The sequence below is a fragment of the Virgisporangium aliadipatigenens genome, from assembly GCF_016863615.1.
GTDB classification, from domain to species: Bacteria; Actinomycetota; Actinomycetes; order Mycobacteriales; family Micromonosporaceae; genus Virgisporangium; species Virgisporangium aliadipatigenens.
This window is the reverse complement of sequence record NZ_BOPF01000025.1, coordinates 54,866-164,778: the sequence shown is the minus strand read 5'-3', so window position 1 is coordinate 164,778 and position 109,913 is coordinate 54,866. Positions and strand designations below refer to the sequence as shown.

At 72.3% G+C, this 109,913-nt stretch carries 112 protein-coding genes and 2 pseudogenes (1 of these 114 cut by a window edge); 47 read left to right on the top strand and 67 right to left on the bottom strand.

Translation table 11 applies throughout. The annotated features are described in order from the left end of the window. From Val02_RS30875 to Val02_RS30855, 5 genes and pseudogenes are all read left to right on the top strand, one after another. Nucleotides 1–876 (top strand): annotated as a pseudogene (locus Val02_RS30875) (glycogen debranching enzyme); the annotation flags it as partial. Between the two features lie 30 nt (nt 877–906). Further along, the gene (locus Val02_RS30870) at nt 907–2,022 is read left to right on the top strand and encodes a hypothetical protein (protein WP_203902762.1); all 1,116 of its coding nucleotides are present in this window, start codon (nt 907–909) and stop codon (nt 2,020–2,022) included. After that, on the top strand, nt 2,019–3,092 hold the full coding sequence (locus tag Val02_RS30865; protein ID WP_203902761.1) for a hypothetical protein: 1,074 nt from the start codon (nt 2,019–2,021) through the stop codon (nt 3,090–3,092). The genes Val02_RS30870 and Val02_RS30865 overlap by 4 nt, the downstream gene beginning before the upstream one ends. Next, complete coding sequence (locus tag Val02_RS30860) at nt 3,089–4,588, top strand: MDR family MFS transporter (RefSeq protein ID WP_239153457.1); 1,500 nt, start codon at nt 3,089–3,091, stop codon at nt 4,586–4,588. The genes Val02_RS30865 and Val02_RS30860 overlap by 4 nt, the downstream gene beginning before the upstream one ends. Before the next feature lie 16 nt (nt 4,589–4,604). Then, nucleotides 4,605–4,976 carry a VOC family protein gene (locus tag Val02_RS30855; protein WP_203902760.1) on the top strand — a complete coding sequence of 124 codons (372 nt, stop codon included), beginning with the start codon at nt 4,605–4,607 and terminating at the stop codon, nt 4,974–4,976. A gap of 15 nt (nt 4,977–4,991) precedes the next feature. On the opposite strand, the gene Val02_RS30850 is transcribed toward Val02_RS30855, so the two are convergent. Next, nucleotides 4,992–5,612 carry a trimeric intracellular cation channel family protein gene (locus Val02_RS30850; protein ID WP_203902773.1) on the bottom strand — a complete coding sequence of 207 codons (621 nt, stop codon included), beginning with the start codon at nt 5,610–5,612 and terminating at the stop codon, nt 4,992–4,994. A 243-nt stretch (nt 5,613–5,855) separates the two neighbouring features. On the opposite strand from Val02_RS30850, the gene Val02_RS30845 reads away from it, so the two are divergent. The 3 genes from Val02_RS30845 to Val02_RS30835 are packed head-to-tail and all read left to right on the top strand — an operon-like array spanning nt 5,856 to nt 12,027. Beyond that, nucleotides 5,856–8,678 (top strand): PQQ-dependent sugar dehydrogenase, encoded by a 2,823-nt coding sequence (locus tag Val02_RS30845; RefSeq protein WP_203902759.1) that lies wholly within the window; start codon nt 5,856–5,858, stop codon nt 8,676–8,678. Beyond that, a complete protein-coding gene (locus Val02_RS30840; protein WP_239153456.1) occupies nt 8,675–10,768 on the top strand; it encodes a ThuA domain-containing protein in 2,094 nt (697 codons plus the stop codon). Before Val02_RS30845 ends, Val02_RS30840 begins: the two co-directional genes overlap by 4 nt. A 26-nt stretch (nt 10,769–10,794) precedes the next feature. Continuing rightward, nucleotides 10,795–12,027, top strand: a complete 1,233-nt coding sequence (locus Val02_RS30835; RefSeq protein WP_203902758.1) for a prolyl oligopeptidase family serine peptidase — start codon at nt 10,795–10,797, stop codon at nt 12,025–12,027. Here the strand turns inward: Val02_RS30835 and Val02_RS30830 are convergent. Both Val02_RS30830 and Val02_RS30825 read right to left on the bottom strand, forming a co-directional pair. Then, complete coding sequence (locus tag Val02_RS30830; RefSeq protein ID WP_203902757.1) at nt 12,024–13,259, bottom strand: MFS transporter; 1,236 nt, start codon at nt 13,257–13,259, stop codon at nt 12,024–12,026. The genes Val02_RS30835 and Val02_RS30830 overlap by 4 nt on opposite strands. Then, a complete protein-coding gene (locus tag Val02_RS30825; protein ID WP_239153455.1) occupies nt 13,256–13,825 on the bottom strand; it encodes a TetR/AcrR family transcriptional regulator C-terminal domain-containing protein in 570 nt (189 codons plus the stop codon). The genes Val02_RS30830 and Val02_RS30825 overlap by 4 nt, the downstream gene beginning before the upstream one ends. Between Val02_RS30825 and Val02_RS48735 the strand changes: the two genes are divergently transcribed. Together Val02_RS48735 and Val02_RS48960 are read left to right on the top strand one after the other, a co-directional pair. Continuing rightward, nucleotides 13,759–14,124: an FAD-dependent monooxygenase gene (locus Val02_RS48735; RefSeq protein WP_506023230.1), complete on the top strand. Its 366-nt coding sequence runs from the start codon at nt 13,759–13,761 to the stop codon at nt 14,122–14,124. The genes Val02_RS30825 and Val02_RS48735 overlap by 67 nt on opposite strands. Continuing rightward, on the top strand, nt 14,067–14,237 hold the full coding sequence (locus Val02_RS48960) for an FAD-dependent monooxygenase (protein WP_506023225.1): 171 nt from the start codon (nt 14,067–14,069) through the stop codon (nt 14,235–14,237). The genes Val02_RS48735 and Val02_RS48960 overlap by 58 nt, the downstream gene beginning before the upstream one ends. A gap of 146 nt (nt 14,238–14,383) precedes the next feature. Here Val02_RS48960 and Val02_RS30815 read toward each other — a convergent pair whose 3' ends face one another. The 3 genes from Val02_RS30815 to Val02_RS30805 form a co-directional block, all read right to left on the bottom strand. After that, nucleotides 14,384–15,229: an ABC transporter ATP-binding protein gene (locus tag Val02_RS30815; RefSeq protein ID WP_203902755.1), complete on the bottom strand. Its 846-nt coding sequence runs from the start codon at nt 15,227–15,229 to the stop codon at nt 14,384–14,386. Further along, entirely contained in the window at nt 15,226–16,092 is an 867-nt protein-coding gene (locus Val02_RS30810; RefSeq protein WP_203902754.1) for a cupin domain-containing protein, read from the bottom strand. The genes Val02_RS30815 and Val02_RS30810 overlap by 4 nt, the downstream gene beginning before the upstream one ends. Before the next feature lie 79 nt (nt 16,093–16,171). Continuing rightward, nucleotides 16,172–16,717 carry an RNA polymerase sigma factor gene (locus Val02_RS30805; RefSeq protein ID WP_239153454.1) on the bottom strand — a complete coding sequence of 182 codons (546 nt, stop codon included), beginning with the start codon at nt 16,715–16,717 and terminating at the stop codon, nt 16,172–16,174. 64 nt (nt 16,718–16,781) lie between these two features. Between Val02_RS30805 and mftG the strand changes: the two genes are divergently transcribed. After that, nucleotides 16,782–18,305 carry a mycofactocin dehydrogenase MftG gene (gene mftG / locus Val02_RS30800; protein WP_203902753.1) on the top strand — a complete coding sequence of 508 codons (1,524 nt, stop codon included), beginning with the start codon at nt 16,782–16,784 and terminating at the stop codon, nt 18,303–18,305. 16 nt (nt 18,306–18,321) lie between these two features. Here mftG and Val02_RS30795 read toward each other — a convergent pair whose 3' ends face one another. The 4 genes from Val02_RS30795 to Val02_RS30780 form a co-directional block, all read right to left on the bottom strand. After that, a complete protein-coding gene (locus tag Val02_RS30795) occupies nt 18,322–18,741 on the bottom strand; it encodes an SRPBCC family protein (RefSeq protein ID WP_203902752.1) in 420 nt (139 codons plus the stop codon). 94 nt (nt 18,742–18,835) lie between these two features. Beyond that, the gene (locus Val02_RS30790) at nt 18,836–19,720 is read right to left on the bottom strand and encodes an AraC family transcriptional regulator (protein WP_203902751.1); all 885 of its coding nucleotides are present in this window, start codon (nt 19,718–19,720) and stop codon (nt 18,836–18,838) included. Between the two features lie 21 nt (nt 19,721–19,741). Beyond that, on the bottom strand, nt 19,742–21,013 hold the full coding sequence (locus Val02_RS30785; protein WP_203902750.1) for a nucleotide disphospho-sugar-binding domain-containing protein: 1,272 nt from the start codon (nt 21,011–21,013) through the stop codon (nt 19,742–19,744). Between the two features lie 89 nt (nt 21,014–21,102). Continuing rightward, nucleotides 21,103–21,516 (bottom strand): DUF1761 domain-containing protein, encoded by a 414-nt coding sequence (locus tag Val02_RS30780; RefSeq protein ID WP_203902749.1) that lies wholly within the window; start codon nt 21,514–21,516, stop codon nt 21,103–21,105. Between the two features lie 92 nt (nt 21,517–21,608). Here Val02_RS30780 and Val02_RS30775 point away from each other — a divergent pair, with 92 nt between their 5' ends. Continuing rightward, nucleotides 21,609–22,583: a helix-turn-helix transcriptional regulator gene (locus Val02_RS30775; RefSeq protein WP_203902748.1), complete on the top strand. Its 975-nt coding sequence runs from the start codon at nt 21,609–21,611 to the stop codon at nt 22,581–22,583. Between the two features lie 80 nt (nt 22,584–22,663). Here Val02_RS30775 and Val02_RS30770 read toward each other — a convergent pair whose 3' ends face one another. The 5 genes from Val02_RS30770 to aceA form a co-directional block, all read right to left on the bottom strand. Next, on the bottom strand, nt 22,664–22,900 hold the full coding sequence (locus Val02_RS30770; RefSeq protein WP_203902775.1) for an ArsR/SmtB family transcription factor: 237 nt from the start codon (nt 22,898–22,900) through the stop codon (nt 22,664–22,666). Then, nucleotides 22,884–24,041, bottom strand: a complete 1,158-nt coding sequence (locus Val02_RS30765; protein ID WP_239153453.1) for a cation diffusion facilitator family transporter — start codon at nt 24,039–24,041, stop codon at nt 22,884–22,886. The genes Val02_RS30770 and Val02_RS30765 overlap by 17 nt, the downstream gene beginning before the upstream one ends. 53 nt (nt 24,042–24,094) lie before the next feature. Next, a complete protein-coding gene (locus Val02_RS30760) occupies nt 24,095–25,108 on the bottom strand; it encodes a GNAT family N-acetyltransferase (protein WP_203902746.1) in 1,014 nt (337 codons plus the stop codon). Nucleotides 25,109–25,177: 69 nt separating this feature from the next. Continuing rightward, nucleotides 25,178–26,767, bottom strand: a complete 1,590-nt coding sequence (gene aceB / locus Val02_RS30755) for a malate synthase A (RefSeq protein ID WP_203902745.1) — start codon at nt 26,765–26,767, stop codon at nt 25,178–25,180. Continuing rightward, a complete protein-coding gene (aceA, locus tag Val02_RS30750) occupies nt 26,764–28,035 on the bottom strand; it encodes an isocitrate lyase (protein ID WP_203902744.1) in 1,272 nt (423 codons plus the stop codon). The genes aceB and aceA overlap by 4 nt, the downstream gene beginning before the upstream one ends. 123 nt (nt 28,036–28,158) lie before the next feature. Between aceA and Val02_RS30745 the strand changes: the two genes are divergently transcribed. The 5 genes from Val02_RS30745 (at nt 28,159) to Val02_RS30725 (ending at nt 32,391) form a co-directional block, all read left to right on the top strand. Beyond that, nucleotides 28,159–29,577 carry a short-chain fatty acyl-CoA regulator family protein gene (locus Val02_RS30745; RefSeq protein ID WP_239153452.1) on the top strand — a complete coding sequence of 473 codons (1,419 nt, stop codon included), beginning with the start codon at nt 28,159–28,161 and terminating at the stop codon, nt 29,575–29,577. Nucleotides 29,578–29,601: 24 nt separating this feature from the next. Then, nucleotides 29,602–31,017, top strand: coding sequence for a glycine hydroxymethyltransferase (locus Val02_RS30740; protein WP_373317965.1), 1,416 nt, complete (start codon nt 29,602–29,604; stop codon nt 31,015–31,017). A gap of 173 nt (nt 31,018–31,190) precedes the next feature. Next, on the top strand, nt 31,191–31,757 hold the full coding sequence (locus Val02_RS30735; protein ID WP_203902742.1) for an RNA polymerase sigma factor: 567 nt from the start codon (nt 31,191–31,193) through the stop codon (nt 31,755–31,757). Next, nucleotides 31,754–32,212 (top strand): hypothetical protein, encoded by a 459-nt coding sequence (locus Val02_RS30730; protein WP_203902741.1) that lies wholly within the window; start codon nt 31,754–31,756, stop codon nt 32,210–32,212. The genes Val02_RS30735 and Val02_RS30730 overlap by 4 nt, the downstream gene beginning before the upstream one ends. Nucleotides 32,213–32,223: 11 nt before the next feature. Beyond that, the gene (locus tag Val02_RS30725; RefSeq protein WP_203902740.1) at nt 32,224–32,391 is read left to right on the top strand and encodes a hypothetical protein; all 168 of its coding nucleotides are present in this window, start codon (nt 32,224–32,226) and stop codon (nt 32,389–32,391) included. 61 nt (nt 32,392–32,452) lie between these two features. Here the strand turns inward: Val02_RS30725 and katG are convergent, their stop codons facing one another. Together katG and Val02_RS30715 are read right to left on the bottom strand one after the other, a co-directional pair. Further along, nucleotides 32,453–34,708, bottom strand: coding sequence for a catalase/peroxidase HPI (katG, locus tag Val02_RS30720; RefSeq protein WP_203902739.1), 2,256 nt, complete (start codon nt 34,706–34,708; stop codon nt 32,453–32,455). Nucleotides 34,709–34,731: 23 nt separating this feature from the next. Further along, nucleotides 34,732–35,160, bottom strand: a complete 429-nt coding sequence (locus Val02_RS30715) for a Fur family transcriptional regulator (RefSeq protein WP_203902738.1) — start codon at nt 35,158–35,160, stop codon at nt 34,732–34,734. A gap of 189 nt (nt 35,161–35,349) precedes the next feature. Here Val02_RS30715 and Val02_RS30710 point away from each other — a divergent pair, with 189 nt between their 5' ends. From Val02_RS30710 to Val02_RS30700, 3 genes are read left to right on the top strand one after another with little or no spacing between them, the layout of a single operon-like run. Continuing rightward, nucleotides 35,350–36,084 carry a hypothetical protein gene (locus tag Val02_RS30710; RefSeq protein ID WP_203902737.1) on the top strand — a complete coding sequence of 245 codons (735 nt, stop codon included), beginning with the start codon at nt 35,350–35,352 and terminating at the stop codon, nt 36,082–36,084. Next, on the top strand, nt 36,081–36,497 hold the full coding sequence (locus tag Val02_RS30705; RefSeq protein WP_203902736.1) for a phage holin family protein: 417 nt from the start codon (nt 36,081–36,083) through the stop codon (nt 36,495–36,497). Before Val02_RS30710 ends, Val02_RS30705 begins: the two co-directional genes overlap by 4 nt. Next, nucleotides 36,473–37,075, top strand: coding sequence for a DUF3618 domain-containing protein (locus Val02_RS30700; protein ID WP_203902735.1), 603 nt, complete (start codon nt 36,473–36,475; stop codon nt 37,073–37,075). Before Val02_RS30705 ends, Val02_RS30700 begins: the two co-directional genes overlap by 25 nt. Before the next feature lie 68 nt (nt 37,076–37,143). Here the strand turns inward: Val02_RS30700 and Val02_RS30695 are convergent, their stop codons facing one another. Genes Val02_RS30695 through Val02_RS30680 form a run of 4 tightly spaced genes read right to left on the bottom strand, consistent with a single transcriptional unit; the run spans nt 37,144 to nt 41,173 of the window. Beyond that, complete coding sequence (locus tag Val02_RS30695) at nt 37,144–38,229, bottom strand: NADH:flavin oxidoreductase/NADH oxidase (protein ID WP_203902734.1); 1,086 nt, start codon at nt 38,227–38,229, stop codon at nt 37,144–37,146. A 39-nt stretch (nt 38,230–38,268) separates the two neighbouring features. Continuing rightward, the gene (locus Val02_RS30690) at nt 38,269–39,246 is read right to left on the bottom strand and encodes a hypothetical protein (protein WP_203902733.1); all 978 of its coding nucleotides are present in this window, start codon (nt 39,244–39,246) and stop codon (nt 38,269–38,271) included. 2 nt (nt 39,247–39,248) lie between these two features. After that, nucleotides 39,249–39,395 (bottom strand): hypothetical protein, encoded by a 147-nt coding sequence (locus Val02_RS30685; RefSeq protein ID WP_203902732.1) that lies wholly within the window; start codon nt 39,393–39,395, stop codon nt 39,249–39,251. 59 nt (nt 39,396–39,454) lie between these two features. Beyond that, nucleotides 39,455–41,173: an asparagine synthase-related protein gene (locus Val02_RS30680; RefSeq protein ID WP_203902731.1), complete on the bottom strand. Its 1,719-nt coding sequence runs from the start codon at nt 41,171–41,173 to the stop codon at nt 39,455–39,457. A 98-nt stretch (nt 41,174–41,271) separates the two neighbouring features. On the opposite strand from Val02_RS30680, the gene Val02_RS30675 reads away from it, so the two are divergent. Next, nucleotides 41,272–42,696 carry an FAD-dependent monooxygenase gene (locus tag Val02_RS30675; RefSeq protein WP_203902730.1) on the top strand — a complete coding sequence of 475 codons (1,425 nt, stop codon included), beginning with the start codon at nt 41,272–41,274 and terminating at the stop codon, nt 42,694–42,696. A 46-nt stretch (nt 42,697–42,742) separates the two neighbouring features. Here Val02_RS30675 and Val02_RS30670 read toward each other — a convergent pair whose 3' ends face one another. Both Val02_RS30670 and Val02_RS30665 read right to left on the bottom strand, forming a co-directional pair. Continuing rightward, entirely contained in the window at nt 42,743–44,593 is a 1,851-nt protein-coding gene (locus Val02_RS30670) for a sensor histidine kinase (protein ID WP_203902729.1), read from the bottom strand. Beyond that, complete coding sequence (locus Val02_RS30665) at nt 44,593–45,285, bottom strand: response regulator (protein WP_203902728.1); 693 nt, start codon at nt 45,283–45,285, stop codon at nt 44,593–44,595. The genes Val02_RS30670 and Val02_RS30665 overlap by 1 nt, the downstream gene beginning before the upstream one ends. A 98-nt stretch (nt 45,286–45,383) precedes the next feature. On the opposite strand from Val02_RS30665, the gene Val02_RS30660 reads away from it, so the two are divergent. From Val02_RS30660 to Val02_RS30645, 4 genes are read left to right on the top strand one after another with little or no spacing between them, the layout of a single operon-like run. Beyond that, nucleotides 45,384–46,544: an efflux RND transporter periplasmic adaptor subunit gene (locus Val02_RS30660; RefSeq protein WP_203902727.1), complete on the top strand. Its 1,161-nt coding sequence runs from the start codon at nt 45,384–45,386 to the stop codon at nt 46,542–46,544. Further along, on the top strand, nt 46,541–47,236 hold the full coding sequence (locus Val02_RS30655; protein ID WP_203902726.1) for an ABC transporter ATP-binding protein: 696 nt from the start codon (nt 46,541–46,543) through the stop codon (nt 47,234–47,236). The genes Val02_RS30660 and Val02_RS30655 overlap by 4 nt, the downstream gene beginning before the upstream one ends. Further along, the gene (locus tag Val02_RS30650) at nt 47,233–48,438 is read left to right on the top strand and encodes an ABC transporter permease (RefSeq protein ID WP_203902725.1); all 1,206 of its coding nucleotides are present in this window, start codon (nt 47,233–47,235) and stop codon (nt 48,436–48,438) included. Before Val02_RS30655 ends, Val02_RS30650 begins: the two co-directional genes overlap by 4 nt. A gap of 22 nt (nt 48,439–48,460) precedes the next feature. After that, nucleotides 48,461–49,006, top strand: coding sequence for a hypothetical protein (locus Val02_RS30645; RefSeq protein WP_203902724.1), 546 nt, complete (start codon nt 48,461–48,463; stop codon nt 49,004–49,006). A gap of 12 nt (nt 49,007–49,018) precedes the next feature. Here the strand turns inward: Val02_RS30645 and Val02_RS30640 are convergent, their stop codons facing one another. From Val02_RS30640 to Val02_RS30595, 10 genes are all read right to left on the bottom strand, one after another. Then, complete coding sequence (locus Val02_RS30640) at nt 49,019–50,365, bottom strand: cytochrome P450 (RefSeq protein ID WP_203902723.1); 1,347 nt, start codon at nt 50,363–50,365, stop codon at nt 49,019–49,021. A gap of 44 nt (nt 50,366–50,409) precedes the next feature. Further along, the gene (locus tag Val02_RS30635) at nt 50,410–51,120 is read right to left on the bottom strand and encodes a TIGR03943 family putative permease subunit (RefSeq protein WP_203902722.1); all 711 of its coding nucleotides are present in this window, start codon (nt 51,118–51,120) and stop codon (nt 50,410–50,412) included. Further along, entirely contained in the window at nt 51,117–52,112 is a 996-nt protein-coding gene (locus Val02_RS30630; RefSeq protein WP_203902721.1) for a permease, read from the bottom strand. Before Val02_RS30630 ends, Val02_RS30635 begins: the two co-directional genes overlap by 4 nt. A gap of 59 nt (nt 52,113–52,171) precedes the next feature. Then, nucleotides 52,172–53,014, bottom strand: coding sequence for an anchored repeat-type ABC transporter permease subunit (locus tag Val02_RS30625; RefSeq protein ID WP_203902720.1), 843 nt, complete (start codon nt 53,012–53,014; stop codon nt 52,172–52,174). Next, nucleotides 53,001–53,696 carry an anchored repeat-type ABC transporter ATP-binding subunit gene (locus tag Val02_RS30620; RefSeq protein ID WP_239153459.1) on the bottom strand — a complete coding sequence of 232 codons (696 nt, stop codon included), beginning with the start codon at nt 53,694–53,696 and terminating at the stop codon, nt 53,001–53,003. Before Val02_RS30620 ends, Val02_RS30625 begins: the two co-directional genes overlap by 14 nt. Nucleotides 53,697–53,764: 68 nt before the next feature. Continuing rightward, nucleotides 53,765–54,607, bottom strand: coding sequence for a choice-of-anchor M domain-containing protein (locus tag Val02_RS30615; RefSeq protein ID WP_203902718.1), 843 nt, complete (start codon nt 54,605–54,607; stop codon nt 53,765–53,767). Then, entirely contained in the window at nt 54,595–56,148 is a 1,554-nt protein-coding gene (locus Val02_RS30610) for an anchored repeat ABC transporter, substrate-binding protein (protein WP_203902717.1), read from the bottom strand. Before Val02_RS30610 ends, Val02_RS30615 begins: the two co-directional genes overlap by 13 nt. Then, nucleotides 56,145–58,061: a TIGR03773 family transporter-associated surface protein gene (locus tag Val02_RS30605; RefSeq protein ID WP_203902716.1), complete on the bottom strand. Its 1,917-nt coding sequence runs from the start codon at nt 58,059–58,061 to the stop codon at nt 56,145–56,147. Before Val02_RS30605 ends, Val02_RS30610 begins: the two co-directional genes overlap by 4 nt. After that, on the bottom strand, nt 58,061–58,687 hold the full coding sequence (locus Val02_RS30600) for a choice-of-anchor M domain-containing protein (protein ID WP_239153458.1): 627 nt from the start codon (nt 58,685–58,687) through the stop codon (nt 58,061–58,063). Before Val02_RS30600 ends, Val02_RS30605 begins: the two co-directional genes overlap by 1 nt. Further along, entirely contained in the window at nt 58,687–59,328 is a 642-nt protein-coding gene (locus Val02_RS30595; protein ID WP_203902714.1) for a choice-of-anchor M domain-containing protein, read from the bottom strand. Before Val02_RS30595 ends, Val02_RS30600 begins: the two co-directional genes overlap by 1 nt. Before the next feature lie 137 nt (nt 59,329–59,465). Here Val02_RS30595 and Val02_RS30590 point away from each other — a divergent pair, with 137 nt between their 5' ends. Continuing rightward, nucleotides 59,466–60,374, top strand: a complete 909-nt coding sequence (locus Val02_RS30590) for an epimerase (RefSeq protein ID WP_203902713.1) — start codon at nt 59,466–59,468, stop codon at nt 60,372–60,374. 5 nt (nt 60,375–60,379) lie between these two features. Continuing rightward, entirely contained in the window at nt 60,380–60,685 is a 306-nt protein-coding gene (locus Val02_RS30585; protein ID WP_239153451.1) for a hypothetical protein, read from the top strand. A 5-nt stretch (nt 60,686–60,690) separates the two neighbouring features. Here the strand turns inward: Val02_RS30585 and Val02_RS30580 are convergent, their stop codons facing one another. Continuing rightward, nucleotides 60,691–62,424, bottom strand: coding sequence for a M16 family metallopeptidase (locus Val02_RS30580; RefSeq protein ID WP_203902712.1), 1,734 nt, complete (start codon nt 62,422–62,424; stop codon nt 60,691–60,693). A gap of 3 nt (nt 62,425–62,427) precedes the next feature. Further along, a complete protein-coding gene (locus Val02_RS30575) occupies nt 62,428–63,366 on the bottom strand; it encodes a hypothetical protein (protein WP_203902711.1) in 939 nt (312 codons plus the stop codon). 103 nt (nt 63,367–63,469) lie between these two features. On the opposite strand from Val02_RS30575, the gene Val02_RS30570 reads away from it, so the two are divergent. Together Val02_RS30570 and Val02_RS30565 are read left to right on the top strand one after the other, a co-directional pair. Next, entirely contained in the window at nt 63,470–64,801 is a 1,332-nt protein-coding gene (locus tag Val02_RS30570; protein WP_203902710.1) for an MFS transporter, read from the top strand. Beyond that, nucleotides 64,798–66,231, top strand: coding sequence for a pyridoxal phosphate-dependent decarboxylase family protein (locus Val02_RS30565; protein ID WP_203902709.1), 1,434 nt, complete (start codon nt 64,798–64,800; stop codon nt 66,229–66,231). The genes Val02_RS30570 and Val02_RS30565 overlap by 4 nt, the downstream gene beginning before the upstream one ends. Here Val02_RS30565 and Val02_RS30560 read toward each other — a convergent pair. From Val02_RS30560 to Val02_RS30525, 8 genes are read right to left on the bottom strand one after another with little or no spacing between them, the layout of a single operon-like run. Beyond that, the gene (locus Val02_RS30560) at nt 66,222–66,557 is read right to left on the bottom strand and encodes a hypothetical protein (RefSeq protein ID WP_203902708.1); all 336 of its coding nucleotides are present in this window, start codon (nt 66,555–66,557) and stop codon (nt 66,222–66,224) included. The two genes, Val02_RS30565 and Val02_RS30560, sit on opposite strands and share 10 nt — an antisense overlap. A gap of 19 nt (nt 66,558–66,576) precedes the next feature. Beyond that, nucleotides 66,577–67,998 (bottom strand): NAD-dependent succinate-semialdehyde dehydrogenase, encoded by a 1,422-nt coding sequence (locus Val02_RS30555; RefSeq protein ID WP_203902707.1) that lies wholly within the window; start codon nt 67,996–67,998, stop codon nt 66,577–66,579. Then, complete coding sequence (locus Val02_RS30550) at nt 67,995–69,191, bottom strand: iron-containing alcohol dehydrogenase (RefSeq protein ID WP_203902706.1); 1,197 nt, start codon at nt 69,189–69,191, stop codon at nt 67,995–67,997. The genes Val02_RS30555 and Val02_RS30550 overlap by 4 nt, the downstream gene beginning before the upstream one ends. Continuing rightward, nucleotides 69,184–69,945 (bottom strand): SDR family NAD(P)-dependent oxidoreductase, encoded by a 762-nt coding sequence (locus tag Val02_RS30545; protein ID WP_203902705.1) that lies wholly within the window; start codon nt 69,943–69,945, stop codon nt 69,184–69,186. The genes Val02_RS30550 and Val02_RS30545 overlap by 8 nt, the downstream gene beginning before the upstream one ends. A gap of 2 nt (nt 69,946–69,947) precedes the next feature. After that, nucleotides 69,948–70,733 (bottom strand): HpcH/HpaI aldolase family protein, encoded by a 786-nt coding sequence (locus Val02_RS30540; protein ID WP_203902704.1) that lies wholly within the window; start codon nt 70,731–70,733, stop codon nt 69,948–69,950. Then, on the bottom strand, nt 70,730–71,632 hold the full coding sequence (locus Val02_RS30535; RefSeq protein ID WP_203902703.1) for a cupin domain-containing protein: 903 nt from the start codon (nt 71,630–71,632) through the stop codon (nt 70,730–70,732). The genes Val02_RS30540 and Val02_RS30535 overlap by 4 nt, the downstream gene beginning before the upstream one ends. Beyond that, nucleotides 71,629–72,570 (bottom strand): 3,5-dioxohexanoate:acetyl-CoA acetone transferase, encoded by a 942-nt coding sequence (kce, locus tag Val02_RS30530; protein WP_203902702.1) that lies wholly within the window; start codon nt 72,568–72,570, stop codon nt 71,629–71,631. Before kce ends, Val02_RS30535 begins: the two co-directional genes overlap by 4 nt. After that, nucleotides 72,570–73,466, bottom strand: a complete 897-nt coding sequence (locus Val02_RS30525) for a DUF6282 family protein (RefSeq protein WP_203902701.1) — start codon at nt 73,464–73,466, stop codon at nt 72,570–72,572. The genes kce and Val02_RS30525 overlap by 1 nt, the downstream gene beginning before the upstream one ends. A gap of 203 nt (nt 73,467–73,669) precedes the next feature. On the opposite strand from Val02_RS30525, the gene Val02_RS30520 reads away from it, so the two are divergent. From Val02_RS30520 to asnB, 7 genes are read left to right on the top strand one after another with little or no spacing between them, the layout of a single operon-like run. Continuing rightward, the gene (locus Val02_RS30520) at nt 73,670–74,545 is read left to right on the top strand and encodes an ABC transporter permease (RefSeq protein WP_203902700.1); all 876 of its coding nucleotides are present in this window, start codon (nt 73,670–73,672) and stop codon (nt 74,543–74,545) included. After that, nucleotides 74,542–75,402: an ABC transporter permease gene (locus tag Val02_RS30515; protein WP_203902699.1), complete on the top strand. Its 861-nt coding sequence runs from the start codon at nt 74,542–74,544 to the stop codon at nt 75,400–75,402. Before Val02_RS30520 ends, Val02_RS30515 begins: the two co-directional genes overlap by 4 nt. Before the next feature lie 8 nt (nt 75,403–75,410). Next, the gene (locus Val02_RS30510) at nt 75,411–76,532 is read left to right on the top strand and encodes an ABC transporter ATP-binding protein (protein WP_203902698.1); all 1,122 of its coding nucleotides are present in this window, start codon (nt 75,411–75,413) and stop codon (nt 76,530–76,532) included. A gap of 24 nt (nt 76,533–76,556) precedes the next feature. Next, complete coding sequence (locus Val02_RS30505; RefSeq protein WP_203902697.1) at nt 76,557–77,627, top strand: extracellular solute-binding protein; 1,071 nt, start codon at nt 76,557–76,559, stop codon at nt 77,625–77,627. Between the two features lie 30 nt (nt 77,628–77,657). After that, nucleotides 77,658–78,416 carry an IclR family transcriptional regulator gene (locus tag Val02_RS30500; RefSeq protein ID WP_203902696.1) on the top strand — a complete coding sequence of 253 codons (759 nt, stop codon included), beginning with the start codon at nt 77,658–77,660 and terminating at the stop codon, nt 78,414–78,416. Next, on the top strand, nt 78,403–79,380 hold the full coding sequence (locus tag Val02_RS30495; RefSeq protein WP_203902695.1) for a cyclase family protein: 978 nt from the start codon (nt 78,403–78,405) through the stop codon (nt 79,378–79,380). The genes Val02_RS30500 and Val02_RS30495 overlap by 14 nt, the downstream gene beginning before the upstream one ends. Before the next feature lie 57 nt (nt 79,381–79,437). After that, a complete protein-coding gene (gene asnB / locus Val02_RS30490) occupies nt 79,438–81,300 on the top strand; it encodes an asparagine synthase (glutamine-hydrolyzing) (protein ID WP_203902694.1) in 1,863 nt (620 codons plus the stop codon). Between the two features lie 13 nt (nt 81,301–81,313). On the opposite strand, the gene Val02_RS30485 is transcribed toward asnB, so the two are convergent. The 8 genes and pseudogenes from Val02_RS30485 to Val02_RS47685 all read right to left on the bottom strand — a co-directional run bounded on the left by Val02_RS30485 (nt 81,314) and on the right by Val02_RS47685 (nt 86,855). Next, a complete protein-coding gene (locus Val02_RS30485; protein ID WP_239153450.1) occupies nt 81,314–82,126 on the bottom strand; it encodes an ABC transporter permease in 813 nt (270 codons plus the stop codon). Continuing rightward, entirely contained in the window at nt 82,123–83,121 is a 999-nt protein-coding gene (locus Val02_RS30480; protein WP_203902693.1) for an ABC transporter substrate-binding protein, read from the bottom strand. Before Val02_RS30480 ends, Val02_RS30485 begins: the two co-directional genes overlap by 4 nt. Nucleotides 83,122–83,316: 195 nt before the next feature. Next, a complete protein-coding gene (locus Val02_RS30475) occupies nt 83,317–84,015 on the bottom strand; it encodes a dienelactone hydrolase family protein (RefSeq protein ID WP_203902692.1) in 699 nt (232 codons plus the stop codon). 5 nt (nt 84,016–84,020) lie between these two features. Next, on the bottom strand, nt 84,021–84,902 hold the full coding sequence (locus Val02_RS30470) for a dienelactone hydrolase family protein (RefSeq protein WP_203902691.1): 882 nt from the start codon (nt 84,900–84,902) through the stop codon (nt 84,021–84,023). A 131-nt stretch (nt 84,903–85,033) separates the two neighbouring features. After that, a complete protein-coding gene (locus Val02_RS30465) occupies nt 85,034–85,507 on the bottom strand; it encodes a P-loop NTPase family protein (RefSeq protein ID WP_203902690.1) in 474 nt (157 codons plus the stop codon). A gap of 44 nt (nt 85,508–85,551) precedes the next feature. After that, nucleotides 85,552–85,740, bottom strand: a pseudogene (locus Val02_RS30460) (IS110 family transposase); the annotation flags it as partial. Between the two features lie 65 nt (nt 85,741–85,805). Continuing rightward, nucleotides 85,806–86,150, bottom strand: a complete 345-nt coding sequence (locus tag Val02_RS47690) for a hypothetical protein (protein WP_239153449.1) — start codon at nt 86,148–86,150, stop codon at nt 85,806–85,808. A gap of 270 nt (nt 86,151–86,420) precedes the next feature. After that, complete coding sequence (locus Val02_RS47685; RefSeq protein WP_239153448.1) at nt 86,421–86,855, bottom strand: hypothetical protein; 435 nt, start codon at nt 86,853–86,855, stop codon at nt 86,421–86,423. 203 nt (nt 86,856–87,058) lie between these two features. Here Val02_RS47685 and Val02_RS30450 point away from each other — a divergent pair, with 203 nt between their 5' ends. Then, nucleotides 87,059–87,451 carry an ester cyclase gene (locus tag Val02_RS30450; RefSeq protein ID WP_203902689.1) on the top strand — a complete coding sequence of 131 codons (393 nt, stop codon included), beginning with the start codon at nt 87,059–87,061 and terminating at the stop codon, nt 87,449–87,451. Nucleotides 87,452–87,460: 9 nt separating this feature from the next. Here Val02_RS30450 and Val02_RS30445 read toward each other — a convergent pair whose 3' ends face one another. The 9 genes from Val02_RS30445 to Val02_RS30405 all read right to left on the bottom strand — a co-directional run bounded on the left by Val02_RS30445 (nt 87,461) and on the right by Val02_RS30405 (nt 96,612). Continuing rightward, the gene (locus Val02_RS30445) at nt 87,461–88,543 is read right to left on the bottom strand and encodes a VWA domain-containing protein (RefSeq protein ID WP_203902688.1); all 1,083 of its coding nucleotides are present in this window, start codon (nt 88,541–88,543) and stop codon (nt 87,461–87,463) included. Continuing rightward, complete coding sequence (locus tag Val02_RS30440) at nt 88,543–89,508, bottom strand: VWA domain-containing protein (protein WP_203902687.1); 966 nt, start codon at nt 89,506–89,508, stop codon at nt 88,543–88,545. Before Val02_RS30440 ends, Val02_RS30445 begins: the two co-directional genes overlap by 1 nt. Next, entirely contained in the window at nt 89,505–90,395 is an 891-nt protein-coding gene (locus tag Val02_RS30435) for a DUF58 domain-containing protein (protein WP_203902686.1), read from the bottom strand. Before Val02_RS30435 ends, Val02_RS30440 begins: the two co-directional genes overlap by 4 nt. Nucleotides 90,396–90,604: 209 nt before the next feature. Next, nucleotides 90,605–91,600, bottom strand: coding sequence for an AAA family ATPase (locus tag Val02_RS30430; RefSeq protein WP_203902685.1), 996 nt, complete (start codon nt 91,598–91,600; stop codon nt 90,605–90,607). 12 nt (nt 91,601–91,612) lie between these two features. Then, on the bottom strand, nt 91,613–92,422 hold the full coding sequence (locus Val02_RS30425; RefSeq protein ID WP_203902684.1) for a S1C family serine protease: 810 nt from the start codon (nt 92,420–92,422) through the stop codon (nt 91,613–91,615). Nucleotides 92,423–92,490: 68 nt separating this feature from the next. Further along, complete coding sequence (locus Val02_RS30420) at nt 92,491–93,060, bottom strand: sigma-70 family RNA polymerase sigma factor (protein ID WP_203902683.1); 570 nt, start codon at nt 93,058–93,060, stop codon at nt 92,491–92,493. 8 nt (nt 93,061–93,068) lie between these two features. After that, nucleotides 93,069–93,803, bottom strand: a complete 735-nt coding sequence (locus tag Val02_RS30415; protein WP_203902682.1) for a YcnI family copper-binding membrane protein — start codon at nt 93,801–93,803, stop codon at nt 93,069–93,071. Nucleotides 93,804–93,873: 70 nt separating this feature from the next. Next, nucleotides 93,874–95,268, bottom strand: coding sequence for a PepSY-associated TM helix domain-containing protein (locus tag Val02_RS30410; protein ID WP_203902681.1), 1,395 nt, complete (start codon nt 95,266–95,268; stop codon nt 93,874–93,876). A gap of 81 nt (nt 95,269–95,349) precedes the next feature. After that, entirely contained in the window at nt 95,350–96,612 is a 1,263-nt protein-coding gene (locus Val02_RS30405; protein WP_203902680.1) for an alpha/beta fold hydrolase, read from the bottom strand. 40 nt (nt 96,613–96,652) lie between these two features. Between Val02_RS30405 and Val02_RS30400 the strand changes: the two genes are divergently transcribed. From Val02_RS30400 to Val02_RS30375, 6 genes are all read left to right on the top strand, one after another. Continuing rightward, entirely contained in the window at nt 96,653–97,849 is a 1,197-nt protein-coding gene (locus Val02_RS30400; protein WP_203902679.1) for an MFS transporter, read from the top strand. A 16-nt stretch (nt 97,850–97,865) separates the two neighbouring features. Next, complete coding sequence (locus tag Val02_RS30395; RefSeq protein WP_308440031.1) at nt 97,866–98,318, top strand: RrF2 family transcriptional regulator; 453 nt, start codon at nt 97,866–97,868, stop codon at nt 98,316–98,318. 67 nt (nt 98,319–98,385) lie between these two features. Then, entirely contained in the window at nt 98,386–99,408 is a 1,023-nt protein-coding gene (locus Val02_RS30390) for a sulfate ABC transporter substrate-binding protein (RefSeq protein WP_203902677.1), read from the top strand. Continuing rightward, nucleotides 99,405–100,256, top strand: a complete 852-nt coding sequence (gene cysT / locus Val02_RS30385; protein ID WP_203902676.1) for a sulfate ABC transporter permease subunit CysT — start codon at nt 99,405–99,407, stop codon at nt 100,254–100,256. The genes Val02_RS30390 and cysT overlap by 4 nt, the downstream gene beginning before the upstream one ends. Next, a complete protein-coding gene (locus Val02_RS30380) occupies nt 100,249–101,052 on the top strand; it encodes a sulfate ABC transporter permease (protein ID WP_239153446.1) in 804 nt (267 codons plus the stop codon). Before cysT ends, Val02_RS30380 begins: the two co-directional genes overlap by 8 nt. Next, nucleotides 101,049–102,071, top strand: a complete 1,023-nt coding sequence (locus tag Val02_RS30375) for a sulfate/molybdate ABC transporter ATP-binding protein (RefSeq protein WP_203902675.1) — start codon at nt 101,049–101,051, stop codon at nt 102,069–102,071. The genes Val02_RS30380 and Val02_RS30375 overlap by 4 nt, the downstream gene beginning before the upstream one ends. A gap of 45 nt (nt 102,072–102,116) precedes the next feature. Here Val02_RS30375 and Val02_RS30370 read toward each other — a convergent pair whose 3' ends face one another. Next, complete coding sequence (locus tag Val02_RS30370) at nt 102,117–102,479, bottom strand: VOC family protein (protein ID WP_203902674.1); 363 nt, start codon at nt 102,477–102,479, stop codon at nt 102,117–102,119. Nucleotides 102,480–102,567: 88 nt separating this feature from the next. On the opposite strand from Val02_RS30370, the gene Val02_RS30365 reads away from it, so the two are divergent. Beyond that, nucleotides 102,568–103,050, top strand: a complete 483-nt coding sequence (locus Val02_RS30365; protein WP_203902673.1) for a MarR family winged helix-turn-helix transcriptional regulator — start codon at nt 102,568–102,570, stop codon at nt 103,048–103,050. A gap of 19 nt (nt 103,051–103,069) precedes the next feature. On the opposite strand, the gene mctP is transcribed toward Val02_RS30365, so the two are convergent. The 3 genes from mctP to dhaM form a co-directional block, all read right to left on the bottom strand. Beyond that, nucleotides 103,070–104,719, bottom strand: a complete 1,650-nt coding sequence (mctP, locus tag Val02_RS30360) for a monocarboxylate uptake permease MctP (RefSeq protein WP_203902672.1) — start codon at nt 104,717–104,719, stop codon at nt 103,070–103,072. Continuing rightward, nucleotides 104,709–104,948 (bottom strand): DUF3311 domain-containing protein, encoded by a 240-nt coding sequence (locus tag Val02_RS30355; protein WP_203902671.1) that lies wholly within the window; start codon nt 104,946–104,948, stop codon nt 104,709–104,711. Before Val02_RS30355 ends, mctP begins: the two co-directional genes overlap by 11 nt. Nucleotides 104,949–105,070: 122 nt before the next feature. Beyond that, entirely contained in the window at nt 105,071–105,454 is a 384-nt protein-coding gene (gene dhaM, locus Val02_RS30350) for a dihydroxyacetone kinase phosphoryl donor subunit DhaM (RefSeq protein WP_203902670.1), read from the bottom strand. Between the two features lie 72 nt (nt 105,455–105,526). Between dhaM and Val02_RS30345 the strand changes: the two genes are divergently transcribed. Continuing rightward, nucleotides 105,527–106,288 (top strand): IclR family transcriptional regulator, encoded by a 762-nt coding sequence (locus tag Val02_RS30345; protein WP_203902669.1) that lies wholly within the window; start codon nt 105,527–105,529, stop codon nt 106,286–106,288. Here the strand turns inward: Val02_RS30345 and dhaL are convergent. The 3 genes from dhaL to Val02_RS30330 all read right to left on the bottom strand — a co-directional run bounded on the left by dhaL (nt 106,272) and on the right by Val02_RS30330 (nt 108,403). Then, nucleotides 106,272–106,910, bottom strand: a complete 639-nt coding sequence (dhaL, locus tag Val02_RS30340) for a dihydroxyacetone kinase subunit DhaL (protein WP_239153445.1) — start codon at nt 106,908–106,910, stop codon at nt 106,272–106,274. The two genes, Val02_RS30345 and dhaL, sit on opposite strands and share 17 nt — an antisense overlap. Continuing rightward, on the bottom strand, nt 106,907–107,899 hold the full coding sequence (gene dhaK, locus Val02_RS30335; protein WP_203902668.1) for a dihydroxyacetone kinase subunit DhaK: 993 nt from the start codon (nt 107,897–107,899) through the stop codon (nt 106,907–106,909). The genes dhaL and dhaK overlap by 4 nt, the downstream gene beginning before the upstream one ends. Before the next feature lie 177 nt (nt 107,900–108,076). Continuing rightward, complete coding sequence (locus Val02_RS30330) at nt 108,077–108,403, bottom strand: GrpB family protein (protein ID WP_239153444.1); 327 nt, start codon at nt 108,401–108,403, stop codon at nt 108,077–108,079. A 124-nt stretch (nt 108,404–108,527) separates the two neighbouring features. Here Val02_RS30330 and Val02_RS48560 point away from each other — a divergent pair, with 124 nt between their 5' ends. Next, nucleotides 108,528–109,421 (top strand): methyl-accepting chemotaxis protein, encoded by an 894-nt coding sequence (locus tag Val02_RS48560; protein ID WP_308440030.1) that lies wholly within the window; start codon nt 108,528–108,530, stop codon nt 109,419–109,421. Next, a protein-coding gene (locus tag Val02_RS30320; protein ID WP_203902666.1) for an FAD-dependent oxidoreductase crosses the window boundary here: on the top strand, nt 109,418–109,913 show its 5' portion. The gene runs 473 nt beyond the window's last position; the window shows 496 of its 969 coding nt (coding positions 1–496); it begins with the start codon at nt 109,418–109,420; its stop codon lies beyond the right edge, outside the window. Before Val02_RS48560 ends, Val02_RS30320 begins: the two co-directional genes overlap by 4 nt.

Here is a 109,913-nt window from a genome sequence, read left to right as displayed (position 1 = left end):
TTCTGGCGCGGCGAGCCGGGCACGCTGGGCGAGTTCGCCTCCCGCTTCACCGGCAGCTCCGACCTGTACGAGATCGACGGGCGGCGGCCCATCGCCAGCATCAACTTCGTCACCGCGCACGACGGCTTCACGCTGCACGACCTGGTCTCGTTCAACGACAAGCACAACGAGGCCAACGGCGAGGACAACCGGGACGGCGACAGCCACAACCGTTCGTGGAACGGCGGCGCCGAGGGCCCCACCGACGACCCGACGATCATCGCGCTGCGGGAACGCCGCAAGCGCAGCTTCCTCGCCACCCTGCTGCTCTCGCAGGGCGTCCCGATGATCGTGCACGGCGACGAACTCGGCCGCACGCAGCGCGGCAACAACAACGTCTACGGCCAGGACAACGAACTGAGCTGGGTCGACTGGGAGGAGGGGCGCATCTACGACAGCCTCACCCGGTTCACCGCCGACCTGATCCGGCTGCGCGCCGAGCATCCCATCTTCCGGCGCCGCCGCTTCTTCGACGGCAGGCCGCACAACGGTTCCGCGCTGCCGGACATCGCCTGGCTGCGCCGCGACGGCCGGCCCATGCGCGAAACCGACTGGCAGTCCCGCTCGGCGTCCACGATCACCGTGTTCCTCAACGGGTACGCCATCCCCGAGCAGGACGCGTTCGGCGAGGCGATCGTCGACGACTCGTTCCTGTTGCTGTTCAACCCGTTGCCGCAGGACCTGATGTTCACGCTGCCCGGCGAGGCGTACGGGGACCTGTGGGAGGTGGTCTTCGACACCGCCGACCCGCTGCTCGCCGCGCGGCCGGGCAGCATCAAGCCGGGCGGCACCGTCGAGGTCCTCGCGCACGCGGTCGTCGTGCTGCGGTGCTCCTGACGTTGTCCGGGCGCCCTAGTCTGCGGGGGCATGAGATGCCCGCACTGCCGGGAGAATCTTCGTCGACACGAGCGGTACGGCGGTAGCTGCGACCGGTGCGGGCGGGAGTTCGCGCTCGACCCGTACTCGGCGCCGTTCCGCCTCAACGACCTGCACCTGCGCGCGGTGGCCCGCCGGCTGAGCCACGACGGGCTGCTCTCCTTCACCTCCGCGCAGCTCTACCACGCGGTGCAGCCGCCGGCCGCGCCGGTCATCCCGCGGCCCTACGTCCCGCCGCCCCCGCGGCCCGGCCCGTCCGTCCTCGGGGAGTTGCTGCGGATGCTGGCGACGCTCGCCGTGACCGCCCTCGGGGTGCTCGGCTTCCCCGCGGCGGCGTGGGTCGGCCGGCAGGGCTTCTTCGGCGCAGGCACCCTCGCGACCCTGCTCGTCGGCGGGTTCGTCCTCCTCGTCTTCTTCTCCGGCGGTGCCGCGGTCGCCTACGCCGGCGGGGCGTGGAAGGCGTTCGCCGAGCGCGGCCTGCGACCCGCGCCGCCGCCCGCGCCGCGCGAGCACATCCGGTTGCCCGCCGTCTCCCTCGAGGTCTTCCGGTCGAACGTCCTCGCGCGCTGGCGCCACGTCTACGGATCCGACCTGCCGGGGCTCTGCGACGACGCCCCCGAGCCGGAGTGGGGCGTGCCGCCCGTGCTCGCCGTGGCGTGCCCGAGCCCGGCGATCCGCGCCTGCCTGTACGCGAACGGCGTTCCCGTGCGGGTGGTGGACCATCCGCGGGACGCGCCGGAGGGGACGCTCGTGGCGCAACTGCACGACGTGGCCGCGAGCGGTTTCGTCCTCGCCCACCGGCGGGGCGCCCCCGACCTGACCCCCGGGCCGGGCGGCCGACGCGACGCGACCTGGCTGCGGTGGCGCCGGAGCGGGCCGGCGGCCGACGCGATGCGCGACGCGCTGGGCGCGGTACCCGGCCTCGCCCCGCGCGAACGCGACCTGCTCGGCAAGGGCTGGTGGTGCCCGGCCGAGGCGATGCCGCCGGCGGTGCTGATCCGCCTGGTCGAACGCCACCGCCGCGCGATCGCCGCCCGCGACCCCGACCACCGCGCCGCACGCGACCTCGGCTTCCTGGACATGCCGCACGCGACGGACCCGGCATGAGGTGCCCGCAGTGCCGGCGGCCCCTGCGCCGCCGCCAGGACATCGCCGCCCGCCGCTGCGCCGTCTGCGGCCGGCGCTGGGCACTCGACCGGCGTGATCCGCCGTACCGCCTGAGCCCCCGGCGGCTGCGCGAGACGGCCCGCCGGCTGAGCCACGACGGGCTGCTGCGCTTCACCACCGAGCAGCTGTTCTACGCGCTCCAGCCGCCGAGCGCACCGTCCCGGGTGACGCCCCGCCGCCCGCCGCCCCGCCCGTCGGTGGCCCGCAACCTGCGCCACCTCGGGTGGGTGCTGGCCGGCGCGGCCGCCCTGGTGCCGCTGGGTCTGCTGACCCGTCGGCTCAACGACGCCGGCCACGAGGCGGCGGGCCTGACGCTCGCCATCGCCCTGGTGATCGGGCTCTACGCCTGCGCCGGGCTGCTGGTGGTCGGCCTCGGCCACACCGCCGCCGCGTTCCTGTGGCGCCGGCACCGGCTGCCGCCGTACGCACCGGGTGGGGACCGCTCGCACGCGCGCGCGATCCGGCGGCTACGGCGGCACGTCGTGTGGTTCGCCCGGGTGAACGGCGGGTTGCCGGGGCTGTGCGACCGGCCGCCGCGCCCGGAGTGGGCGGTGCCGCCCGTGCTCGCCGTGGCGTGCCCCAGCCGGGCCGTGCGCGCCTGCCTGTACGCGAACGGCGTTCCCGTGGAAGTGGTGGATCGTCCGGGGGACGCGCCGCAGGGGATCCCGGTGGCGCAACTGCACGACCTCGCCGCGTCCACCCGCGTGGCCGCGCACCGCCACGGCTGGCCCGACCTCACTCCCGCGGCCGGCCCGTGGCTGCGCTGGTACCGCCGGCGGACCCCGCCCGAACGGCTCCGGCTGGCCCTGCGGGACCTGCCCGACCTGCCGCACCACGTTCGCGAACCGCTCGACGCCGGCTGGTACGCGCCGGTCGACGCGCTCCCGCCGGCCGTGCTGATCCGCCTCGTCGAACGCCACCGGCGCGCCGTGGCGGCCCGTGATCCTGACCACCGTGCCGCGCAGGACCTGGGATTCCTCGACCATCCCGGGGCTAACGTGGAGGCTTGACCACCACCGCACCGCTGGGCCTGCGCGGTGATCGCGGCCGGGTTCTCGCCGCCGTCATGCTCACCACCGGCCTCATCGCGCTCGAGTCCACCGTCATCGCCACCGCCGTCCCGTCGATCGTGCGCGACCTCGGCGGCTTCTCGCAGTTCCCCTGGCTGTTCTCGATCTACCTGCTGACGCAGGCGGTGACCGTGCCGCTGTACGGCAAGTTCGCCGACTCGATCGGGCGCAAGCCGGTGCTCTTCTTCGGCATCGCGCTCTTCCTCGTCGGTTCGGTGCTGTGCGGCGTCGCGTGGAGCATGCCGGCGCTGATCGTCGCCCGCGCCGTGCAGGGCATCGGCGCCGGGGCCGTGCAGCCGATCTGCGTCACGATCATCGGCGACCTGTACACGGTCGAGGAACGCGCCAAGGTCCAGGGCTACCTGGCCAGCGTGTGGGGGATCTCCGCCGTGGTCGGGCCGACGTTGGGCGGCGTCTTCTCCGAGTACCTCTCCTGGCGCTGGATCTTCTTCGTCAACCTGCCGTTGGGCGCCGTCGCGGTCTGGACCCTCGCCAGGCGTTTCCGGGAGAACGTCGAACGCACCACGCACCGGGTCGACTACGCCGGGGCCGCTCTTCTTACGGGAGGGTTCTCGCTGCTCATCCTGGGGCTGCTGGAGGGCGGCGTGGCCTGGGAGTGGGGCTCCGCGCCGAGCGTGGGCGTGCTGGCCGGCGGGACGGTGCTGGTGGCGGCGTTCCTCGTGGTCGAACGGCGGGCTCCGGAACCGGTGCTGCCGCTGTGGGTCATGGGCCGGCGCATCCTCGTCGCCGGGAACCTCGCCGCGCTCGCCGTGGGTGGCCTGATGATCGGCATCTCGTCGTTCCTGCCCACGTACGCGCAGGGTGTGCTCGGGACCGGCCCGCTGGCCGCGGGCTTCGCGCTCGCCGCCATGACCATCGGCTGGCCGATCGCCGCGAGCCTCTCCGGGCGGTTGTACCTGCGCATCGGGTTCCGCACGACCGCGCTGATCGGGTGCGCGTTCGTCATCCTGGGGGCCGTCCAGACGGCGCTGCTCGGCCGGCACTCGTCGGTGTGGGCGGCCGCGGCGGCGGCGTTCGTCCTGGGGCTCGGCTTCGGCCTGTCGGCGAGCCCGACGGTCGTGGCGGTGCAGTCGGCCGTCGGCTGGGACCGGCGCGGCGTCGTCACGGCGGCGAACATGTTCGCGCGCTCGCTCGGCAGCGCGATCGGCGTGGCGGTCTTCGGCGCCATCGCGAACGCCATCCTCGCCGCCCGCTTCGCGGAGGCACCCGCGTCGGTGGCGGCCGAACTCCCGGCCGACGTGGACGCCGCCAACACCATGCTGCTGGACGGGACGGCGCAGCCCGCGATCGCCGACTACCTGCGCACCGCCCTGAACGACGCCAGCCACTGGGTCTTCGCCGCCCTGGTGGTCCTGGCCGTGCTGCAGCTGGCGGCGATCCTCCTGCTCCCGGCACGTGTGGAAAAGATCGCTTAGGGGTACTTTCCGGCGCGTGACCAGTCGCATCGCCGTGCTCGCCATCGACGCCACCGACATCCGGCTCGTCGCCGACTTCTGGGCCGCCGTGCTCGGCTGGCGGGTGATCGACGAGGACACCGACATCATCAGCATCGGACCCGCCGACGCCTCGTGGCCCACGATCGACGTGTGCGCCGTCCCTGAGGCGAAGACCGTCAAGAACCGGCTCCACCTGGACCTGCGCGCCGACGGGAGTTCCACCGAGGAGGAGATCGCGCGGGTCGTCGCGCTCGGCGGCAGGCACGTGGACGTGGGGCAGCCGCCGGACGCGACGTGGACCGTGCTGGCCGATCCCGAGGGCAACGAGTTCTGCATCCTGAAGCGGACGGTGCAGGAGGTCCGGTAGTCGCCCAGGAGCCGGTCACCGTGGCGTGCGTCGGGTCCAGGCCTGCGGGGCGGTCCAGTGGCGCACCATCGCCAGCACCCGGAACGCGAACACGAACACCGCCGTCGCCGGGGCCGCCACCACCATCGGCAGGTGCGCGGCGTGGGCCACGGTGACGGCCGCCGCACCGATCATCGCGGGGATCGAGTACAGGTCCGAGTCGGCCCTGACCAGCGCCGGTGTCTGCCGGGCGATGACGTCGCGCAGCAGGCCGCCGCCGACGCCGGTGGTCACGCCGAGCACGGCGGACTGCACCGGCCCGAGCCCGTGTTCGAGCGCGGTGAGCGTGCCGGTGACGCAGAACAGCCCGAGCCCGGCCGCGTCGAACAGCAGCACGAAGAAGGAGAGGCGTTCGACCACGGGGTGGGCGAAGAACGCGACCGCCGCGGCGGCCAGCGGCACGAGCAGGTACTGCACCTTCTGGAACGCGGCCGGCGGCGTGGCCCCGATGATCACGTCGCGCAGGACGCCACCGCCCAGCGCGGTGACCTCGGCCAGGATCACGATGCCGACGGCGTCGAACTTCCGCTGGATGGCCGTCAGCGCACCGGAGATGGCGAAGACGAAGAGGCCGACCAGCTCCAGGATCCGCACCATCGTGATCACCCGCCAACGATAGGCGGCGTCCGGATCTTCTGTGCCACGTGACAAAAGTTCGGCCCGCAACATCGAAAAGTATGGACATCTCGATCGGAAGGCATCTAGCGTGTCCGCACGAACACCGGAGTGTTTCCGGCACGTATCCGTCGATCCGGCCGTCGGCCTCTCCCGCGGCCACCCCCTCGGCTGCGGCGCGACGGCGCGCGCCCCGCCTGGCACCGGTAGTCAGGAAGGGAAGCGATGAACCCTCACACCCCCAGACATCGATCTCTGTCTATCTTAGGCGCGGCGCTGCTCGGTGCTGTCGCCGCCGCGGTCGTGCCGACCGGACCCGCCTCGGCCGTCATCAACGCGGCCGACTACCAGCAGGTGACCCTCGCCAAGGGCGTCGCGGAGACCGGCGAGCCGATGAGCATGTGGGTGCTCCCGGACCGGTCCGTCCTGCACACCGCCCGCGACGGCACACTGCGCCGCACCGACTCCGCCGGCACGACGTCCGTGATCGGCACCATCCCCGTCTACACCCACGACGAGGAGGGGCTGCAGGGCGTCGCGGCCGATCCCAACTTCGCCACCAACCGGCAGATCTACCTGTACTACGCGCCGCCGCTGTCCACCCCGGCCGGTGACGCGCCCGCCACCGGCACCGCCGCCACGTGGGCCACCTGGACCGGCGTCAACCGGCTCTCCCGGTTCACGCTCAACGCGGACTACACGCTCAACACGGCCAGCGCGGTCACCGTGCTCGACGTGCCCGCCAACCGGGGCATCTGCTGCCACGTCGGCGGCGACATGGACTTCGACGCGGCCGGCAACCTCTACCTGTCGACCGGCGACGACTCCAACCCGTTCGACTCCAGCGGCTACTCGCCCATCGACGAGCGGACCGACCGCAATCCCGCCTTCGACGCGCAGCGCACCGCGGCCAACACCAACGACCTGCGCGGCAAGGTCCTGCGCATCACCCCGCAGGCCAACGGCACGTACACGATCCCGAGCGGCAACCTCTTCCCGCCCGGCACCGCGAACACCCGCCCCGAGATCTACGCGATGGGCTTCCGCAACCCGTTCCGGATCAGCGTCGACAAGCCCACCGGGGTCGTGTACGTCGGCGACTACGGGCCGGACGCGGGCACCACCGACGCCAACCGCGGCCCGTCGGGGCAGGTCGAGTTCAACCGGATCACCGGGCCGGGCAACTTCGGGTGGCCGTACTGCACGGGCACCAACACCAGCACCGAGACCTACAACGAGTGGAACTTCGCCACCAACTCCACCGGCCCCAAGTACAACTGCGCCGGCGGCCCGACGAACAACTCGTTCCGCAACACCGGCCAGGCGACGCTGCCGGCCGCCAAGCCCGCCTGGATCCGCTACGGCGGCGACGCCGGCACCCCGTCGGAGTTCGGCGGCGGTTCGGAGTCCCCGATGGGCGGCCCGGTATACCGGTACGACGCGAACAACCCGTCGACGACGAAGTTCCCGCAGTCGCTGACCGGGATGTTCTTCGCCGGCGAGTTCGGCCGCGGCTGGATCAAGCCGACCGTGGTCAACGCCGACGGCACGCGGGGCGCGATCGACACGTTCCCGTGGAACGGCAAGCAGGTGATGGACATGCAGTTCGGGCCCGACGGCGCGCTGTACGTCCTGGACTACGGCACCGGCTACTTCAACGGCGACGCCAACTCGGCGCTGTACCGCTACGACTACGTCGCCGGCGGGAACCGCGCACCGACGGCGGTGGCCGCGGCCGACCGCACCTCGGGCCGCGCACCGCTGACGGTGGCCTTCTCCTCGGCCGGCAGCAGCGACCCCGAGGGCGGTGCGCTGACCTACTCGTGGGCGTTCGGCGACGGCACCACGTCGACGGCGGCGAACCCGACGAAGACGTACACCGCCGACGGGAAGTACACGGCGACGCTGACCGTCCGCGACCCGCAGGGCGCCACCGGCACGGCGAGCGTGATCATCACCGTCGGCAACACGGCCCCGACGGTCGTCGTCAACAGCCCCGCCTCGGGACAGCTGGTCTCCTTCGGTGACAGCGTTCCGTGGAGCGTGACGGTGACCGACCCGGAGGACGGGGCGATCGACTGCACCAAGGTGACGATGGCCTACGTGCTCGGCCACGACCAGCACGCGCACCAGATCACCGCGCAGCAGGGCTGCTCCGGCACGATCACGATCCCGGCCGACGGCGAGCACGACGACGCCGCGAACATCTTCCCGATCTTCGACGCCTCGTACACCGACCGCGGCGGCCTGATCACGCACACCCAGCACATCCTGCAGCCGCGCCGCCGGCAGGCCGAACACTTCAAGACCTCCTCCGGCGTGAACCTGTTCAGCAAGACCGCGGCCGAGGGCGGGCGCACCGTCGGCGACATCCACAACGGCGACTGGATCCAGTTCGACCCGTACCGGGTGTCGAACGCGACCTCGTTCAGCGCCCGGGTCTCCTCCGCCGGCTCCGGCGGCACGCTGCAACTGCGCACCGGCTCGGCGAACGGCCCCGTGATCGGCTCGGTCGCGGTCGCCCCGACCGGTTCGTGGGAGACGTTCACCACGGTCGCGGCGCCGATCAGCGGGGCGCCGGCGGGCACCACCTCGCTCTACCTGACCTTCGCCGGCACCGGCACCGGGGCGCTGTTCGACCTGGACAGCTTCCTGCTGCGGACCGGTTCGGCCGGGCCGGTGGTCGGCTTCGCCGGCAAGTGTCTGGACGTGCGCGACGGGGCCACCGCCGACGGCACCCAGATCCAGCTCTACACCTGCAACTACTCGTCGGCGCAGCACTGGAGCCGCGACGGCCAGACGCTGCGCGCGTTCGGCAAGTGCCTGGACATCAGCGGTGCCGGGACGGCCGACGGCACGAAGGTCCAGCTGTACACCTGCAACACCAGCGGCGCGCAGAACTGGGTGCCGAACTCCGACGGGACCTTGCGCAACCCGGCCTCCGGAAAGTGCCTCGACGTCTCGGGCGTCAACTCCGCGGACAGCACGCCGGTCCACCTGTGGACCTGCGTCGCCGGTGCCGCCAACCAGAAATGGATGCTGCCATGACCCGTAGACTCGCCGCCGGCGCGGGGGCCGTTCTCGCCCTCGCCGCCGTCGCGCTCCAGGCGTCCGCGGCCGCGGCCGCCGACACCCCCTACGACGTTCTGGTCTTCTCCAAGACCGCGGGCTTCCGGCACGACGCCATTCCGGCCGGGATACAGGCTTTGCGGGAACTGGGTTCGGCGAACAGCTTCTCGGTGACCGCCACCGAGGACGCGGCGGCGTTCACGACGGCCAATCTGGCGCAGTACGAGACGGTCGTCTTCCTGAACACCACCGGCGACGTGCTGAACGCCGCGCAGCAGACGGCGTTCGAGTCGTACGTGCGCGGCGGTGGCGGTTACGTCGGCGTGCACGCGGCGGCCGACACCGAGTACGACTGGGCGTTCTACGGCGAACTGGCCGGGGCCTACTTCCAGAGCCACCCGGCCATCCAGCAGGTGGTCTCGCGCACCGAGGATCGCGCGCACGCCGCCACGGCACACCTGCCGCAGGCGTGGACCCGCACCGACGAGCTGTACAACTACCGCACGAACCCGCGCGCCACCGCGAAGGTGCTCGCCACCCTGGACGAGTCGACCTACTCCGGTGGCTCGATGGGTGCCGACCACCCGATCACGTGGTGCAAGGCCATCGGCTCCGGGCGCTCGTTCTACACCGGCTGGGGGCACACCCAGGAGTCCTACGCGGACACCAACTTCCGCGCGCAACTGCTCGGCGGGATCCGGTACGCCGCCAGGCGCGCACACGCCGACTGCCGGCCGGAGAACGGCTACACCGCGCTGTACAACGGTTCCACGACGGGCTGGCGGCAGAGCGGGCCGGGCAGCTTCACCAACTCCGACGCGACGCTCTCCTCGGTCGGCGGCATGGGCCTGTACTGGTACGGCGCGAAGCAGTTCACCTCGTACTCGCTGAAGGCCGACTGGCGGCTCACCGGCGACAGCAACAGCGGCATCTTCATCGGCTTCCCGGACCCGGGCAACGACCCGTGGGTGGCCGTCAACCAGGGCTACGAGATCCAGATGGACGCGACGGACGCGGCCGACCGCACGACCGGTTCGATCTACACGTTCAAGTCGGCCGACATCGCGGCCCGCGACGCCGCGCTCAACCCGGCCGGCGCGTGGAACACCTACGAGCTTCTCGTCGAGGGTCAGCGGATCCGGGTGTACCTCAACGGCGCGCTCATCAACGACTTCACCAACACCGACCCGGCGCGCAACCTGGACGGCTACATCGGCATCCAGAACCACGGCAGCGCCGACCAGGCCGCGTTCCGCAACATCCGGATCAAGGAACTGGGCGGCGTCGTCGACGGCACCGTGCAGGCGGAGTCGTTCACGACGGCGAGCGGGGTCGAGGCGTTCGCCAAGGAGGGCGCCAACAACGGCCGGACGCTCGGCTTCATCGAACCGGGCGACTGGGCCGGCTACGCCAACGTGAACGTCGGCGGCGCCACCGGCTTCCGCGCGCGGGTCGTCTCCGGGGGCCCCGGCGGGCAGATCCAGGTGCGCACCGGCTCGCCGACCGGACCGATCCACGGCACGGTCGCGGTGCCGAACACCGGCAGCTGGACGACGTTCGCGACGGTGAGCACCGCACTGACCGGGGTGCCGGCCGGTACGGCGACGGTCTACCTGACCTTCACCGGAACGGGCACCGGCCTCTTCGACGTCGACGACTTCGCGCTCACCCGCGGCACCGCCACCGATCTGGCCCTCAACCGGCCGGCGACGGCCTCCAGCCTGGAGAACGCCTCCTACCCGGCCTCGAACGCGGTGGACTCCTCGACCACCACCCGCTGGGCGAGCGCCTACGCCGACCCGCAGTGGATCCAGGTCGACCTCGGCGGCACGTACACGGTCAGCCGGGTGCGGCTGCTGTGGGAGGCGGCCTACGGCTCGGCGTACCAGATCCAGAGCTCGCCGGACGGCGCCACCTGGTCGACCGTGCGCACCGTCACCGGGGCGAACGGCGGCGAGGACGACCACACCGGCCTGAACGCGTCGGCCCGGTACGTGCGGATCCTCGGCACCAGCCGGGGCACCCAGTGGGGCTACTCGCTCTATCAGTTCCAGGTCTTCGGTACCTGAGCCTTCGGTACCTGAGAGGAGCAACCATGACCGTCACACGCCGCACCCTGCTTGCCGCCACGGCGGGCGCCACCGCGGGGATCGCCGTCCCGGCCGCCGTCCAGGCACATCCGTCCACTGTGGACTTCGCGGTGAACGCCGTGACCCTGGACGGCGGCGAGCAGGTCGTCTCGCTCACGCTGGACACCTCCCGGCTGGGCCCGATCGCGCCGGACAGCCTGAGCGCCGCCACGTTCGGGGTGCACGTGCGGGCCACCAGCCCGTTGCCGCCCGGCGACCAGGTGTACGACCTCGACCGCACCGTGACCGCCGCGCGGCTCGACCGGCGCGGGCGCATCGTGGTCGAACTCAGCACCGCCGAGGGACAGCCCGGTGGCAACACGCTCACCTACATCGGGAGCCGGGGCCGCAACTTCCGGCTGAATCTCGTCTACACCGTCACGCAGAACGCCCCGTTCCGGCTGCGCAACGGGCGCGCGGTCACCGTCGCGCAGTTCCGGCAGGGGCGGCTCACCAATGCCGAGGTGGACGCGTTCGGCTACCACACCTCGGGTTCGGGCATGAAGTACCGGCTCTTCTCGCCCGGCCGGTCGGGCCGGGGTGCGCGGCACCCGTTGATCGTGTGGCTGCACGGCGGCGGCGAGGGCGCCTCCCTGCCGGACGGCTACTACGACAACGAGACCACGCTGCGGGCCAACCGCGGCGCGCTCGGCTTCGCCACCCCGGAGGCGCAGCGGATCTTCTCCGGCGCCTACGTGGTGGCCCCGCAGAGCACGTCGTTCTGGCTGGAGGACGGCGACCGGTTCGCACCGCTGATCCGGGAGATCGTCGCCGAGGTGTCCGCCCGGCACCCGGTCGACCGCCGCCGCGTTCTCGTCGTCGGCTGCAGCAACGGCGGCTACATGAGCCTGAAGATGACGACGGTCTACCCGGACGACTTCGCCGCGTCGGTGCCGATCTGCGCCGTGGTCCAGTCGCTCCAGCCGGGCGGCCCGGTAATGATCACCGATGACGAGCTGCGCGGCATCAGCACGCCGACCTGGCTCGTCACCTCCCTCGACGACACCACCGTGCCGCCGCAGCCGAACACGGTCCACGCGCACGAGCTGATCCCGGGTTCCCTCGTCAGTCTCTACGACACCGTGACCTGGAACGGCCACCGCTTCCCGGGCCACTGGTCGTGGATCTACGTGGCGCGCAACGACCCGAGCGTCGGCGGCACCCACGTCTGGCAGTGGATGGCGCGCCGGCGCCGTTAGGCGCTTTCCAGGCGTCCGCGCTGCTGCAGCACCGCGATCACCGCCCCGCCCGCCGTCGACAGGAGGACCAGCAGGGCGAACGGGGTGCAGCGCAGCGCGGCGCCCGGAAGGTCGATCAGCGCCCCGACGGCCGCGCTGGCGCCCGCCGCGGCCAGCGACGAGAAGAGGTTGAACCAGCCGAAGTACGTGCCGACGAGGCGTTCACTGCCCACCGTCGGGATGAGTTCCATCATGAACGGGTTGGCGATCGCCGCACCCACGCTGAACACCGCCGTGCCGGCCAGCACCGGCGCACCGGCCCGCGCGGCGACCGCGAGGTCCAGCGGCCCGGCGGCGGTGGCCAGGAACGGCGCGGCGACCGCCGCCGGCACGAAGCCGCCGCCCATCAGCAGCAGCCCGGTGGCCATCGACCGGCCCGCGCTCCACCGCCTCCGGCAGGCGACCGTCAGCCGCACGCCGAACACGATCCCGACGACGGTCGAGACGAGGAAGACCGCGCTCACCGCGTCCGGGCGGCCGGTGACCCGTTCGACCTCCAGCGGGAGCGCGAGGTACAGCTGGTTCCACAGCGTGAAGTAGACCGAACCGGCGAGCGCGAAGACCAGGAAGCGCCGGTTCCGCACGACCTGCCACAGGCTGCGCAGCACACCGTCGCCCCGCGCCTGCGGCGCCCGGTACGGCAGCAGCAGCACCTGCGCCACGCTCAGCGCCCCGAACACCGCCGCCGCGGCACCGCACACCAGCCGGAAGTCGACCGCCAGCAGCAGCGCGCCGACCAGCGGCCCGAGGAGCGCACCCGCATTGCCCGCGAACTGGTACAGGGCGAAGTTCTCGGCGCGCCGGCCGGGCGACTCGTGGCTGAGATACGTGGTGCTGGCCGGGCTGAACAGCGCACCGGCCACGCCGATCACCATCGTGCCGGCGACGATCCAGGGCAGCGAACGCGTCGCCGCGAGCGCGCCGAAGCCGAGCACCCGCAGCGCGCATCCGAGGACGATCACCCGCTGCGGCCCCCAGTGGTCGGCGAGCGCGCCACCGACCAGGAACAGGCCCTGCTGGCTGAGCGTGCGCAGGCCGATCACCGTGCCGACGACGGCGGCCGCCAGCCCCAGTTCCTCCCGCAGGTAGGTCGCCAGGAACGGCAGCACCAGGAAGAACCCGAAGACGATGCCGAACTGGTTGACGATCAGCAGCCGGCCGGCCGGCGACAGCTGCCGCAGAACGGCTCTCACGCCAGCAGGCGCCGGACGCCGTGTGCGAAGCGTTCGTCGAAGGACTCCTCGGCCAGGTACGGCAGGATGCGGCGCAGCGCCGGGCGGTCGCCGACGTCCGGCTCCGCCATGGCGCGCGCCGGTGCCGCCTGCTCTTCCTGGGTCAGGCCGAGGGTGAAGTACACCAGGCTCCAGAACGTCCAGACGGCCTCCCGTTCCGGCATGCCGCCGTCCAGCAGCGCGCCGATGAGCGCCTCCGCGACGTCCAATGTGGACGGTTCCGCGGCGTAGGTCCCGGCGACCACGGCGGCGCCGTCCCGATGGGCGAGAAGAGCGACCCGGTACCGGCGCATGATCTCGGCGGCCCGCTTCCGCCAGTCCCGCGGCAGGCGGTCGAGCGGGACACCGCCGACGATCGCGTCGGCCATCAGTTCGTCGAGCCGGGCCCGGCTCTTCGCGTGCCACAGCACCGTGTTCATCCGCACGCCGAGGCGTCCCGCGACGGCGCGCAGCGAGACGCGTGCCGCGCCCTGCTCGTCCAGAACGGCCAGTGCCGCCCGCACCACATCCGCTTGCCCCTTGGTCACTGACCAAGTGTACTCATGCGCACATTGCTGGTCAGCGACCAAGAGGAGGCACTCATGGACGAGGTCGTGATCGTGGGGGCGGGGGCCCCACCGGACTGTGCCGGGTGACCGGCCTGGCCGACGACGGGGTGCTGGTGGCGGGCGGCGGGGTCGTGCCGGCGCGGTACGTGGTCGGCTGCGACGGCGTCCGCAGCACCGTGCGGGAGGCGGCCGGCAGGCCGTCACCTACCGGCGCGGCCGCGTGCTCCTCGCCGGCGACGCCGCGCACCAGCACTTCCCCACCGGCGGCGTCGGCATGAACGTCGGCATCCGGGACGCGCACAATCTCGGCTGGAAACTGGCCGGTACCTCGCCGAACGCCTCGCCGCCCTGGACCTCGACTACGGCAAAGGCCGGCGGGTGGGCGACGTGACGTTTCCGGACGGCAGCACTCTGTTCCAGCGGCTGCGCGCCGGGGGCACGTCGAGACGGACGCCCGGCCTGACCGCGGCGCCCGCTACCGGATCCGGCGGCGAGCGGGCCGGCCGAACGCGGGCGGCCGTGGTGGGCGGAGCGCGGTCAGGCCGGCACGCCGGAGGAGTCCAGCAGGAGCAGGTACCCGTCCTCGATGCTCGGTTCGACCGGCCGCGCACCGGCCGGCGGCACGCCGATGTGGTGGTAGTCGCCGCCGCCGGTGCGCCACGCGGCGAGCGCACCGTCCACTTTGGACGGAGCGCTCCACACCCGCCCCTCGGCGATCGCCGCCAGCGCGGACGGTTCGCCGTCGAACCGGATCCGCCCCTGGTGCAGGACGATCACGCGCTGGCACACCGACGCCACGTCCTCCGTCTGGTGCGTGGACAGCAGCACGGTGCGCCCCTCGCCGATGTGCGCGACGAGTTCGCGCAGGCGCAGCCGCTGTTCGGGATCCAGGCCGACGGTGGGCTCGTCGAGGATGACGACGGCCGGGTCGCCGAGCAGCGCGGCGGCCAACCCGACCCGCTGGCGCATGCCGCCGGAGAGCGCCTTCATCTTCTTGCCGCGCTGCGCGTCCAGGCCGACGGCGTGCAGCACGCGCCGCACCTCCTCGTGCCGGCCGGCCACGATCTCCTTGAGGATCGCGATGTAGTCGACGAACTCGAACGCGGTGAAGTGCGGGTGGAAGCCCTGGTTCTGCGGCAGGTACCCGAGGCGGCGCCGGACCGCCAGCCGCCCGGCCGCACCGCGCGGGTCGTTCCCGAGAACGTGCAGCGCACCGGCGTCGGCCGGGATCGCCGTGGCGAGGATGCGCAGCAGCGTGGTCTTGCCGGCGCCGTTCGGGCCGAGCAGCCCGGTGACGCCGTCGCTCAACGCGAAGGAGACGCCGTCCAGCGCGGTCGTTCGACCGAATCGGAGGGAGAGTCCCTCGGCCCGGACGGTGGTCATCGCGCCCTCCGCGGGCCCGGGTCGCCGGCGCGGCCCGGACGGCGATCGGTGTCGAACGCGGCGCGCGCCCGCCACAGCGCGAGCGCCGAGACGGCGGCGACGGCCGCGAGTCCGGCCTGACCGGAGGCGGTGAACAGCACCGACTCGCCGGTCCCCCGGTGCACGGTCGCCACCAGCAGGACCAGCCAGCCCACCCCCACGGCGCCGGCCGCCGGGAACGGCCCGAACCGGGGCGTCAGCACCAGGCTCAGCAGCGTCAACGCCAGCGACGGCGCGAGCCAGCCGAGCGTCACCGGCCCGAACTCCGGCGCGGTCACACTCGCGACGCCGGTCAGCGCCGTCGTCGCCGTGAGCACCGCCGCGCAGCGCAGCAACAGCAGGCGGAACGTGTCCATCGGCGCGACGACGGCCAGTTCGTAGCTGGGATCCACGTGCGGGCCGAAGGAGATGGCCACCCCGATCAGCGGCAGCAGCGGCGCGATCGCCAGCAGCGGCATCGGCACGGTCATCTCCCGGGCGACGTGCGCGGCGGCGACGCTGACGGCGAGCGTCAACCCGACGGCGGTGAACCACGACCGGCGCAGCGCCGGCGTGCAGGCCAGCAGCCGGGCGGTGTGCGGGGCGAGCCCCAGCCGCACCAGCAACGTCTCGAGCGCACCGGGCCGGGGGGCGTCGAGTTCGGCGTCAAGGCGCGCCCAGCCGGCGTGCGTCGCGGCCGGACCGACCGCCGCGGCCAGCCGCCGCCGGCAGTGCGCGCAGGCGTCGAGGTGGGCCTCGGTCGACCACAGCCACGGCGGCTGCGCCGTGCCGGCGGCGTACTCCCGCAGATCTTCCTCGTCGATGTGCCAAGCATCGGTGCTCATGCCGCCGCCTCGCTTCGCTCACCGGCGCCCTGAGACACAAGTGCACCCTGCTTCATGATTCGCTTCCGCAAGCGTCCGCTCATGCCAGGTCTCCCCGTAGTTGCCGGCGGGCCCGCATCGCGCGGGTCTTGACCGTGCCCGCCGGGATGCCGAGCAGCGCGGCCGCCTCGTGCGTGCTCAGCCCGTCGAGGACGGTCGCCTGCATCACCGCGCGCAGCTCCGGGGAGAGCCGGGCGAGCGCGCCGGCGAGGTCGCCGTGTTCGACGCCGACCAGGATCTCCTCCTCGGCCGACGGGGAGTCGCGCCAGCGGCGGCCGGCCAGCAGGCGCAGCAGGCGGTCGCGGGCGCGCTGTCCGCGGATCGCGTCGACCAGCCGACGGAACCCGATCTGCCACAGCCACGCGGCGGCTTCCCCGCGTTCGCGGTAGCGGGCCTTGCCCCGCCAGATCGCCAGGAACGTCTCCTGCACCGCGTCGTCGACCAGGGCCGCGTCGGCGCAGCGGTAGCGCAGCCGGGCCGTCAGCCAGGGCCCGTGGCGCCGGTAGAACGCCTCGAACGCGGTGCGGTCACCGGCCGCGGCCGCGGCGAGCAGGTCCGCGTCGCTCGGCTCAGGTTCGGGGCTCACAACCCTCTCATCGGATCGAGTGCGCCATATGGTTCACGCACCGGTGCACGGTAGCTTGCCTGGCATGGGTTCACACGGGGGAACAGCGGACTTCGTCATTGTCGGCGGCGGCACCAGCGGCTGCGTTCTCGCGGCACGGCTCACCGAGGATCCCGACGTGACGGTGCGCCTGCTGGAGGCCGGCCCGGACTACGACTCGGACGCGCGCACACCGCGCGAACTGCTGATGTTCTACGGCGACGACATGGACGCGCTGTCGACGCACACGCACGACTGGATGTTCTCGGCGGTGGCGGAGAACGGCCGCCCGATCCCGATGCCGCGCGGGAAGGTCGTCGGCGGCTGCAGTGCGATCAACGCGCAGATCCACCTGCGGGGCGAGCCCGGCGACTTCGACGGCTGGGGCGCGGCCGGTCTGGACTGGAGCCACCGGGCGGTGCTGCCCTACTTCGCCCGCAGCGAACGGGATCACGACTTCGCGGGCGCGCCCGGCCACGGCGGCGCGGGCCCGATCGACGTTCGGCGGTATCCGCGCGAGGCGTGGTCGGCGGATCAGGAGGCGTTCCACGAGGCGGCGCGCGGGCTCGGGTTTCCGGAGTGTCCGGACCACAACGCCGCGACGGAGACGACCGGCGTGGGGCCGTGCCCGCTCAGCGACGACAACGGCTACCGGGCGAGCACCGGCCGCGCGTACCTGCGACCCGCGCGCGGGCGGCGCAACCTGACCGTCGAGACCGGGGTCACCGCGTTGCGGGTCGTGACGAGCGGCGGCCGCGCGACGGGTGTGCTGGTGCGCGACCCGGGCGGCGGCACCCGGGTCGTGCCGGCCGGGCGGGTGATCGTGGCGGCGGGCGCGATCGGTTCGCCGCAGCTGTTGCTGCTGTCCGGGATCGGGCCGGCCGGGGAGCTGCGGCGCCTGGGGATCGACGCCGTGCGGGACCTGCCCGGGGTCGGCGCCAACCTGGAGGACCATCCGGCCGTGGAGGTGCCGTTCCCGTTCCGCGCGGCGGCGGGGGCCGCCCTGCAACACCCGCACCAGGTGGTGCTGCGGTACACGTCGGAGACCGGATACGCGCGCAACGACATGATCATATATGCGTTGACCCGGCCGACGGAGCACACGTTCGTCTTCCGCCCCACGGTCAACCTGGCGGCGAGCCGCGGCCGGCTGACCCTCGCGTCGGCCGATCCGCTCGCCGCGCCGCACATCGACATGAACTACTTCGCGGACCCGCGCGACCGCGAACGCCAGCGCGAGGCGGTGCGCCTCTGCCTCGACCTGGCGTCCCAGTCCGCCCTGAAGGAGATCCTGGGCCCACCCGAACGGCTCCCGTCGGCGCGCGCCGACCTCGACGCCTGGATCCTCGCGGAGGCGCGCACCGGCTACCACCCGTCGGGGACCTGCCGGATGGGCACCCCGGACGATCCGCACGCCGTCGTCGACTCGGTGGGTGCCGTGCACGGCGTCGACGGGCTCTCCGTCATCGACGCCTCGATCATGCCGACGACGGTGCGCGCGAACACGGCGGCGACGGTGATCATGATGGCCGAGTACCTGAGCGACCGCCTCCTGGCGAGAGTCCGCTGACCCGCCGCGGCCGTGCTCAGGAGACGACGGCGTGCGCGGCGAGACCGGCGGCCATCCGCCGCATGAACCGGGCCAGGAACCACTCCCAGAGCGGGCCGGTGAACCGCATCGCCGGCCGGAACGTCGCCGACCAGGTGATCGTGGTGCCGCCCCGGCCGTCCGGTGCCAGTTCGACGAGGCCCCGGTAGGAGCGGAACGTGCGCCCGCCGACGATCTCGTAGCCGAAGCGCCGGTCGGTGACGAGTTCGACCACGCGCTCCCGGGACACCGCGCGGCCGGTGCGGAACACCCTGGTGTCACCGACCCCCGCCGGCAGGTCCGGATCCGTCCCGTTCTCGACCTCGGCCGCGTCGATCGGGGACCACGACGGCCACGTTCCCGCCCGCAGCAGCAGCCGGTACACGGCATCCGGGGCGGCATCGGAACGGGCGCTCACGCGGTAACTGTTCGGCACGGCCCGACACTAGGGACGCCCCCCGCCCCAGGACATGCACCGGCTTGCGCACCCCGCACGAGATCTTGCGCAGGGCTCACCCGGGCCGGTGCGCCGACGGCCGCACACCCGTCTCCCGCAGGTACGCCGCCGACAGATGCCCGGGACTGCTGAACCCGCACCGCCGGGCGACCTGCCCGACCGTCATGCCGCCGGCCAGCAGGCGGGTGGCGTGCGCGATGCGCACACGCCGCAGATAGCGGGCCGGCGTCTCGCCCGTCGCCCGTCTGAAGACCCGCAGGAAGTGGAACGGGCTCAGGCGCACGTGCGCGGCGAGGTCGGCGAGACTCACCGGCTGGTCCAACCGGTCGTGCAGGTAGGCGATCGCCGCGCGCACCCGGGCGTCCTCCCGGCCGAGCCGGGCGGTGTGCCCGTCCGGCCCGGCACCGCCGGTGACCAGATGCACGGCCAGGAACTCCGCGGCCGTGTCGGCGTACAACCCGTCGAGCCCCGCCTCGGCGGCCGCCGCCAGCGACGTCAGCATCGCACCGAGGAACGCCCCACCGTCCGGCCCGGGCCGGACGACGGCCGGCGCGGGCACGCCGAGCGAGCCGGCCGCCCGCTCGATCGCGTCGGCGGGCAGGTGCAGCTGAACGGTGCGCATCGGCTCCGTGGTCTCGTACCGGACGCGGGTCGCCGCCCCGGGAACGGCGAACCCGACCTGCCCCGGCGCGATCGGCACGACCCGCCGGCCGTCCCCGGTGTCGAGGTGCATGCGCCCGGCGCCGGCCGTCACGAGCCACAGGTGCCGGTCGGTCGTGGGCGGCAGCACGAGTTCGTCGACGGCGGCGGCATGCGTGAAGCGCTGGACCAGCAGCGCCCGCCATCCCGGCCGGCTCCAGCTGGACAGCGACGGCTCGACGAACCGGTCCAGGTCCAGCCCGGCGTAGCCGCCCATGTCGAACCGCCTGTGCCGCTCCATGGTCCCGCGAGAGTAGCCCGGTCAGCCGACCGTGAGCCGCTCGATCCGTTCGACCGGGTCGTACTGCGGATAGACGGCGCTCAGGCGGCCCACGTTCGCCCGGATGGTGCTGTCGGTGAGAACGGCCGTGACGGCCTCCCCGATCGCCTCCGGCGACGGCGTCGCGGTGCCCAGGTCGACGCCGAGCCGGTGGTAGGCGACGCGCGCCGCGTTGAACGGCTTGTCCTCGGTCTCCCCCGCCATGATCACCGGAACGCCCGCCGCGAGCGCCTGGTGGGTCCCGCCCGCACCGCCGTTGGTGATCAGCACACTCGCCTTCGGCAGCAGCGCGTCGAACGGCACGAACCGCGCCACGTGAGCGTTCGCCGGCACCGGGATCGACAGCTCCGCGGGGTCCCGCCCGAGGGCCGCGACGACGGTGACGTCCCGGTCGGCGAGGGCGGTGAGCGTGGGCTCGATCAGCTCGCCGAGGCTGCGGTTGGCGACGGTCCCCTGGGTCACGACCACCACGGGACGGCCGCCGTCCAGCCCGCCCCACCAGGCCGGCGGCTCCCACCCGGTGATCCGGTGGGCCGGGATGACGCCGACCAGGTGCACATGCCCGGGCAGGTCCGAACGCGCGAACTCGAACCCCGGGACGGTCAGCACGGCCGTCTGGTCCGGCCGCAGGACGATCTCGTCGTGCCAGCTCTCCGCCTTCTCGGTGGCGCCCAGCTCGGCCAGCACCTCGTTGAGGCGTTCCAGGGTGGGCGTCGCCGCCGCCGCGAACGCCGCGTTGGCGGCCCGGTTGGCGGCCACCCGGTCCTCGCCGGGGCCCACCGGCGCCGGCCCGAGCGGCGTGGTGTCGTCGCTGCTGAGGTCGAGCGGGACGACGCTCACCCCGATCCAGCGCCGCGGCCGGCGGCCCGGCACGCCGAACGAGACCGGCAGGCCGCCCAGGAAGTAGATGTTGGCGATCAGGTACTGGTCAGGGTCCTCGTCCAGCAGCCGCTGCAGCGCGCGGTGCTGCTCCGGCATCGCATTGACGAACGCGTGGATCAAGTCGTGATTGAGCTGCTCCGGTCCCGGCGCCAGGCCGGCTGCCGCGCGCTCCGCGACGCCCACCTCGGGGTTGATGTCCGCGGCACCGGTCAGCGGCACGAAGTCGACGCCCGAGTGCAGCACGGCGTCGCGCGCGAAGCCGCCGGTCAGGAAGGTGACCCGGTGGCCCCGGTCGGAGAGTGCCCGGGCCAGCTGCAGCAGCGGCAGGTACTCGCCGGGGATCGGCGGCGACGCCACGATGATTTTCGCCATGCGGCGCTCAACGACCGGATCGCCGCGATCGTTCGCCGGTGCCCCGGAAACCACGGATTTCCCGAGGTCTCCGGGCACCGGCCGAACGCTCAGACCGCCACCAGGATCGCGCTCACCAGCAGGCTCCCGATCACGTTGTACCCGCCGGAGATCGCCGCGTAGTACAGCGGGCGGGGGAAGTTCGGGTTGATCGCGATGGTGACCGTGTTGGCCGCCAGGTATCCCACGCCGACGATCAGCCCGAACAGCAGCCCGTCCGCGACGGCGGTGATGTCGAGCGCCGCGATGAGCACCGCACTCGTGCACGTGACCACCAGGCTCATCGCGGCCGGCCCGGCGTAGAAGAGCACCGACGCGTCGGGCTTGGCGTCGTCCGGCCGGCCGAGCGACCGGTTGTACGCCTTGGGGAAGATCGCGCCGAACCACACGCCGCCCAGCACGGTGAGGGCGACGAACCCGATCACGAGGCCGAGCCAGCTGAGGTCACCGAATACGTCGAACATGCCGCCACTCCCGGGGTTGTTGTGTTGACGCAGGCAAGATTCACAGCAGAAGGTGCCAGCATGTGTCACCTTCCACCGGCAGGATGGGAGACATGCAGAAGACCTCCGCCCGGCTGCTCGCGCTGCTGTCCCTGCTGCAGGCCCGCCGCGACTGGCCCGGCACCCTGCTCGCCGAACGCCTCGACATCAGCCTGCGCACCGTTCGCCGGGACGTGGACCGGCTGCGGGAACTGGGCTATCCGATCGCCGCGGTCAAGGGCCCGGACGGCGGCTACCGCCTGAGCGCCGGCACGGAGCTGCCCCCGCTGCTGTTCGACGACGAACAGGCCGTCGCGCTCACGATCGCCCTCCAGATCGCCGCCACCACGCCCGGCAGCGGCACCGAGGAGGCGGCGGCCCGGGCGCTGCACACGATCCGGCAGGTGATGCCGGCCCGCCTGCGCCAGCGCGTCGCGTCCCTGCGCGTCACGAACGTCGAACGGCCGGCCACGCACCCGCCCGCGCCGGTCGACCGCGAGGTGCTGCTGGAGATCAGCGCCGCCGTGCACCGAAAGGAGATCCTGCGCTTCGACTACGCGACGGCGGAAGAGCCGAGGCGGGTCGAGCCGCATCACGTCATCACCTGGGACGGCCGCTGGTACCTCGTCGCCTGGGACCTGGACCGCGCCGACTGGCGGATCTTCCGCGCCGACCGGATCACCCCGAAGATCCCGACCGGCCCGCGCTTCACGCCGCGCGACGTGCCCGGGGGCGACGTCGCCGCCTACGTCACCGGCAAGTTCCGGGGCACCGACGACGGCAGCGGCGGCTGGCCCTGCCGGGGCACGGTGATCCTCGACCGGGCCGCCGCCACCGTCGCGCTCTACACCCGCGACGGGATCGCCGAGGAGCTGGGCCCGGAACGCTGCCGCCTCACCCTGGGTTCCTTCTCCTGGACCAGCCTCGCCGCCGCCTTCGGCCGATACGACGCCGCCATCACCGTCGTCGGTCCCGAGCCGCTGTCGAACGCCTTCCGGCAGCTGGCCGCCCGGTTCGCCGACGCGGGTGCCGGCGGCCCGGGTGAGTGACCGCTCGGTGCTGGTCGCCTCGGCCAGTTCGCCGCCGCGGGTCGGTGAGCATGCTGTCGGGGCGCACCCGCCACCGGCTGTCAGTCGTGCTCGGCGGCCCCGGTCACCTGGTGGTCGGCGGCGTACAGCACCTCGGCGACGAGGCGGCGCACGTGCCCGCCGCGCGCCCGGTACAGCGCGCGGCGCCCGTCGCGGCGGGTCGACACCAGCCCGGCCAGCAGCAGCTTCGCGAGGTGCTGGGAGACCGCCGGCCGCGCTGCGCCGACCGTCCCGGCCAGGCTCCCGACGTCGTGCTCCCCCTCACGTAGCAGCCACATCAGCCGCAGGCGGGTCGGGTCGGCGAGCATCCGCAGCGCGACGACCGCCGCGTCGACCTGCGACTCGGTCGGCAGGACGTCCTGCTCGGCGTCGGATCCGTACATGAGCGGCAATTGTGCCCGACGAACGGCGGCGGGTCGCCGCGGAGCGGTGGTGCGCGAGCGCGGCGTGCGGATCCTGGGCGCCGGCGTGCGGGTCGGTGTGCACGGTCGCGGCCGTCAACCGGGGCACCGCGTGGATCAGGCGGTGTTCGGCGTCGACGGCGATGCCGTGCGCCCGCGCCACGGTCAGCTCCGCGTCGACGGCGATCTCGCACTCGGCCCGCAGGTGGTGTCCGATCCATCGCAGCCGCACCGAACCGACACCGCGCACGCCGTCCGTGTCGCGCAGCGTCCGCTCCACGGTGTCCACCAGCGCCGGCTCGACGGCGTCCATCAGCCGCCGGTAGACCTCCCGGGCGGCGTCCTTGAGCACCAGCAGGATCGCGGCGGTGATCAGCAGCCCGACGACCGGATCCGCCCACCGCCAGCCGACCGCCACGCCGGCCGCCCCGAGCAGCACGGCGAGCGAGGTGAACCCGTCGGTGCGCGCGTGCAGCCCGTCCGCGACCAGTGCGGCGGAACCGATCCGGCGCCCGACGGCGATCCGGTAGCGGGCCACCAGTTCGTTGCCGAGGAAGCCGATGAGGCCGGCCGCCGCGACGAACGGCAGGTACGCCACGTCGCGCGGGTGCGTCAGCCGCTGCACCGCCGCGTAGCCGGCGAACGCCGCCGAACCCGCGATGGTCAGCACGATCGCGATCCCGGCGAGGTCCTCGGCACGCCCGTAGCCGTAGGTGTAGCGGCGGTCCGCCAGCCGGCGCCCCACCACGAACGCGATCCCCAGCGGCACGGCGGTCAGCGCGTCCGCGACGTTGTGCAGCGTGTCGCCGAGCAGCGCCACCGAGCCCGACAGCACCACCACGAACGCCTGTGCCCCGGCCGTGAGGCCCAGCGCCAGCAGCGAGATCCACAGCGCCCGCATCCCGGCCCGGGACGACTCCAGCGCGTCGTCGACCTTGTCGGCGCTGTCGTGCGAGTGCGGGGTCAGCAGGTGACGGAGCCGATGCCCGCGCTTGTGGTGCACATGCTCGTGCGACATGCCGTCAGGATATGTGCTCATGTACGCACATGACAACGCCGGCGCGGCCGCGCTCAGGACGGACGCAGCCGCTTCTCCAGGTCGGCGAGGTCCTGTTCGACGCTGATGATGACGCGCATGACCGTGTAACCGAGCCGGCGGTTGATGTCGAGCATGTGCGCGTTGTCGTCGGCGTTGGAGCACATGGCCCACTCGACGCGGGGGCGTTCGGCCCGGATCCAGCGCAGCATCGCCGACTTGACACAGAACCCGAGGCCGTGGCCGCGGTGCGCGGGAACCACCGTGGTCGCGTCCTGGATCCCCCGGCTGGGGCGATGCGGGTAGATCAGGATCCCGGTGAGGCCGGCCACCTCGCCGGTCGCCTCGTGCACCGCCACCACCGCGTGCCGTTCGATGCCCTGCCGCGCGAGGTCGGCCTCGGTGGCGCGCACCCGTTCGACTGTCCACAGTGGACGTTCGTGCGCCCGGTCCTGCTGGGGCATGTCGCCGATCGAGCCGTTGGCGCGCGCGTACGAGGCGACCAGTTCCTCCGGCGCGGGCCCGTCGAACTCCACGATCCGGTAGCCCTCCGGCGCCGCCACGTCCCAGACGCTCGGATCGGCGGTGGTGAGGTCGAGGCGCTGCAGATGTTCCCGGTAGACGCGGGTGAAGCCGGTGGCGCGCAGGAAGTGGTCGCCGGTGCTGCCCTCGGTCAACGCCACGAACACGGTGCCGCGGCCCGCTTCCCGAACGGCCGGCAGCACCTCCCGCAGCAGCGCCGTCCCGATACCGCGCCGGCGGTGCGCCGGGTCCACGGTCCCGTCGACCACGACCAGGTGCCGGGTCTCGTTGTCCGCCGGGAACCCGACGATGATCATCCCGACGAGGCGGCCGTCCGCGCGGGCCGCCCAGTACCGGCATGGGCCGAAGTACGGCAGCGGCGTCCGCAGCCTGCCCACCGCCTCGTCGAGCGTCACCTCGGGGTCGTGCGGGTGGTCGATCCGGGCCGCGCTGACGTAGGCGCGGTGATAGTCCGCCAGGTCCTCGCGCGGGGCGTCGTTCGGGTCGAACGCATCGATGCTGAACATCACGCCATTAAAGCCGCCGGGGGAGCGCGCCGCCTTTGACACTCCCCCGGCGGTTGACCGGATGGCCGCTCAGCCCGTGGGGCCGAGATGGTGGACGTAGGCGTCCGTGGTGAAGAACGGCGGCAGGTACTCGTCGAACGCCGTGCGCTCCACGATCCCGGCGGCCGCCACCGCGCGTTCGCGGGCCGGCCCGACGCGACCCTCGACCAGGGCGGCCAGCGCCTCGGCCAGCATCGGGCGGACCAGGGCGAGGGTGACCGTGCCCCCGCCGGCGAGCGGGGTGTTGTGCTGGAGCCACTGCCACACCTGGCAGCGGGCGATCTCGGCGGTGGCCGCGTCCTCCATGAGGTTGTTGAGCGCCACCGCGCCGGTGCCGCCGAGCCAGGCGTCGATGTAGCGCAGCGCCACGTCGAGGTTGGCGCGCACGCCCTCCGCGGTGACCGACCCGGGCGTCTTGTCCACCGCCAACAGGTCCGTCTGGGTCACCTCCACGTCGTCGCGGGTGCGGTCGAGCTGGTGCGGGCGTTCCCCCAGAATCCGGTCGAACGCGGTCCGGCAGATCCCGACCAGGCCGGGATGCGCGACCCAGGAACCGTCGAAACCGTCACCCGCCTCGCGCTCCTTGTCCTCGCGGACCTTCGCCGTCGCGACCTCGTTTATTTCGGTCGAACGACTGGGGATGAAGGCCGCCATGCCCCCGATGGCGTGGGCGCCCCTCCGGTGACACGTGCGCACCAGCAGGTCGGTGTACGCCCGCATGAAGGGGACCGTCATCGTGACGTCCGAACGGTTGGGCAGCACGAACTCCGGCCACTGCCCGAAGTTCTTGATGATGCTGAAGATGTAGTCCCAGCGGCCGGCGTTGAGGCCGGCGGAGTGCTCGCGCAGCTCGTAGAGGATCTCCTCCATCTCGAACGCCGCCGTGATCGTCTCGATCAGCACGGTCGCCCGGATGGTGCCCTGCGGCAGGCCGAGGTACTGCTGTGCGAAGACGAACACGTCGTTCCACAGCCGCGCCTCGCGGTGGTCCTCGAGCTTCGGCAGGTAGAAGTAGGGCCCGCGACCCGCGTCGAGCTGCCGCCGCGCGCAGTGGAACAGGTAGAGCCCGAAGTCGACCAGGCTGGCGCTCGCCGGCCGGCCGTCGATCCTGATCCACTTCTCGACGAGGTGCCAGCCGCGCGGCCGCACCACGATCGTCGCGAGGTCGTCGCCGAGGGCGTACTCCTTGCCGCGTTCGTCGGTGAAGTCGATGCGCCGGTCCAGGGCGTCCATCAGGTTGAGCTGCCCGCTGATGACGTTGTCCCAGGTGGGCGCCGTGGCGTCCTCGAAGTCGGCGAGCCACACGCGGGCGCCGGAGTTGAGGGCGTTCACCGTCATCTTGCGATCGGTCGGGCCGGTGATCTCCACGCGGCGGTCGACCAGGCCCGGCGCCGGCGGCGCCACCCGCCACGACCCGTCCTGCCGGATCTCGGCGGTGCGCGGCTGGAAGTCGGGCAGCTGGCCGGAGGCGAACCGCGCGCGGCGGGCCCGGCGGGTGTCCAGCAGCGCCACCCGGCGGCCGGCGAACCGGCCGTCGAGGGCGACCAGGAAGTCCATCGCCTCGGGCGTCAGGACCTCGTCGTAGCGTTCGGCCATCGGCCCGGTGATCTCGTATCTCATGCGAACTGCTCCGCCTCGGTCGAGCCGTGCAGCGCCGTCGTCTCCCCCGCCGGGTTGAGCACGGTGCTGATCAGGTCGAAGTAGCCGGTGCCGACCTCGCGCTGGTGCTTGACGGCGGTGTAACCGTGCGCCTCGGCGGCGAACTCCCGCTCCTGCAGCGCCACGTAGGCGGCCATCCCGTCGGCGGCGTACCCGCGCGCCAGGTCGAACATCGAGTAGTTCAGCGCGTGGAACCCGGCCAGGGTGATGAACTGGAACTTGTAGCCCATGTGGCCCAGTTCGCGCTGGAACTTCGCGATCGTGGCGTCGTCCAGGTGCTTGCGCCAGTTGAACGACGGCGAGCAGTTGTAGGCGAGCATCTGGTCCGGGTACCGCGCCTTGATCGCCTCGGCGAAGCTGCGGGCCACCTCGAGGTCCGGCGTGCTCGTCTCCATCCACAGCAGGTCGGAGACCGGGGCGTAGGCCAGGCCGCGGGCGACGCACGCCTCGATGCCGTTGCGGAAGCGGTAGAAGCCCTCGGCGGTGCGCTCCCCGGTCACGAACGGCGCGTCCCGCTCGTCGATGTCGGTGGTGAGCAGGGTGGCGGCCTGCGCGTCGGTGCGCGCGATCACCAGCGAGGGAACGCCCGCGACGTCGGCCGCGAGGCGGGCCGCCTCGAGCGTGCGCACGTGGTGACCGGTCGGGATGAGCACCTTGCCGCCGAGGTGGCCGCACTTCTTCTCGGAGGCCAGCTGGTCCTCCCAGTGCACACCCGCCGCGCCGGCCGTGATCATGGCGGTCATCAGCTCGTAGGCGTTCAGCACGCCGCCGAACCCGGCCTCGGCGTCGGCCACGATCGGCGCGAGCCAGTCGACGCCCGGGTCCGTTCCCTCGGCCGTGGTGATCTGCGCGGCGCGCAGCAGCGCGTTGTTGATCCGGCGCACCACCGCCGGCACCGAGTTCGCCGGGTAGAGGCTCTGGTCCGGGTAGGTCTGGCCGGCGAGGTTGGCGTCGGCGGCCACCTGCCAGCCGGAGAGGTAGATCGCCTTGAGGCCGGCGCGCACCTGCTGCACCGCCTGGTTGCCGGTGAGGGCGCCCAGGGCGTGGATGTAGTCCTCGTCGTGCAGCAGCTGCCAGAGGCGTTCCGCGCCGCGCCGGGCCAGGGTGTGCTCCTCCTGGATCGCGCCGCGCAGGCGCACCACGTCCTCGGGACCGTAGCTGCGTTCGATCCCGCTCCAGCGCGGGTCGGACTCCCATTCCTGCCGCAACTTCTGCACTGCGTCGGTCATCGTGTGCTCCCTGGGTGGTGGTTGTCACCACGGTCACACGAGCCACACCGGGCGGTCGAGATACGGAAAAAGCCAAGTAATGCGAAGTTCACCGCGCGTTTTGCCAACTTGCTAAGGCGTACGTTGACAGAACTGCTACGGGAGGTGGGAGCCATCGCCAAGATCTTTGCGGGAGCGCGGCTGCGCCGCCTGCGGGAGGATCGCGGGCTGAGCCAGTCGGACCTCGCCCGCCACCTCGGCATCTCGCCGAGCTACCTCAACCAGATCGAGCACGACGTGCGGCCGCTGACCGCGCCGGTGCTGATCCGGGTCACCGAGCTGTTCGGCGTCGAACCGACAGTGTTCGCCCAGAGCGACACGCCGCACCTGGTCGCCGGCCTGCGCGAGGCACTCGCCGGCACCGGCACCGTGGCCGACCTGACCGAACTCGCCGCCCGCCTGCCCGAGCTGGCCGAGGCCGTCATCGACCTGCACCGCCGCTACCGCCAGGTGGCCGACCAGCTCACCGAACTGGTCGGCGACCGGGGCCAGCTCGGGCGCAGCCCGCACGACCAGGTGACGGAGTTCTTCTACCGCCGGCAGAACTACGTCCCGCAGCTCGACGAGGACGCCGAGGACCTGGCCCGCGGCATGAACCTGCGACGCGGCGGGGTGCGCTCCGCCCTCGCGACCCGCCTCGCCGAACGGCACGGCATCCGGGTCGTGCACGACGACGCGGGTGCGCTCGACGGCGACCTGCACCGCTACCAGCACCACACGCGCAGCCTGCACCTGTCGACGTCGCTGCGCGCCGGGCAGGAGGCGATGCGGATGGCCGCGCAGCTGGCGCTGCTCGAGTACGCGCACGTCATCGACGAGATCGTCGAGGAGGAACACTTCGACGACGTGCAGACCCAGATCCTCACCAGGGTCGGGCTGGCCAACTACTTCGCCGCCGCGCTGATCCTGCCCTACGAGCAGTTCCTCACCGCCGCCGAGGCGCACCGGTACGACATCGAACTGCTCACCGAGCACTTCGCGATGGGCTGGGAGTCGGTCTGCCACCGGCTCAGCACGCTGCAACGGCCGCGGGCGCGCGGGGTGCCGTTCTCCTTCGTGCGGGTCGACCGCGCCGGCAACATGTCCAAGCGCCAGTCGGCCACCGGGTTCCCGTTCTCGCGCACCGGCGGCACCTGTCCACTGTGGAACGTCTACGAGGCGTTCAGCGCGCCGGGCCGCGTGGTGACGCAGGTGGCCGCGATGCCGGACGGCCAGCGCTACCTGTGGACCGCGCGCACGGTGACCCGCCATCACGGCGGCTACGGCAAGCCCGGCAAGGTGTACGCGATCGGCCTCGGCTGCGAGATCAAACACGCCGCCCGGCTCGTCTACTCGGCCGGCATGGACCTGCACGACTCGGCCGCCGCCACGCCGATCGGCCCCGGCTGCAAGACGTGCGAGCGCGCCACCTGCCCGCAGCGGGCCGCCGCGCCGATCAGCCGCCAGCTCGACCTCGACGAGAACCGCAGCACGTTCATCCCGTATCCGCTGAAGCTGCCCTGACCGGGCCCGCATATGGTGGGCTGCGTGAACGCCGAATCCGCCGCATTCCGCTCCGCCCTCGACGTGGTCCGCGCCGTCGAGCCCCGCATCGCCGACGCCATCGCGCAGGAGCTGCGCGACCAGCGGGAGTCGTTGAAGCTCATCGCCAGCGAGAACTACGCCTCGCCGGCCGTTCTTCTCGCGATGGGCAACTGGCTGTCGGACAAGTACGCGGAGGGCACGATCGGCCGCCGGTTCTACGCCGGCTGCCAGAACGTCGACACCGTCGAGGCCGTCGCCGTGGAGCACGCGAAGGCGCTGTTCGACGCCCCGTACGCCTACGTGCAGCCGCACAGCGGCATCGACGCCAACCTCGTCGCCTACTGGGCGATCCTGGCCGACCGGGTGGAGGCCCCCGCGCTCAAGCGCTTCGAGAAGCGCCAGGTCAACGACCTCACCGACGCCGAGTGGGCGCAGCTGCGCGCCGAGTTCGGCAACCAGCGCATGCTCGGCATGTCGTTGGACGCCGGCGGCCACCTCACGCACGGCTTCCGCCCGAACATCTCCGGCAAGATGTTCGACCAGCGCAGCTACGGAGTGGACCCGGCCACCGGTCTGATCGACTACGCGGCGCTGCGCGAGACGGCCCGCGAGTTCCGCCCACTGGTCATCGTCGGCGGCTACTCGGCCTACCCCCGCAAGGTGAACTTCGCGACGCTGCGCGAGATCGCCGAGGAGGTCGGCGCCACGCTCATGGTCGACATGGCGCACTTCGCCGGCCTCGTGGCGGGCAAGGTGTTCACCGGCGACTTCGACCCGGTGCCGCACGCGCACATCGTCACCACCACCACGCACAAGAGCCTGCGCGGCCCGCGCGGTGGCGCCGTCCTGGCCCAGCCGGAACTCGCCGACCAGGTCGACCGCGGCTGCCCGATGGTGCTCGGCGGCCCGCTGAGCCACGTGATGGCGGCCAAGGCGATCGCGTTCGCCGAGGCGCGCCGCCCCGAGTTCGCCACGTACGCCGCGCGGATCGTGGCCAACAGCCAGGCCCTCGCCGAAGGCCTCGTCGCGCGGGGCGTCAAGGTCGTCACCGGCGGCACGGACAACCACCTGGTGCTGCTGGACGTGCACCCGTTCGGGCTCACCGGGCGGCAGGCCGAGCAGGCCCTGCTCGACAGCGGCGTGGTGACCAACCGCAACGCCGTCCCGCGGGACCCCAACGGCGCGTGGTACACCTCCGGCATCCGCATCGGCACGCCGGCGCTCACCAGCCGCGGCCTCGGCACCGCCGAGATGGACCGGATCGCGGAGTTGATCCACACCGTGCTGGCGGGCACCGCGCCGGCCGAGGGGTCGAAGGCGAAGTACGCACTCGACCCGGCCCTCGCCGACCGGGTGAGCAAGCAGGCGAGCGAGCTGCTGGCGCCGTTCCCCCTGTACCCGAGCGTTTCGCTGGACTGACCGGGCCGTCCGCCCCGACCTGGCGGCCGGGGCGGACGTAGATCCAGTTCGCGGTGGACGGCTGGGTGCCGGCGTTGCCGACGAAGCGGAAATCTTGCCAGAGTTGTAGACATCCGGCGCCGCTCGTCCGTGTACACGCATGACACGAACCTCAACGTCCGGGAGGTGAGGCCGTGCCTTCCCACACCGACGATCGAAGATCCGATGACATCGTCGTCCACGACTTCGAGCGGTTCCATGCGCTGACGTACAGCGCGGCAGTTCGCGGTGCCCGGCGCTGGACGGGCGGAAACGACCACGACACCAAGGACCTCGTGCAGGACGCCTACCTGCGCATGATGACGGATTGGCAGCGCCACGCGGGACGATGTCTCCGGGAGAGCCGCGCATATCTCCTGGCGACGGTGAAAAACAAGGCCATCGACCTGTACCGAAGCAGCGTCCGGCTGAACGAGTTCACCGCGGTGTACGACGTCTGCCCCCGGGGACCGGATGTCGACGCGCTGGTCGATCGGCTGTCACTCCATCGCGCCGTCCGAGAGCTCCTCGACGAACAGCCACCGGTACGTCGACTCGTCGTCATCCTCTACTTCGTCCACGACTACACCTACGCCGAGATCTCCCGCGCACTGCACATCGCCGAGTCCACCGCCCGCACCCATGTCGAACGGACCCGTGCGGCGCTCAAGCCGCACCAGCACCGACTCGACGAAATCCTTCGGGGGGACGAACTGTCATGACCACGAACGAGGGCGACGACGCCATCCGGGATCTGATCCGCGACGCCTGCGAGAGCGACGATTCGCCCCCTCCGACGAGTGCCGCGGCGAGCTTCGCGGACCTCGTGCGACAGGGGGAATCCCTGACCGCCGCACGGCGTGCGGACGCCGCCTCCCACGACTACGAACTCGCCCGCACCTACCGGCGCCAGGCCGAGGAGTTCCGGGCCGCGTGGCTGGCGGGTCGCGCCCGGGAGATCGCGTACGTCATCCAACGGGCCTGCGCGGGCGACCCGCGCTTCTCCCGAATGTCGGAGCATGAACTGCAGGCCACCGGCCGGATGCGCTGGTCGAAGTCGGGCCACGCACGCAAGCTGGCGGGGCTGGAAGAGGAATACTCGCGCCTGGCGAAGATCCACCTTGAGTTCGCCGAGCAACAGGGAATCACGAACCCGCAGCACGACCGGATCCGGTGAGGTGCGCGAGCATGGCAACCCGTCCAGGCACCACGCCGAGTCGGCTTCCGTTGCGGTGGGCGGTGATCCTGATCGCCGCCACCGGAGCGGGCTTCGGACTCGGGAGCGTCGCCGGGCCTGCGGCCGGAGTCGCCGCCGCCGGTGCGACGATCACGCTGCTGCACGAGATCGTCCGATAGCCCGCCGTCCAAACGGAAGGGGCCCGACCGAAACGGCCGGACCCCTCCGTTCGGTACCGGGTCAGGACAGGTCGAAGCGGTCCAGCTCCATGACCTTCGTCCACGCCGCCACGAAGTCCGCCACGAACTTCGCGCGGGCGTCGTCGCTGGCGTAGACCTCGGCGAGCGCACGCAGCTGCGAGTTCGAGCCGAAGATGAGGTCGACCGCGGTGGCGGTCCACTTCAGTTCGTCGGTCGTCACGTCGCGGATCTCGTACACGTGCTCCTCGGACGACGCCTTCCACTTCGTGCCCGGGGAGAGCAGGTTGGCGAAGAAGTCGTTCGTGAGGACGCCCGGCTTGTCGGTGAGGACGCCGTGCGTGGAGCCGCCCGCCAGCACGGTGTTGCCGAGGGCGCGCAGGCCGCCGACGAGCACCGTCATCTCCGGCGCGGAGAGGTTGAGCATGTAGGCGCGGTCGACGAGCAGCACCTCCGGCTGGGTCTTCTCACCCGGGCGCAGGTAGTTGCGGAAGGCGTCGGCACGCGGTTCGAGCACCCGGAACGACTCGGTGTCGGTCTGCTCCTGCGTGGCGTCGGTGCGCCCCGGGCGGAACGGCACGGTCACCTCGACGCCGCCGTCGCGGGCCGCCTTCTCGACCGCGGCCGAGCCGGCCAGCACGATGAGGTCGGCGATCGAGATCTGCGCACCGCCGGCCGCGTTGAACTCCTTCTGGATCTCCTCCAGCTTGGCGATCACCTCGGCCGTGCCCCGGTTGACCTCCCAACCGCGCTGCGGCTCGAGGCGGATGCGGGCACCGTTGGCGCCACCGCGCTTGTCGGTGTAGCGGAAGCTCGCGGCCGACGCCCACGCCGTGGAGACGAGCTGGGCCGTGGTGAGGCCGGACGCCAGCACCTTCGCCTTGAGCGCGGCGATGTCGGCGTCGCCCACGAGCGCACCCTCGGCGGCCGGCACCGGGTCCTGCCACAGCTGCGGCTCGGCGACCCACGGGCCGAGGAAGCGGCTGACCGGGCCCATGTCGCGGTGCAGCAGCTTGTACCAGGCCTTGGCGAAGGCCAGCGCGAACTCGTCCGGGTTCTCCAGGAAGCGGCGCGAGATCTTCTCGTAGGCCGGGTCGACGCGCAGCGACAGGTCGGTCGTGAGCATCGTCGGCTTGTGCTTCTTCGACGGGTCGTGGGCGTCCGGGATGATCGCCTCGGCGTTCTTGGCGACCCACTGCTTGGCACCGGCGGGGCTGGTGGTCAGCTCCCACTCGTAGCCGAACAGGATCTCGAAGAACCGGTTGCTCCACTGGGTCGGCTTGTCGGTCCAGGTGACCTCGAGGCCGCTGGTGATCGTGTCGCCGCCCTTTCCGCTGCCGTGGGTGCTGAGCCAGCCCAGACCCTGCGCCTCCAGCGGGGCCCCCTCGGGCTCGGCACCGACGTGGTTGTCGGCGGGACCGGCACCGTGCGCCTTGCCGAAGGTGTGGCCGCCGGCGATGAGCGCGACGGTCTCCTCGTCGTTCATGGCCATGCGGCCGAAGGTCTCGCGGATGAAGTACGCCGCCGACAGCGGGTCGGCGTTGCCGCGCGGGCCCTCCGGGTTGACGTAGATGAGGCCCATCTCGGCGGCGCCCACCTCGTCGGCCATCTGCGCGTCGCCGAGGTAGCGCTCGTCACCGAGCCAGGTGTCCTCCGGGCCCCAGAAGATCTCCTCCGGCTCCCAGACGTCCTCGCGGCCGAAGCCGAAGCCGAAGGTCTTGAAGCCCATCGACTCCAGCGCCACGTTGCCGGCGAGCACGAGCAGGTCGGCCCAGGAGATCTTCTGGCCGTACTTCTGCTTGACGGGCCACAGCAGGCGGCGGGCCTTGTCCAGGTTGGCGTTGTCCGGCCAGCTGTTCAGCGGGGCGAAGCGCTGCCCGCCGTCGCCCGCGCCACCGCGACCGTCGTGGATGCGGTAGGTGCCCGCGGCGTGCCAGCTCAGCCGGATCATCAGGCCGCCGTAGTGGCCGAAGTCGGCCGGCCACCAGTCCTGCGAGGTGGTGAGGACGTCGGTGATGTCCCGCTTGAGCGCCTCGACGTCGAGCTTCTCGAACTCCTTGGCGTAGCTGAAGTCCAGGCCCAGCGGGTTGCTCTTCGAGGAGTGGGCGTGCAGCACCGACAGGTCGAGCTGGTTGGGCCACCAGTCGCGGTTGGTGCGCGGACGGCCGCCGGTCTTCGGGGTCGGCGAGTCGATCGCCGGGTTCTCGCTCTCGCTGCCGTGCGCGGTGACCGAGTCGGGCGCGGTGGCCGATTCGTGTGCCACCGGGCAGCCGCCGGCCGCGTTGTCCTGCGTCGTCATGTGCTTCCTTCCGAACTGGCGGACTACTGAGAAATGCGTGCGGTCGCGCAGGCGGGGCAGGTGCCCCAGTAGACGACCTCCGCCTCGTCGACCACGTAGCCGTGATCGCCCGGGGCGTCGAGACATGGGGCTTCGCCGGTCGCGCAGTCGACGTCGACGATCGCGCCGCACGAGCGGCACACGAGATGGTGGTGGTTGTCCCCCACCCGGCGCTCGTAACGGGCCGTCGCGCCGGCGGGCTGGATGCGGCGCACCAGGCCGGCGTCGGTCAGCGCCCGGAGGACATCGTAGATCGCCTGGTGGGAGACCGTCGGATGGTCGGCCCGCACGAGTGCGATCACCCGGTCGGTGTCGACGTGCGGGTGGTCGTGCAGCGCGGCGAGCACCGCCAACCGGGGCCGGGTCACGCGCAACGAGACCGCTCGCAGCTGCGTCTCGAAGTCGGACGTCACGCGATCAACATAGTCGCCTTCTTTGGAACAATTCAAGTTTTCGCTCGGCGCGTTCGAGTGCTGACACAGAGTAGCAAGCTCGCTACTCGCGATATGTGACCACCGTCCGGGACCGCCCGCCCCTCCGCGATTGAACCGAGCCGCTCCGGAAAGGGAGGGGTGACCCACCGGTTCAAGGAGGAAGCAGACGTGAGCGACCTACACACCGGCGCCTATCCGTCGACGAGCACCACCGACGGACAGGCGTCGAAGACCAGAAATGTCGTCCAGCACGGCACCGAGGCCGCCGGCCAGGCGGCCGGCGAGGTCAAGGAGACGGCGGCGCAGCAGGCGCGACGGGTCGCCGCCGAGACCGGCACCCAGGCGCGCAGCGTGGCCTCCGACGTCCGTGACCGGCTCGGCGAGCAGGCCCGGACGCAGAACGACCGCCTCGTCAGCGGCATCCGCCAGACCGCCGACCACCTCGACGAGATGCGCGGCGACCGCACCGACACCCCCGCCGCGACCATGGTGTCGCGGGTCGCCGACAGCGGCCGGCAGTTCGCCGACTACCTGGACCGCAACGGCCTCGAAGGCGTGCTCGCCGAGGTGCAGGACTTCGCCCGCCGGCGCCCCGGGGCGTTCGTGGCGGCCGCGCTCGCCACCGGGTTCATCGTCGGGCGGCTCGGCAAGAGCGTCGCCAAGGCGGATCCGACCGCGGGACAGCCGGCCCACGACACCGTTCGTCCGGCCGCCGCGCCGCCCGCGACGGTGGCGCCGCGGACGCCGCCCGTGCCGGCCGCACCGCCGGCGCCCGCCACGCCGCCGTCGACCGTGACGACCGGCGAGTACACGACCACCCAGTACGCCGCCACGGGGACCGGCGCGCCGGTCGTCGTCGAGGAGGAGTACCCCGCCGCCCCGGACCGGGAGGCGAGACGATGACCGTGCCGCATCCGCAGGACCGCTCGGAAGAGGTGGCGGAGACGTCGATCGGCGAACTGATCGGCAACATCAGCAACGACCTGTCGCGGCTGTTCCGCCAGGAGGTCGAACTGGCCCGGGTCGAACTGAAGCAGGAGGCGACGAAGGCCGGTAAGGCGGCGGGTCTGCTGGGCGGCGCCGGCTTCGCCGGCTACCTCGCCGTGGTGCTGCTCAGCTTCGCCGTCGTCTTCGGCCTCGCGAACGTCATGGACGCCGGCTGGGCCGCGCTCATCGTCGCGGTGGTGTGGGCGATCATCGGCGCCGTTCTCTACACGACCGGGCGGGCCAGGCTCCGCGCGGTCGACCCCACCCCCCGGCGCACCGTCGAAACGATCAAGGAGGACGCGCAATGGCTGCGGAACCCGACCGGCTGAGGCAGGACATCGAGAACACCCGTGCGTCGCTGACCCGCGACGTCGACCTGCTCGCCGAGAAGACCAGTCCCCGCAAGGCGACCCAACGGCGCTGGAACGCCGTGAAGGAGCGCGTCATGGGCAGCGCCGACCAGGCCCGGCACGCGGCCGGCAGCGCCACCTCCACGGTGGCCGACACGGCGTCCCGCGTCGGTGACGCCGCCGGCGAGAAGGCGCACGAGGCGGCCGACGCCGTGCGGAGCGCACCACGCGCCGTCGCCGAACAGACCCAGGGCAACCCGATCGCCGTCGGGATCATCGCGTTCGGCGTGGGGCTGCTCGCCGCCACGCTCATCCCGGCCACCGACGCCGAACGGCGCGCCGGCCAGCAGCTCAAGGAGCACGGCGGCGACCTCGCCGACCGGGTCAAGGACGTCGCCACGGAGGTGAAGGACGACCTGTCAGACGATGTCCGGCAGGCGGTCGGGCAGGTCAAGGAGACCGCCCGGGACGCCGCCCGCACCACCGGCGAGCAGGCCCGTTCCTCGTCGCAGGAGGCCACGGAACGGACCCGGCAGGCCGCGCAGAACCCGACCTGAGCGCGCCGCCCCGCCGGCGACGACCCGATCGTGGGAGCGTCGTCGGCGGGTCCCCGGGACGGCCCCCGCTACGGGACCGAGGTCAGCCTGCCCGTCGGGCGGGAACGCTCGTACTGCTTCGGCCACTCGAGGTCGGCGCCCAGTTCCAGGGCGGCCCGCTGCGGCCACGTCGGCTCGCGCAGCAGTGCACGGCCGAGCAGGATCACGTCGGCCGACTCGTCGATGAGGATCTTCTCCGCCTGCGCCGGTTCGGTGATCAGGCCGACGGCGGCGACCGGCAGCTTCGCCCGTTCGCGGACGGTGCGGGCGAACGGCACCTGGTAGCCCGGCCCCACGGTGATCTTCTGCTCGGTGCTGTTGCCGCCGCTGGAGACGTCCACCAGGTCGACCCCGCGTTCGGGCAGGCCGGCGGCGATCTCGGCGACCTCCTCGACGGTCAGCCCGCCCTCGACCCAGTCCGTGGCGCTGAAGCGCACGGCGAGCGGCAGGTGCTCGGGGACGTTCGCGCGCACGGCGTCGACGATCTCGCGCAGCAGCCGGGAGCGGCCGTCCAGATCGCCGCCGTAGGCGTCGGTGCGCCGGTTCGACAGCGGCGACAGGAACTCGTGCAGCAGGTAGCCGTGCGCCGAGTGGATCTCGATCAGCTCGTAGCCCGCCGCCACGGCCCGGCGGGCCGCCGCCGCCCAGTCGTCCACGAGGGCGCGGATGTCGTCGATCGACAGTTCGACCGGGGGAACGTAGTTGCCGAACGCGAGCGGCGACGGGCCCACGGTCGTCCAGCCGCCCTCGGACGCCGGGACGCTCCCCCGGCCCTTCCACGGCGCGAACGTCGACGCCTTGCGGCCGGCGTGCGCCAGCTGGATGCCCGGCACCGCCCCCTGCCCGCGCACGAACGCGGTGATCCGGGCGTAGTCGGCCGCCTGGGCGTCGCTCCAGATGCCGGCGTCGTCGGGAGAGATCCGGCCGTCGGGGTGCACAGCGGTCGCCTCCGCGATGACCGCTCCCGCCCCGCCCCGGGCGATACCACCGAGGTGCACGAGATGCCAGTCGGTGGGATGCCCGTCCACGGACGAGTACTGGCACATGGGGGCGGCCCAGACGCGGTTACGGAACGTGATCCCGCGCAGGGTCAGCGGCGTGAAGAGGCGGCTCATGCCGGGCAGCAACGCCGGGCGGGGCATTCCGCTTCCGCGCTATGACTTACCCAACAAACCGGGGATACCACTAGCCATCGCCTCGATCGTGCGGTCCAGCGCGGCGGGCGTTCGCGGGTACCGCAGCGCCGCCACCGGCACCCGCGAGCCCCACCGCACGAGGAACGCGAACTCCCGTGCCGCCTCCGCCCCGTCGATCGGCGCGAGGCGCATCAACCCGTTGCGCAGGACCACGATCCCCTCGGTACGCGTCAGCGGGACCAGCGGCCGAGGGTCGAGGGCCACCCGGTCGACGAGCGCCCTCCACTGTGGACCGTCCGGCGGCGCGGCCGGGTCGAGGAGGCGCAGCACGGCCAGGACGGGCACCGCGTCGTCGGCCGCTCCGTCGACCGCGTGGCGGTGCTTGTTCCCGTACCGCGGCAGCGGGGTGCCGGCGGGCATGCCGAGCAGTGCGCCGGAGTCGGCCCAGAGCCGGACCTCCCGGCTGCACGAGGAGACCATCGAAGAGCCGTCCACAGTGGACAGCACGGCCGCGTCGTCGCCGAAGAGCCGCCAGCCGAGCCGGCGGTGCAGGGCGGTCGCGAGCGTCGACTTGCCCGCGCCGGAGGTGCCGGCGAGCAGCACCGCGCCGCGCGGGCCGACGACCGTAGCGGCGTGCAGCACGGCGAGGTCCGGGGCCGTGCCGAGGGTCCACGGCACGATCAGGGAGACCAGGTGGTCGGTGTCGTCGGCGTTCGGCCCGTCGCCGACGTGCCAGTCCACTGTGGAGCGTGGGCCGACCGTGCAGGCGGCGAGCCCGTCGACCGTGACGACCCGGTGGCCCTCCGCCGTGACGCCGACGCGCAGCGTGCCGCGCCGGGCGCGGACGTCGCACAGCGGCGTCGCGGCGGGTGGGGTCCGGCCGGCGCGGCGCACCGTCACCTCGCACCGACCGGACGCCGCCGTGCGGTAGCCCGCGTATCCGGGCAGCGGCAGGTCGGCGCTGACGGTGACGGCACCGAAGCGGTACCGCGGCACCCCTACGGCGCGGAGATCTCGGAGCCGAAGTCCGTGCCGGCTGCGCCGCCGCCCGCCGTGAGAACCCCGACATTGCCGTACCGCTCCAGGCGCGGCGGCGTGTAGGGCTTGCGGTCCTTCGGCTTCTTCTCGGTCGAACGGGCACCCACAGGCCATCTCCTCCAGAGCGACGAATCAGATGATCTCAACGTATAACGGCGCCGCGTTCCTAGCCGGTGATTCCGCCGGATACGAGGAAGGTGTGCAGGCCGAACAGTTCCCACAGGTGCACGATGTGATCGTCGGCGGGTGCCGGCCGGCGCCCGGCGTGCGCGGCGGCGGACACCGGGCCCCAGGCGCGTTCGACCGCGTCCGGGTCGATCCAGCCGTCGCGCACCAGCGGCCCGTCGCGCAGCACCGCGGGACCGCCCGCGGCCTCGACCGCCAGCACGACCTCCAGGTCGAAGAAGGCCTTGTCCCGCCGGGCCCGCACCGGCGGCGGCAGCACCTCCGCGACGGCCGCGCGCAGCACCCGCTTGGTGAGGTCCGGCGCGTGCAGGGTGCTGCCGGCGATGCCCAGCACGGCGCGCACCACCCGCTGGTCGTGCAACGGATGCCGCCAGCCGGTGCCGGTGGCGGCGACGGAGAGGCGGAACGCGTCGAACAGCGGCCCACTCGCCCGCAGGATCGACGGCCGCCACCGCCCGTGGTGATCGGCGGAGCAGAAGCGCGACGCGTCGGCGGCCGCGCTGCGCGCCCACCGTTCGTCGAGGCCCAACCCGGCGAGGCGGTCGCGGCGCAGCCACGGGACGGTCGGCCGCGCGCCGCCGGGGCGGGGCCGCACGCCGTGGTGCCACATCAGGGCGAGCCGCGTGCGCATCCCGCGCGGCGTGCGGGCGGTCCCGCTCTGCCGCCACAGCGTCGCCCACCGTCCGGTGCGCGCCAGGTCGGCGAAGTGGTACCGCTTGCCGTGGAACCAGTCGTCGCCGCCCTCGCCGGTGAGCATGACCGGCAGCCCCTCGGCGCGGGCGGTGCGCAGGAGCGTGTGCGTCATGGCGGCGTTCGGGCGCACCGGCAGCTCGACCGCCCGGGCGGCCCATGCGCGCCAGTGGTCCCAGTCGTACGGCTCGGGTGTCAGGCGCAGGGAACGCACGCCGAGGTGGCGTTCGACCGCCTCGATGAACGGCGTCTCGTCGCACGCGCGCCCCGGAAAGACCATGCTGATCGGCTGCACCCGGACCGAGCGGTGCGGCATCCGGCAGGCCACGCCGAGCACCGCGCTGGAGTCGACCCCGCCGGAGAGCTGCACCCCGACCCCCTCGTCCGGAACGGCCGCGTCGACCGCCGCCGTCAGCGCGGCCCGCACGGCGCGCGCGGCGGCGTCGAGATCGGGGCCGTGCAGCGGCGGCACGATGCCGCGCAGCGACGAGAACGCCCGCTGCGCGACCGTTCCGGGGCCGGGCCGGATCTCCAGCAGCTCGCCGGCCGGCAGCCGGCGCACGCCGCGCACGAGCGTCTCGTCGATCGTTGTCGGCGCCCGCGCGAGCGCCTCCGCGAGCACCACCTCGTCGACGTGCATGGGCACGCCGGCGGCGCGCAGCTGCCCCATCTCGGTGCCGAACAGGATCCGCTCCGGCGTGCGGTGCACGAGGATCCGGTGCGTGCCCAGCGGCGCGCGGGCCAGCGTGAGGCACCCGTCGACCGGGTCCCACACGGCGGTGACCCAGTCGCCGAGCAGCCCGTCGAGGCAGGCCGCCCCCTCGGCGCGAAGCGTCGCACGCGCGGGCATCCAGCCGTCGACCGCCGGATTCCCGCCGGCGATCGCGACGGGGCCGTCCCGGTGCACCGCCCGGTCGGCGGCAGGCACCACCGAGGCGGCGAGCATGGCGGCCGCCAGTTCCGCCGACGCGGGCCGCCCGTCGAGCCGCACCTCACCACAGAACGTCACTGCGGTAAGGCTAGTGACAAAAACGTGCCGATAGTCCCTTTTCGGCCGTATCCGATCGTCGGCCGGGTCGGTCCACAATGGACAGCCTGGGAGGTTCCATGATTGACGTCATCGTCGTCGGCGGCGGCCCGACCGGCCTGATGCTCGCGAGCGAACTGCGCCTGCACGGCGTTCGCACCGTGGTGCTCGAACGGGACGCCGAGCCGAGCCGGCAGGTGCGCTCGCTCGGGCTGCACGTGCGCAGCGTCGAACTGCTCGACCAGCGCGGGCTGCTGGAGCCGTTCCTGGCGGCCGGGCGGCAGCATCCGCTGGGCGGCTTCTACGCCGCCATCCCCAAGCCGCCGCCGAGTCACGTCGACACGACGCACCCGTACGTTCTCGGCATCCCGCAGCCCACCACGGAACGCCTGCTGCGCGAGCACGCCGTCGCGGCCGGTGCCGACCTGCGCACCGGGGTCGCGCTGACCGACCTGAGCCAGGACGCCGAAGGCGTGACCGCCGTGCTGGCCGACGGTGCCACGCTGCGGGCGCGGTACCTCGTCGGCTGCGACGGCGGCCGCAGCACGGTGCGCAGGCTGCTCGGGATCGGGTTCCCCGGCGAGCCGGCCGCGACCGAGTGGCTGCTCAGCGAGCTGGAGATCGGCGTACCGCCGGAGGTGCTGACCGCCGCCGCGCCCGAGGCCGCCCCGGACGCGCGCTTCGGGCCGGCGCCGTGGGACCCCGGGGCGTACCGCTTCGTGCTGCGCACCGCGACGGTGGCGGAGGATCGCACGGCGCCGCCGACGCCGGCCGAGTTCACCGCCCGGCTGCGCGAGCTGACCGGGACCGACTTCGGCGTGCACTCGCCGCGCTTCCTGACCCGCTTCGGCGACGCCACCCGGCTGGCCGAACGCTACCGGGAGGGCCGCGTGCTGCTGGCGGGCGACGCGGCCCACATCCATCCCCCGATCGGCGGGCAGGGGCTGAACCTGGGCCTGCAGGACGCGTTCAACCTCGGCTGGAAGCTCGCGGCGGAGATCGCCGGCTGGGCGCCGGACGGGCTGCTGGACAGCTACGGGGCCGAACGCCACCCGGTCGCGGCCGACGTGCTCGAGCACACCCGCGCCCAGGCCGCTCTCCAGTCCCCCGAACCGGGCGCCCGGGCGATGCGCCGCCTGCTGACGGAACTGCTCGAGTTCGACGAGGTGAGCCGGTACCTGACCGAGAAGATCGCGGGGCTCACGATCCGCTACGACCTCGGCGGCGGCGGCGACCTCATCGGACGGCGGATGCGCGACGTGCCGCTGGCGGAGGGCCGCCTGTACGAGCGGATGCGGGACGGCCGCGGCCTGCTGCTCGACCGCACCGGCGGGCTGTCGACGGACGGCTGGTCGGACAGGGTCACCCACGTCGCCGAGCCCGACGCGGGCCCCTCGTTCCTGCTGCGCCCGGACGGCCACGTCGCGTGGGCCGGCGCCGACCGGGCGCCGCTGCGCGACGCGTTGCGGCGGTGGTTCGGCAAGGAGGATCTTGACGCGCGGTAGCCCAGGAAGGTCATCGGGCGCCCCGACCTACCTGAGCGACCGCGCGTCAAGACCCAGCGATGTCGACGGTGAACACGGTGCCGACACCCGGCTCGCTCGTCACCGTCAGGTCGCCGGCGTGGGCTCTCGCGATCTGGCGGGCGATCGACAGGCCCAGGCCGCTTCCGCCCGTCTCCCGGCTGCGCGAGGTGTCGGCGCGCCAGAAGCGTTCGAACACCCTCGGCAGGTCCTCGGCAGCGATGCCGCCGCCGGTGTCGCACACGTCGATGATCAGCCGGCCGTCGCGCAGGGCGATGCGCACCGTGACGGAACCGCCGGCGGGCGTGTGCCGGACGGCGTTCGACACGAGGTTGCCGACGAGCTGACGCAGCCGCACCGGGTCGACGATCGCCTCCGGGTCGGCGGCCTCGGGGTCCACCAGCAGGGCCACGCCGGCGGCCTCGGCGGCGCCGCGATGGGCGTCGAGCACCTGCGTCACCGCGTCCCGCACGAACGTCGGTTCGGGGTGCACCCGCAGCTTTCCCGCGTCGGCGGCGGCGAGGTCGCGCAGGTCGTCGACGACGTGGTGGAGCAGCACCGACTCCTCCACGAGCAGGTCGAGCACCTGCGGGTCGACCGCGGTGACGCCGTCCCGCGCGGCCTCCAGCCAGCTGCGGATGTTCGTGAGCGGGGTGCGCAGCTCGTGCGCGATGTCGCTGACCATGGCGGTGCGCTGGCGCTCGGAGTCGCGGCGGCGCGCGGAGAGGTCGTTGAACGCCGCCGCCAGCCGACCGATCTCGTCGCGGGTGGTGACGGGGACCGGTTCCTGCCGGTCGAGGGGCAGGCTCGCCGCGTCGGTGAGCAGGCGCAGCGGCCGGACCAGGCGCACGCCGACCAGCACCGTCGCGAGGAACGCCAGCACGAGAATGACGCCGGTGGTGCCGGCGATGCGCAGCGTGTTGGCCGGCGAGAGCGTGACGGCCGGCTGCGCGGCGGCGGCCGGCCCGGTGACGAAGATCAGCGCCGGCGGCGCCACGAACGGCCGCAGCTGCTCGCGCCGGCCGTCCTCCAGGCACTGCCGGGCGAAGCGTGCGAACTCCTCGTCGGGCGCGGGCCGGGGGCGGTCGTCGACGGCCGCCGACGGTTGGGCCCGCACCGCGCCGTCCGGGGCGGCCGGCTCCGGCGGGGAGGGCGCGGCGGCGCCGTAGTCCAGGGTGAAGACGGGCGTCACGGTGATCCCGGCGCCGCGTTCGCCGAGGCAGTCGCGCACGACGGCGGTGAGCGCCTCGAGCGCCGGCCGTTCCGTGGCGGTGGGGGTGAGCAGCTTCGCGGGGCAGCGCGCGTAGGCGGCGCCGTCCACGTCGGCGCTGAGCATGCGCACCACCGGCCGGCCGCTGGGCGTCTCCTCGACCTTGGCCTGTGCGCCCTGCAGGCGCAGGCAGGCGACCTGCGCGTCGGCGGTCGCGCGGAGCGTGGCGCGTTCCGCCGCGGGCAGCAGGTACGGTCCGACGGCCCGCGGATCGATGCGTCCGCCGAGGTCACGGGAGAGTCCCGCGTCCAGGTAGAGCGGATCCACGTTCGCCGTGGGAACGGCGGAAGCCCCCGGCGCCCCGTCCGACGCCCCGGTGAGCGGACGGCGTTCCGGGGTGGTGAGCACGATCCGGCGTCCGGTCAGCTCGGCGAGCCGCCGCACGGTGACGTCCACGCCGTCCCAGGTGCGGTGGGTGGCGGCGTAGCCGATGAGGGCGTCGTACACGTCGGTGTCGGCGGAGAGGTTGCGGCTCTGCTCCCGGGTCACGGCGCGCGTGGTGAGCTGCACGGTCAGCCAGGCCGTCGCGGCGATCGCGCACACCGCGATGAGCATCGACGTGGCGAGCAGTCGCGTCAGCAGGCTGCGGCGCAGCGGGACCCTGCCCATCAGCGCGTCCCGTCGACCAGCTTGTAGCCCATGCCGTAGACGGTGAGCAGGTGCGCGGGGCGGCGCGGGTTCGGCTCGATCTTGCGGCGCAGGTTCATCACGTGGGTGTCGACGGTGCGGTCGGTGGAGTCCCGGTCGTAGCCGCTGGTCTGCTGCAGCAGCTGCGCGCGGGTGAACACCCGGTCGGGCTGGCCGGCCATCGCCGCCAGGATGGCGAACTCGGCCGGCGTGCACTCGATCAACCGCCCCGACACGGTGACGGTGTGCCGTTCCGGGTCGACGACGACGGCCCCGACGCGCAGGAGCACATCGGCCGCGGGGGCGGCGGGAGAGGCCCGGCGCAGCAGTGTGCGGATGCGGGCGAGCAGTTCCCGCGGGCTGTACGGCTTGGTGACGTAGTCGTCGGCGCCGCGGTCGAGCCCGAGCAGCAGGTCCTCCTCGCCGGAGCGCGCGGTGAGCATGAGCACCGGCACGTTCGACTCGGCGCGCAGGATGCGGCACAGGTCGAGCCCGTCAAGGCCGGGCATCATGACGTCGAGCAGCACCAGGTCCGGCCGCAGCCGCCGGGCCCGGTCGAGCGCGGTGGGCCCGTCGTGGGCCACCGTGGCGCGGTAGCCGTCGGCCTCCAGGTAGCGGCGCAGGATCTCGGCGTGCTTGCGGTCGTCCTCGGCGACGAGCACGTGTGCGGGCACCGGTCGACTATAGGGCGTTGTCGCTGCTCACAGCCGTATGGAGAAGACCACGGCCGAACCTGACAAGTTCCTGAAAGTTGGCGTCGACCATGTCCGCCATGCCCTTGAAGCACAGGCGTGTCCTGATCGCCTCCGCGGTCGTCGTCGGGGTCGCCGCGGCCGCGGTCGGCGCGACGGTGTGGGCGCGCGACGTGGACGCCGACGACGGCACCGCCCGCCCGCAGCAGAACGTCAAGACGGTCGCGGTGACCCGGCAGGACCTGTCGACCAGCCGCACACTGCGGGGGTCGCTCGGCTTCGGCACGCCCCGGCCGGTGAAGAGCGGCCGCGAGGGCGTCGTCACCTGGCTTCCGCAGCCCGGCACCTCCGTGGCCCGCGGCGAGGTGCTCTACCGTCTGAACGACGAGGCCGTCCCGCTGTTCACCGGCAGCCCACCGCTCTATCGCCCGCTGGCGGCCCGCGGCACGGTCGGCCGCGACGTGGCGATGGTCGCCGAGAACCTGAAGGCGCTCGGCTACCCGATCGGCACCCAGCCGAAGGCCGGCGAGCGGGTCACCCAGGAGGCGCCGCCGCCGAACCCCGGCGCGAGCGGTGCACCGGCCACCCCGCCCGGCGCGACGAGCGTCACCGTCAAGGCCGGCGAGGGCGCCTACACCGCCGCCCTGATCAACGCCGTCAAGAAGTGGCAGCGCGACCGCGGCCTCCCGGACGACGGCCGCCTCGACGTCGGCGACCTGGCGGTGCTGCCCGGCCCGGTGCGCGTCGACAGCGTGAGCGCGCTCGTCGGGGACGCCGCGACGGGCACGCTCATGTCGGTCACCTCGACGACGAAGGTGGTGACCGTGCAGGCGCCGCCGGCCGAGGTCGACGCGCTGCGCGAGGGCGACGCGACGAGCGTCCGGCTGCCGGACGGGGCCACCGCGGCGGGCAAGGTGAGCGCGATCGCGACCGTCGCCCAGCAGAACGAGGCCGGGGGCACCGGGCCGCAGACGGTCGCTGTGACGGTCGCGCTGGACGACCCCGGTGCGGCCGGGCACCTCGACGGCGCCGACGTGACGGTCGAGGTGGCGGGCGAGACGCGCAAGGGCGTTCTGGCGGTGCCGGTCAACGCGTTGCTGGCGCTCAGCGAGGGCGGCTACGCCGTGCAACTGGAGGACGGCCGCCTGATCGGCGTGCGGACCGGCCTCTTCTCCCGGGGCCTGGTCGAGATCGAGGGCACCGGCGTCGTCGCGGGCCTGAAGGTGGTGACGACCTCATGACAGTGGTGTCGGTGCGTGGGGCCAGCATGGTCTACCCGGGTGGCGTCACCGCCCTCGACGGCGTCTCCCTGGCCATCGCCGAGGGCGAGCTGATCGCGATCGTCGGCCCGTCCGGCTCCGGCAAGAGCACGCTGTTGAACGTCATGGGCACCCTGGACCGCCCGACGTCCGGCACGGTCGAGATCGCCGGCCACGACGTCGCGGCGCTGTCGGACCGCCGGCTCTCGGCGCTGCGCGGCCGCTGGCTCGGCTTCGTCTTCCAGCGCTTCCACCTGACCGACGGGCTGAGCGCCCTGGAGAACGTGGCCACCGGCCTGCTGTACGCCGGTGTCCCGAGACGGCGTCGTGCCCCGATGGCGGCGGCCGCACTGGACCGCGTCGGCCTGGCCCACCGCATCACCCACCGGCCGCACGAACTGTCCGGCGGCGAACGACAGCGGGTCGCCATCGCGCGCGCCCTGGTCAACGAACCGGCGCTGGTCCTCGCCGACGAGCCCACCGGCGCGCTCGACACGGCGAACGGCCGCGCCGTCCTGGACCTGCTCGTGCGGCTGAACCGGGAGGGCACCACGATCGCCGTGATCACCCACGACCGCGACATCGCCGCCGCGCTGCCCCGCCGCGTGGAGATGCGCGACGGCCGCGTGGTCGCCGACAGCACCGCCGACACGGTGGTGATGAACGCGCTATGAGACCCGACATCCGGCCGGTCCGGCTGCGGCCGTTCGACCTGCTGTCGCTGGGCACGATCGGCCTGCGCACCCGCCGCGTGCGCGCCGCGCTCTCCGCGCTCGGCATCTCGATCGGCATCGCGACAATGATCATGGTGACCGGCATCCCCGCCTCCAGCGAGCGGGCCCTCATGGACGAACTGTCCGCCCTGGGCACCAACCTGCTGCAGGCCGTGCCCGCACCGGAGCGCGACGAGACGCCGCGTTTCCCGCGGGAGGCCGTGGCGATGGTGCGCCGCATCGGGCCGGTGACCGCCGCGACGGCCGTGGCGAACACGCACACGGTGGTCCGCCGTTCCGACCTGTTGGATCCGAAGGACGGCTCCGGGCTGAGCGTGCTGGCGAGCGAACTGGACCTGCTCGACGTGCTCGACGCCCGGGTGCGCTCGGGGCGGTTCCTGGACCGGGCGGGTGCGTCCTTCCCGACCGTGGTGCTCGGCGCGGTGGCCGCCACGCGGCTCGGCTTCCCCACCGTGCCGGCCGACGGTCCGCCGCCGCAGGTGCTGATCGCGAACGCCTGGTTCAGCGTCATCGGGATCCTTTCGCCCACGCCGCTCTCCCCCGACGTGGACCGGGCGGTGCTGGTCGGTTGGGACTCCGCGCGGGCCGAACTCGGCTTCGACGGCCACCCGACCACCATCTACGTGCGCGCGCACGAACCGGCGATCGAGGCCGTGCGGGCGGTGCTGCCGGCCACCGTCCACCCCGGGCAGCCGAGCCAGGTGCTGGTGACCCGCCCGTCCGACGCGTTGGCCGCCAAGCGCGCCACCCAGAACACGTTCGCGGCGCTCTTCGTGGGGCTGGCGCTCGTGGCCCTGCTCGTGGGCGGCATCGGCGTCGCCAACACGATGGTGATCTCCGTGCTCGAACGGCGTTCCGAGATCGGGCTGCGCCGGGCACTGGGCGCCAACCGGGGGCAGATCCGCGGCCAGTTCCTCACCGAGTCGGTGCTGCTGTCGCTGCTCGGCGGCCTGGCCGGAACCGTCCTCGGGCTGCTCGGGACGGCCGGCTACGCGATCGCGCACGGGTGGCCGGTGGTGGTGCCGGGCGGCGCGATCCCGGCCGCGCTCGGCGGAGCCGTACTCGTGGGCGTGATCGCCGGGGTGTACCCGTCGGTGCGCGCCGCCCGCATGACCCCGACGGCCGCGCTGGCCGGCTCGTAACGTTCGACCGAGGAGAGATGACATGAGACGGACGGCGACCCTGATCCTCGCCCTGGGGCTGCTCGCGGGCTGCGAAAAGGCCCCCGAGAAGCCCGAGGTGGCGACGCTGGCGAGCGACCCGGCGACGGCGGCGAGCCCCTCGCCGGCGGCCGCCGAACGCCCGCTGATCCGCACCGACACCTCGCCCGAGGAGGAGGAACGCCTCTGGGACGTGTACCTGAAGTGCCTCGCCGACCACGGCTACACGAAGGCGGGCGGCGACGCGGCCAACGGCGGCGGCAGCAGCGGCGCGGCGCCCCGGCCGGCGCTGCCCGACCCGCGCGACGAGGAACTGTCGGCGGCGGCCGAGGCGGCCTGCGGCAGCAAGAAGCCCGAACAGGTCTGGGAACGCGCGAAGCGCACCGACCCGCAGTACGCCGACAAGCTGCACGCCTGGGTCACCTGCATCCGCGCGCAGGGCATCGACGCGTGGGAGAACGACGGCTTCCTGGCGTTCAAAAGCCTCCCGCCGGAGAACGAGATGAAAAAGGTGGATGAATGCCAGGACAAGGCTTTCGGCAAGGGCTGACCGGACGCGACCTCACGCCCGGAGCGCGGGATCCTCGACCGCGCGCTTGACCGGTGACAGCCGCAGGCGCAGGTTCGTCGGGAACACCGCGAAGGTGACCTTCTCGCCGACCGGGCCGGCGGACGGATCCGGTTCGACGACGAACGCCCGGCACAGCGTCGCGGCCATCAGGGTCGCCTCCATGAGCGCGAGGCTGCGCCCCGGGCAGAACCGCGGCCCGCTCCCGAACGGCAGGTACGGCTGCCTGCCCTCCATCGGGTTGCCGTCGAGCCACCGTTCGGGGCGGAACTCGCGATCCTTGTCGGCGCCGTGCGTCATCATGATCCAGAGCGGGGTGCCGCGCGGGATGCGCAGGCCGGCGATCGTGGTGTCGGCGACGGGTTCGAACGGGAAGTAGGGCGTCGGCGGGTACAGCCGCATCGTCTCGTGCACGACCGCCTCGGTGTAGCGCAGGGCGGCCAGGGCCGACGGTGCGGTGATCGGCGCGGTCGCCTCGGCGCGGATGCGTTCCTGCGCCTGTGGATGGGCCGCGAGACAGTGCAGCACCCACGAGATCATGCCGGCGGTGGTGTCCTCGCCGGCGACGACCAACGTCAGGACGTTGCCGACGACGTCGTCCAGGTTGAGCGGGTCCTCGCCGTCGACGTCCGCCTTGGCCAGGGCGGTCAGGAAGTCCGCGGGTTCCTCGCCGTCGAGCATCCGTCGCCGCGCGTCGACGTACTTCTCGGTGATGAGGGAACGGGCTGCCGCGATCGCCTCGTCGGCGCGCCGGTCGGCGGGCAGGCGCACCCAGCGCCAGTACGGGACCGGGCTGGCGATGCGGCGCCCCAACGTGTTGAACACCTCCTTCAGGTGGCCCCGCAGCCGGTCGTCGTCCCGCAGCTCGTGGCCCATCGTGAGGCCCACCGACACCTCGAGCGTGTAGCTCAGCATCTCCTCGACGACGTCGACGCTCGTCTGCGTGCGCCACCGGTCGCGCAGCCGGTCGGCCGCACGCGTGATCGTGCCGAAGGAGGCCCGGATGTAGCGGGCGCTGAGGCCACGGGTCGCCACGCGGCGCAGCCGGCGCCAGTCCTCGCCCTCGGCGTCGAAGAGGCCGTGCGCGCCGAGTTCCCGGATCAGGTCGCTGACGAGGGAGAAGCGGCGGAAGGAGTCCGGGCGTTCGCGCAGAATCGTCTCGATCATCTCGGGCTCGGACGTGACGACCGCGTCGCGGCCCGGCATCCGCATCCGGTACGTCGTCCCGTACCGCGCGCCCCACTCCTGGAAGACGCGGTGCGGCGTACCGCGGGCGAACAGCGCCGGCAGGTTTCCCACCAGGGGCAGCCGCCGCGGCCCCGGAAGCTCGGAGATCTCCATGGCAAGCGATGTTAACAGCCGTTAACTGAGGCGCACCGCATCGCTCAACTTTCGTAGGGATTCCTTGGTTCAGGCACCGGCTTCGCCTCGGTCACGGCGAGGTACGGGATCGGCGCCCGGTTGATCGGATCCGCCGTCCGGCGCGCGCTGAACGCGCCGGTGACCTCCAGCCACGCGTTGGGGCGCAGCCCCGCCGGCACCTTCCCCTCCAGCCCCACCTTGATCGGCTGGGCGTCACCGGCGCAGCAGCTCAACGTCAGGCGGGCCAGCATCGGCTCGCCGCCCTTGCCCAGCGTCACGAAACCGGTCACCTTGACGGTCCGCCCGGCAAGCGAACGCCCGTGGTCGTAGACCGCCCGCGCCGCGTAGTCCCCCACGGTCAGCGGCACCGGGTCGCCGGCCGCCAGCGCCGGGAAGCCCGCGGGCTGCTGGATGGCGCTCCCGGCCCGGTCGACCGTGTACGCGCCGAGCGCCGGCGGGGCCACCAGGATCAGCGCCAGCACGGGGACCGCCAGCAGCCACGAGACGCGCGGCTCGCGATGCCCTTCTTGCGGGGGAGGCTGGTTTTCGGGAGCGGGTCGGCGCCACTCGTACCAGAACGTCGCCGCGGCCGCCACGATCAGGACCACGCCGACGCCGATGAGCAGCGGCCGCAGCCCCTCCTTGACGTAGCGCAGGTACACGTCCGTGAACGCCGTCCGCAGCACCGTCACACCGAGCAGCAGCATGAGGATCGCGTGCGCCTGCCGGATCACAGCAGCACCGCCCCGACCGCCGTCGACACCAGCACCGCCACGGCGAACGTCGCCGGTGCGAACCGCACCGCGAACCCCCGCCCGAACGTGGCCGCCTGCATGGCGAACAGCTTCAGGTCCACCATCGGCCCCACCACCAGGAACGCCAGCCGCGCCGTCAACGAGAACTGGGACAGCGCCGCCGCCACGAACGCGTCCGCCTCGGAACAGATCGACAGCGCGACGGCCAGGGCGGCCAGCGCCAGCACCGACACCACGGGATTGCCGGCCACCGCGTCGAGCCACTGCGCCGGCACGAACGCCTTCAGCGTGGCCGCGGCCGCGGCGCCGACGACCAGGAAACCGCCGGCGTGCATGACATCGTGGCGGACCGAACCCCACAGGACGGCGCCCTTCGTGAGCCCGTCGGTGTGCGGCCGGCCCGGCGGGCGCAGCCAGTCCGCGCGCCCCCACCGCTGCCACAGCCAGCCCATCGCACACGCCACGAACAGGCTCGCCACGAACCGCGCCGCCACCATCTCCGGGTTGCGCGGGAACGCGACCGCCGTCGCGGTCAGCACGATCGGGTTGATGGCCGGCGCCGACAGCAGGAACGCCAGCGCCGCCGCCGGGGTGACCCCGCGCCGCACGAGCGCACCGGCGACCGGCACCGACGCGCACTCGCAGCCCGGCAGCACCGCCCCGGCCGCCCCCGCCACCGGAACGGCCAGCGCCGGCCGCTTCGGCAACGCCCGCGCGAAGAACGACGGCGGCACGAAGACCGCGATGATCGCGGAGAGCAGCACACCCATCACGAGGAACGGCAACGCCTGGATCACCACCGCCACGAACACGGTCAGCCACGCCTGGATCACGGCACCGCCGAGCAGCCCGCGGATCGGCTCCTGCGCCGCGACGGCGAGCGCGAGCAGCGCGGTCAGGATCAGCCGCGGATCCCGGAACCGCGCCTCCCGCTCACCGGCTCGGCTCTCCGCCGCCTTCACGGTCTCCATGCGTGGGGCCACCTCCCGGGGGAATACGCAGGCCGGCGGCCCAGGGTAGCCCGCTTTCGTCAGGCGGCGCGGCGGCGCAGCATCCCGTGCCGCGGGGCCAGCAGCCAGCACGCCACGAAGACACCGGTGAGGACCAGGACGATCAGGCCGCCCGCAGCCAGGTCCAGGTGGTACGAGAGATACAGACCCAGGACCGATCCGAGGGAACCGATCACGGGCGCGACGATCATCATCGTGCCCAGCCGGTCGGTGAGCAGCCGGGCGCACGCGGCCGGGGTGACGAGCAGCGCGAGCACCAGGATGTTCCCGACGGCCTGCAACGAGATGACGATGGCGAGCGTGACCATCGCGTACAGCGCCGCGTCGAGCGCCGGCACCGCGAGGCCGTTGGCACGGGCCGTCTCGCGGTCGAGACTGACCGTGACCAGCCGCCCGTGCAGCAGCGCCGCCGCGACGAGCAGGGCGGTGCCCGTTCCGGCCACGGTGATCACGTCCCGGTCGTCGATCCCCAGGATCTGCCCGAAGAGAAACGATTCCAGGGAACCGCTGTAGCCGGGCGCGCTGCTGAGGATCACGATCCCCAGGCCGAACGCCGCCGCGAAGAAGACCCCGATGACGGTGTCCTCCTTGAGCCTGCGGTTCTGCGACACGACCGCGACGCTCAGCGCGGTGGCGAGCCCGGCGACCGCGCCACCCAGCACCAGATCCGCCTTGAGCACGAACGCGATCGCGACCCCGGGAAACACCGAGTGCGACACGGCGTCGCCGATGAACGCCATCCCGCGTAGCACCACGTGGCTGCCGATCACCCCGCACACCAGACCCGACATCGCCGCCACGAGGATCGCCCGGCGCATGAACTCGTGATCCCACGGCGCCACGACCAGATCAACGACCGACATCGGCCACCCCGAACGCCCGCAGCCACACGGCCGGATCGGTCAGTTCCCCGGGCGGGGCGTCGGCGACGACCGTGCGGTTGAGCAGGACGATACGGTCGCAGAGGGTGTTCGCGGCGGTGTGGTCGTGGGTCGTGACGAGCACCGCCGTCCCCCCGTCCGCAAGCCTCCTGAGCAGCCCGTTCAGCACGTCCCGCGTCGGCCGGTCCAACCCGGTGAACGGCTCGTCGAGCAGCAGCAGCGCCGGCCGCAGCACGAGGGCCCGCGCGACGAGGACCCGCTGGCGCTGGCCGCCGGAGAGTTCGCCCACGGGGCGGTGTCGCAGGGCGGCCATGCCCACCCGGTCCAGCGCGGCGACGGCCTCGGCGGTGTGCTCCCTCGGCGGGCGGCCGTGCCATCGGGTCCGGTGGGTGAGGCCGGTGCGGACGGCGTGTTCCACCGTGATCGGGAAGTCCCACGCGAACTCGTGCCGCTGCGGCACGTAGCCGATCGTGCCGCCGACCTCGACCGTGCCGGCGTGGCGCGGCACCAGTCCCAGGATCGTGCGCAGCAGGGTGGTCTTGCCGGCGCCGTTGGGGCCGATCAGGCCGACGATCTCGCCGGAACGGACGCGGAGGTCGACGTCGACCAGCACCTCGCGCCCGGCCAGGCGCGCCGAAAGCCGTTGCACCACAAGCACTCCCACACCTTCCCGAGCCGCGTGGCCCGCGCCGGGGTCCGCCGCGTGCGAGGGCTGGGTGGCGTCGGTCGGGTTCATGGCGTCGCTCCGGTGGCGCGGCGGGAGCGGCGGACGAGTGCCGCGCCGACGGCCGCCAGCAGCAACACCGCGACGGCCGCGGCACCCGCCCGGGCCCACGGCGCCGCATCCGCGCGCGACGCTCCTCCGGCGGGTGCCGGGGCGGCGTTCCCGGCGGCCGGCGTCGTGGTCCGGTCCGCAGCGGGTGCGGCCGTGGTCGGGTCGCCGGCGCCGACGAAGAAGCGCAGCGTGCCCCGTGCGCCCAGCGGCGCGCCGGCCGTGTCCGTGGCGGCCATCTCGATGTCGAGCAGGTACGTGCCGGCGGCTGTGAAGGCCCAGTTCCCGTGCACGTGCGTGCCGACCTCGACGCCGCTGTCCTGCGGCATCGCCCGGCCGCTGTCGAAGACCACGTCCGGCGCGCCGAAGTTGCCGGTCAGGAAGAGCACGAAGCGTCCGGGCCCGCTGACCCCGTGCACGCGCCAGGTCAGTTCGCGGCGGACGGCGGTGGCGACGCTCGGGTCCTGGGTGTTCCAGCCGAGCCACACGGCGTCGGCCCGCTGCGTCTGCGGCAGCACCCACACCGGCCCGCCGGCCGGGCCGAGGAAGCCGAACTCCGTGGCGTCCGGGACGGTGGTGCGGGTGGCCTCGACCGCGTGCACGGTCACCTCCTCCAGCGCGCGCCACACCGGCGGGCGCACGGCGTCGTCGCGCAGCCCGATCCGCCACGCGCCGTCGGCGAGCCGCGGGCCCAGGTCGGCGTGCCCGGCGGCGAGCACGACCGGTGCGGCGTGCGCCGGGCCCGGCACCGCGACGGCCGCCACCGCCGCCAGCGCCGCGAGCAGTGGCCTCACCCCAGGCACGCGGCCAGCTCCCCGGCGTTGTGCCGCATCATGTCCACATAGGAGCGCGCCCGCTCGTCGAACGCGTCGCCGTACAGCTTGCATATCCGGATTCCCTGGTCCTTCGCGATCTGGGTCAGCACGCCGGCGCGCCCGGAGAGGTTCGGCTCCAGGAACACGGCCGGCACGCGCAGGTTCGTGACGGTCTCGGTGAGCTTGCGCACCTGGGCCGCACTCGGCTCCTGTGCGGGGTTGGGCACGACGAACCCGGCCACGGTCAGCCCGTACGCCTTGGCCAGATAGCCGAACCCGTCGTGCGTGGTGACGAGCTGCCGCCGGTGCGCCGGGATCGTGGCGACCCGGGTGCGCACGTGCGCGTCGAGGCGGTCCAGCTCGGCGAGGTACTCGGCGGTGCGCCGCGCGTATCCGGCCCGGTCCGCGGGATCCGAGGCGACGAGCGTGTCACGGATCAGCTGCGCGTAGGCCTTGGCGTTGGCGACGTTCTGCCACAGGTGCGGGTCGATCTCGCCGTGCACGTGCTTGCCGAGCACGGCCTGCGGCAGCTGGTGAACGCTGCTGCCGGCCGGCCCGAGGAAGCCGAAGCGCGGATCGGCCGGCACCGTGTCCAACGCGCGGTTGGGCACGTCGATGACGACGTCGGCCGCCGCAACGGCCCGCTGCGCACCGGTGCCGGCGTCGGTCCACGCGTACAGTTCGCCCCGGTCGAGGTCCACGGCGACGTCGGTGTGCCCGCGGTCGACGACGACGCCGCTTTGTCCACTGTGGACGGTGTGCGGGTCGACGCCGACGGCGAACGTGAACGTCCCCGCGCCGACCGGCGTCCACGCACCGTCCGGAGTGGACAGCGCGGCCGAAAGCGTCACCCGGTACACCCCCGGCGCGCTGAACGCCCAGTTGACGTGCGTGTGCGCGTCCGGCGGCAGCACCGCCGAGTCCACTGTGGACAGCCCGTCGGCGGAGTCGACGTACACCTGGGGCTCGCCGAGCGCGTGCGTCAGGTAGACCGCGAGCCGGCCCGGCCCCTCCAGTGCGGTGGCGCTCAGCCGGACCTCCGACGCCCGCGTCGCGCCCCGGCCGGCGCCGCTGCCCCGCACCGCCAGGCCGAGCCACGGCACGTCCAGCGCGATGTTCTCCACGAGCGGGATGACCTGGGCGCCGTACGTCTCGGCCGACTCGGCCAGTGACACGTTCGGGGCGTCGTCCGGGGCGTTGGCGTCGATCGCCTTGATGAGCGCATGCTCCTCCAGCAGCAGATGATTGGTGAACGTCACGTCCGCCCGCGCGATCTTCTTGGCGTCGCTCGGCGTGGGCTCGTAGGAGTGCGGGTCGCCGCCGGGCGGCACGATCGAGTCGACGTGCACCCGTCCGCCGCCGACGGCGCGCACGAGGTCGGCGAGGATCTCCGTGGTGGCCACGACCCGCACGGCTCCGTCGTCGGCGGCCACCGCCCCGCACCCGCCGGCCACCGCCGCGACACCCACGGCCGCCACGACCCGCCGCCACCGAAGGCGGAACCGACCGCCCGGCCGCGGCCGCCTCACGCCGCGCTCCTGCGCCGCCGAGCCGACAGGCGCCCGGCCGCATGGCGGAGCCACGACGGGAGGCGGTGTCGGGAGGAGAGGCGGTGTCGGGAGGAGAGCGCGACCAGCGCCGCGCCGGCCAGCACGAGCGCCGCACCCCCGCCGATGACCCCGGACAGCGCCGCGCCGGTCTTCGGCAGCTTCCCGTTCCCGCCGGCCCCGCCCGCACCGCAGCCCGTGCTCGTCCGCGTGAGCAGCGTCCTCGGATCGGTGTTCCCGACCGCGACGGTGACCACGCCGGTCGACGTCGAGGCCGCGCCGGACGCCAGCGTCGCCGTGTGGCTGAACGTCAGCCGGTACGCCCCCGCCTTCGTGAACGCCCAGTTGCCGTGGGCGTGCGTGCCGACCGCGACGTCGCGAACGTCCGGCAGCCCGTCGCCGCTGTTGAAGATCACCTTCGGCTGCCCGAACGAGTCGTACTCGAACACCGCCGCCGTACCCGGCCCGTCGACGCCGGTGAGCTTCCAGGTGACCGGCCCGGTGACCTGTGCGGCGGTCAGCTCCTCGGTGTTCCAGCCGAGCCACGGCACGCCCGCCTTCTGCGTCTGCGGCACCTGCCACACCGTCGCGCCCTGGCCGCCCAGGAAGTCGAACGGCCCGGCCGGCACGGTCGTCCGCGCGGCGTCGCCGAGGTGGAGCACCACCTCCGACGGCATCCTCCACTGTGCAGCGCCGGAACCCGTGCCGTCCTTGACGCGCGTCGCGAGCCGCCCGCTCTCCAGCCGCACCGCGAGGTCGACGTGTCCGGAGGAGAGCACCACTCCGCTCGTTCCGGTGCTCGGTACGCACGCCGGCGAGGAGGCGCGCGGCGACGGTCCGGCCGTTGCCGGCGCAGTGCTGCCCGGCGGCGTCGGCGAGGGCGTGACGGAGGAGGGTGTGGGGGTGGGGTAGGAGGGTGTGGGGGCGACGGTTCCGCCGGTGACCGTGTGCGGGACGGTGGCGGCCGAGGAGGCGGCGAAGTCCGTGGTGAACCGGGGAACGAACCGCGCCGACAACTGATGCTGCCCGGACGGGAGTTCCGACACGGTGAGGCTCCCGGCGGGTGCGGCGGCGTGCCCCAGGACGGCGGTGCCGTCGAGGAACTCGATCCACCCGTCCGCGTCGGCCGGCGACACGTTCGCGGCGAGCGTGACCGGTGAGCCGTGCGCGGACGAGGCGGGCACGCTCAGCGTGGTGGTCGTCGGTGCCACCGGGATGTCGGCCGCCGACGTGCCGCCCACGTACCAGGTGACGTCGACCGGCCCGCTGCTGACCGGCGTGCCGTCGGCGCGCGTGGCGGTCAGCTCGAACGTCAACACGTACCGCCCGAGCGCGGTGAAGACCCAGTTCGCGTGCGCGTGGCTGTGCACCGGCCAAGCGTGCGAGGCGTACTCGGCATCGGTGGAACTGAGGTAGCGCAACGGCTCCCCGACCGGCCCGGAGGCGAACACCTCCACCCGCCCGGGGCCCCGCACGCCGCGGAGGTTGACGCGCACCTCGTCCCCGGCGAGCACACCCGCCGGCACGCCCTCGGTGGAGAACCCCGGCCAGACCAGCGACGGTTCCTGGACCTCGGGCGCGACCCAGATCGGCGCACCCGCCTCCCCCAGGAACGCGTACTCGGGAACGTCGGGCACCGCCGGCCGCGCCGCCTCGGTGTCGAAGACCTGCACCAGCACGGTGCCGGTGTCGACGAGCTGCCCGTCACCGACACGGGTGCGCACGTCGAGCCGCCCGTCGGCGTAAGCCACGTGCAGAACGTCGGTGTGCACGTCGTTCAGCACGGTGCGCGGTGTGCTCGGCGGCGCGGGGTCGGCACCGGCGGGCACCACGACGAACGCGAGCAGCAGGACGGGCAGCCACAGCGGAAGCAGGCGACGGCCGGCGGTTCCCATCAGCCGACCTGGAAGGTGTAGGTGACGGCGCCGGAGGTGACGCCGTTCGCGGCGGTGGCGCGGAACGTCAGCGCGTACGTGCCGGCCGCGGAGAACGCCCAGTTGCCGTGGGCGTGCGTGCCGGCCGCGATGCCGCCGGGCCAGGAGGCGACGCCGCATCCGGCGGCGGGGTTGCCGCTCAGGCGGAACGTCGGCGCCGCCGGGAAACCGCCCGTGGTGTAGAGGGCGAACCAGCCGCCGGCGGGCGCGGTCGCGCTCACCAGTTCCAGCGCCACGGGTCCCTGCGCGGCGGGCACGTCCTGCGTGTTCCACCCGGCGTAGAGGAGGTTCGCGTTCTGCGACTGGGGCGCCACGTACACGGTCGAGCCGGCCGCGCCGAGGCAGGACCACGCCGCGCCGGAGGGCACCGTCGTGGCCGACGCCGCGGACAGCGCGAGCGTGGTGCCGCTCGGCGACACGTCGTCGTCCACGGGTGCGTACGTCTTGATGTCCAGCGTCAGCACGCCGTTCACGTAGTCGATGTCGAACCCGTCGACGTGTCCACTGTGGATGGTGGCGGCCGATGCCGGCACGGCGTTCGACAGGATGAACGCGAAAGCGGCCACGGCGGTGACCAGGCGGCGCATCACCGGCACACCTCGAACGTCAGCCAGACCGCCGCGGAGGTGACCGTGGCGCCGGTCGCCGCGAGCCGGCCCTGCACGTCGACCTTGATCCGGTACGTGCCCGGCCGCTCGAACGCCCAGTTGTAGTGCCCGTGCGTGGCGACCGGCAGGGTCACCACGTCCGGCAGCCCGTCCTCGCTGTCGACGGCGACGACCGGTGCGCCCACCGGATCCGTGGCGAACAGGCTGAACCCGTCCGGCCCGCGAACCTGCCGGAAGCGCAGCGCGACGCTGTCGTCGACGAAGACGCCCGGTTCCAGTTCCTCGGTGGCGAGGCCGGCCCAGAGCAGGTCGGGGTTCTCCGCCTCGGGCAGCACGTGCACGGTCGCACCGGCCGCCCCGAGGAACGCGTACGCCGGGTCGTCCGGCACCGTCACCGCCGCCTGCGGCAGCACCTTGAACGTCACCGACGCCGGGTCGCGTTCGACGTCGGGGTCGACGGTCTCGTCGTGCACCGAGATCCCGAACGCGCCCTCCTCGAACGCCACGTCGACGGCGTCGACATGGCCCCGGGACAGCACGACTCCGGCCGCCTGGGCCGGCCCTCCGAACGCCAACGCCGTCGCCGTCACCGCGGCGACCAGCGGTACTCCTACCCGCATGGGACAACTCCTTCCGTGTGGCGCTAACGATAATCGTTTTCATTAACGCGTCAAGCGGGAGTCGGGATCGCCACACGTCGACACCGCGCATCGACGCGCGACCCTCCGGGAGGCGGGCGTCTGTCACGATCTTTCGCATGAAGGTGGTCATCGCGGGCGGCTCAGGCGCCCTGGGCAGGCGCATCACGGCCGACCTGACGGCACGCGGCGACGAGGTCGTCGTGCTGACCAGGAAGCCGCGCGAGGGGCGGCCGTTCCGGCAGGTGGCGTGGGACGGGGCGACCGTCGGGCCGTGGGCGGCGGAGCTGGCCGGCGCCACCGTGATCAACCTCGCCGGCGAACTGGTCGACCGGCCGCCGACACCCGCCAACATCGCGCTGCTCACCCGTTCGCGGGTGCAGCCGACCGGCGCGTTGAAGGAAGCGGCCGCGCGCCACCGGCCCGCGCTGTGGCTGCAGGCCGGCACGCTCGCCATCTACGGCGACGGCGGGGAGGCCGTGCTGACCGAGGAGTCGCCGGTCGCGGACGGGCCGCCGCAGATGGCCGGCGTCGCGCGGGCCTGGGAGGAAGCGGCCGCCGGCGCGCCGGTCGACCGGCAGGTGCTGCTGCGCACCGGTGTCGTGTTCGACCGCGACACGCCCGCGCTGGACCGGCTCGCCGGGCTGACCCGCTGGTTCCTCGGCGGGCGGATCGCCTCCGGCCGGCAGTGGATCAGCTGGCTGCACATCGACGACTTCCTCGCGATCGTGCGGCGTTGCATCGACGACCCGGCGCTCTCCGGCGTCGTGCACGCCACGAGTCCGCGACCGGTGCGCAACGCCGAACTGATGGCCGGCCTGCGTCAGGTGCTGCGCCGGCCGCCGACGCCGCCGACGCCGGCGTTCCTGGTGCGGGTCGGGGCGGTGGCGCTGCGGACCGATCCCGCGCTCGCGCTGACCGGACGCCGGTGCGTGCCGGCACGCCTGACGGCGGCCGGATTCACGTTCGCCCATCCCGAGCTGGTCCCGGCCTTGCGCGATCTGTTGGGCAAGGACGATCTGGGCTGATCCGGGTGAACGGCGTTCAGCTCCTGCTCATCGTCGGCATCGGCACAGCCGTCACCTCCGTCGCCCGCCGCCGTCGCATCGAGCCCGGCTGGATCATCGTGGTGCTGGCGGCCGCGGCGTCGTTCGTCCCGGGCGTGCAGCGCCTCGAACTCGACAGCCACCTCATGCTGGCCGTGGTGATCCCGCCGCTGCTGTACTCGGCCACCCGTGGCGTGTCGGTGTCGCTGTTCATGACGAACCTGCGCAAACTCATCAAGGACATCGACCTGCGCCAGGCGGCCCGGCACGTCTCCGACCCCGCGGACTCCTGAGCCGCTCAGCCCTTACGGCCGCGCCTGTTCCACACCGCGTAGGTGAACACCGTGAAGACCACCGTCAACACGATGCCCGGCCCGAGCACCAGCCACGGATCGCCCATGTCCTCCCCCGGATCGGCCACCATCGACCCGAACCCCACGATGCCGCTGCAACAGCAGAAGAACGCCGTCAGCACCCCGCCGAGCACCATCAGCGCGATGTCACCCGCGCTCGCCTTGCGGCCGGTCGGCGGCGCGGCCGGGTGCTGCGGCGGCAACGGCGGCATGGGAGCCGCGGCGGCCGGCGACGGCGACGGGATCCGGTCGGGATGGCGGGCCGGCAGCGGCACCTGCACCGCCCGCGGAACGGCCGCGTCGAGGCGTTCGATCGTGCCGGGCGGCAGGGCCACCAGCGTCGGCTCGATCCGCACGTTGATCCCGTCGGCGCCGAAGAGCTGGCGGCCGCCGTCCGGCCACGTCACCATCGCCACGCACGCGTCGTAGCGCACCGTGGCCGAACCGTGCGGCGACACCGCGCTCACCCCGGCCGGGCCGACGATGAGGCTCGAGTCGGGTTCGTTCAGCACCGGGACGCGTGGGCCGTCGACGACGTGGTCGGAGAAGAGCGGCGCCGCGACGTAGCCGCCCCAGTCGGCGACGCAGCCCTGCGGGGCCATCAGGAGGGCGTTCGCGTGCGCCTCGGCGGCCACCTCGCGAACGTCGTCGAGGGTCACCGCCTCGATGTCCGCCCGGATCTCCTCGGTGCTGCGGTTCGGCGAGCCGGTCAGCAGGTTGAACGCCGCGTTCGGCAGCCGCCCGACGTCGCGTTCGCTGTGCCGCAGCGCCTCCAGTCCCTTGCCGCGCACGCTGTCCAGGTCGGCCTGCGCGATCCGGCCGAGGCGGAACTTGGCCAGCACGTCGATGAAGCCGCCGAGCACCGCGTCCTGCTTGTCCGGCAGCGCGTCGGCGGCGGCCGTGATCGTGGCGAAGCCGTCGCCGCGCGGGTCGTAGGAGGTGTTCGCCGCGTAGGAGTAGCCGCCCTCCTGGCGCAGCGCCCGGTACAGGTCGCGTTCGAGCATCGCGGAGTAGAGCATGGCCGCCGAGCGCCGCTTCACCACCGTGTCGAACCCGGTCATGCTGCCGTGGCCGGTGAAGTACGCCGGGGTGCGGGGCAGCACCTGCGTCGAGGGCGGCACCGGCCGGCGCGCACCGTCCGGCAGGGTCAGCGTCAGGCCGGGCGGGATCTCCTCGGCGCCGATCCACAGCACGGCGTTCTGCCGGGTGAAGAAGGCGCGCGCCCACTCGGTGAGCTCCTGCGCGGTGATCGCGGGAAGTCCCAGCTCGTCGTAGCTCGGCAGGCCGTAGCCGCGGGCGCCGTAGCGCCACAGCGACAGCTGCGTGAGCGGCGAGGTGCCGCGCCCGGCGGCCTCCGTGCGCAGGATCGACTTCTCGGTCTCCAGCCGGTCGAACGGCGGGTCCGCCAGCGACGCGCACACCGACGTCAGGAACGACACCACCTCCTCGGGCGACCCCGACATGTGGAAATGCGTCGTCACCAGGCCGGTGGCCCCGTTGTAGTGGTAGTCGCTCACGCCGTGCCGGTGCAGCACCAGGTGCTCCAGCAGGTGCGTGATCCCGTAGCGGGCCAGCGTCTCGTCGGCCTGCCCCACCCGGAACGTCAGCCCGGCGTGCAGCGGCCCGTCGATCGGCGCCAGGACGGTCCGGATCCCGTCGACCTCGGTCTCGCGCAGCATTCCTCAGCCCTTTGCCAGCGCGGTGGCGCGCCGCTTCGTGAAGTTGTCGACGGCCTCGCCGTTCAGGTAGTTCCACGGCGACTCGGTGAAGTTGCGGCCGATCGCCCGGAACTGCTTGGCCGCCTGGAAGTCCAGCCCCGCGAGGCTGAACAGGAACGCCAAATTGTGGTGCACCTTGTACCGGTCGAACCCGGGCCGCCACGCGGGGTCGAGCGTCATCGCCTCGGCGGTGCGCAGATCGTCGTGGATGCGGGCCAGGTAGGGGGCGACCTCGTTGTCGTCCAGGTCGAGCCAGCGTTCGACGTGGTAGTCCAGCAGGAGTGCCGGCACGGGTGAGCCGGGCGGGGCGGCGGCCACCCGTTCCCGCACGAACGCCTCGGCCGCCTCGAACGAGCCGCTCCACTTCGGCAGCAGCTTCTGGAGCAGTTGCTGCTGTGCGGGCAGCACGTGCGGCGCGTGCTGGGCGACCCGGTCGTAGCGGCGGCGCGCCTCGGACTGGCCAACCTGGAGCGCTCGGGCCGTCACGATGCGTTCGATCCATGCGGTGGTGTTGTCCGGCTGCACGGCCGTCGCGTCGATGAGCATCTGCTCGGCGCGGATGCAGTGCTCGCGGAACGCGGCGAACTGCTCGCGGCTGACGTGCTCGGCGCGGGCGGCGGTGCGGATGTTCCAGCCCATGACGACGAGCCGGATGCCGTAGAGGGTGCGCGCGAGGGTGGTGTCGCCGGTCTCGGCCATGGCCGCGGGGGCGAGGAGCCGTTCGACCCCGTCGACGCGGCCGACCAGCCACCCCGCGTGGAGCCGGTCGGAGGGGTCGGTCAGTCCCGCGAAGAACTCCTCGACGCCCGCCCAGTTGCCCATGGCGGCAGCCGTCTCGAGGGGTTGCAGCTCGGGATGGTGGTCGGCCACTCGGCGCACCAACCCCTGATGATCACTCGGCACGGCGGGCAGCATACGCGGTTTCGCGTTTCCCCACGGTCCGGTGGGGCATCGGCCGGGTGGCCGAGGGTGGGCGCGCCCGTGCGGCACTAGCATCCGGCTCACCATGACCGCACCTCCCCTCCCCGCGCGCATTCCGGTGGGGTACTCGCTCGGGTCCCTCGCCACCGGCGCGTTCGGCACCGTGCCGGGGCTCCTGCTGCTGCCGTACCTCACGGACACCCTCGGCGTGGCCGCCGCCGTCGCCGGGTTCCTCGTGCTCGCTCCCAAGGCGTGGGACGTGCTGCTCAACCCCGTGGCGGGCCGGATCTCCGACCGGGCCGGGGTGCGGCGGCCGTTCCTGCTCGGGGGTGGCCTCGCGCTGGCCGTGCTCTTCGCGGCGATCTTCGCCGGGCCGTTCCGGTCGGGGGTGCCGGCCGCGACCTGGGTGGCGCTGTCGTTCCTCGCCACCGCCACGGCGTTCGCGTTCTTCCAGGTCCCGTACGTCGCCATGGCCGCCGAGCTCACCGATGACTATCTGGAGCGAACGCGCCTGATGACCTGGCGGATCGCCGTACTCGCGATCGCCATCCTGATCTCCGGCGCGGTGGCGCCACTCGTGGTCGACGCGGCCGGTGGCGGCATGGCGGGGCACCGCTGGATGGGCCTGTTCGTGGCGGCGATCATCGTCGCGGGTGTGCTCGGGGTGTATCTCGGCACCGCCGGCGCGCCGGTGCGCATGGCCGGCGAGAGCGAACCGTCGCTGCGCGCCCAGCTGCGCGTCGCGTCGGCGAACACGGCGTTCCGGGGGCTGCTGCTGTGCTTCGTCGTGCAGGCGGCCGGGATCGGCACGATGCTGGCCGGCGTGCAGTACTTCGCGACGCACGTGCTGAACGAGGAGAAGATCGGCCCGACCGTGCTCTTCGCGTGCTTCGTCGCCCCGGCGCTGCTGGTGATGCCGCTGTGGCGCCGGGTCGGGCAGCGGGCCGGCAAGCCGCGCGGGATGGTGCTGGCGTCGGTGCTGTTCGCGGCGAGCGGGGCGGCGATGGTGACGGCCCCGGTCGTCCCGCCGGCACTGGTGTACGCGCTGGCCGCGCTGAACGGCGTCGGCTACGCCGGGCAGCAGGTGTTCGGGATGGCGATGCTGCCGGACTGCATCGCGTACGACGCCGCCCGCACGGGCCGCCGCCAGGCCGGTGTCTTCACCGGGCTGTGGACCGCCGGGGAGACCCTCGGGCTGGCGCTCGGCCCGGGGCTGTACGCGGTGGTGCTCGCGGCGTTCGGCTACGTGTCGAGCACCACCGGCACGCTCGCGCAGTCGGCGACCGCCCGCACGGGTGTGCTGCTCGGCTTCACCGTGCTGCCGGCGGTGCTGGTGGGCGGCGCGCTGTGGTTCCTGCGCGGCTACGACCTGACCCCTACCCGGCTGGCCGGGGCGACGAAGGAGGCGGCGGTATGAGTCTTCCCGCACACGGGCGGCCGGCCGAGGAGATCCTCGACGCCCTCCGGGCCCTGCGCGAAGAAGACCTCCCCACGCACGGTGGGAAGCTCTTCGCGTACGTCTACGACCCCGGCCTCGCCGACCTGGACGAGCTGACCCTGCGCGCGCACGGCCTGTCCGCCGCCACCAACGGGCTCGACCCGACGGCGTTCCCCTCACTGCTGCGCATGGAGAACGACATCGTGGCCGCCGCGGCCGGCCTGCTCGGCGGCGATCGCGCCACGGTCGGCAACGTCACCTCCGGCGGCACGGAGTCGGTGCTGCTCGCCGTGAAGGCCGCCCGGGACGCCCGGCCCGACGTGACGGCCCCGCGGATCGTGCTCCCGTCGTCGGCGCATCCGGCGTTCGCGAAGGCCGGCGCGTACCTGCGCGTGGCGCTCGACGTCGTGCCCGTCGACCCGCAGACGCTGCGCGTGTCCACTGTGGACATAGAGAACGCCATCGGCCCGGACACCGTGCTCGTGGTCGCCTCGGCGCCGGCCTATCCGCACGGCGTGCTCGATCCCGTGCCGGCGATCGCGGCGGCGGCCGCCCGCCACGGGGTGCGCTGCCACGTCGACGCCTGCTTCGGCGGCTGGCTCCTGCCGTTCTGGCGCGAACTCGGCGTGGCCGGCGAGGCGTTCGACCTGACCGTCCCGGGGGTCACCTCGATCTCGGTGGACCTGCACAAGTACGCCTACTGCCCCAAGGGCGTCTCCGTGCTGCTGCACCGCACGGCGCAACTGCGCGCGCCGCAGTACTTCGGCTACGCCGGCTGGCCCGGCTACGGTCTGGTGAACGCCACCGTCGCGTCGACCCGCCCGGGTGGGCCGATCGCGGCGGCGTGGGCGACCCTGCAACGCATCGGCCACGACGGCTACCGCACGCTCGCCGCGCGCACCCTGGAGGCGACGCGCGGGCTGCACGAGGCGGTGCGCGCCGTCCCGGACCTGCGGACCCTGCTCCCCGAACCGGAGTCGAGCGTGGTCGCCTTCACGGGAGGCTCCACAGTGGACGTCTTCGTGGTCGCCGACGCGCTGGCCGCGCAGGGCTGGCACATCCAGCCGCAGATGGCGTTCGACGGCATCCCGAGAACCGCCCACCTGACCGTGACGGCCGCCGTCGCACCGCACGTGGCGTCCTTCGCCGGGGCGCTGGACGCGGCCGTCGCGGCCGCCCGCGCGGCCGGGCCGGCGATCGCGGAACTCCCGCCGCTGGACCCGGCGGCGCTGACGCCGGACACGGTGGCGCGGATGGCCGCCGCGCTCGGGCTCGACCTCGCGGCCGGCCACCCCACGCAGGGCATGGCCGGCATCAACGCGGTGCTGGACGCGGCACCCGTCGCCGTGCGGGAGAAGCTGCTGACGGCGGTCCTGGACCTGCTCCAGCGGCCGTCACCTCAGTTGTGAGAGCCCTCACCGGGCTTGGTTTCGGCGCGGTACCGCGCCGCCAAACCGCGCAGGATGGCGAGCCCGTCCTCCGCGGGGAGCCAGGACGCGTCGGCTTGCTCCACGCACCGCTCCCAGTCGGGGAACTCGACCGGGTCGTCGCCGCCGATGGCCAGGCGGGCCTCGTGGTTGCGGGACCGGAAGTAGAACGGTTCACCGGTCGGGAGCCTGCCCTCGACCTGAACGGGCGCGGCCATGGTGTACAGCTCGGCCTGCCAACCCTCGGCGTTCAGCGTCGCGACGGCCTCGTTCCAGGCGGCCAGGTGTCTGTGGGCATAGGTCTCCATCGGCCCAGCATGCCGTGGGCTATGCGGTCAGTGCGATGTACTTCTCCTCCAGGAACTCGAGGATCCCCTCGGAGCCGCCCTCGCGGCCGAGCCCGCTCTGCTTCACTCCCCCGAACGGCGCGGCCGGATCGCTGACCACGCCCCGGTTCACGGCCACCATGCCGGCCTCCAGCCGCCGGGCAACCGCGATCGCCTCCCGTTCCGCGCCGAACACGTACGCCATGAGGCCGTAGATCGTGTCGTTCGCCATGCGGACCGCCTCGTCGACGTCGTCGAAGCGCACCACCGTGGTCACCGGGCCGAAGATCTCGGTGATCGTGACGGTGGAGCCGTGGCGCACGTTCGTCAGGAGGGTCGCGTCGTAGAAGGCACCCTCCACTGAGGACTGTCCACCCCGGACGAGGGTGGCCCCGTCCGCGAGCGCGCCGTCCACCAGGGATGCCACCTTGTCGCGTTCCGCCACGGAGACGAGTGCGCCGAGGTCGTTCGCGCGGTCGAGGCCGGGGCCGACCGAGACCTTGGCCAACGCCGCGTCCATCCGCGCCACGAACTCGTCGTGCACGGCGCTGTGCACGTAGAACCGGTTCGCGGCGGTGCACGCGGAGCCGCCGTTGCGCATCTTGGCGAGCAGGGCGCCGGCGACCGTCTCGTCCAGGTCGGCACCGGGCAGCACGATCACCGGCGCGTTGCCGCCCAGTTCCATCGACGGGCTGACCACCGTGTCGGCGCAGGCGTGCAGCAGGTCCCGCCCCACCTCGGTCGAACCGGTGAACGACAGCTTGCGCACCTCCGGCCGGTCCAGCATCGCCTTCACCAGCGGGCCGGTCGGCACCGGCGTGACCAGGTTGACGACGCCGCTCGGCACCCCGGCACGGCGCAGCACGTCCACCACGTACGCCGCCGTCAGCGGGGTCTCGCGGGCCGGCTTGAGAATCGTCGTGCAGCCGGCCGCCAGCGCCGGGGCCAGTTTGCGGGTGGCCATCGCGGCCGGGAAGTTCCACGGGGTGATGAGCAGGGATACGCCGATCGGCTGGCGGTCGACGATGATGCGCTTGTCGCCGGCCGGCGAGAGCCGGTAGTCCCCCGGGATCCGCACGGCCTCCTCGGCGAACCAGCGGAAGAACTCCTTGGCGTAGTTCGCCTCGGCGGCGGCGTCGGGCCAGGACTTGCCGTTCTCGCGGACCATCAGCGTGGTGAAGTGCTCGGCCTCCGCGGTCAGGATGTCGAACGCCCGGCGCAGGATCTCGCTGCGTTCACGCGGCGCGGTGGCGGCCCAGCCGGGCTGGGCGGCGCTCGCCGCGTCCACGGCGGCCATGCAGTCCGCCTCGGTCGCCACGGCGAAGTGCGCGATCGTCGACAGGTCGGACGGGTCGGTGACCGCGAAGCGCCGGCCGTCGGAGCCCGGCCGCCACTCCCCGGCTATGAACAGGTCGGTGTTCATCGAACCACCCCTTGATACGCGGATTCGAGGATGTGCAGCAACGCGTCCCGGGACGCCTCGATCGGGGCGATCCCGACCAGCCGCCGCACGCCGAGCGCGAGATCGGCGACGCGCGGCAGGTCCTCGCGCCGCACGCCGATGTCCGCCAGCGACGCGGGGACCCCGATCGCCCGGTTGATGTCGACGACCCGCGCGATGGTGTCGTCCACTGTGGACACCGCGGTGCCCTGGAGCGCGGCGCCGAGTTCGGCGATGCGCGCGGCCGTCTCCCCGTCGGCGCGGACGGCGTCCAGGACGTACGGCAGCAGCAGACCGGTGCCGAGGCCGTGCGGGGTGCCGGTGAGCGCGCCGATCGGGTACTGCAGGGCGTGGCACAGGTGCGTTCCCGTCGAGCCGAACGCGATCCCGGCCAGCAGCGCGCCCTTCGCCACCTCCGCGCGGGCCTGCCGGTCACCGGGCGAGGCGACGGCGACCGGCAGCCACGGGCCCAGGTGCCGGGCGGCCAGCAGCGACACCGGTCCGGTCAGCGCGTTGCGGCCGGTGAACACGGGCAGCGGCGCCGCCGGGTCGTGGTCGAACGCGCGGGCGGTGTAGGACTCGACGGCGTGCACGAGCGCGTCGATGCCGGAGTAGGCGGTGACCCGGGGCGGGCCGCCGAGGGTCAGCTCCGGGTCGACGAGTGCCGCCGCCGGTACCAGGAACGGGCTGGAGATGCCGACCTTCAGCTCCCGTTCGGGATCCGAGACGACGGCCACGGGCGTCACCTCCGAACCGGTGCCGGCCGTCGTCGGGAGGGCCACGACGGGCAGGACCGGCCCGGGGACGAGGTTCTCGCCGTAGTAGCGGCGCAGCGGACCGCCGTGCGCGGCGAGCAGCGCCACGAGCTTGGCGGCGTCCAGCGCGCTCCCGCCGCCGACGGCGACGATGACGTCGGTGCCGTGTTCGCGGGCGATCGCGCCGGCCGCGTCGAGCGTGTCGACGGGCAGCTCCGGTGTGATGTCGGAGTGCACCCGCACGTCGAGGCCCCGGAGCCCGTCGAGCAGTTCGTCGTGGAAGGGCGTGCTCAACAGGAAGGGGTCCACGATCGCCAGGACCCGCTTGCCGTGCGGCGCCACGATCTCCGGCAGCAGGAGGCGGCTTCCGTAGCCGAAGTGCACCCGTGGCGGGAGCCGGAGCGTGCCCGACTCAGGCAAGGAAACCACCGTCCACCGGCAGGATCACGCCGCTGAGGTGGCTCGCCCGGTCGCTCAGCAGGAACGACACGACGTTGCCCACCTCGGCCCCGGTGCCCGCCTTGCGCAGCGGCGTCGCGGCGATGCGGGTCTCGACGCCGCCGGGAATGTTGATGCGGGTCTGCTCCAGCATCGGGGACTCGGTCGGGCCGGGGGCGATGACGTTCACGCGGATGCCGGCGGGCCCGAGATCGTGCGCGGCCGTGCGGGTCAGCCCGATGACGGCGTGCTTGGTCGCCTGGTACGCGCCCATCCCGGAACTGCCGCGCAGCCCGCCGATGCTGCTGACGTTGACGATCGCGCCGGAGCCCTGGGCCCGCATCACCCGGGCCTGTTCGCGGATGCACAGCCAGGTGCCCTTGACGTTGACGGCCACGATGCGGTCGAAGTCCTCCTCGGACACCGCGTCGAGGTGCCCCGCCTGGGTCATGGCGGCGTTGTTGAACGCGCCGTCGAGCCGCCCGAAACGCTCCACTGTGGACTGCACGAAGCGCGCGACGTCGGCGGCGTTCGACACGTCTCCGGTGGTGTAGGCGACCTCGTGGCCCTCCTTCTCCAGGGCGGCGGCCACCTCGGCGAGGGGTCCCTCGCGGCGCGCCACGAGCATCAGCGACGCGCCGTCCCCGGCGAGCACCCGCGCGGCGTCGGCGCCGATCCCCACGCTCGCCCCGACGAGGAGCACGACCTTGCCGGCCAGCGGCGGTGTTGCGGACATGATCAGTTGCCTTTCGCTGTAACGGTTCTGGCCGCTTCGACGGCGGCGCGGGCCGCCGCTCCGAACAGGCTCGCGTCGTTGCTGAGCATGGTGAAGGTGAAGCCGGCGTCGACGGACGCCCGCACGGCGGCGCTGCCGGGTCCGCCCGCGTTGCCGATGGGCGTTCCCACGGAAAGAGACTGCGACACGGCGAGCGCGATCAGGGCGACGATCTCGGGGTCGGACTCCACCCCGCCCTCGCTGACCGCGAGGTCGGCGGCGCCGACGAGCAGTGCGTCCACGCCCTCGACCGATCCGATCGCACCGGCGTCGCGACAGGCCGCGGCGCTCTCCAACTGCGCGATGAGCACCACCTCCTCCTGGCCCCGGCGCAGGTATTCCGCGCGCGGCATGGCGCCCCACAGGCCCGCGCGGCTGGTCGAACCGACGCCGCGCGCGCCGAGCGGCGGGAAGCGCACGGCGGACACGGCCGCCTTCGCGTCGGCGACGGTGTCGACGTGCGGCACCATGATGCCCTCCGCGCCGGCGTCGAGGATCCGGCCGACGAGGCCACCGTCCACAGTGGGCACTCGCACGATCGGGGCGACGCCGGAGAGCCGCGCCGTGCCGATGAGGCGGTACGCCGTCTCCACGCCGATCGGCGAGTGTTCGAGGTCGATGACGACGAAGTCGAACCCGGCCAGGGCGACCAGTTCCACGATCTCGACAGCGGGAATCTTGATCCAGGTCCCCAGGGCGATCCCGCGATCCAGCGCGGCCCGAAAGAGCCCCCCGGACAGCGACGTCATCGGGCGGGGTAGTCTGCGGCGTTGACGACCCAGCCGGCGTCGGAGAAGTCCACCCGCGGCGGCCCGAAGATGTCGATCAGCTGCTGGTGCGCCCCGACGCCCTGGGTGGTGTGCACGGTCGGCGGCGGGATGACGCAGATCGACGGCGTGGCGATCTCGCGGTGCTCGTCCGGGCGCCAGCGGGTCGAGTCCGGGCCCCACGGATAGCGGATGTGGTGCACGAACCGGCCCTTGACGGCCAGCGAGATCTGCTCGAAGTCGTCGTGGTGGTGCGGCGACAGCTTCCGCTCGTCGCGCGGCTTCGGCTCCTCGGCGAGGAAGTTCACCATCAGGTTGGTGGTGCGGAAGATGCGCCCGAAGCGGCCCTCGACGACGGGAAAGTCCTTGAGGCGGTAGACGCGCAGCCGGAAGCCACCGACCGGGTCGGGCCACGGGACCAGCGGCGCGGCGCGCTGGTCCGGCTCCTCGTAGGCCTTCGCGTTGAGCGCCTTCGCGCGCAGGTCCGGCGCCTCGGCGGAGAAGAGCCGGATGAGGATGCCGTCGGTGTCGGCCCGGACCGCGCTGTCCCCCGGCGGCACGACGACGAAGGCCTCCTCCGCGACGGCGACCTCGTCGTCGGCCTTCACCGTCACGGAAGCGCTCTGCGAGTACATCAGGACGGCGTACTCGTCGGGCTGGTCCTCGCGCGCGAACACGTCGCCCGCCTTGGCCTCGGTGTAGGCGATGACCAGGTTGGCGGCGCGGGCGATCCAGGTGCGGCTGCCGTTCGGGGCGACCTCGGTGGGCTCGTGCGTCAGGAACTCGATCCACTGCGCGGGCCGGATCGGGGTCGTGGCGCTCACGGCGGGACGTGCGGTGGCGAGCTGCGAACGGATGTCGTCCGCCGCGTACGTGGTCATGCGGGGGTGCTCCCTTCGGGAATGCCCGCGCCGCGCAGCGCCAGGGCGGCACGCGCGTCGGCGGGGGTGGCGATCTCCTTGCCGAGGTCCTCGAGCACGGCGCGGATCTTGTGGACCTGCTGGGCGTTGCTCTCGGCGAGGCGCCCCTTGCCGATCCAGAGGCTGTCCTCCAGACCCACCCGCACATGCCCGCCGAGCCAGGCGCTGTGCGTCGCGAACGCCATCTGGTCCCGCCCGGCGGCGAAGGCCGAGAACGAGTAGTCGTCCCCGAACAGCTTGTCCGCGATGCGCACCATGTGTTCGAGGTTCTCGTGGTCGGCCCCGATGCCGCCGAGGATCCCGAACACTCCCTGGATCAGCAGCGGCGGCCGCGCGAGGCCCTTGTCGACGAAGTGCGCGAGCGAGTACAGGTGCCCGATGTCGTAGCACTCGTACTCGAAGCGGGTGCCGCGCGCGCCGAGCGTGCGCAGCGTGTGCTCGATGCGGTCGAACGTGTTGACGAACGGGTGGCTGTACGTGTTGCGCACGTACGGCTTCTCCCAGTCGTGCTTCCACTGCGTCACCCGGTCGGCGATGCCGGAGTAGACGAAGTTCATCGTGCCCATGTTCATCGAGGCCAGTTCGGGCTCGAACCGCATCGCGCCGGCGAGGCGCTGCTCCATCGTCATCTGCGACGAGCCGCCGGTGGTGATGTTGATGACGGCGTCGGTCGCCGCGGTGATGCGCGGAACGATCTCCTCGAAGACCTCCGGCTCCCAGGCCGGCCGGCCGTCCGGGTGCCGCGCGTGCAGGTGCACCACGGCCGAACCGGCTTCGATCGCGCCGAGCGCGGCCGCCACCACCTCGTCGGGGGTCACCGGCAGGTACGGGCTCTGCGAGGGCACGTTGACCGAGCCGGTGACCGCCGTGGTGATGATGATTCTCTCGGCGCGGCGCATCAGTTCGTTTCTTCCAGGCCGAGCAGGAACGCCGTGTTGCGGCAGATCATCTGGCGCACGTCGGCCTCCTTCACCCCGTGGTCGAGGAGCTGCCCGATGAGCAGGATGTAGGCGTCGACGGGCAGCGGATTGCCCACCTGGCCGAGGTCGGAGTCGATGACGGTGTGCTCGGGGCCGACCCGTTCGATCCACTCCACGAGGCGCGTGATCGGCCACTGCGGGCCCTTGACCTCGGGGTGGTACATGGACAGCTCGTGCTCGACGAACGCGCCGAGTCCCACCATCTCCTCGATGTCGGCGGGACCCGCGTTGACGATGAAGTCCGGGTGGTGGATGAGCAGGCGGCGCACGCCGTTGCCGCTCGCCGTGCGGAACAGCGCCTTCATCGACTCGGCGTCCAGATGCCCACCGGTCATCAGGATGTCGGCGTCGGCGACCAGCCGGGTGACGAGATCGGTCTCTTCGGAGATCTCGCCGGTGGCGTCGAAGACGGAGACCTCCTTCTCGTAGAGCTCACCGGTCGCGTGCGGGAACCCGTCGTCGTGGCTGTGCGCCGCGATGTGCTGGCCGGCCGAGACGGTCGGGAAGAAGATGCACTTTCCGCCCATGTTGATCGCGACCGCCGCGGCGGACGGGTTGATGCCGCCGACCTCGGAGTTGAGCGCGACGCCGCCGAACATCGGCGTGGGCGCGTCCTTCAACGGCGTTCGCATCGCGAGCAGGTCCATGACGGTGTTGTGATGGTGGGACTTGCAGAGGATGGCGCGCATGCCGATGCGGGCGCCGTCGTGCGAGGCCTCGACGTGGTCGAACCGGCGCGGGAACGGGCTGGGCCCGGAGTGGCAGTGGAGGTCGACCGTTCCCTCCAGGACCTTCAGCAGTGCGGGGGTCACCATCAGCGCGCTCCAGATGTTCGTATGGCGTAACGGAAGTTCAACATACGGACGCGTTCTCGCGGATGTCCATAGCCCCGAGCTGGATTGCGAAAAGTTTGTTCGGGATGCGATCGCAGTGGTTGCATGATGAACATCCGGCTGCTCTACTGGCAGCCCAGCCACACCCGGTCAGCCCGCCCCCAGCGGGCGGAGACGGACATCCCATGCCAGGAACCGTGCGGCGCCGCGCCCCGAGCCCACAATGGCTGCTCGTGGCGCCCGCGCTCGTACTGCTCACCGCCATCCTGCTCGTGCCGCTCGGCCGCAGCGTCAGCCGAAGCGTCGGAACCCCGTCCTTCACGTTCGCGCACTACGAGGCGCTGTTCACCGACGGCGTCACGCTCACCGTGCTCATCCGCACCGCGCTCACGGCGGCGGTCGTCACGGTCATCACGTTCGTGCTCGGATATCCGTATGCGTACCTGATGACCCGGGTCGGCCCGCGGGTGCGCGGAATCCTGATGGTCGTCGTGCTGATCCCGTTCTGGACCTCGGTGATGGCGCGCAACTTCGCGTGGATAATCATCCTGGAGCGCCACGGCCCGGTGAACGTCTTGTTCAAGCTCTTCGGCCTCGACCTCGTCCTGTACGAGTCGGTCGCCGGCGTGGCCGTCGCGATGAGCCAGGTGCTGCTGCCGTTCATGGTGCTGCCGCTGTTCAGCGCGCTGGGCGCCATCGACCGGCGGCTGCTGCTGGCGGCCCGCGGGCTCGGCTCGCACCCGGTGGCGGCGTTCTGGCGGGTGTACTGGCCGCTGTCGCGCGGGGGCGTCGTCTCCGGGCTGATCCTGGTGTTCACGCTCAGCCTCGGGTTCTACGTCACGCCGGCGCTCGTCGGCTCGCCGCAGCAGTCGCTCGTCGCGCAGCTGCTCGGCCAGCGCACCACCCAGCTGCTCGACTTCGAGGGCGCCAGCGCGCTCGGGTTCGTCGTGCTCGTCGTGAGCCTGATCCTGGTCGCCTGGGCGAATCGCATCGGCGGCACCATCTCCGCCATCGGCGTCGTGGCCACCAACGCACCGAGCGCCACGAAGGGCCGCTCATGACCGCGACCGTGACCCGCCCCGCCGACGCGACCCCGCCGGCGGCCGCACCCGCGACGCGGCGCCGCGACCGGGCGATCGACGCGATCCCGTGGTGGCTCAAGCTCATCGGCACCGTCGTCGCGCTGTACCTCATCCTGCCCACGCTGATCGTCATCCCGATGAGCTTCAGCTCGGCGTCGACGTTCCAGTTCCCGCCGAAGGACTTCTCGCTGCGCCTCTACGAGAACTTCTTCACCAACCCGGTCTGGCTCTCCGCGCTGCGCAACTCGGTGGTCGTGGCGTTCCTCGCGGCGCTGCTCGCCACCGTCGTCGGCACGGCCGCCGCGCTCGGGCTGCACAACCTCCGGGGCCGCCTGGCGCGGTTCGCCCGGACGATGTTGATGATCTCGATGGTCACGCCGGCCGTCGTCATCGCCGTCGCCGTGTACATCTCCTTCCTCGAGTGGCAACTCGTGGGAACGTTCGCCGGCTACGTGCTCGCGCACGCCGCCATCGGGGTGCCGTTCGTCCTGGTGTCGGTGACCGGCGCGCTGGGCGGCTTCGACCCGAAACTGCTGCGCGCCTCCGCCTCCCTCGGCGCGCCGCCGCTGCGGACGTTCTGGTTCGTCACCATGCCGCTAATCGGGCGGGGCATCGTCACGGGCGCCGTCTTCGCCTTCGTGACCTCGTTCGACGAGGTCGTCATCGCGCTGTTCCTGCGCTCGCCGGACGTTCAGACGCTGCCGGTGCAGATGTACAACAGCGTCACCGTCGAGATCGACCCCACGATCGCCGCCTCGTCGAGCGTCGTGGTCACCGCCGTCACCGCCGTCTGCCTCCTCGTGCAGTTCGTCGGCGGCCGCAGGAAGTCCCGTTAGGAGCCCGCATGTCCGCCACCACCACGGTTCCCGCGTCCGTTGCGACGACGACCGGCACGAGGATCCTTCTGTCGAACGTCGTCAAGGACTACGGCCTCGCCACCCCGGCCGTCGACGGCGTCTCCCTGGACATCGAGCCCGGCGAGTTCATGACGCTGCTCGGGCCCAGCGGATCGGGCAAGACGACCACGCTCAACCTCATCGCCGGGTTCGAGACGCTGACGGCCGGCGCGATCGCGTTCAACGGCACCGACGTCAGCACCCTTCCGCCGCACAAGCGCAACCTCGGCATGCTGTTCCAGAACTACGCGCTCTTCCCGCACATGACCGTCGCGCAGAACGTCGCCTACCCCCTGCGCGAACGCAGGCTGCCGAAGGCCGAGATCGCCCGCAAGGTCGCGGACGTGTTGAAGCTCGTGCAGCTGACCGGCCGGGACGACACCTATCCGGCCCAGCTCTCCGGTGGCCAGCAGCAGCGGGTCGCGCTGGCCCGCGCGATCGTGTTCGGCCCCAACGCCCTGCTGCTCGACGAGCCGCTCGGCGCCCTGGACCGCAACCTGCGCGCCACCCTCCAGGCGGAGATCCAGCGCATCCACCGCGAGGTCGGCACGACGTTCGTCTTCGTCACGCACGACCAGGAGGAGGCGATGACCCTCTCCGACCGCATCGCCCTGTTCAACAACGGCCGCATCGAACAGATCGGCACCCCGGAGGCCCTCTACCGGACCCCGGAGACGCTCTTCACGGCACGCTTCCTCGGCGACTCGAACGTCTTCCCGCTCACCGAACCGGCCGGCGGCAAGGCCGTGTGGGAGGACAGCACCTGGGCCGTCGACCCGCACACCATCTCCGCGCGGGCGGCCGAGGGCGGGCCGTCCGCACTCGTCGTGCGGCCCGAGGACGTGCGCATCGCCGCCGGCGCCGACGCCGTTCCCCCGAATGCGAACTGTGTGGCCGCGACCGTGCGCGGCCTCGACTACCTGGGCGCCTACCGCACCGCCGTGCTCTCGCTCGGCCGCGGCGGCGTCGTCGGACGCGCCCGCATCGACGCCGTCGAGACCGGGCCCCTCATCGACCGTCCCGTCGTCGCGTGGTGGCCCGTCGAGCGCCAGCGCGTCGTCGCGGTCTGACACCCCCCACCCCCAAGGAGAGTCATGCGTTCCACCAAACGCGCGCTGACCGCCGTCAGCGCCACCGCCATCGTCGCGTTACTGGCCGGCTGCGGCGGTGGCGGCGACGCGGCCTCGGACGACCCCAACGCCAAAGCCACCCTGACCTTCGTCGCCTACGGCGGCGCCGGCCAGCAGGCGATGATCGACGTCTACCAGAAGCCCTACACCGCCGCCCACCCGAACATCACGTTCACCAACACGTCGCCGCCCGACATCTCCCAGGTCAAGGCGCAGGTGCTGTCCAAGTCCGTGAAGTGGGACGTCATCTCCCTGGCGCCGGGTGTCGCCACCCAGCACTGCGGCGAGCTGTTCGAGGAGCTGGATCTGTCCAATGTGGACAAGTCGAACCTCGTCGAGGGAACGCTCGGCAAGTGCTACGTCGGCAACTGGATCAACGCCAGCCCGATCGCCTACCGCACCGACGCCTTCCCGGACCCGGCGAAGGCGCCGAAGACCGTGAAGGACTTCTTCGATCTGCAGAAGTTCCCCGGCAAGCGGGGCGTCCTCACCAACCTGCAGAACGGCATCCTCGAGTACCCGCTGCTCGCCGACGGCGTGGCGCCGGGCAGCATCTACCCGCTCGACGTCGACCGGGCGCTGAAGAAGCTCGACACGATCCGGGCGCAGACCACGTTCGCGCCCACCGTCGGCGCGCTCCAGCAGGCGGCGGCCGCCGGCCAGGTCGACATGTTCATCCTGCCCGACTCGCGACTCGTCCCGTTGATGAACGACGGCACCAAGCTGACCGTCGTGTGGGACGTGACGGTGACGGCGCTCAACGGCTTCGCCGTCCCGAAGGGCTCGCCGAACCGGGCCGCCGCCAAGAAGTTCGTGGAGTCGCTGGTGACCCCGACCGCGATGGCCGGCATCTCCGAGGCCCTCGGCGTGGCGCCGGTCAACAAGGCGTCCAAGCCCAACCTCTCGGAGAACGCGAAGAAGGTCGAGGTCTTCGGGCCGGTGAACACCGGCCAGACCGTCGCGCAGGACGTCGGGTGGTACGCCAAGAACTTCGACAGCGCCACCACGAAGCTCAACAACTGGCTCGTCGGCTGACGATCTCCCCGAGAAATTAGGATCCGACCCATGGCGAACATTGATGAAGGTTCGACCTCCGACATCCGGGCGGTCGCGCGCGTCGGCCAGATCTGTGCCCTCTTCGGCCCCCGCGTGCCCGAGCTGTCGGCCGCCGACGTGGCCGAACGCACGGGGCTGAACCGCACCACGGCCTACCGCTACTGCGCATCGATGCTCGCCGCCGGAATCCTGGGCCGCGGCACCCGCCGCGGGACGTTCGCGCTCGGGCCGCTCATGCTCGAGCTGGGCACCCTGGCCCTGGGCCGCGAACGGGTCGTCGAGATCGCCGGCCCGCACCTGAGGAAGCTGAGCGCCGCCGTACGGATGACGGCGGTGCTCAGCGTCCGCGGGGCGCAGACCCCCGTGGTGGCACTGGTCGAGGAGGACACCAGCCGCATGGTGGTGGTGACCGTGCACGCCGGCACGCGGCTGGAGGCGAACGCGGCGCAGACCTACGTGTTCCTGGCCCACTCGGATCCGTCCACATTGGACCGGGTGGCCGAGGGGATGACGGCCGCGGAGCGGGCGAAGCTGGAGTCCGAGGTGTACACGGCGAAGCAGCGCGGGTTCAGCTTCACGCGGCACAGCGGCGGTTCGTTCGCCGTCGCCGCACCGGTTTTCGACGAGGACGGAATGTGTGCCACGGTGGCCGTTCTCGGCGCCGGCGACCTGCCCGACCTGTCGCCCGCGCACGAACAGGTCATGGCGACCGCCGCCGCGCTCAGCGAGGAGCTGCGCACCCCGGGACCGGCCCGTGCCGACGTATGACGAGTTGGCCCACGCTGATCCGCCGCACTCGGCGTGGGAGTTCTTCGGCCGGCAGGACCAGCGCGGCACGATCAACTTCCTGACGCCGGCCCGGGTCCGCGACGCCGCGCGCCTGATCGTCGCGGGGCGGCAGTTCGGGCTCGACTACCCGATCAACGCGTTCGAGCCCTACCCGACGGGCACCCGGCCGGCGACGCAGCACCACGTGTGGGGCAACAACGACTACCACCGCGACGACCGGCTGGACTCGTTCCACCTGCAGTCGACGTCACAGCTCGACGCGCTGCGCCACATCGGGCACCCGTCGTACGGCTTCTACAACGGCCTCTCCACCGAGGACAACTCGCCCGGGTCGACCCGCCTGGGCATCCAGCACTGGGCCGAGACCGGGATAGCCGGCCGCGGCGTGCTGCTCGACGTGCCGCGCTTCTTCGCCGCGCACGGCCGGGAGTACGACTGCGAGACGACCGTCGTGCTGGACATGTCCACAGTGGACGCCGTCGCGCGATACCAGGGCGTCTCGTGGGTCGGCGGCGACCTGCTGCTGTTGCACACCGGCTGGGCCGCCAACTACACCGCCAAGTCGACCGCCGAACGGGCGGAGTTCAACCGCCGCAACCGTTCCCCCGGATTGGCGCAGCGCGAGGAGACGCTGCGTTGGCTGTGGGACCACGAGATCGCGCTCGTCGCCAGCGACACTCCCGCGGTGGAGGCCGATCCGGTCATCGACTCCGACTTCCGGCTCCCCGGACAGGCGCCCCCGCCCCGCGGTGTCGATCACGACGGCATGCTCCACCGGCCCCTCATCGCCCTGCTCGGCATGGCGATGGGCGAACTGTGGAAGCTCGACGAGCTGGCCGCCGACTGCGCGCGGGACGGGCGCTACGAGTTCTTCCTGACCGCCAAGCCGCTCAACGTGCCGGGTGGCGTCGGCTCCCCACCGAACGCCATCGCCTTCAAGTAGGGCGCGCACTACATTTGGACGGGCATGAATGTCCCGGCCGGTGCGCGAGGGGAAGCCATGTGCGGAATCGTCGGTTGGGCGGACTTCGACCGAAGCCTCGCCGCGGAGCACGCGATCATCCGCGCGATGACCGCGACGATGGCCCCGCGCGGCCCCGATGACGAGGGCGTCTGGCTCGACGAACGGGTCGCGCTCGGGCACCGGCGGCTGGCGGTCATCGACATCAGCGGCGGCATCCAGCCGATGACCGTTCGGCGCGACGGCTCCGTGGCCGCCGTGCTGACCTACAGCGGCGAGGTGTACAACTTCCGCGAGTTGCGCACCGAACTGCGCGGCTACGGCCACACGTTCCGGACCGACAGCGACACCGAGGTGGTCCTGCGCGCCTATCTGCAGTGGGGCGACGCGTTCGTCGAACGGCTGCGCGGCATCTTCGCGTTCGGCCTCTGGGACTGCGCGCGCGAACGGCTCCTCCTCGGCCGCGACCGGATCGGCGTCAAGCCGCTGTACTACCGGCTGACCGCGCACGGGGTGCTGTTCGCCTCCGAGCCGAAGGGCATCCTCGCCCATCCCGGCGTGACCGCCGAGGTCGACAGCGACGGGCTGCGCGAGCTGCTCACCCACTTCACGACGCCCGGCCGGACCCTCTACCGCGGCGTGTCCGACCTGCGGCCGGGGCACCTGCTGGTCGTGGACCGGGCCGGCGCGCGGCAGCGGCGCTACTGGTCGCTGCGCACCCGGGAGCACCCCGACGATCTCGACCGCACCGTCCGCACCGTGCGGGAACTGCTGGCGGACGCCGTCGTCGAGCAACTGGTCGCCGACGTGCCGCTGTGCACGTTGCTCTCGGGCGGTCTGGACTCCTCGGCGATCACCGCCTTCGCCGCCGGTTCCGGTGCGGCCGGCGCGGGCGTGCGCACCTACGCCGTCGACTTCCTCGGGCAGACCGAGAACTTCCGGCCCGACGCCGTGCGGGATCAGCCCGACACGCCGTTCGTGCACGACGTGGTGGCGCACCTCGGCGGCTCCCGCGTCGCACACCGGGACATCGTGCTGGACACCGCCATGATGATGGACCCGCTCCACCGCACCTCGGTCCTGCACGCCAATGACCTGCCCACGCCGATGGGCGACATGTTCCTGTCGCTGTACCTGCTCTTCCGGGCGGTGCGCGAGCACTCCACGGTGGCCCTCTCCGGTGAGGTCGCCGACGAGGTCTTCGGCGGGTACTGGTGGTTCCACGATCGGGATGCGGTGGCGGCCGACACGTTCCCGTGGCTCCATCCGCGCCACCCCGCGGCCGGCGGCGGCAACCCGATCGTCGCGTTGCTCGACCCCGACCTGGCCGCGCTGCTGGACCTGCCCGGGTATCAGGCCGACCGCTACCGCGAGGCGCTCGCCGAGGTCGAGCACCTGCCCGATCAGGATCCGGGGGAACGGCGGATGCGCGAACTCAGCTACCTCGCACAGATCTGGTGGGTGCCGTTCCTCCTGCACCGCAAGGACCGGATGAGCATGGCGCACGGCCTGGAGGTGCGGGTGCCGTTCGCCGACCACCGGCTGCTGGAGTACGTCTACAACGTTCCGTGGTCGATGAAGTCCTTCGACGGCCGGGAGAAGGGGCTGCTCCGCGCGGCCGTCGCGGACCTGTTGCCCGGTTCGGTGCTGCGGCGGCGGAAGAGCCCCTATCCGTCCACTCAGGACGTTCGCTACGAGCGCATGCTGCGGACCCGGGCGCGGGAGATCCTCACCGACCCGGCGGCGCCCAGTGCCGGGCTGCTCAACGCCAAGCCGCTGCTGGAACTCTTCGAATCGCCGCTGGAGAGCAGCGGTTTCGGCCCTCGGCGGCGCTCGGCCGAACTGGTGGTCGGCCTGGACGACTGGCTGCGTCGCTATCCGGTGCGGCTGCTGCTCGCCTGACCGGTGCGCCGCCTCACCACTTCTGGGCCGAGATGGCCCGCGCCCAGGGCAGCATCCGTCGTTCCAACCACACCACCAGATAGAACAGGGCGGAGCTGAGGAGGGCGAGCAACACCAGGCAGACAAAGGCGAGCGCCGTCTCGAACTGCGCGGACGCCTTGACGATGGCGCTGCCGAGGCCGGAGTTCGGGTTGTTGGTCTCGGCGACGACGGCACCGATGACCGCGAGCGGGACGGCGAGCTTGAGCCCCACGAAGATCTGCGGCAGGGCCCACGGCACCCGCACCTTGCGGTACGCCTGCCAGCGCGAGGCGGCCAGCGACGCGGTGAGTTCCCCGAACTCGGCCGGCGTCGAGGCGAGCCCGGACATGGTCGCCACCACGATCGGGAAGAAGCAGATCAGGACGACGAGCACGACCTTCGGCTCGATCTCGAACCCGAGCCAGACGACCAGCAGCGGGGCGAGCCCCACCTTGGGGACGGCGTTGAGCCCCACGAGCACCGGCATGATCGCCCGCTCGACGCTGCGGAACGTCGCCAGGAGCAGCGCGATCACGAACCCGCCCGACATGGCGATCCCGAAGCCGAGCAGCGTGACCTGAGCGGTTTCCAGCGAGCGGTCCAGCAGGTACTGTCCGCGCCCCGGCTCGCGGAGCGAATCGACGAGGTCGGGCGGCCCGGGCAGGAAGAGCGGGCTGATGTCGAACACGGCGGTGACCGACCACCACAGGCCGAGGGTCGCCGTGACGCCGATCAGCGGCAGCACGATCGACGCCGGGCGCCACCACGCACGGCCGCCCCGGCGGACCGCCGACCTGACGATCACGTATCGCTCTTCGGGAGGAACCTGGCGTCGGCGATGTCCGCCGGCGTCAGCCCGGCCGGGATGAGGCCGAGCTCCTGGAGAAGGGCGATGTTCTTCGACATCCGGGTCTCGTCGAAGGTGCCCACCGGAGCGCCACCGCCGGGCAGGCTGTTCGGCTTGAGGATCTCCAACTCCTGGGCCGCCTGGTCGGCGTCCACCGTGTTGTCGACGTCGTGCAGGACCTTCGCGATCTCCGCCGGATTGTTGACCCCGTACCTGACTCCCCGCATGATCGCCTGGTTGAAGCGCCGCACCAGGTCCGGGTTCTTCTCGATGATGTTCTTGTGGGTCATGATCGTGATGCCGTAGAGGTCGGAGAGGAAATCGCTGTACGGGAACATCTGGATCCGGCGACCGCCCGCCAGCTTCTCCAGGCCGGGCTTGGTGGGTAGCTGGGTCGCCAGCGCCTCCACCTGATTGGTCGCCAGCAGGCTCCCGTTGTTCTGGGTGGTCGCGTCGACCCACTTGATCGTCTTCGCGTCGATGCCGGCCAACCGGGCGAACGCCGGGAACAGCGCCCGCGGCGCGGCGCCGACGACCGCGCCCAACGTCCTACCCTGAAGGTCCTTCGGCGAGGTGAAACCCTTGTCCGCGAAGGCGGCCACGGCGTTGAGGGTGAGCTGGTGCACCACGCCGACGATCCGCAGGTCCCGATCCTCCGGCTTGGCGGCCTTGCCCGCCCGGATGATCGCCCCGGAGGCGTCGATCGAGGCGAACTGGGCCCGCCCGGCGAGCAGCTGGTTGTGGTTGTAGTCGCCGGCCTGGCCGTACTGGACGTCGACCTCGATCCCGACCTCGTCGAAGTACTTCTTGTGCACGGCGGCGTGGATGTACGCGTCCCGGCCGAGATTGCCGAACGAGGTGAGGTAGGTGACCCGGTCCGCCTTGCTGCCGGACGAGCCGTCCGAACAGGCCCCGAGCGTCCCGCCCACGGCGGCCAGAGTAGTCGCGGTCATGAACGTCCGACGCGAGATCGTTGCCATTGCGCCGCCCCTCCCCCGTGCGCCCCGAATCGCCGACGTTATCGACTCCATCGACGGATTCCGCTATCGATCGCCTTCTTTCTCGGGTGGCGACAGATGTCGGACGCACGGCGGCACGCCTCTCGCACAGGCGCAAGGGTGGAAGATTTACGCCCGGCGGCGTCGCGTTCAGGTAAGGCGGCTCACCACGAAGTCGACGGACGCCTCCCACTCCGGTGTGGGCACCTCGCCGTGCGCGCCGACGTTCAGGTGCAGGCGCCGGTCGTCGGTGCCCAACGCGCCGAACAGCTCCGTCACGCCGGCGAGCGGAAAGAACTCGTCGCTCTCCTGCGCCAGGAACAGCACAGGGCAGCGCACCGCCGGACACGCCGCGCGCACCGGCGCATCCATCGCCGAGAACTCGCCGCCCAATCCCCACAGGCCCAGCGCGGCCGCCACGATCCTCGGCTCCTCGGCGATGAGCGGCAGGCCGTAGAGCGTTCCCATGGAGACTCCCCGGTAGCCGATCGGGCCGAGCGACACGTCGTCCATGGCGTCGACGGCGGCGAGAACGGCGCGCCAGTCCGCCGTCATGCTCGGCACCGTCCCCGGATCGTCGAACGCGCGCACCGCATCCCGGCGCACCGCGTCGACGTCCCGCCCGCCGTCGGCTCGTCGTGCGCCGTGCACCGGCCCGTCAATGGCCAGCGCGGCGCAGCTGTGGTGCTCGACCACCCGGCGGACCACTTCCATCGGACCCGGCGACGTCTTGTGCTGGGAACCGCCGTGCCCGAGCAGCACCAGCGGCACCGGTCCGCTCGTCTCGGCCGGCAGCCACAGCGCGGCGGGCACCACCCGGTCGCCGGACCTCACGGCAAAGAGCCGCATCGGGCTCACGCGGCCCGGAGCCGGTCGAGGAACCGGTACGCCAGCTCCCGCTCCGGAGGGCGGAACTCGTGCCCGCCGGGCACCACGTGCACCCGCACGTGGCCGGCGCGCCGCTCGCGGAGCCGGGTCTCGATCTCCCGCGCACCCCGGCTCCACCGGTCGTCCTCGGCGGCGATGAGCAGGAACTCGCACTGCCCGGCAAGGGCCAGCACGTCCTCGACGTCATACCCGGCGGCAAACCCCGGGACCACGAACTCGGCCTGGAAGCCGGCGTCGCGCGCGAACGAGTGCCGGTACGGGATGCAGCCGCCGTTGGAGACGCTCACCCGGATGCGCTCGTCCCACGCCGGCGCCCAGATGGCGGCGCGGCCGCCGTAGGAGTGGCCGATGAAGCCGATCCGCCGCGGGTCGGCCTCCGGCAGGCTCGTGGCGTAGTCGACGGCCAGGGAGATCTCCTGCAAGCAGTCCGCCAGCAGCGTGCGCCCGCGCACCAGGCGCGAGGAGAGTTCGAACCAGCCGATGTTCTTCGCACCGGCCCAGTTGCGGTCCTCGAACCCGATCGCGTCCGGAGCGATCGTGAGAAAGCCGCGCCGCGCCAGCTCGGCCGCGTACGCCTGGTCGGGGTTGCCACGCAGGCCGCACACCTCGCTCTTGCCGAGGTCGAACTGCCCGGCGTGCTGATGGTGGCAGAACACCACCGGCGCCGGTGCGCTCAGCGCGTCCGGCACGCAGACGAACGCCGACGCCTTCCCCGAGGGAACGTCGTAGGAGACCCGGCGGCGCACGTAGCCGTCACAGGCGACCTCCTCGTGCACCTCGGCGGCGAGCGGACCGGGCACCGCGACGGCCCCGAGCACCTCACGGAGAACGTCGCGGGTCATTCGCACCCGCCCAGGTAACCACACGATCCTGTCTCATGCGGCGCGACGTAGTCCCGTGCGTGCGCGCCTACTCGTTGGTCCAGTTGACCGAGCCGGGATCCGGTCGCCGAGAACGCCACGCTGGCCGGAGGGGGTCCCTATGGGGGTGTTGTCGTGGCTTGGCCTAGGAGTTGTTCGACGGCGTGGGGGTTGTGGAGCACGTGGAGTTCGGCGTGATCAGCGTGGGTGGCGATGGCGGTCATGACGGTGGGCAGGCTGCGGCGTCGGTAGGTGACGAGCCATCGCCAGAACGCCAGGTTCTCGCGGGAGCGGCGTAGCGCGCGCCAGGCGCAGAGCCAGAGTGGGAAGTCCAGCACGATGACGGTGTCTGCGGCTTGCAGCCGTGCGGTGAGGACGTCGTACGGGCCGAGGTCGCCATCGATGATCCACCGCTTGCCGCTGATCAGCCCGTGTTGGATCTGGACCCACCGCTCGGTGGGCATGGGAGTGAGGTCGGGCGCCCAGAAGTGTTTGTCCAGTTCGATGACCGGCAGGGCCAGGGCTGCGCCGAGATGGGCGGCGAGTGTGGACTTGCCGGCACCCCCGGGGCCGAGGATCACGATCCTGTTCATGCTGCGCACGTTGCAGGTCCGCCAGGTGCCGGCTGCTGGTAGGGCGCGGGCTGGTCGACGACGACCAGCCCTGTGCCGTGCCGGCCGAGCTTGTCGAACAGCGTCCGCAGCTTGGCTTCCGTGTTCGGCAACGCCGCGTCGTGCAGCCGCTTACCGTCCTGGGCCGGCCCGACGGCGTGATAACCGTCCTTGCCGACCGCCAAGCCCAGCAAAGCCCCGAACCCGCCGTGCACCCGTCTCTCCTCGCAGCGTCGTTGTTCTCGCCTCGGCCGCCGGTCCGGCGCCCGGTCGGTTCACTTCACTCGAAGGCGACCACGGGATTGCCGTGGATGTTGCCGTCTCCGCAGGGCCAGGGCACGGTGTCCAGTGCGGCGAGTCCGGTGTCGCGGAAGACGAGCAACTCATCACCCAACGCGAAGAGCAGCCGGCCGCCGTCGAGCAGCAGAACCCTGCTCATCGCGACGGACCGGTCATCCCGGCCGAAGAGTTCCCGGACCCGCAGGTCCGTGTCGACGGCCAGCAACTTACCGTCGCGCCAGAAAACAGCGTTGCCGTCGCCGTCCAACGCCGGATACGTGGTGTCGTGGCCGCTCAGACGCGGTCCGGCACGCAGCGATCCGGCACTGTCGAAGACTCGGAACATCGGCGCCGACCGTCTGGGATCGCCGAATTCCGGGCCGCGGATCGTCCCGTACCGGTCCACGAGCATCATGCCGTGACTCGACCAGTCTTGTACCGCTCGGCCGGCACGGTCGTACAGGGTGCTGGAAAACTCGCCGTAGCCATGGCTGCCCACCAGGAAACGGCCGGGCGCGGGGACCGCTTTCGAGCCACCGGGGCCGCATCGGTCGTGCCCGCCAGCCGGTGTCCGCCCGCATCTCGACCACTCCGGGGAACGAAACCTCGTCGAGCCTCAACGGCGTCGACCAGACGGTACGGCCCGTCCTGTCGTATCGGGCCAGACGGGCGGCGCGACCGGGGGGAGCCGGATAGCCGTGGTGCGCCGGCAACCACGTTGCACAGAACCCGTCGGCAGCACCACGAACGCATCAAGATGCTCATCCGCCGCCTGCTGCGGAGTGACCGAACTCAACGTCGAACCGTCCGCCCCCACCTGCGACAGACCGTATCCGGCCGACTCGCGACGAGCGATCCAGATGCCGCCGTCCACGCCGGCGCGCGGCGGAAGGGGACGTCCGGCGAATTCACTCCGCCAGATCGTCGTCCCCGCGAGGTCCACGGCGGCCAGCACAGTGCTTCGCGCGCCGCGGCCGTCGAAACCGGTCACGAAGACCGGACCCGCCGGATCCGCCGCCGCCAGGCCCCGGACCTGACCGGGCAGCTTCACACTGCCAGGCTCACCCACAGCGCACTCCTCCCACCGCAGAGGCGGCCACGCCGCAACGTCTACCACCGGCGCCCGTAGTCTGCCCCGTCACAGCACGCCGCCACTTCTGCACCGATCGGTACCGAAGTGCTAGGGTCGATTTCTGCACCGATCGGTGCAGAAGTCTGCGGCCGCGCGACACCGCGGCACGAGGAGGCGATCCCATGACGGACAACGGCCTGCGCGACTGGTACCTGCGCTACGGGGCGGCGCTCAACGCCCACGAGTTCGACCGGATGGACGAGTTCATCAACGACCGGGTGCTGCTCAACGGCGAGCCCGGCACCCGGGACGACGTCGTCACCGTCCTGAAGGGAATCGCCGACGCCGTCCCGGACATCCACTGGGAGTTCCAGGAACTGCTGTTCGACCGCGACCGGATCGCCGTTCGTGCCGTCAACACGGGCACCCCGGCGAAGGAGTGGCTCGGCGTGCCGCCGTCCGGCGCCTCGTTCGAGATCGTCGAGTACGCGATCTACGAGGTGCGCGACGGCCGGTTCGCACAGATGACCAACCTCCACGACTCCGCCGAGATGCGGCGGCAGCTGACCGCCTGACCCGACGTTCTACGGGGTCGGTGCCGCGCGTGCCACCGACGGGACCGTGGTGCGGTTCCACCACTGGGCCAGGCCGACCGCGCCGGCCACCAGCAGCGCGCCCACGAGCGCGAACCACACCGTCAGTTCCACGTCCTGCCGCTGGAACGTCATCGCCTTCGGCAGGTCGAGCAGCACCTCACCGAGTTCCTCGGCGTCCTCGGCCTTGAAGTACTCGCCGCCGGTCGAGTCGGCGACGGTCGTCAGGGTCTGCTCGTCGAGCTGGCGGAAGTTGCGCCCGGCGCCCGGCCCGCCGCCGCCGAAGCGGGGCCGGTCGCCGGCCGTGGCGTCGCCGCCGAGCTGGTCGGCGGTGCAGACCGACGCGGCCGGGTTGGTGGTGCCGAAGCCGATCGTGTACACGCGCAGTTTGCGGGCCGCCGCCTGCTGGGCCGCCGCCACCGGGTCGACGCCCTGCGTGTTGCGCCCGTCGGTCAGGACGACGATGGTGTCGGGCTCGAACTCGCCGTCCGGCGTCGCGGCGGGCAGCGAGACGCCGGTGGGCGGGACCGCGGGGTTGACCTCGGCGATGGCGTCCACCGAAGCGAGGATCGCCATGCCGATGGCCGTCCCGCGGGACGTCTTCAGCCCGTCGATCGCGGCGAGGAGTTCCCGCTTGTCACTGGTCGGTTCGACGAGGAGGCCGGCGATCCCGGCGAACGCCACCAGCCCGATGCGCGCCTCGTCGTCCTGCGCCTTGATGAACGTGCGCGCCGCCTCCTGCGCCGCGGTGATCCGGTTGGGCTGCACGTCGGTGGAGCACATCGACTGGGACACGTCGATCGCGAGCAGGATCGAGGCGGCGTTCTTCGGCACCCGCATCGACGCCTGCGGCCGGGCGGCGCCCGTTCCCAGAGCGATCAAACCGATCGCGAACAGCCAGATCGGGATCCGGCGCCGCCACGACGAACGCCCCGGCAGTGCCGCCCGGATCAGGGTGAGGCTGGACAGCCGCACCGCCTCGCGACGGCGCCGGCGGCGGGTCCACCAGCGGAAGGCGAGCAGCGCGGGAAAGGCGAGCAGCGCGACGAGGGCCCACGGCCAGGAGAACGACATCAGACGATCCGTCCGAACCAGTTGATCATCAGCAGGCCCCCGATCGTGAGCAGCACCAGGGCGGCGACCACGAGCACACCGGTCAGTTCGAGCGGCTGCTCCTCGGTCGTGATCCGCAGATCCAGCGAGCGGTAGGCGTTGTCGAGGGCCTCGGCGTCCTCGGCGCGGTGGTATTTGCCCGAGGTGGTCTCCGCCACCTCGGTCAGCAGTTCCTCGTCGAGGGAGGTCGCGAGCTGGAAGCCGTCGACCTCGATCGTCGCCCCCTCGACCGTCCCCACCCCGATGGTTTCTATGTGAACGCCCGCGGCGGCGGCCAGCTCGGCGGCGGCCACGGCGTCCGGCCCCGTCGTGTCCTCCCCGTCGGAGAGCAGCACGATCGTCGCGTCCCCGCGGTAGCCCAGGTCCGGCACCGGCTCGTTGGAGCCCTCGGCGGGAAGCACCACCGGCTTGCCGACCACCGCTCCCAGCGCGGCGAGGATCGCGTTGCCGAGCGAGGTGCCGCCGCCGGTGGCGAGCCGGTCGATCGCGGCCAGGGCCGCCTGGTGGTCCGCACTGGGCTGCCGGGTGGTCAGCGCCCCCGCGCCCCCGAACGCCACCAGCCCGATGTCCACTGTGGACGGCTGAGCCTCCACAAAGGACTTCGCCGCGTTCTTCGCCGCCTCCAGCCGCGACGGCGACACGTCCTTCGCGGTCATGCTGTTGGACACGTCGAACGCCAGCACCACGGTCCCCGACAGGTGCGGCACGTCGACGGTCGCCTGCGGCCGCGCCAGCCCGAACATCAGCAGCACCAACGCGCTCAGGAACAGCGCCGGCGGAACGTGCCGCCGCCGACCGCCCTGCGCGCGCAGGCCCGCCTTCTGCAGAGCCGCGACCCGTTGCCGATGCAGCCACCGGTAGGCGAGAAACAGCCCCACGCCGCCGAGCAGCGCCACCGCGACCATGAACGGGTACTGGACGCTCACAGCCGCCTCCGCTTCGACCGGCGCACCATCTCCACCAGCGCCCGCGCCAGATCCTCGTCGGTGCCGAGCCGGTGGTAGGTGACCCCGGCGCGCTTCATCGAGGCGGTGACGGCGTCCTCGCGCGCGGCGACCTCGGCCCGCAGCCGTTGCCGGAACAGCGGATCGCTGGTGTCGGCGAGCAGCTGCTCACCCGTCTCCGCGTCCTCGATGAGGATGAGACCGAGGTCGGGCAGCTCCAGTTCGACCGGGTCGACGACGCGGATCGCCACCACCTCGTGCCGGTGCGCCAGCCGGGTCAGCGCGCGTTCCCACTCGACGTCGGCGATGAAGTCCGACACGACGAAGACGAGACTGCGCCGGCGAACGGTGTTGGCCGCCAGCCGCAGCATCGCGTCCAGGTCGGTGACGCGGCCGTCGCGCGGGCCGCCGGAACGCTGCTTCGTCAGTTCGTTCGTCAGGTGCAGCACGTGCCTGCGGCCGGTGCGCGCCGGGATCACCCGCTGGAAGCCGTTGTCGTAGCAGACCGCCCCGACCCGGTTGCCGCCCTGCGTGAACAGCCGCGCCAGGCACACGGCGAGGTCGGTGAGCACCACGTCCTTGTCGTGCCCGTCGGGACCGAAGCGCATCGAGGCGGAACGGTCCAGCACGAGCCAGGCGGTCAGGTCCCGATCCTCGGTGTACTGGCGCACGTAGGGCTCGTCGAGCCGGGCCGTGACGTTCCAGTCGATGTGCCGCACGTCGTCCTCGGGCGTGTACAGGCGCAGGTCGGCGAAGTCGATGCCGGTGCCCCGGAACACGGTCCGGTAGGAGCCCAGCAACTGCCCGTCGAGCCGCCGCACGACCTGCCACTCCAGGCGCCGCAACAGGCGATCGGGCGTCGCGCTCACAGTGCTTCCCGCGCAAGCGTCGGGCCGGCGCCCGAGGCACCGTCTTCCCTCGTCGCTACGCTCCTCAGTCCAGACGGCACCGCGCCGCCCCGCCCCGCCCCGCGCTCACAGTGCTTCCCGCGCAAGCATCGGGCCGGCGCCCGAGGCACCGTCTTCCCTCGTCGCTACGCTCCTCAGTCCAGACGGCACCGCGCCGCCCCGCCCCGCGCTCATTTTCTGAGCACCCCGCGCGGCGGCGCGTCCGGGACCGGTAGCGCGTCCATCACCCGGGTCAGCACGGCGTCCGGCGTGACGTCGTCGGAGAGCGCCTCGTAGGTGAGCACGAGCCGGTGCCGCAGGATGTCGTGCGCCAGTTCGGTGACGTCGCGGGGCACCACGTAGTCGCGGCCGCGCACGTAGGCGAGGGCTCGCGCGGCCAGGATCAGGTTGATCGAGGCGCGCGGGCTCGCCCCGAACTCCACGTACCGGGCCAGGTCGCCGAGCCCCACCTGGGCCGGTTCGCGGGTGGCGTTGGCCAGCCGGACGGCGTACTCGATCAGCGCCGGGTCGACGTAGACCTGCTCGACCTGCGTCTGCATCTCGACGAGGCGTTCCGGCGTGAGGATCGCCTGCGGCTGCGGTGTCGGCGAGATGGCCCGCTCGACGATGACGAACTCCTCCGTCGCGCTCGGGTAGCCCACGAGCACCTTCATCATGAAGCGGTCGACCTGCGCCTCGGGCAGCGGATAGGTGCCCTCGGACTCGATCGGGTTCTGCGTCGCCATCACCAGGAACGGCTTCGGCACCGGGTGCGTCTCGCGGCCGATGGTGACCTGCTGCTCCTGCATGACCTCCAGCAGTGCGCTCTGCACCTTGGCCGGCGCCCGGTTGATCTCGTCGGCGAGCAGCAGGTTGGTGAAGACCGGCCCGAGCGACACCTCGAACTCGCCGCTGCGCTGATGGAACACGCGCGTCCCGACGATGTCGGCCGGCACCAGGTCCGGCGTGAACTGGATCCGGTTGAACCGCCCGCCGATCGCGGCCGCCAGGGCCTTCACCGCGAGGGTCTTGGCCAGCCCGGGCACGCCCTCGACGAGGATGTGCCCCCGGGACAGCAGCGCCACGAGGAGGCGTTCGAGCAGGGCGTCCTGCCCGACGATGGTCTTCTTGACCTCGTACAGCACCTGCTCGACCGGATCCGTGCCGGGTCCGCCGTTGTTCTCCAAGGCTCTCTGTCCTTACTGTTCCGGGCCGCGGCCGCCGGGTCCTTCTCCCCCGGCGCCCAGAGCCGATCCGATGGGAACGGCGAATCCGATGCCGATGAAGGTGCCGGCCCCCGTCGGATTGGCCAGCGCCACCACGATCCCGATCGTCTCGCCACGCATGTTGACCAGCGGCCCGCCGGAGTTGCCCGGATTGACGGCCGCGTCGAACTGGATCAGCCCGGACAGCCGCGACCCGTCGGTCCCACCGGCGGCGCGGTCGAGCCCGGAGACGACGCCGGACGTGGCGCTGCCGGTCAGCCCGAACGGGTTGCCGATAGCCACCACCTCGTGACCGATCGCGAGCCGGCCGGAGTTGCCCAGCTTCGCCGGCACCAGCACCCCGGGGAGGGCGTCGACGGTGAGGAGCGCGATGTCGATGGAGGCGTCCTCGGCGGCCACGGTCGCCAGCGCCTGCGTCCCGTCCGCGAACGTCACCCGGATCGCCCCGTCGCCCACCACCACGTGGCGGGCGGTCAGGATCACGCCCTCCGCGCTGGCGATCACACCGGTGCCGGTGGAACGCACCTCGCTACCGCCGGGCGCCGTCGCCTCGATGGTCACCACGGACGGCTTGAGCGCCTGGTAGACCTCGGCGGCGCTGAGCGCGGTGGCGGACGGGGAGGGCGAGGCGGTCGGCACCGGTGCGGCGGAGTCCGCGGAGCCGGACCCCCATCGGAAGGCCAGGAAGGCGGTGGCGGCCAGTAACAGCACCGCGACCGCGCCGAACCCGAGGCGCCGCCGCGTCGGCGACGGCGTCCGCCCAGCAGGCTCGGGCTCGGTCATGGGGCAAACATAACCATGCGTTCCTGTGAGCGCGATATGAGAGACGAGTGCCGTTCCTGAGCGAACTTTCAGGCGCTGGCGAAATCCTTTCCGTCGCCGGGTACGTATGTGTCGTTCAGGAGCAGCACGAGTCGGCTGCGCGCACGCGCCACGCGCGAGCGGATGGTGCCGACCGGGCATCCGCACACCTGCGCGGCGTCCTCATAGGACAGTCCCACGAGCTGGGTGGCCACGAACGCCTCCCGCTGGTCGGCCGGCAGCGCGTCCAGCAACCGCCGGAGCACGATCTGTTCGTCGATGCGGCCGCCGTCGACGGACTGCCGGCGTTCGGCCGCGGCGAGCCAGTCCTGTCCCTCGGCCACGCGCGGCCGGCGGCGCACCGCACGGACGTGGTCGGCGGCGACCCGCCGGGCGATGGAGTACAGCCACGTGCGCGCCGAGGAACGCCCGGCGAACGCGGGCAGGCCGCGGAACGCCCGCAGGTAGGTCTCCTGGGCGAGGTCCTCCGCGTCCCGGTTGCCCACCAGGTGCGCCAGGAAGCGGGTCACCTCGACCTGGGTGGCGCGCACGAAGGCGGCCGCGGCGACCCGGTCACCGGCCGCTGCCGCGTACGCCCAGCCGGTGACCGCGTCGTCCATGTCGTTCCCTACGCCGCGGGCGGCGCGGCGGCGGCCTTGCGATAGGCCAGCAGCGCCACGACGAGACCCGCGACGGCGATCAGCAGGCCGCCGACGGCGAAGCTGAGCGTGAGCCCGTCGCGACCCGCTTCCTCGGTCTGGCTGGAGGCCGAGGAGGTGGTCGGGGCGTCGGTGGAGCCCGCGCCGCCGGGTGCGTCCGGCGCGGCGTTCGCCTTGGTCAGCTTGAGCACGGGCGCCGGGTGCTCCGGCTCGGTGGCGCCGCCCGGTTCCTCGATCCAGCGGACCACGTCGCCGTCGGAGTAGGTCTGCAGCGCCTTGAACACCAGCTGGTCCGCCTCGGGCAGCGGCCCCAGCGACACGTCGAACTCCTGGAACTGCCCCGGCTGGATGACGGCGTCCGGCGCGGCCGTCCAGGTGATCTTCGAGACGGCCTCGGTGATCTCGCCGTCGGCCGTCTTGACCGGCGTGGCGAGCTTGGTCTTCTCGGTGGCGACCGTCCAGCCGCCGACCGGTTTCGTGGAGACCGAGACGACGGGCTTGTCGGTCGGCAGCACCACCTCGAGCTTGGCGGTGCCGGCGTTGGCCTTCTCGTTCGGGACGCGGAACGTGATCTTCGCGTAGCCGCCCTGGACGGCGCTGGCGGAGCTGACCGTCACGTGTGCGGAGGCGACACCGGGCGCGATCATCACGCCGGCCACGGCAGCGGTGAGAACGGCCGCGGCCGCGCGGAAGAATACTCGCATAATGGCAATTGTCCTCGAATGAGACTGCGGGGTTCGACCAGTAGTCGTTCCGGGCCGCCGTTTGGTTCCGTCAGACCTTGGCCTCTTCCGACGGGCTGTCCAGGGGGACCGGGGAAGCGGGCGCGATCGCCGCCACGCGCCGCCCCTGGAGCGCACCGATCACCAGATCCGTCAGGAGAAACCCGACCAGCGAGAGCCCGAACAGCGGCAGCGCGTACCCGAGCGCCACGACCAGCGGCACACCGACCACGATCGCCCAGGTGGGCAGCTGCCGCCAGGCCGCCCGCGCCGGTGCCGTCCCGAACGGCGCCGAACGGCCGGCCCGCGTCGGGCGCCGCTGCCACCACATCCGGTAGCCCCAGAAGATGACGGTCAGCAGGCCGAGGGCGAGCGCGCCCAGCACGAGCTGGTTCGGCAGTCCGAACAGGATGCCCATGTGCGCGTAGATGCCGAGCTTGGTGAGCTTGGCCAGCAGCGGCCAGTCGGCGAAGTCCACCCGGTCGGTGACCGTCTTCCCGTCCGGGGCGACCGCGACGACGTCGAAGCCGAACGGCGCGCTGTCCTGGCCCACGGTCCACGCCGTGCCGGGTTCCGCCGGCGGGGTCACGATGACGGTGCCGTCCAGACCGGCGGCCCGGGCGGTCGCCACCACCGGATCGAGCAGCGTCAGGTCGGCCGGCCGCGCCGCGCCGGCCGAGCCGTGGTGCCCACCGCCGCCGCTGTCCGGGGCGGCCGCGGTCGACACGGCCGGGGCGCTGCCGTTCAGCGCGTCCTGCACCGCGCCGAAGTTCTCGCCGGCGTAGTTGGACCAGGTCAGGCCGGTCGCCGAGATGATGAACAGGCCGAGCGCGAGCCACAGGCCGAGCGACGCGTGCCAGCCGCGGGAACGCCGCACGCCCTTGCGCGCCTTCAGGTCCGGCACGAGCGCCGCGCGCAGCCGGCCGCGCTGGCGGCGCAGCCACAGCACGACGCCGCCCAGCGCCACGATCCACAGCCAGCTGGCCGCCAGTTCGGAGTAGAGGTTGCCGACGGGTCCCAGGTGCAGGTCGCGGTGCAGGACGTCGAGCCAGGTGTTCAGCGGTGTGGCGCCGTAGTAGGTGACGAGGCTGCCCTTGACCCGCGCGGTGTACGGGTCGACGTAGACGGTGTCGTTGTTCTCGCCGAGGGACTCCACGGCGAAGACGACCCGGGTGTTGAGGTCGTCGCCCGCGGGGAGGATCACCTCGCTGACGGTTCCCTCCGGGTGGGCGGCCACGGCGGCGGCGACCTGCTCGGCCAGCGGCTTGCGCGGGCCGTGGCCGTCGGTGCGGAGTTCGTCGGCGTAGACGGCCCGGTCGAGCTGCGGCGTCGTCACGAACAGCAGCCCGGTGACCGCGGCCACCACCAGGAACGGCGCCACGAGCACGCCGGCGTAGAAGTGCAGCCGCAACAGCAGGGGACCCACGGAACGGGTGGGTGCGGACATCGCGGCTCCTCGGACGACGGCGGGCGTTGCGACATTGGTCGCCCGCCGTGCCCGAGAAGTTCCGACGAGTTCGAGAAGCGCCTACCGCAATCCGGAAGCCATCTCCATGAGATGGGACAGCACCTGGTCGCCGGCCGTGCGCAGCCCGTCGTGCTCGTGCTCGTTCGTCACCCAGGCGCGCACGTTGCCGACGGCGGCGGCGGTCTCCAGGGAGAGCCCCGCGTCGACGTACATGTCGTCGGCGTAGACGGCGGCGAGCACCGGCACGTCGTTGGCGGCGAGGCGTTCGGGGTCGAGCAGGGCGCTCCAGTCGTCGACCTCGGCGAGGATGTCGGCCGCCCCGGCGAACGGCTTCAGCGCGGCGATCTCGCGGAACATGAACGGGAACATCATCTCGCCGGTGAACAGCAGCGGCGTGGCGTCCTCCCCGAACGCCGGATAGGTGCCGATCGCCCGCGCGGCGGCCCAGCGCGTGGCCGGCAGGCCCGGCGCCCCGTAGCAGTACTCCTGCAGGGCGAACAGCGGCTGGTCCACGAACCCGGTCAGCCGCATCACCTCGTACAGAAAGGTGTCCGACAACGAATCCCCGTGCCACGCCTCGTCCAGCAGCCAGTGCGTCTGCGCGTACCCGTAGCTCATCCCGAACGCGCTGCCCAACACCCGCAACCGCGGCACGGTCAACCGGTCGCCGTCCGGCAGCCGCACGTCCTCGTCCCGCAGGTGGTCGGCGATCCGCCGCACCGCCGCCACGTCGTCGGGGAACGCCCGGTAGTACTCGGCGTTCTTCGCCGCGACCCGGGGATAGGTGCGCGCGTACACGTCGTCCGCGCTCGCCGTGAGCCCCGGCAGGCCACCGGTGATGTAACAGGTGCGCAGCCCCTGCGGCGCGAACGACAGGTACGTCATCGTGATGAATCCGCCGTAGCTCTGCCCGAGGGTGTCCCAGGGCCGGCCGGCGTTGAGTCGTTCGCGCAGGATCTCGGCGTCGGCGACGATGCTGTCGGCGCGGAACAACCGCAGGTAGGCGGCCAGGTCGCGGGGGTCCCGGCCGCGGACCGTGCGGGCCGTGACCGGGGTGCTGCGCCCGGTGCCGCGCTGGTCCAGCAGCAGCACGCGGTGCGTCCGCGTCGCGCGGGCCAGCCAGCTGTCGGCGCGCAGCGGCCGGCCCGCCTTGCCGCCCGGCCCGCCCTGCAGGAACAGCAGCCACGGCAGGTCCTCGCCGACCCGGTCGGCGGCCACCACCTCGCGGGCGAAGATCTCGATGGTGCCCGCGTCCGGCGACCGGTGGTCCAGCGGGACCTCGACGGTGTGGTCGGTGAAGCGAAGCCCCGGATGCGCGATCATCCGCCAACAGTAGGCACCGGGAGATCGCTACGGTTCGGGGGTGGCGACCGACGGACTGACCCTGCGCCAACTCGGCCCCGGCGTGTACCTGCCGGCCGCGATCTTCTCGACCGGCATGGGCGCGGTCGCCCCGGTGATCGTCCTGTCCGCCATCGACCTCGGCGCCTCCGCCGCCACCGCCGCGGTCGTCGCGGGACTGCTCGGCCTCGGCCAGATCGCCGGGGCCGTGCCGTCCGGTGTGCTCATCTCGCGCATCGGCGAGCGCCGCACGATGATCGGCGCGTCCGCCCTCATGCTGCCCGCGCTGGTCGCCTGCATGGTCGCCGGTGACCTGCGGATCTTCGGCGCGGCGGTGGTGGCGCTCGGCGTGGCGGGCGCCGCGTGGGGGGTGGCGCGGCACGCCTACCTGACCGAGGCGGTGCGGCCGGACCTGCGGGCGCGGGCGATGTCGACGCTGGGCGGGGTGTCGCGGATCGGCGTCTTCGTCGGGCCGTTCCTCGGCGCCGGGGCCATGCACTTCCTGGGCCTGCCCGGCGCGTACCTGGTCGCCCTGGTCGGGATCGGCGGCGCCGCCGCGCTGATGGCGTTCCTCCCCCAGGCGCCCGAGGACACTCCCGCTACGCCGGGCGTTGCGCACCCGAGCCTGCTGAGCATCATCCGGTCGAACATCCGGACGCTCGGCACGCTGGGTCTCGGAATCCTGTTGGTCGGCGCCCTGCGTGCCTCGCGGCAGACGATCATGCCGCTGTGGGGCGCCGGCCTGGGCCTGTCGCCCGCCACGATCGGCCTGCTCTACGGGCTGTCCGGGGCGGTGGACATGCTGCTGTTCTACCCGGCCGGCAGGCTGATGGACCGGCGTGGTCGGCGCTTCGCGGCCGTTCCGGCGATGTCGTTGCTCGGGGCGGCGCACGCGCTGGTGCCGTTGGCCGGCGGCGTGCTGGGGCTGGCGGCGGTGGGCCTGCTGATGGGGATCGGCAACGGGCTGAGCGCCGGCCTGGTGATGACGCTGGGCGCGGACGTCTCCCCGCCGGTGGGACGCGCGCAGTTCCTCGGCGTGTGGCGGGTCTTCAACGACGTGGGCAACGGCGGCGGGCCGCTGCTGATCGGCGCCGTCGCGGCGGGTGCGTCGCTCGGGGCCGCCGCGGTCACCATGGCCGCCGCCGGCCTGCTCGCGGCGTTCGTGCTCGGAAGATGGGCGTCCCCGGCCAACCTTGCCGCCCAACCCGATCGAACATAGTATCCCTACCTAGTAAGTGTGTTATCTGGCCCGGGGCGATCGGGGGCACGACGCTGTGCACATTTCCGCGCGTACCGACTATGCGGTGCGGGCGATGCTCGTCATCGCCGAGGCACACCCGCGCTTCGTGCGGGCGGCGGAGATCGCCACGGCCCAACAGATACCGGCGGGCTTCCTCACGTCGATCCTGGTCGACCTGCGCCGGGGCGGGCTCGTGCTCAGCTACCGCGGCAACGACGGCGGCTACGGACTGGCCCGCGCCGCGGAGGCGATCAGCCTCGGCGAGATCCTGCGCGTCATGGACGGCGAACTGACCACCGTGCGCGGCCGCCCGACCGTGGCCGCCACGTACGGCGGCACCGCGCAGGGGCTGCGCGAGGTGTGGATCTCGCTCGACGAGGCGGTCTCCGGGGTGGTCGACGGCGTGCGCCTCGCGGATCTGGTCGCGGTCGGCCGAACGGGTGGTTGACGCACCCAACCGATCGACTCTACGTTCTAGCTATATCCGATCGATTCAGTATGGATGTGAGACGTAGATGAACCGAGCCAGAGCATCGGTCGCGTTAGCGTTGGTCGCCGGCCTGGCACTCACGGCCTGCGGCGGCGGCAGCGCGTCCGGCAGCGGCGACGCCGGCGAGATCTCGATCGTCGGCTTCGCGGTCCCCGAGCAGGCCAACAAGGCGATCGCCGCGGAGTGGAACAAGACCTCCGACGGCAAGGGCGTGAAGTTCAAGACCTCCTACGGCGCCTCCGGCGACCAGAGCCGCGCGGTGCAGAACGGCCTCAAGGCCGACTACGTGCACTTCTCGGTCAGCAGCGACGTGACCCGCCTGGTCGACGCCGGACTCGTCGACGCGGGCTGGAACGCCGGCCCCACCAAGGGCATCGTCTCCACCTCGGTCGTGGTCCTCGCGGTGCGCAAGGGCAACCCGAAGAACATCCAGGGCTGGGACGACCTGATCAAGCCCGGCATCGGGATCGTCACGCCCAACCCGGCCTCCTCCGGGGCGGCCCGCTGGAACGCTCTCGCGGCGTGGGGTCACATCGCGGCCAACGGCGGCACCGACGAGCAGGCCGCCGAGTACGTGAAGAAGCTCTTCGCGAACGTCGTCTCGCTGCCCAACAGCGGCCGCGACGCCACCACGAGCTTCATCGGCGGCACCGGCGACGTGCTCCTCGCCTACGAGAACGAGGCCATCCTCGCCACGCAGAGCGGCGAGAAGCTGGACTGGGTCTACCCGGACACCACGATCAAGATCGAGAACCCGGGCGCCATCCTCAAGAACTCCCACCCGAAGGCCCAGAAGTGGCTCGACTTCGTGCTCGGCCCCAAGGGCCAGCGGCAGTTCGCGCTCAAGGGCTTCCGGCCGGTGATCGAGGGCGTAGACACCAAGGGCGTCGAGGGCGCGCTGGACAAGAACAACCCGTTCCCGACACCGAAGAAGCTGCTCACCGTCGAGAAGGACTTCGGCAGCTGGTCGGCCCTGTCGAAGAAGTTCTTCGACGAGAAGAACGGCATCATCGTCAAGATCATCGCTGAGTCCGGGAAAGCCAAGTGACGACCGCGACCATCGCCCCGGGACCTGCGGCGCCTCCCGCGCGCCGCAAGGCCCGGGGCGGCCGCCGTCTGAACCGCGCCTCCGGGCTGGGCCTCGGCGTCGCCATGCTCTGGTTCAGCCTGCTCGTCCTCATCCCGCTCATCGCCGTCATCGTCACCGCCGGCGAGGGCGGCTGGGGCGCGTTCTGGGACTCGGTCACCAACGCCCAGACCGCCGCCTCGATCCGCCTCACCGTCGGCACCGCGCTCCTGGTCACCGTCGTCAACGTCTTCATGGGAACGCTCATCGCCTGGGTCCTGGTGCGCGACCGCTTCTGGGGCCAGCGGGTGATCGAGGTGCTCATCGACGTGCCGTTCGCGCTCCCCACGATCGTGGCCGGCCTGGTCCTGCTCTCCCTCTACGGGCGCGACAGCCCGCTCGGCATCGACATCGCGAACACCCGCCCGGCCGTCTTCCTGGCGTTCCTGTTCGTGACGCTGCCGTTCGTCGTGCGCACCGTGCAGCCCGTCCTCGCGGAGCTGGACCGGGAGGTCGAGGAGGCCGCCGCGTCGCTGGGCGCCAGCCGCTTCACGACGTTCCGCCGGATCATCCTGCCCAGCCTGACCCCGGCGATCGCCGCGGGGGCCGCGCTCTCCTTCGCCCGGGGGGTCAGCGAGTACGGCTCGCTCGTCCTGCTCTCCGGCAACCTGCCCATGCGCACCGAGGTCACCTCGGTGCGCATCCTCAGCAGCATCGAGAACGACAACCTGGAGAGCGCCGCCGCGACCGCCGCGATCCTGCTCGTGATCTCGTTCATCGTCATCGTCACCGTCGACGCCCTTCAGCGCTGGGTGGTGCGCCGTGGGTAAGCCTCTGAAGTGGACCTTCCGCGTCGTCGTCGTGGTCTACATGTTCCTGCTGGTGGCGTGGCCGGTCTTCCTGGTCGCCAAGAACGCCTTCGCCGACGGCTTCGCGGACATCAGCGCCATCCTCACCGATCCGGACACCGCGCACGCGCTGCGCCTCACGGTGATCGTCGGCGTCCAGGCCGTCATCATCAACACGATCTTCGGCGTCGGCATCTCGCTGCTGCTCGTGCGCTACGACTTCCCCGGCAAGCGGCTGCTGTCCGCCCTGCTCGACATGCCGCTGTCGGTGTCGCCGATCGTCGTCGGGCTGGCGCTGGTGCTGGTCTACAACGGGCGCACCGGCTGGTTCGGGCCGGCCCTGGAGAGCGTCGGCTACCAGGTCATCTTCGCGACGCCGGGCATGGTGATGGCGACGGTGTTCGTCGCGCTGCCGCTCGTGATCCGCGAGGTGGTGCCGGTGCTCGAGGAGGTCGGCGACGAGCAGGAGCAGGCCGCCCGCAGCCTCGGCGCCGGGCCGGTGCAGACGTTCCGCCGGATCACCCTGCCGGCGATCAAGTGGGGCGTCATCTACGGCGTCGTGCTCAGCCTGGCCCGGTCGCTGGGCGAGTTCGGCGCGGTCAAGGTGGTCTCCGGGAACGTCCTCGGCGAGACCCGCACCGCGACCCTCGTGGTCGAGGAGAAGTACCTGAACTTCGACAAGGGCGGCGCCTATGCCACGGCGTTCCTGCTGGCCCTCATCGCCATCGCCTGCATCGTCGTCGTGTCGATCATCCGGCCGAAGGAACAAGTCAAATGAGCATTGAGATCTCCGGTGTCGGGAAGCGGTTCGGGAGCTTCGTGGCCCTCGACGACGTGTCGTTGAGCATCCCCTCCGGCCGGCTCACCGCCCTGCTCGGCCCCTCCGGCGGCGGCAAGTCCACGCTGCTGCGCATCATCGCCGGCCTGGAGACGGCCGACAGCGGGCGGGTCGAGATCGAGGGCATCGACGCCACCGGACTCCCCCCGCAGAAGCGCAACGTCGGCTTCGTGTTCCAGCACTACGCGGCGTTCAAGCACATGTCGGTGCGGCGCAACGTCGCCTTCGGGCTGGAGATCCGCAAGCGGCCCAAGGACGAGATCAAGGCGCGCGTCGACGAACTCCTCGACCTGGTGCACCTGTCGCAGTTCGGGGACCGGCTGCCGGCGCAGCTCTCCGGCGGGCAGCGGCAGCGCATGGCCCTGGCCCGGGCGCTGGCGGTACGCCCCACGGTGCTCCTGCTCGACGAGCCGTTCGGCGCCCTGGACGCCAAGGTCCGCAAGGAACTGCGCGACTGGCTGCGCCGCCTCCACGACGAGGTGCACGTGACGACCGTGTTCGTCACGCACGACCAGGAGGAGGCGCTGGAGGTGGCCGACGAGATCGTGGTCATCAACGAGGGCCGCATCGAGCAGATCGGCTCGCCGGACGACCTCTACGACAAGCCCGCGAACGACTTCGTCATGCGCTTCCTCGGCCCGGTCACCCAGCTCGGCGACGACCTGGTGCGCCCGCACGACCTCCAGCTGCACACCGACTCCGCCGATCCGGCGTCCGTGCACGGGAGGGTCGCGCGGATCACGCGCATCGGGTTCGAGATCCGGGTGGAGGTCGCCCCGGCCTCCGGCGGGCAACCGGTCGTCGTGACGCTCACCCGCAACGAGTTCCTGGCGCTCGGGCTGGACGTCGACTCGCCGGTGTCGGTGCGGCTGTCGCCGGCGGCGCAGACCGTCGCGGCCGCTCCGGCCGGGTCGGCTTCCGGGGAGGCGAAGTCCACGGCGGCGGCCGGCGCCGCGTGATCGCTCCCGCGGGCCGCGAGCGCTGAAACCGTTGCGGGGCGGGGCTCAGCCGTGCACGGTGACGACGTACCCGTCGGGGTCGCGGAAGCTGAACGTCCGGCCGAACGGCCCGTCGAACGGCGCCGCCGCGATCTCGACGCCGTTCGACGCCAGGCTGTCGTGCAGTGCCTGGGGGTCGTCGGCGCGCAGCCACAGCACCATGCCGGCCCCGGGGGCGGGCATGATCGCGTCGAGGTCCACGCCGGGCAGCGGTTCCCGGACGGCGAACGCGGGCTCGGTGGCGAAGACGACGGCATGCGGCGGGGCGACCGGGGCACGCTCGAGCCCGAGCCGCGTCTCGTAGAACTCCGCGGCCCTCTCGAGGTCGCGCACCTGCAGGGCGATGAAGGACGGGCCAATAACTGCCATGACTGCTCCCGGGTCTGTGTCAGTGTGTTGACACAAACGTACCCGTGTCAGGACGTTGACACAACCCGACGTGTGTCAAACTGCTGACATGAGTCACGCCCCGGTTCCCGGCCCCGTCGACGAGTCGGTCGGATACCTGCTGAAGAAGGCGCACAGCGCTCTGCGCTCCGCGATGGACCACGCGTTGCGGCCGCTCGACCTGACCGTTCCGCAGTACGCCTGCCTGGAGGTTCTGCGGCAGCGGCCCGGGCTGTCCGGTTCCGAGCTGGCGCGGGCCGTCTTCGTGACCCGGCAGTCGATGCACCTCGTGCTCAAGGGCCTCGAACGCCGCGGGCTGCTCACCCGGCCGGCCGTTGCGGCCTACGGCAAGGCGCTGCCGACCGAGCTGACCGCCGCCGGTCGCAAGCAACTGGCGGCGGCCAACCGCGCGGTCGGCGCCGTGGAGCGCAAGATGCTGGCCGCGCTGACCCCGACCGCCGAACGCCGCCTGGCGAGAGACCTAACCGCGTGCGCGGCGGCCCTCGGCGACGTCCCGTCGGAGGACGAGGCCGAGGACCGGGTCGAACGGTGATCAAACGACGGGTCGGTGATCAGACAACGGGTACCGGTTCGACCGGCGACTCGACCTTCTTCTCGACCCGCGGGTCGTCCTCGTCGGCCGTGTAGTCGTCGGCCGTCGTCTCGTCCACCCCGTGCGGCACCTTCGCCGCGTTGAGGATGACCGTCCCGATGACCGTCACCAGCACATTGACCAGGACCGCAACCAGGCCCACGTAGACCGTGCGCTTGGTGTCGAACCCGAACTCCGACAGCGGGAACGCCGAACCGCCGAAGTGCGCGCGCTTCGTGGCGGCGTTCGGGATCTGGTACAGCATCCACATGCCGAGGCCCATGCCCGCGGCCCAGCCCGCCATCAGCGCACCCCGGTGGAACCAGCGGGTCACCAGGCCGAGCGCGACCGAGGGAAGGGTCTGCAGGATGATGACGCCGCCGATGAGCTGCAGGTCGATGGAGAACTGCGGGTCGAGGAAGATGATGACCGCCACCGCGCCGATCTTCACCAGCAGCGACGTCACCTTCGACACCTGCGCCTCCTGCGCCGGGGTCGCGTCCCGCTTGAAGTACTCCTTGTAGATGTTGCGGGTGAACAGGTTCGCCGCCGCGATGGACATGATCGCCGCGGGGACGAGCGCGCCGATGCCCACGGCGGCGAACGCGATCCCGGCGAACCACGACGGGAACTGCTGGTCGAACAGCACCGGCACGACCGTGTTCGTGTCGACCGTCCCGGCCTTGGCGCCGGGGAGCGGCTTCACCCCGGCGGCGATGGCCATGTAGCCCAGCAGCGCGATCAGGCCCAGCAGCAGGCTGTAGGCCGGCAGCGCCGACATGTTCCGCTTGATCACGTTGCGGTTCTTGCTGGCCAGGACGCCGGTGATGCTGTGCGGGTACAGGAACAGGGCGAGGGCCGAGCCGAGCGCCAGGGAGAAGTACTGGAGCTGGTTGTTCATGTTGAGCGTGATGCCGTCGTTCGGCGCCGGCGAGGCCTGGAACTTCTTGTCGGCGGCGTCGAAGACCGCGTCCCAGCCGCCGAGTTTCGACGGGATGTACAGGACGGCGACCAGGATCACGATGTAGATCAGCGTGTCCTTGACGAACGCGATCAGCGCCGGCGCCCGCAGTCCCGACTGGTACGTGTACGCGGCGAGGATCGCGAACGCGATGATGATCGGGGCGTGCCGGGCGAGGGTGCTCTCCCCGGTGAGCCCCATCGTCTTCAGCACGGCTTCGATGCCGACGAGCTGGAGGGCGATGTACGGCAGGGTGGCGACGATGCCGGTGACCGCGATGATCAGCGCCAGGGTCGGGGAGCCGAACCGGCCCCGCACGAAGTCGGCCGGAGTGACGTAGCCGTGCCGGTGCGACACGGACCAGAGCCGGATCAGGACCAGGAACACGATCGGATACATGATGACCGTGTAGGGCACCGCGAAGAACCCGGCCGCGCCCGCACCGAACAACAGGGCAGGGACGGCGACGAATGTGTAAGCGGTGTACAGGTCACCACCGACCAGGAACCAGGTGATCCAGGAACCGAAATTCCGGCCGCCCAGACCCCACTCGTCCAGATGCTGCAGGTCGGTCGGACGCCGCCATCGCGCGGCCACGAAACCCATCGCCGAGACGCCGACGAAGAGGGTCGTGAAGATGACGATCTCCGTCATATGGTCACGCCACATCGCGGTTCCCCTTCGGAGCGCTGGTCATCCGGTACACCAGCACCGTCGTGGCGACGCTGAGCAGGATGAACGACAGTTGCAGCCAGTAGAAGAAGGGAAAGCCGAAGAGTCGGGGCTCCTTCGAGTTGTAGAGGAACATGAGCAGCGGCACCACGGCCGGCACGATCAGCAACCAGTTCCACGGGCTCCGGTCGCTGCGGCGGGGCGAGATATCGTTCGTTGTTTCCATCGACGGTATTGGAGACACAGGAATCTCGCTGCGTCTATCGATCACGCCCGCATTTGACGGAATCCCTAGCGACCCGGTCCCTTTCTTCGGGTTAAACTGCTGACCCGGCAAACGACGCGTCACTACAGCTTGCGCACCTCACGGGCCTCCTCGGCGGCCAGGTGCACCTCGTTCAGGGACAGGCCCACGCCGGCGGCGACGGCGGCCGCCACGGCACCCTCCACGAACGGCGCGTCGGCCAGCACCACCCGCGAGGCCGACTCGAACTCCTCCAGCAGCGCCAGCGCGCTGAACACCGAGCTGCCGATGTCCGGGATCAGCAGCACCCCGTCGCCGGTGTCCGCCTCGGCGATGGCGGCGGCGATGCGTTCGGTGCTGGTGCCGAGCCGCCCGTCGTCGGTGCCGCCGGCCGGTATCACCTTCGCCCCGGCCGCGATGTGTCCGACCAGCTCCGCCGTGCTCTCGGCGACGACCCGGCTGTGCGAGATGAGGACGATGCCTACCATGGGTATACCGTTCCGTTCAGCCGAAAGGTGATCGGCTCTGCCGATCGGGAGTGCACTGCGGTGGGAGGTGCGATGACGCGTTCGGTGGATCGGGCGGTGCGCATCCTGCTCGCGCTCGCCTCCGGCACGCCCCGGCTCGGCGTGTCGGAGATCGCGGAGCTGGTCGACATCCCGAAGCCGACGGTGTACACGATGCTGCGCACCCTCGAACGCCACGCGCTCGTGGCGCAGGAGACCGAGGGCGGCAAGTACGCGCTCGGGCCGGCCGTGATGCAGCTGGGCAACGCGTACCTGGGCGGCTCGGAGCTGCGCGCGCGGTCGACGTCGTGGGCGGAGCGGCTGGCCCGGCAGGCCGACGAGGCGGTCTGGGTGGCCGTGCTCTCCGGCGCGGACGTCGTCGTGGTGCACCACGCGTTCCGCCCCGACGACCTCGTGCAGATCCTCGAGGTGGGCGCGGCGATCCCGTGGCACGCGTGCGCGCTCGGGCACGCGATCGTGTCGTGGCTGGACGACCACGAGCGGGAGGCGTTGCTGGGCAAGCCGTTGCGCCGGCTGACGGGACGCACCGTCACCGATCCCGACACGCTGCGCGAGCAACTGGCCGCGACCCGCGAACGGGCGTACGCGGTCGAGGACCAGGAGGCCACGCTCGGCGACGCCGGCATCGCGGCCCCGGTCTCCGACTGGTCCGGGCGGGTCGTGGGCGCGCTCGGCATCGTCGGACCCACCGAACGCCTCCTCGCGGCCGACCGGCGGGCGAGTTTGACCGACGCCGTGCGTTCGACCGCGAGAGCCTTGTCGAGGGAGCTGGGGGGACTCACGTCTCGGCGGTGACCGTCGCGAGCGCCCGCAGCAGCAGCACCGTCGACGCCGCGCCCGGGTCCTCGTGCCCGACCGAACGCGGGCCGAGGTAGCTCGCCCGCCCCTTGCGGGCCTGAAGCTCCACCGTGGAGCGTAGGCCGCCCTCGGCGGCGTCGGCGGCCGCCCGGGTCGCCTCGGCGAGCGCACCCCCACCGTCCACAGTGGATTGATACGCGGCCACGGCCGGGGTCCACGCGTCCACCATCGTCTTGTCGCCCTCGGCCGCCGCGCCGAGCTGGCGGATGCCGGCGACCGCCGCCGCCAACGCCGCGCCGAGCTGAAGCTCCGACACCTCGGCCGCCTCGCCCAGCGACTTGGACGCGTGCCGGAAACCCGTGCCGTACAGGGGTCCCGACGCGCCACCGGTCTTGCTGATCAGCGCGCGCCCGACCGTCGCCAGCACCGCGCCCGGCGTCGCGGCCGGCTTCTCCGCCAGCGCCGTCACCGCCGCCTGGAAACCCCGCCGCAGGTTGATGCCGTGGTCCGCGTCGCCGATCGCGGCGTCCAGGCTGGTGAGACGGTCGGCGTTCGCCTCGACCAGCCGGGCCGTCTCGACGATCCAGCGGTGGAACGTCTCCGTGTCGAGCACGCTCACCGTCCCCAACGCAGGCCGGGCGTCTCCACCGGCGCGTCCCACAGCTCGGTCAGCTCGGGCGTGAGCCGGCAGACGGTGATGGAACAGCCCGCCATCTCCAGGCTGGTGATGTAGTTGCCGACGAGGTTGCGCGCGATGGTGACGCCGTGCCCGGACAGCCACTCGGCGACGGCCTTGTAGACCACGTACAGCTCGATGAGCGGCGTGCCGCCCATCCCGTTGACCATCACCAGAACGTCCCCGGACAGCGGCATGTCCGCGTGGATCGCCTCCAGCGCGGTGGTCGCGATCTCCTTCGCCGGGGCCAGTTTCGCGCGGCTGCGCCCGGGCTCGCCGTGGATGCCGACACCCAGTTCCATCTCGTCGTCGGCCAGCTCGAACCCGGGCTTGCCCGCGGCCGGCAGGGTGCACGGCGTCAGGGCCACCCCGAACGAGCGGGACCGCTCGTTGACCTCGCGCGCCAGCGCGGCGACGGTGGCGAGGTCGGCGCCGCGCTCGGCGGCCGCACCGGCGATCTTCTCCACGAACACGGTCGCGCCGGTGCCCCGCCGGCCGGCGGTCCAGGTGCTGTCCTCGACGGCCACGTCGTCGTTGACCACGACCGACTCGACCCGGACGCCGTCGTCGTCGGCCAGCTCGGCGGCCATCTGGAAGTTGAGCACGTCGCCGGTGTAGTTCTTCACGATGTGCAGCACGCCCGCACCCGCGTCCACGGCGGTGGTGGCGGCATGGATCTGATCCGGAACGGGCGACGTGAACACCTCGCCGGGACAGGCCGCGTCGAGCATGCCGTAGCCGACGTAGCCGCCGTGCAGGGGCTCGTGGCCGGAGCCGCCGCCGGAGACCAGGCCCACCTTGCCCGGAGTGGGACCGCCGGCCCGCGTGATGAACCGCTCGTCGAGGTGGACGGTGAGCGAGGGGTGCGCCGCGGCCACCCCGGCGAGGGCGTCGGCGAGAACGTCGTCCGGTGCGTTGATCAGCTTCTTCACGGGTCGGGCCCTTCGTCGCGGGCTGGACGATCGGTGCGGCGGCCGTGTGTTCGGCTACACCGAACGCTGTTTCGCCGAGTTTCCGCCCGAGTAAATCCCGTGTCAATAGCGCCCCGGGTCAGCGCTTCTCCCAGACGGGAACGGGCGGGAGGCCGTGCGCGGCGCGGGCCCGGTCGGTCAGTTCCTGGACGAGCGCGGTCTTCGCCGGCGCGTAGTCGCGCGGCTGCGTACGTAGAGCAGGCGGTCGGCCATGCCGTTGACGTGCCGGTGGAAGCCGAGGGCCGCGAGCCCCGGCCCGCGGCCGGCGACGTCGTCGAGCACCGGAGCGGCGGCCATCAGGTCGATCGTCGGCTTGGCCGCGAGGCCGGGCACCGCCGTGGAGCCGATGTGCTCGATGTGCGTCACCACGCCGCGCAGCACCGGTGCGAGGTCGGCGATCGCGGCCGCCGCCAGGCCCGGCCAGGCCGGGTCGTAGTCCACCACCTCGACCGCGCGCTCCGCCACGGGGACATTCTCCCCCGCTGTCGCCCGGGGCTCGGCCGCCGCCGCGTCCACGGGGTTACCCGCCGGTCAGCAACTTCCGACCGCGGTTCCTAATACGAGCACGAAGAGTGCCGAAGGACACACCGTGAGTGAGGACGTTCCGGGCAAGCGTACCCGACCCGGTGCCGCCGTCCTCCGCGGTGGACTCGTGCTGGGAGCCGCGGTCGCCGCGGTCTCGGCCGTCGCCGGCCAGGCGACCGTCGGCGTCGTGATCGGCGTGCTCGGTCTGCTCGGCGGCGCCGTCCTGGTGCCCCCGGACCGTCCCGGGCGCCTCGACGACACCGACCGCACCGACCGCACCGACCGGCGGGACGCCGACGCCTGGCAGCCGGCCGTCGAACCGGTCACCGCCCCGCCGGTGCACGCGGAACCACCGGCACCGCCGCCCACCGTCGCACCACCGCCCCCACCGGGCGAACCGCTCACTCCGGAGGCCGCGCAGGCCGCACTCCGGCAGGCCGCCTCGGGACTCGGCGAGCTGTCCCGGTGCACCGGCGAGGTGGGCACCGGCCTGGACGCGTCCCGCGGCATGACGTTCCAGCTCTTCGGGCAGATCGACCAGCTCATCGACCTCTCGGACCGCATCTCCGACACGGTGAACATGATCCGCAGCATCGCCAAGCAGACGAACCTGCTCGCCCTGAACGCCACCATCGAGGCGGCGCGCGCCGGCGAACTGGGGCGCGGCTTCGCGGTCGTGGCGCACGAGGTGCGCAAGCTCGCCCAGGACGCCGCCGGCGCCACGGAGAGCATCGACGTGATCATGGCGGAGATGCGCGAACTGACCGACGCGACGACGGAGGTCACGAACGCCGCGGGCGACGCGGTGGAGTCCTCGCGGGCCGCGTTCACCACCGTTCAGCAGATCCTCGACGACGCCCGCGAGCAGTTGGCGGCCGCCGAGCAGGAACTCGGCTCGTACGCCGACCTCGTGACCGTCCCGCACGCCCCGACCCACCGACAAGGACGGAACCCGTGACCGCACACGCCAAGGTCGTCATCATCGGCGGTGGACCCGCTGCCTACACCGCGGCCCTGTACGCCGCCCGCGCCGGTCTGGAACCGGTGTGCTTCGAGGGCTTCAACTCCGGTGGCCAGATCGCCCGTTCCGGACGGCTCGACAACTACCCCGGGCTCCCCGGGATCAACGGCGCGGACCTGGGCAGCACGATCCGGGACCAGGCCACCGAGTACGGCGCCACCTTCGAGTTCAGCGACGTCTTCGAGATCGAACTGGGCAGCACGCCGTTCCGGCTGACCGGAATGGACGGGGAACACACCGCCGACGTGGTCATCGTGGCCACCGGCGCGGCCTCCCGCAAGCTGGGCCTGCCGTCCGAGGAGGCCCTGGACGGAAAGGGCGTCGCCTACTGCGCCATCTGCGACGGACCGGTGTTCGCCGGCAAGTCCGTCGTGGTGGTCGGTGGCGGTGACGCCGCCGTCGGTGAGGCCCTCGCGCTGCGGCACGTCG

Bases quoted from the DNA above. Each gene is read 5' to 3' on its own strand.
- Val02_RS30590 (WP_203902713.1), top strand. From the start codon at position 59,466: ATGAAGGTGGTCATCGCGGGCGGCTCAGGCGCCCTGGGCAGGCGCATC.
- Val02_RS30450 (WP_203902689.1), top strand. From the start codon at position 87,059: ATGACGGACAACGGCCTGCGCGACTGGTACCTGCGCTACGGGGCGGCG.
- Val02_RS30675 (WP_203902730.1), top strand. From the start codon at position 41,272: ATGATTGACGTCATCGTCGTCGGCGGCGGCCCGACCGGCCTGATGCTC.
- Val02_RS30630 (WP_203902721.1), bottom strand. From the start codon at position 52,112: ATGGAGACCGTGAAGGCGGCGGAGAGCCGAGCCGGTGAGCGGGAGGCG.
- Val02_RS30790 (WP_203902751.1), bottom strand. From the start codon at position 19,720: ATGGAGCGGCACAGGCGGTTCGACATGGGCGGCTACGCCGGGCTGGAC.
- Val02_RS30510 (WP_203902698.1), top strand. From the start codon at position 75,411: ATGTCCGCCACCACCACGGTTCCCGCGTCCGTTGCGACGACGACCGGC.
- Val02_RS30345 (WP_203902669.1), top strand. From the start codon at position 105,527: ATGACGCGTTCGGTGGATCGGGCGGTGCGCATCCTGCTCGCGCTCGCC.
- Val02_RS30415 (WP_203902682.1), bottom strand. From the start codon at position 93,803: ATGCGAGTATTCTTCCGCGCGGCCGCGGCCGTTCTCACCGCTGCCGTG.
- Val02_RS30815 (WP_203902755.1), bottom strand. From the start codon at position 15,229: ATGACCACCGTCCGGGCCGAGGGACTCTCCCTCCGATTCGGTCGAACG.
- Val02_RS30770 (WP_203902775.1), bottom strand. From the start codon at position 22,900: ATGTGGCTGCTACGTGAGGGGGAGCACGACGTCGGGAGCCTGGCCGGG.
- Val02_RS30505 (WP_203902697.1), top strand. From the start codon at position 76,557: ATGCGTTCCACCAAACGCGCGCTGACCGCCGTCAGCGCCACCGCCATC.
- Val02_RS30425 (WP_203902684.1), bottom strand. From the start codon at position 92,422: ATGACCGAGCCCGAGCCTGCTGGGCGGACGCCGTCGCCGACGCGGCGG.
- Val02_RS30765 (WP_239153453.1), bottom strand. From the start codon at position 24,041: ATGTCGCACGAGCATGTGCACCACAAGCGCGGGCATCGGCTCCGTCAC.
- mftG (WP_203902753.1), top strand. From the start codon at position 16,782: ATGGGTTCACACGGGGGAACAGCGGACTTCGTCATTGTCGGCGGCGGC.
- Val02_RS30650 (WP_203902725.1), top strand. From the start codon at position 47,233: ATGAGACCCGACATCCGGCCGGTCCGGCTGCGGCCGTTCGACCTGCTG.
- Val02_RS30760 (WP_203902746.1), bottom strand. From the start codon at position 25,108: ATGTTCAGCATCGATGCGTTCGACCCGAACGACGCCCCGCGCGAGGAC.
- Val02_RS30535 (WP_203902703.1), bottom strand. From the start codon at position 71,632: ATGACCACGTACGCGGCGGACGACATCCGTTCGCAGCTCGCCACCGCA.
- Val02_RS30695 (WP_203902734.1), bottom strand. From the start codon at position 38,229: ATGAGCCGCCTCTTCACGCCGCTGACCCTGCGCGGGATCACGTTCCGT.
- Val02_RS30375 (WP_203902675.1), top strand. From the start codon at position 101,049: ATGAGCATTGAGATCTCCGGTGTCGGGAAGCGGTTCGGGAGCTTCGTG.
- aceA (WP_203902744.1), bottom strand. From the start codon at position 28,035: ATGACCGACGCAGTGCAGAAGTTGCGGCAGGAATGGGAGTCCGACCCG.
- Val02_RS30780 (WP_203902749.1), bottom strand. From the start codon at position 21,516: ATGTTCGACGTATTCGGTGACCTCAGCTGGCTCGGCCTCGTGATCGGG.
- Val02_RS30725 (WP_203902740.1), top strand. From the start codon at position 32,224: ATGGCAACCCGTCCAGGCACCACGCCGAGTCGGCTTCCGTTGCGGTGG.
- Val02_RS30835 (WP_203902758.1), top strand. From the start codon at position 10,795: ATGACCGTCACACGCCGCACCCTGCTTGCCGCCACGGCGGGCGCCACC.
- Val02_RS30570 (WP_203902710.1), top strand. From the start codon at position 63,470: ATGACCGCACCTCCCCTCCCCGCGCGCATTCCGGTGGGGTACTCGCTC.
- Val02_RS30705 (WP_203902736.1), top strand. From the start codon at position 36,081: ATGACCGTGCCGCATCCGCAGGACCGCTCGGAAGAGGTGGCGGAGACG.
- Val02_RS30850 (WP_203902773.1), bottom strand. From the start codon at position 5,612: ATGGTGCGGATCCTGGAGCTGGTCGGCCTCTTCGTCTTCGCCATCTCC.
- Val02_RS30595 (WP_203902714.1), bottom strand. From the start codon at position 59,328: ATGCGGGTAGGAGTACCGCTGGTCGCCGCGGTGACGGCGACGGCGTTG.
- Val02_RS30420 (WP_203902683.1), bottom strand. From the start codon at position 93,060: ATGGACGACGCGGTCACCGGCTGGGCGTACGCGGCAGCGGCCGGTGAC.
- aceB (WP_203902745.1), bottom strand. From the start codon at position 26,767: ATGAGATACGAGATCACCGGGCCGATGGCCGAACGCTACGACGAGGTC.
- Val02_RS30465 (WP_203902690.1), bottom strand. From the start codon at position 85,507: ATGAACAGGATCGTGATCCTCGGCCCCGGGGGTGCCGGCAAGTCCACA.
- katG (WP_203902739.1), bottom strand. From the start codon at position 34,708: ATGACGACGCAGGACAACGCGGCCGGCGGCTGCCCGGTGGCACACGAA.
- Val02_RS30500 (WP_203902696.1), top strand. From the start codon at position 77,658: ATGGCGAACATTGATGAAGGTTCGACCTCCGACATCCGGGCGGTCGCG.
- Val02_RS30475 (WP_203902692.1), bottom strand. From the start codon at position 84,015: ATGCGGCTCTTTGCCGTGAGGTCCGGCGACCGGGTGGTGCCCGCCGCG.
- Val02_RS30410 (WP_203902681.1), bottom strand. From the start codon at position 95,268: ATGTCCGCACCCACCCGTTCCGTGGGTCCCCTGCTGTTGCGGCTGCAC.
- Val02_RS30580 (WP_203902712.1), bottom strand. From the start codon at position 62,424: ATGCTGCGCGAGACCGAGGTCGACGGGATCCGGACCGTCCTGGCGCCG.
- Val02_RS30845 (WP_203902759.1), top strand. From the start codon at position 5,856: ATGAACCCTCACACCCCCAGACATCGATCTCTGTCTATCTTAGGCGCG.
- Val02_RS30865 (WP_203902761.1), top strand. From the start codon at position 2,019: ATGAGGTGCCCGCAGTGCCGGCGGCCCCTGCGCCGCCGCCAGGACATC.
- Val02_RS30355 (WP_203902671.1), bottom strand. From the start codon at position 104,948: ATGGAAACAACGAACGATATCTCGCCCCGCCGCAGCGACCGGAGCCCG.
- Val02_RS30645 (WP_203902724.1), top strand. From the start codon at position 48,461: ATGAGACGGACGGCGACCCTGATCCTCGCCCTGGGGCTGCTCGCGGGC.
- Val02_RS30775 (WP_203902748.1), top strand. From the start codon at position 21,609: ATGCAGAAGACCTCCGCCCGGCTGCTCGCGCTGCTGTCCCTGCTGCAG.
- Val02_RS30520 (WP_203902700.1), top strand. From the start codon at position 73,670: ATGCCAGGAACCGTGCGGCGCCGCGCCCCGAGCCCACAATGGCTGCTC.
- mctP (WP_203902672.1), bottom strand. From the start codon at position 104,719: ATGTGGCGTGACCATATGACGGAGATCGTCATCTTCACGACCCTCTTC.
- Val02_RS30565 (WP_203902709.1), top strand. From the start codon at position 64,798: ATGAGTCTTCCCGCACACGGGCGGCCGGCCGAGGAGATCCTCGACGCC.
- kce (WP_203902702.1), bottom strand. From the start codon at position 72,570: ATGCGCCGCGCCGAGAGAATCATCATCACCACGGCGGTCACCGGCTCG.
- Val02_RS30445 (WP_203902688.1), bottom strand. From the start codon at position 88,543: ATGTCGTTCTCCTGGCCGTGGGCCCTCGTCGCGCTGCTCGCCTTTCCC.
- Val02_RS30545 (WP_203902705.1), bottom strand. From the start codon at position 69,945: ATGTCCGCAACACCGCCGCTGGCCGGCAAGGTCGTGCTCCTCGTCGGG.
- Val02_RS47690 (WP_239153449.1), bottom strand. From the start codon at position 86,150: ATGTTCCGAGTCTTCGACAGTGCCGGATCGCTGCGTGCCGGACCGCGT.
- Val02_RS30480 (WP_203902693.1), bottom strand. From the start codon at position 83,121: ATGACCGCGACTACTCTGGCCGCCGTGGGCGGGACGCTCGGGGCCTGT.
- Val02_RS30515 (WP_203902699.1), top strand. From the start codon at position 74,542: ATGACCGCGACCGTGACCCGCCCCGCCGACGCGACCCCGCCGGCGGCC.
- Val02_RS30405 (WP_203902680.1), bottom strand. From the start codon at position 96,612: ATGATCGCGCATCCGGGGCTTCGCTTCACCGACCACACCGTCGAGGTC.
- Val02_RS30625 (WP_203902720.1), bottom strand. From the start codon at position 53,014: ATGTCGGTCGTTGATCTGGTCGTGGCGCCGTGGGATCACGAGTTCATG.
- asnB (WP_203902694.1), top strand. From the start codon at position 79,438: ATGTGCGGAATCGTCGGTTGGGCGGACTTCGACCGAAGCCTCGCCGCG.
- Val02_RS30655 (WP_203902726.1), top strand. From the start codon at position 46,541: ATGACAGTGGTGTCGGTGCGTGGGGCCAGCATGGTCTACCCGGGTGGC.
- dhaM (WP_203902670.1), bottom strand. From the start codon at position 105,454: ATGGTAGGCATCGTCCTCATCTCGCACAGCCGGGTCGTCGCCGAGAGC.
- Val02_RS30700 (WP_203902735.1), top strand. From the start codon at position 36,473: ATGGCTGCGGAACCCGACCGGCTGAGGCAGGACATCGAGAACACCCGT.
- Val02_RS30555 (WP_203902707.1), bottom strand. From the start codon at position 67,998: ATGAACACCGACCTGTTCATAGCCGGGGAGTGGCGGCCGGGCTCCGAC.
- Val02_RS30730 (WP_203902741.1), top strand. From the start codon at position 31,754: ATGACCACGAACGAGGGCGACGACGCCATCCGGGATCTGATCCGCGAC.
- Val02_RS30365 (WP_203902673.1), top strand. From the start codon at position 102,568: ATGAGTCACGCCCCGGTTCCCGGCCCCGTCGACGAGTCGGTCGGATAC.
- Val02_RS30785 (WP_203902750.1), bottom strand. From the start codon at position 21,013: ATGGCGAAAATCATCGTGGCGTCGCCGCCGATCCCCGGCGAGTACCTG.
- Val02_RS30810 (WP_203902754.1), bottom strand. From the start codon at position 16,092: ATGAGCACCGATGCTTGGCACATCGACGAGGAAGATCTGCGGGAGTAC.
- Val02_RS30390 (WP_203902677.1), top strand. From the start codon at position 98,386: ATGAACCGAGCCAGAGCATCGGTCGCGTTAGCGTTGGTCGCCGGCCTG.
- Val02_RS30640 (WP_203902723.1), bottom strand. From the start codon at position 50,365: ATGGAGATCTCCGAGCTTCCGGGGCCGCGGCGGCTGCCCCTGGTGGGA.
- Val02_RS30870 (WP_203902762.1), top strand. From the start codon at position 907: ATGAGATGCCCGCACTGCCGGGAGAATCTTCGTCGACACGAGCGGTAC.
- Val02_RS30600 (WP_239153458.1), bottom strand. From the start codon at position 58,687: ATGCGCCGCCTGGTCACCGCCGTGGCCGCTTTCGCGTTCATCCTGTCG.
- Val02_RS30525 (WP_203902701.1), bottom strand. From the start codon at position 73,466: ATGGTGACCCCCGCACTGCTGAAGGTCCTGGAGGGAACGGTCGACCTC.
- Val02_RS30540 (WP_203902704.1), bottom strand. From the start codon at position 70,733: ATGACGTCGCTGTCCGGGGGGCTCTTTCGGGCCGCGCTGGATCGCGGG.
- Val02_RS30605 (WP_203902716.1), bottom strand. From the start codon at position 58,061: ATGGGAACCGCCGGCCGTCGCCTGCTTCCGCTGTGGCTGCCCGTCCTG.
- Val02_RS30370 (WP_203902674.1), bottom strand. From the start codon at position 102,479: ATGGCAGTTATTGGCCCGTCCTTCATCGCCCTGCAGGTGCGCGACCTC.
- Val02_RS30670 (WP_203902729.1), bottom strand. From the start codon at position 44,593: ATGGGCAGGGTCCCGCTGCGCCGCAGCCTGCTGACGCGACTGCTCGCC.
- Val02_RS30560 (WP_203902708.1), bottom strand. From the start codon at position 66,557: ATGGAGACCTATGCCCACAGACACCTGGCCGCCTGGAACGAGGCCGTC.
- Val02_RS30660 (WP_203902727.1), top strand. From the start codon at position 45,384: ATGCCCTTGAAGCACAGGCGTGTCCTGATCGCCTCCGCGGTCGTCGTC.
- Val02_RS30840 (WP_239153456.1), top strand. From the start codon at position 8,675: ATGACCCGTAGACTCGCCGCCGGCGCGGGGGCCGTTCTCGCCCTCGCC.